Here is a 104,438-nt window from a genome sequence, read left to right on the forward strand (position 1 = left end):
CCCTGCGGGGTTCCCGTTTGTACGGTACAAAAAATGGGAAATGTCCGAAACTCGCTACGCTCAAACACGGGCATTTCTTGATCCATTTTCTGTGCCGCACAAACGGCGTCTACACATGGGAACTGCAAATAATCAAAGGCAACGTCAAAAGCAACTTCAAATTCAAAAACAACGTCAACGCGACCATGTTTCATATTGCCAGAATACGGATCACTTTTTCTTTCAAACATCCATCAACTCAAAATGAAACACCTTACTCACAATCTGCCACCTGCCATCCAGTTTTACCAGCGTTAAAAAATCAGTAAAAAACTTGTTGGCAATCGCGCATTCCACGCGGGCGAAGGCGGTGACCGGGCCTGCCATTTCCAGGGAGATGATGCGGTCGCGGCGGATTTCGTTTTTGCTCGCGGGGGCGGGGCGTTTATCGACCACGGGGAAGTATTGCTGCATGTCCAGATGCAGTAAATTTCCTTCGGTGGCGCAGTAGTAATGGGCTTCGGGGTGGAATACCTGGGTGAGTATGTTGGTGTCACTGTGGTACAGACCATCGAAGTAACGGTTCAGCATGGCGATGATGTCGGGATATGCAGTTTCCATTTTTGCCTTTCTTGTTTGAACAGGGTGGCTGTCAGCCACTCTGTTTTTTCGTGCTGCTAAGCTTGCAACTGACGCAATTGCGTGACTGGTATGCCGCCTACTCCCCAGTTATCTGTATCCACTTCTTCTATGACGACGAAAGTTGTGGCGGGATCTTTGTTGAGTACGCGTACCAGCAATTCAGTGGCACCGGCTATCAGTTCGGCTTTTTGTGCTGCGCTGACATTTTCGCGGGTAACCTGTATGTGTACATAGGGCATGGCTTGCTTTCTTCACTGTTGATGATATCAGGAAGGCAGGCCCTCTGCCCTCAGCGCGGCTTGCACATGTGGCCTGGCCTTGACGCTGGCGAGGAAATTTTGCAGGTGGGCAAAGTCGCTGATGTCCAGGTTCACATATTTGCTCCAGCCGCTGACGGTGAACAGATAAGCGTCGGCAACGGTGAAGGTATCACCGGTCAGGTAAGTGTGTCCTTCGAGGCGGCTGTTGACCCAGGCGAATTTTTTGCGCAAGAGTTCTGCTACACGCGTCTTGCCTTCCGCGGGCATGTCGGCATCAAACAGTGGTGCGAAGGATTTATGCAATTCTGAGCTGATGTAGTTTTGCCATTCCAGCACACGGTAACGTGGCAAGCCTGATGCTGGCAGTAAATCGCGGTTTTCAGCGCTTTCGGCGATGTACTGGGCAATGATGGAACCCTCGGTCAGTATCTCGCCATTATCAAGTTCTACAGTGGGGACCTGACCTTTGGGATTGATGCTGTAGAAGTCCAGGCCATCGGCAGTTTTGTGAACATAGGTGTCAACTTTTTGCAAAGTGAAATCCAGGCCAGCTTCACGCAGGATGATGTGTGGAGACAAAGAGCAGGCACCAGGGGAGAAATAGAGTTTCATGATTTTGGGCTTTCGATAAAGGTTGACTGGCGGCTCTGCCATGATGAGCAGGGCGTGACGGCATACTATGCCAAACGAAAAAGTTGATAAACTAGGTAAAAGTTACTTTATAAATTACATGGTGTAATGTGAATCGACAATTTCCGGATGTATTGCTGGGTAGCATAGAATTGTTTTGCATGGCCGCCGAGCTGGAAAGCTTCAAGGACGCGGCAAATGCAGCGGGGCTGACGCCAGCTGCTGTGAGCCGTTCGATAGCCAGACTGGAAGAGCGCATAGGCGTGCGCCTGTTTGTGCGCACCACGCGACAATTACGCCTGACCGAAGCGGGGCGTGCCTATTTCGTGCAATGCCGCCAGGCGCTGAACCAGTTGGTGGAAGCGGAGCGTGAAGTATCCGGCCAGCAAATGGAGCCTGCCGGTCTGGTACGCATCAGCATGCCCACACCATTTGGGCATTACCGGGTATTGCCTTTGCTGGCAAAATTCCGCCAGATGTATCCACTTGTCAAGCTGGATTTGCAACTCAGTAACCGCAATGTCGATCTGACTGCCGATGGTTTTGACCTGGTGATACGAGGTCGTAACCCGCCAGATTCAGGCATGATAGCTCGACGTCTCGAAGACACAGAGATCGTGGTCTGTGCCGCACCAGAATATCTGCAGCGCTTTGGCGTGCCGACCAAACTGGAAGACCTGGACCAGCATGAATGCCTGCAATTTGTCTTGCCAAGTGCGGGGCAAAATATCGTCTGGATATTCAAGCGTGATGGTGAGGACATAGATTGGCCCACCAGAGGTGGCCTCACCTGTTCAGAAGACTTGCTGGGCATCATCACCCTGGCAAGACATGGCGCAGGATTGATGCAGTCTTCGCGCTTCATGGTGGAAGAGGATTTGCGCTCTGGCCGCATGGTCGAGGTGCTGCAGGAATTCAGCGGGCGTACTAGGCCATTTTCATTACTGTATCCGCTTGACCGTCACCTGCCTTTGCGTGTCAGGGTGTTTATTGATTTTCTGATTGCAGAACTGGCGCAGAAATAGTGTCCCATGTCCGTACCTGTTGTATCACCCAGGCCGCATCATCCAGCGGCAAATCATGGCCTGCTGTGGGATGTAGATGCAGGGGGCTGTGCCAAAGCTTTGCCAGCTTGCGTGAGCAGTTTGCATTGACCAGCTTGTCATGCTCGCCTGCCAGTAAAAGCAGTGGGACTTTGCCTGCGTAGGGCGGCGCACGAAAGCGCATGGCGGCCAGCAATTGCCGCAGAATGTTGCCAACGCTGATGGGCTTTTCCAGCGCATACGTTGTCCATCGCCTGATGATTTCTTTCGCCTGTTCTGTTGTTTGCAAATTGCTGGTGATGCGCAGGATCAGGCGTTCGCGCTGGGTGCTTGAGCCAAATAACATGGTGGCAATCAGCGCAGGATAATTTGCCGGTCTCAATCTGTGATAAAAGGGATTATGCGGTGCCACACTGGTATTGATCAGTACCATGCGCTGCAAGTCATCCGGGTATTGATTGGCCCATGCCAGTGCCACCATCGCCCCCAGTGACACTGCCAATACGTGCACAGCCTCTGTTACCCCTTGTACCTGCAATTGCCGGTGACAATGATCTGCCATCGCTGCTACCGTAGTCAGGCTATGTTCAGCATGCAATTGACCATTGCCAGGAAAGTCCAGGCACAACACGCGCTCAGCACCTACTGCCCGCTGGAAGCTTGCAGGAAAATCTCCCCAGTGCCTGCTCTCGCGCATGAGGCCGCGCAATAATACCCAGGTTGTCATGGTCGGTACCAGCGTGCGACAGCACGTTCTTGCAGCCGCAAACGGGTAGGGCCTTGTGCCAGCCACTGCGCATGGCCGCAGGTTGCCCGCATCAGGAAGTCCAGCCATGAATTATGCCTGCGCAAAACGCGGCTCAACCTGTGCTGCGCCACCGGGTTGAACATGCCGTGCCGCGAAAATAACTGACGTGGATTTTTCTTGACCCATAACCATGAACCCATTTCCAGCGTCAGCGGCAGAAAAGTTTTGCTGCTGTCCTGCTGCGCCTGCAGGTAGAGGTAATCCCAGATATCACCATGGGTGCGGTATTGCAGGCTTTGTGGCTCGAATAGATAAGAATGATTGGGGTGCGTTTGTTCAAATAATTCTTCCAGCGCCAGGATGTCGGCCAGATGGTCTATGGGATGTACGCTATGCGCATGCGGGAACCATACACGGTCACGCAAGCCAAAGCCCGAATGACAATCTATCGCCATGCTGAAAGGCCGGGCCAGCAAATCCTGCTGCACGGTGTGACAGAGTGCCAAATTCTCTGCTTCCATATCTGCTCCGGCAGCGCCGCGATACCAGGGCAGGCGCGGGCTATAACGGTGACCACCGAGCAGGAAAGGTACCTTCTCTTGTGCCTCCACCGGCGCATTGCGCATCAGATCAACACCACTTGGATTACAGCGTGTTGCCTGCCACATGCCACCAGGATTGACCAGAGGCATGAATACCAGACGCACATCCTGTAACATATGCTGCAGGCTCTTGTCCCAGGATAGACGTGTCAGCAGACCGCGCAGGAAAGTCAGCAAGACTTGCGTGCCTATGCGCTCCAGCCCGTGTATGCCTCCAAAAAAACCGATGGCTGGCAGGCTGCTATCAGGATTGCCCAGCGCCAGCTTATAGACTGGAAATTGTCTGCTCTTGACTGCAACTTCGCACAAGACATCCACCTCCAGATGGCCGCGGCCAAGGGCGATGATGCGTTCGAGTTCATTCAGTTCAGGCAATGCAGACATGGTGGGTGCTTAAAAGTTAACCATGCCATGCTAGAGGAGCTATACGCAGAATGCAAGAAACACGCAGCTTAGATGTCAAACTCAGCAATTATGACCAACACATGACAGTTTTTAGGCGTCTGGGGAACTTTTCATCTGCCCTGGCCTCTGCATATAGAATTGTGCAGAAGATTTACATAAATCAAACAAATTGAAGGAGTTGCTTTTGTCGAGTCAAATGAAAACTATCACTGCTGATGATGAGGCCTACTGGTCAGATATCCGCGAACAATACACGGTCTCACCTGATTTCATCAATCTGGAGAACGGCTATTTCGGTGTGCAGGCGCGGCCTGTGTTTGAAGCGTTCCAGCGCTATCAGGCGCAAGTGAATGCCGAGACTTCGTATTTCTTGAGAGTGCGTTATGCGCCCATGTTTGTTCAAGTCATGCAGGCGCTCAAGGATTTTTGTGGGGTGGATGAGGGCGAACTGGTGCTGACCCGCAATCTGATTGAGGGCATGAATATCCTGCTGCAGGGTTACCCCTTGCAGGCAGGTGATGAAGTCATACTCGCCACGCATGACTATGATCTCGTCATTGATACCTTGTTGATGCTGGAGAAACGCAAGCAGATACAACTGCGACATTTGCAATTGCCGTTAGACCCTGCCACTGATGTAGAAATCGTCGCGCATTATGAACAGGCGATCACGCCAAAAACCAAGCTGATCCTGGTCACTCATGTGGTACACAGGACAGGGCAGATCATGCCGGTTGCTAAAATTACTGCCATGGCAAGGCGGCATGGGGTAGATGTCATGGTTGATGCGGCGCATTCCTTTGCCCATTTGAACTACCGCATGACTGAGCTGGGTGCAGATTTTGTCGCGGTGAATTTGCACAAATGGCTGGGTGTGCCGCTGGGTGTGGGCATGCTGTACATACGCAAGAACCGGGTAGCTGATATTGCGCCGCTGTTTGGCAATGCCAAGTTTGCCGACAATGAGATTTTCAAGTTCACACAAGTAGGTACGGTGCCACCAGCGAATGTATTGGCGGTGTTGGATGCCCTGAAGTTTCATGCATCCATAGGTTCTGCCAACAAGGAGGCGCGCCTGCGTTACCTGACGCAATACTGGGTCAACCAGGTACGCGATTTACCCGATGTGCGCATCATGACGCCAACTGACCCACAACGGTCCTGTGCGATTGCCGGATTTGGCATCGCTGGCAATTCTGGTCATGCCATCGTCGATTACCTCATGCGCGAGCACAAGATATTCACTGTCACACGTGAGCTGGATGGACATGACATCGTCAGGGTGACACCGCATCTTTACACCAGTTTGGAAGACCTCGACAAGCTGGTGGCAGCGATCAAACAACTGACGCAAGCCTGATATAGGGCAAAGGCAATCGAGATAATTTCCAGTTTACAGGATTTTAATATCCTATATAATGGAATTTATGGATATCAATACGATTATTGCCCGCAGGGTGCGCGAATTGCGCGATCAACAAAAGCTGTCGCTCGATGCGTTGGCCAAGCGTAGCGGCGTCAGCCGTTCCAATATTTCCCTCATAGAACGGGGCGAGAGCAGCCCCACGGCGGCAGCCTTGGACAAGCTGGCCGTGGGTCTTGGCGTGACGCTGGCTTCCTTGTTTGAGGACAGTACGCCAGCAACCGTGGCTACACCAGTCTCGCGTTTGGCCGAGCAGGTGTGCTGGACTGATCCTGCTTCCGGTTATATGCGCCGCAATCTTTCACCTGGCCTGATTTCACCCCTGCAATTGGTGGAGGTTGAATTCCCGGCGGGGCAGACCGTGCGCTATGACAGTTTCCATCGCGACGTGGATATACAGCAGCAAGTCTGGATACTGGTCGGTGTGATGCGCTTGCAGGTGGGCGAGCAAGCCTGGGATTTGCAGACGGGCGACTGTCTTTCCATGACACTGGATAAACCAATTACTTTCCATAATCCTGGAAAAGTCGCGGCGCGCTACCTCGTCGCGCTTTGCAAGTAGCCACTTCTTACAGTTTTCAACTCATGGAGCGAATCATGTCTGAGCAAGTCCATATCCAGATTCTTGACGGTGCAGAAGCACAAGCAAGCGTAGCTGCATTGGCAGAAGTATTGACGGACTGTGTGGCCGGTGGCGCGTCCGTCAGTTTCATGTGGCCCCTGCCGCACGAACGTGCACTGCAATTCTGGCAGGATGTTGCCGACGGCGTGGCGCGCAGGGAGCGCATCTTGCTGGTCGCCAGGGATGACAACGGCGATATCATAGGCACGGTACAATTGATTACTGCCATGCCAGACAATCAGCCGCACCGCGCCGATGTCGCCAAGATGCTGGTGCACAGGAAGGCACGTCGCAGGGGCATTGCGCAAGCCTTGATGGCGGCAGTGGAACAAGCTGCCAAATCCGAAAGCAAGACAGTGCTGGTGTTGGATACCGTCACCGGAGGCGATGCCGAGCGTCTGTATGAACGTGCTGGCTGGCAAAAGGTAGGTGTTGTACCCAACTACGCCTTGATGCCAGACGGTGAATTTTGTGGGACGACTTTTTTTCACAAGCAGATATAGCAGATATAGCGGAGTAAACTAAATGCGCATCGCAGTGATTTCAGATATACACGGTAATCTGGCTGCACTTGAGGCAGTAGCTTCTGATCTGCGCTTGCGTGGTGTTGATCAGGTCGTCAATCTGGGCGACAGCCTGTCTGGCCCCTTGCTGCCTAAAGAGACGGCGGATTTCTTGATGTCGCAAGCTGGCTGGATACACCTGGCAGGCAACCATGAAAGGCAAATTCTGGAGCTTAATGAATTTTCCGGCGCTGGCGATGTTCATGCTCTTGAGCAAATAACTGCAGAACAGAAAGCATGGATAGCAAGTTTAAAACCCGTGTTGCGCATAAGTGAAGAAGTTTTGCTTTGCCATGGCACGCCCACCAGTGATGTTGTGACATTGCTGCAGACAGCGGAGAGGAATGCGACTGCACAAGAAGTCGATGCCCGCTTAGGCCAGTTTGATGCAGCGGTGATAGCATGTGGCCACAGCCATGTCGCGCGCAGCGTGCGCAACGCTAACGGCCAGCTCATCGTCAACCCTGGCAGTGTCGGCCACCCTGCATATGCAGATGATTATCCTCACCCGCACGTCATTGAATCCGGCTCGCCGGATGCGCGTTATGCCATCATTGAAAAGATGGTGCATGGCTGGACCGCCAGCCTGATCAATGTTCCTTATGGATATCAGCAAATGGCAGAGCTTGCTGCCATGCGTGGACGTAAAGACTGGGCCAGGGCCCTGTGCAGTGGATACATGAATGGATAATATGGAAAAACAAAATACGGTACTGATCATCATCGACATGCAACGTGGCATGGCTGACCCTAAATCCGGGCGCAGGAATAACCCGGACGCGGAAGATAATATCCAGCAGTTGCTGGCAGCGTGGCGTGCGGCAGGCAGACCGATTGTGCATGTGCGGCATATGTCTCGATCTCCTGCTTCAGTATTCTGGCCAGGTCAGCCTGGCAATGAATTTCAAGTAAATCTGCTACCACTGGCCAGCGAGCATGTAGTCGAGAAAAATGTTACTGATGCTTTCGTCAATACAGGTCTGGAACGCTGGCTGCATGTGCGTGGTATTAAAGACCTGGTGATCGTCGGTGTCAGCACCAATATGTCAGTCGAGGCAACTGCCCGCAGCGCCGGTAACCTGGGCTTTGTGACCACGGTGGTAGCCGATGCCTGCTTCAGTTTTGACAGACTCGATTTGCAGGGCAAGCCCCAAACCGCAGAAGAAGTGCATCTGCATGCCCTCAGCAATCTGCAGAGTGAATACGCGACTGTACTGGATACTGCGAGCTTATTGGGCTAAAGGCATCGCCAGTGATAGGTTTGCCGGGAGGCGGTTATTTTCTTGGCAGATTACCGTTTCCGCCATCTACCCTAAAGCCAGAAAATTTCATAGAATGCCCATCAAGCCGCGCGGGTTTGCGGAATCATATTTACTCAATGGGAAAATCATCATGGCTATGGATGTCATAGATTACAAAATTTTTGGCGACGACATGCAATTCGTCGAAGTTGAACTCGACCCTGGTGAGGCAGCCATCGGTGAAGCCGGTACCATGTTTTACATGGAAGATGACATACAAATGGAAACCATCTTTGGTGATGGTTCGGCAAGCCAGAATGGCATCCTGGGGAAATTGCTGGGTGCGGGCAAGCGTCTGGTGACGGGCGAATCCTTATTTACCACAGTCTTTATGAATAGTGGTGCGGGCAAGAAAAAAGTTGCTTTTGGTGCTGCTTATCCCGGCAAAATCATTCCCATGCACCTGGACCAACTGGGCGGTACCTTGCTGTGCCAGAAAGATGCTTTCCTCTGTGCGGCAAAAGGTGTTTCTCTTGGTATCGCCTTTCAAAAACGCCTGGGTGCCGGCTTCTTTGGCGGCGAAGGTTTTATCCTGCAAAAACTTGAAGGCGATGGGCTGGCATTTGTCCATGCCGGTGGCGCCATTATCGAAAAAACTTTGCAACCCGGCCAGACCCTGCGCGTTGACAGCGGCTGCGTAGTGGCTTTCACCCAAGAAGTGGATTTCGACATCAAGTTTGTCGGAGGTGTCAAAACCGCGCTATTCGGTGGTGAAGGTATGTTCTTTGCCCATCTGCGCGGCCCTGGCAAAGTCTGGTTGCAGTCACTGCCTCTGGCGCGTCTGGCCAACCGTATTGTTGGTGCATCGGCAATCGGTGGCAGCAAAGGTGGTGAGCAAGGCTCGGTACTTGGCAGCCTGGGTAATTTATTTGAAGACAAGTAAGCCACAACTACGCCGAAACTAAGCCACATTGAAACCATAATCGTTCAAAGACAGGGGCCACTCATTTAAAACATGAGTGGCCCCTGTACTTTTTATTGCCTGGCAATTGCTCGTCGCTGGAACTAAAAGTGGTTTACGTGTGTCTATCGTGAACGCTATATTCAGCTACTACTTCTATTTTTTATTTTCCGTGAGTCTTTTATGTCTAAAAAAGCATTTCTCTTAAGTTTGATACTTGGTAGCCAGCTTGCCATGACAGGCTGTGCCGTTGTCTATGATATAGGGCAAGATTCCAACCAGCGCCAATGTGAAAAAATCCAGGACTGGAATGAACGCAAGACTTGCCTCCAGCAAAACAAGACGACTTACGAGCAGTATGAAAAGCAACGCGAGGACTTGCGTACCAAGGGTACAGAAAAGAAATAAGTCTTCAGGCCTCTTCACACCTTTTCAAGCCTTGATAGCGTGCCAGATCACTAAGCCACAACAACCATAGGACGTTGCGTTGATGATGCTATCGATCAGCGCTCCCAACTTGTGCTTGTGGATACCGAATGCATACTTATTGACTTAACCTATAGTTGTCGCGAACTCTGTGTTAATTGTCAATTTCTGCAACAGTTGGTCTACTCTTTATGGGTAAATTCTGCCCACATTCCCCGCAGGGCATCTTGCAGATTGTCGGCAAAGCGTGGTGCATCAAAAAGAGGACTCGCCAGTACCTGTTCCCGTAAAGTTGAACGCAGTTGTGACAATTTATTGAGATCGCTGGCATGTGAAATGGCAAGCGTTACGAATTCATCCCCGTTTTTGGCTATCCAGTCGTTCAGACCAGCATAAGTGAGCAGGCTTGCTCCTTGTCTGGATGCCATGGTGGAGCCAGTCAATGTCAATGTAGGTATACCCATCCACAAAGCCTCGCAGGTAGTTGTCCCTCCTGCATAGGGAAAGGTATCAAGTATCATATCCACTTGTTTGTGGGCGGCAAGATAGGCTTCACGAGAGCTTGGACCATGTAATTCAGTACGCTCAGGCGCTATGCCAAATTGACGCAAGCGCTCTTGTGTAACTAAACGTGTTTCGGCATTTTCCAGTTCCCTGCATTGTAACCTCAAGCGTGCTTCTGGCAGTCTTTGCATGACTTGAGCCCACAATTCGAGAGTAAAGTCAGTCAACTTGCCCACGCTCTGGAAACAAGCGAAAGTAATATAGGTATTGCGTAAAGCGGGTAAAGGATTCACCGCTACCTCCAGGTTGGGTTGCATGGCAGGAGGCGTGAAGCACAAACGTGTTTCAGGCAGATGCCAGATTCTCTCGGAAAAAAATTCCTCGTGCTGTTCTGGCACAGAGATGTAGTCTGCCAGGACATAATCCATGCCGGGTGCGCCGGTTGATCCAAAATAACCTAGCCAGCTACATTGTACCGGCGCAGGTTTCCAGGCAAATACAGGCAGGCGATTTCCAGCAGTATGCCCCGCCAGATCGATCAGTATATCGATGCCCTGTTCATGTATCATTTCCGCTGCGGCAGAGTCACCGATGCTCTCAATGGAGTGCCAGGAACTGAAGTACTGTCTCAGGCGTGTATTGACGTTGTCGTTGCGGGTTTTATTGGAAAATGCCACGAGTTCTATTTCCTGAAAATCAAAATGTTTCAGTACATTTTCCAGGAAATAGCCCACTGGGTGGTTTCCCATGTCGGCAGAGACTACGCCCACACGTAGTTTACGGCCAGTTTGAGATGACGTTTTCCATGTGGTATAGGGAGTACTACTCAAGGAAAGTTTATTCTGATAGGCGAGCACCTCTGCACGGTATTCTGCAGGAGCACCAGAGCTGCCAAGGCAGAGTTGGAATAGCAAATGACAATGCGCTTCCATGAAACCGGGATCTTTTGTAAGAGCAGTATGGAACCAAGTCAGTGCTTCCTTGTGTCGGCCGGTGTATTGTAAGATGGTCCCCAGAATTGTATAGGCATCCCCAAAACCATCAGGCTTGCCTTTCAGTGCCGACCTGAAACTGGCTTCTGCCTTGGAAAATCTTTTTTGGTTCAGGTGGATTTTGGCAAGGTTAATGTGCGTCAGCGGGTTGTCGGGATTGATATGCAGGGACTTGTTATAGCAGGTCTCTGCTTCACTCCATTGGCCTAGTCTGATATATGTGCCGCCGAGATTGTTCCATGTGTTTTCAATAGCCGGGTTAATTTCCAGGGCTTGCTTAAAGTGAGGAATTGCCTCGGAATATTTATTTTGCAGGTAAAAAACCATTCCCAAGTTATCATGGGCCGCAGCTTCATTGGGTTGCACTCGGATACAGTGCCGCAGACTGGTTTCGGCTTCCTGGTACCGCCCCTGATTCATGAGCAATACACCCAGGTAACCATGTGCTATGGGATGTCCGGGCATCAATTCCAGGGATTTGCGAAATTCTGTTTCTGCCTTGGTCAACTCACCCTGCTCTTCGTATAGCAAGCCCAGATCAAAATGAGCAAGGGCAAAATTGTCATCCTGTTTGATAGCATCCAGAAGCAGATTCTTGGCTTCCTCGGTGCGCTTGAGCTGCATCAAAATTCTCGCAAGCGCAGAATAGGCTTCCATTGAAGCGGGCTTGATTTCGATCGCTTTCTGGTAGCTGGCAATCGCCTCTGGCAACTGATTTTTCAGTAATTGGATGGCCCCTAGATTGGAGTATGCCTCAGCAAAAACAGGGCGCAGTTGTATCGCGGACTTAAAGCATATTTCTGCATCTGCAAGCTTGTTTTGCTCTTTTAGCGCGACCCCCATGTTATTTTGTGTGTTTGCATCCTCAGGATTGGCCAGGCACATTTTCCTGTAAATGGATTCTGCTTCAGAATACTGTCGAGTTGAAAAAAGGATGGACAATAAGGCGTCTCTCGCCTGATCAAGCTCTGGAGCAATCTCCAAAATTTCCCTAAAGCTTTGTGCGGCTTCCTGAAGTCGATTTTGTTGTTGCAAAAAGTTGGCCAAAGTCCAATGTGCTTGAATAAATTGCGGGTCACATTCTATTGCTCGACGAAGTGATTTTTCAGCATTGTTCACATCTCCCTGCGTTCCAAGCAGGTTTGCAAGTTGGAAGTGCGCCTGGCTGAATTTCGGCTTGAGGGCAAGCGCCTGGCGGCAAGAAGCGATTGCATCTTCTGTTCTTCCTTGTGATGTGAGGGTCACACCCAAGTTGTAGTGTGCCAATGCCTCATCCGGCTTGATAGAAATAATTTGGCGATAACAAGACTCTGCTTCAAGTAATTGTCCTGACTCGTCAAGTGTCAGCCCCAGATTTAAAAGAGCGTTAACAAAGCCAGGTTGAAGACTGACGGCCTGGCGATAATGCGCTTCTGCTACCTTCAGATCGCGGCGCTCATAATACAAGTCGCCAAGTTGATTATAGGTACTCGCGTCTTTTGGATCTATGCCGATGGCCTGTTCATAGCAATGTTGCGCTTCCAGTGGTTTCCCTTGTTTTAATAAGGCATCTCCCTGCGCTTTTAGATCCGCCGCCTGTTCTGGCTGTCCAGATTCCGCTGCCCTGGCTTCTATGGCTTGTGATTTTTTTTCTTGTGACGCGGAAGAAAATTGTTTTTTAAGCCAATTCAACATGAATGATATCCAAATTTGAGAAAACGCCTGTAGATAAACTGCATAGGCATTGATGACGGTATTTTACATCTCGCTTATAAAACTACTTGAGTTCTATTTTTTGTTGGTTAGTGTGCGCATAAAATACCGTACTAAGCATATGGACTATGTTAATGAGTTTATCTGGCAGTGAATGCTTGCTACAAAAAGACAACAGGGGCAAAAAATTGCCCCTGTTGTTCGCTTACAACCCTTCTCTTACGACCCTTGAAGCTGTCACTTACACGTCCATTGTTTGCTTCAGCATATTACTGGCATACACATCGCAACAAATTTCGCTGGACGTACGTGAACCGTAGTGTGCGATGAATTCATCAAAGCTGCCGCTTTGCGAGCGTTCCATCTCTGTCTGTTCTGCCAGGGATTTTTCTGCCATTTTTGTATACAGGGCAAGCTGGTCTGGTGCAGGCGGGCGGGCGCGGAATTCTTCGGCCAGGCGCGTGCTTTGTTGAATAGCGAACTGGGTGAAAGAATTATTCGTTGCTCGTATGGCATCCAGTACCTGGGCTGATGGCGTCAGTTCAGGATGCTGTAGTTTTTCAGTCTGCACGCGCATGGCTTGCACATGGCTGCTATCACCACGCTGTGCATCCAGCAGGACGGCTACCGGCGCAATCTTGTCCAATAATTCCTTGCTCCAGTCTTGCAGGGAAACCGCTCGCCCCTGGCGAGACAACATCAGGCCAGGGCGGCGGCCTTGTTTGACAGTGAGGGCAAAATTCTCGACATTTTCATCGCCTTCAGCCTGGTTCGTTAAAGGGCTTTCTTCCAGCGCACAAAACAGCAGGAAGGCATCCAGGAAACGTGAAGTTTCCAGGCTGATACCGAGTGGGTCGAAAGGATTGACATCCATGCAACGCACTTCTATGTACTGCACCCCACGTGTACATAGTGCTTCAACTGGGCGCTCGCCCGTCTTGATGACGCGTTTGGGCCGTATCGTGGCATAGAACTCGTTTTCAATTTGCAGCACATTGGTATTGATCTGTACCCATTCTCCGTTTTGCTGCGTACCTATTTTTTCATAGGCCGGGTAGGGCTGGCGCACTGCCAGCGACAGGCTGCGCATGTATTCTAGCAAGGTGTTATACGGCGGCACCAGGCCAGACTGGGCATTATTCTGGTAACCCAGATCGCTCATGCGCAGGCTGGTCGCATAGGGCAGATACAGGGTATCGTCAGACAGGGTTTCCAGCTGATGCGGGCGGCCACGCAAGAAAGGGGTGGACAGCGCAGGCGAGGCGCCAAACAGATACATCAGCAACCAGCTATAACGATGGAAATTGCGTATCAGTGAAATATAATTTTCGGACTGCACATGCATGGCGCTGCCGCTGGTATTTTCTGCCTGCTGCAAGACTTTCCACAAATCTTCAGACAACGAATAGTTGTAATGGATGCCGGCAATGCATTGCATGCTCTTGCCATAACGCAGTGCCAGGCCACGGCGGTATACATGCTTGATCATGCCTATATGCGAATCGCCATACCAGGCGATAGGGATATCTTTTTCTTCCGGCAGGGTGCAGGGCATGGATTGATGCCACAGCATTTCATTGCCCATGACGGTATAGGCAAAGCGGTGGATATTGTCGAGTTCTTCGAGCGCGGTGGCGATGTCTGGTTCTGCTGGCGTAATAAACTCCAGCAGAGATTCGGAATAATCGGTTGTGATTTGTGGATTGGTCAAAGCTGAACCCAGGGCTGGAGAATGCGGCGTCAAAGCCAGTTTGCCATCTGCATGTACCCGCAGGGTTTCCCGTTCGATACCACGCAAACCACCGGCCAGCAAAGGTCGGTTTGCATCACTATCGAGTAGCGTCAGGCGTCGGTTTAACAGAGTGCTCACGGTGTCTTCCTTCAAGATTCAGTTGTCTTTGCAATCACGTTTGCAAAAAATATCGAGCAAGCATAGCCGAAAAATGAAAACGGCATACGAGCTTGCTCAAATTTCATATATGAAAACTTTTTTAGTTTATAACGGTCTCATGACCAGCCGATTTCAAGGCGACATTGAAGGTCAATAGGTCCCGCACTGCAGCAATATATAAAATATTTCTTGTTTTGTTAGCATCGACTTAGAATGCATTATTCTTTTTCATACAGGAGTTGAAGTGTCCATCAAAAAAATGTCTGTATTCGTATCAGCCAGTGTACTTGGACTGGCAACATCCGGTCTGGTGTTGGCTGCCGACCCCGTGCCGCCTGTGGCTGCCAAAATCAAATGGCAAGAAACCCGTCACGGCGAAGTCGTCACTGACGATTACCGCTGGCTGCAAAAAAAAGAAAATCCTGAGGTAATTGCTTATCTTAATGCAGAGAATGCTTATACCGAAGCCCTGACGGCAGACATTAAACCCCTGTCTGACAAACTTTATGCAGAAATCAAGGGCAGGATGAAAGAGGTAGACCTGTCCGTGCCAGTGCGTCGCGGCAGTTACTATTATTATTCGCGTACAGAGGCAGGCAAGCAGTACCAGTTGTATTGTCGCCGCCGCGCCGGTGCTGACATGGCCTATGATGACAAGCTCGCCGAAGAAATTTTGCTGGACCAGAATGACATGGCCAAGGGACGAAAATTCTTTGCCGTGGGTGGCAGCTCCGTCAGCCCTGATGAGCAATTACTGGCATATACCACGGACACCACTGGTTATCGTCAGTATCAATTGCAAATCAAGAACTTGCGCACTGGTGAATTGCTCAGTGACAGTCAGCCCCGTGTAACGTCGATGGCCTGGGCTGCAGATAACAAGACCCTGTTTTTTGTGCAGGAAGACCCAACCACCAAACGTTCTGACCGCCTGTTCCGTATGGAAATTGGCAAGCCTCCGGTAGAAGTCATGCATGAGGCCGTTGAGCAATTTGGCCTGCAAGTCAGCACGACTCGCGACAGACAGTTTATCGTCGTCAACAGCAACGCCACTGATACCAGTGAAGTCATGTTGCTGGCTGCAGACAAACCACAAGGGCAATTCCGTAGTGTACTTGGACGTGAAAAAGGCCATCGCTATCACCTCCAGCATCGCAATGGCGAGTTGTATATCGTCACTAACAAGGATGCCAAAAATTTCCGTGTCGTACGGGCACCGCTGGCAACACCTGACAGCAAGCACTGGCAGGAAGTGGTCAAACATGATCCTGATGTGCTGGTATCCAATGCGGACTTGTTCAAAGACTACATGGTCATCACAGAAAAGACCCAGGCTTTGAACCGGGCACGCATTTATGATTTCAATAGCAAGCAATGGAAGACGGTGAAATTTGATGACCCCGTCTACCTCGCGATGGGTGCCGCTACGCCAGAATTTTCTGCCACCCGCTTCCGCATGTCTTACCAGTCACCCGTGACGCCACCGACTACCCTGGACGTAGATATGGCGACTGGGCAGCGTTATGTACTCAAGCAGCAAGAAGTGGTTGGTGGTTACGATGCCAGCAATTATGAAAGCCGCCGCCTGTGGATGACGGCCAGGGATGGAGTCAAAGTGCCACTGTGGGCGGTGTATAAAAAAGGCGTGAAATTCGATGGTTCAGCACCGTTGCTGTTGTACTCTTATGGCAGCTATGGCTATTCAACCGAAGCGACCTTTGCTTCCAGCCGCCTCAGTATGCTGGACCGTGGCGTTATCTATGTGCAGGCACATATACGCGGTGGCCGGGACATGGGTGAGCATTGGCATGAAGATGGCATGCTGATGAAAAAGAAAAATACGTTTTATGATTTTATCGACAGCGCCGATTACCTCATCAAACAAAAATGGACTAGCGCAGGCAAGCTGATTATCCAGGGTGGCAGTGCGGGTGGTTTGCTGATGGGTGCTGTCGTCAATATGCGGCCTGACTTGTTCCGCGCCGTACATGCCGCCGTACCCTTTGTCGATGTCATGAACACCATGATGGATGCCAGTCTGCCTTTAACGACAGGTGAATATCTGGAATGGGGCAATCCGAACGAAAAGCCAGCATATGACTATATGCGCAGCTATTCACCTTATGACAATATTACCCGCAAGGCATACCCTGCCATGCTGGTGACCACAGGTTTGAATGACAGCCAGGTCATGTATTGGGAGCCGGCCAAATACGTGGCCAAACTGCGTGATTTCAAGACCGATAAAAATCCGCTACTGCTCAAAATCAATATGGCTGCAGGGCATGGCGGCGCATCTGGCCGATACGATGCCTTGCGCGAAGGCGCATTTAATATGGCCTGGATGTTCTCGCAATGGGGTATTAAAGAATAGTTGAGGTGACGTTGATGTGATACACGCCTGGCTTCGTTTCGCATGATGAGGCCAGGTTTAACCTGCTGCAAAATGAAGGACTGAATCATGAATTTCGCTTACACCATTATCTATGTCCCCGATGTCGCCGCATCGCTTAGTTTTTTTGAAAAAGCCTTCGGTTTTTCTACCCGATTTTTGCATGAGTCTGGCCTGTATGGTGAACTTGACACCGGTGCCACGACGCTGGCCTTTGCTGCCCATGCCATGGGGGATATGAATTATTCCTGTGGCCATGTGGCGGCACACAGTTCAGAAAAACCGCTGGGGATGGAAGTTGCATTTACTACGGCGGACGTGGCAGTCGCGCATGCTCAAGCCATCGCTGCTGGTGCGCAGGAACTGGCAGCACCGGCTGAAAAACCTTGGGGCCAGGTGGTATCGTATCTGCGTTGTCCTGATGGCAGTCTGGTGGAATTGTGCACCCCTATGGGCGGTTAACAATTTTTGGGAGCTCTCGTCTTGTAAAAAAGCGAGAGCTTTATTCCCAGGAAAAGTATTTTTTGCGCAGCCGCTGTACTGTGCCATCTTTTTGTAAAACTTCATAGGCTTTGCGCCAGACGCGGTCTTCCTCTTCACTGACATTCATGGAACTGGCCATGTAAAGCTCGGCGCTGCCCATATGCAGGCCAGTCGTGAAATCTTCCAGGCGGAAGCCATATTCTTCTACCGCCGATATCATGATGGAATAACCCGAGTAAACCGCATCCAGGCCACCCAACTGCAATAGTTTGAGCAAACTTTGGTAATCTTTTTCATACTGGATATTGCGAAAATTTTCAGCATGCAATTCTTGTTCCAATGAGGAGCCGCGCACGATGCCTACCCGCAAACCGCGCAATTGTTCGAGTGAAGCATGCTCAATATTGACGTTTCCAGCTATCGTAGATCGCTTGCCAAAAAAACGGTTTGGCGCTGTGCCCAAATGGATTAGCCATTTGTAGCTGCTTTCGCGTTCCAGGGTTCTTTGCAGTGGAAAGACGCCATAATTCCGGCCTTCCCTGGTCATTTTGACTGCCCTGGCCCATGGATAAATACTCAGGTCGGGTTTACGCCCCAGTTGTGCTGACATAGCGACAATCAATTCATAGACATAGCCTTGCGGCACATTGTGGTTTAGCCATAGATAGGGCGGTAATTCTGCCGTGACCCATTTGATTTGCGCATCAGTAACTTTTTGCGCCTGACTGGGCAGGCTGCAGAGCAAAGCAAGCAGGCAAATGAATTTTTTCATTCCGGTCCCATACTGCCAATGGAGGCAATTGTTGGTCTTTTTAGCTAGCCTGTGAGCTTGAGTCAAAATCATGTTCACAGCGAAATTCTAGTATTCAGACTATGCTTAAACTGGTCAAGTGAATTTTTATCAATTTTTACAGTTTTTTCTCATGAGTGAACATGAAAACCTGGTCCAATTTGTCATTTGAATTTTCCCTGGAATTGTCTATAACAAAGATGAAGGCAGTTGCACATTCTGTCGGTTTCCCCACTTGGGATACTGATGCTTGCTGTCTTGTCCCCTGACCATCGTGGTCACCGCGATATTCTCGCAACTGCCTCCGTGCTTTCTTACCTCTAGGGAGATAGTCATGAGACGCAGACTGTATTTCATGTTGCCTGACCTGAGTAGTGCCAGGGCGATGCTGGATGAGCTTTTACTTGCTCGTATTGATGAGCGACATATGCATTTTTGTGCGAAGGAAGGCATGCTGCCATCCGATATGCCTGAAGCCAATTCCTTTCAGAAAACTGATCTCATCCACGGTGCTGAAGTGGGAATGCTGATTGGTGGCATCGCAGGTTTGCTGGCAGGTGGTTTGTGGCTGATCTTCCCGCCTCAAGGTATGGAAATGCGCATCGTAGCCGTGCTGCTGTCTGCGATTGGTGGCTCCTTGTTTGGATCATGGGCATCGGCCAAGGCAGCCAAAGCCATACCCAGTTCCAGTCTGAAGCCCTTCATGGCAGATATAGAAGACGGCAAGGTCTTGCTGATGGTGGATGTGCCATTTAAGCGGATAGCCGAAATCCAGCAACTGGTCAGTAACCGTCATCCAGAAATTCGCTTCGGTGGCGTTGATCCGCATGTGCCAGTGTTCAGTTAGCACCTGGTTTTATCAAAGCCTGCATCACACCCATCGCGGGCGGGGTGCAGCATTCCCTGAAATTTCCCTCGCTTTACATCCATCTCATTACCTAGAATAAATTCGGCATACAATGAACGTTTTTTAGACAACATTGCCGAAAATGACAGCCACTGCTCTGGAATTGCACGCGCTTTGCAAGAACTTTGGCAGACCTGCCGTTGAAAACCTCAATCTCACCGTGCGCCGGGGGGAACTATATGCCTTGCTGGGACCAAATGGTGCAGGCAAGACCACGACCTTGCGCATGGTGGCAGGCCTCCTTTCTCCCGATAGTGGCAGCATACGCATACTGGGACATGAACTGGCAGCTGACCCTGCACTGGCCAAAAGCAAGCTGGCCTATCTGCCTGACGACCTCATGTTGTATAACAAACTTAAACCGTTTGAGTATCTGGAATTTGTCGCCGGCTTGTGGGGTGTACCTGCGGAAGTTGCCGAACCCAAAGCGCGTGAATTGCTTGAATGGCTGGATTTGCTCAAACATGCAGATGAACTGACGGAAGGTTTCTCCCGTGGCATGAAGCAAAAGCTGGCGCTGGCCGGGGCGCTGATACATCAGCCTGAACTTATCATCCTGGATGAACCCTTGACTGGCCTCGATGCCGCCGCTGCCAGACAAGTCAAGGATGTCTTGCTGACCCATGTCAAACAGGGCGGTACCGTCATCCTGACCACCCACATCCTCGATGTCGCCGAACGCCTGGCTGAGCGCATAGGCATCATACAGCACGGCAAACTCATCGCAGAAGGAACGCTGGAAGAATTGCGCAGCCAGACCAGCCAGACAGCAGGTACTTTGGAAGAAATTTTCCTGCAATTGACGGAGCCAGCATAATGGCCCTTAGTTGGCAATTCAAACCCGGCAGTTCACTCTGGTTGCTGACCCATGAATGCCGTCTGGCTTTTTATGACAAAGGTGATAGCAAGCCTGGTCAGGCAGCGGTACGTGGCATGTCGGTGTTTGGCATGTGGTTGATCGGCTTGATGTATGTATTTGCCCATCTCGGCGTCTGGTTCTTTATGCATAAGATGCCGCCTTTGCAAGAAGTTGTACCAGCGCCCTTGCTGATGGGGGCTGGTGTCGCCATGCTGGCTGTGTTCAGTCTTATGTTGTCGATAGGCCTGGCACATAGTGTCAGGGCCTTGTTTGAACGTGGTGATCTGGATTTGCTACTGTCATCACCACTGTCGTCGAAAACCATATTCAAGGTCAGGCTGACAGGTATCGTCTTTTCTGCTGGCATCTGGTTTTTTGCCTTGCTGACGCCAGTGGCGAATACAGGCTTGATTCTGGGGCAGTGGCGCTGGATGGGTATTTATCCTGCGCTGCTTGCCATGTCGACGCTGGCTGCTGCGCTGGCCATGTTGCTGGCCCTGGCTTTGGTCAAAAGTTTTGGGGTACGCAAGACCCTGGTGCTGGCACAAATCCTGAGTGCACTGACGGGTGCCAGTATGTTCCTTATCACACAATTATTTGGCAATCTGGGGAATGAAGTCCGCGAGACAGTGATGCAGCATATCCTGCCGTGGTTCCAGCCCGGTGGCATGCTGGATGCCGACAGCATGGTGTGGATGCCAGCCAGGGCTTTGTTTGGCTCGCCAGCGGCGATATTTGGAATCCTGTTTTTCAGTGCAATGGTTTTTCTGCTGACGGCGCAATCCACACATCGTTTCTTTATTAAAGGTGTGCAGCAAGCAGTTGGTAAGCCACGCAAGCTGGCGATATCAGACGGGCAGAAAGCTATAAAGAAAAATGGCAATTTTGGACGCAGTTTGCGAACCACCATCATTCTCAAAGAATGGCGCCTGATTGCGCGTGACGCTAACCTGATTTCCAAGGTTTTGTTGCATGTACTATATATTGCACCTTTATTTCTTGTCATGTTCAAGTCCAAATCTTTATTGCCCAGTGTGGCCTCAGGTCTGGTTTTTTTGGCCGCCTCACTGGCTGGTTCCCTGATCTGGATTATCGTCTCAGCTGAAGACGCACCTGACTTGTTGTGGGCATCGCCTGTCAAAGCCCAGTTTATCCTCACCAGCAAGTTGTTGGCGGCTATCTTGCCAGTCATGTTATTTATCTCACCAGCATGGCTGTGGCTGCTGATCAAGCAATTTGTACTGGGCCTGGCCGTCATCGTCTGTACCCTGGCGGCAATGCTGAGTTCGGCCGTTATCCATTTGTGGCAATCCAAAGCGGCCAGCCGTGCTCAGTTCAACAAGCGCGGGCAGACGCATTTGATGGCGGGCTTGCTTGAAACTGCTTCCAGCTTCTCCTGGGCTGCCTGCATCGTTGTCGGCATGTTATATGGTGTCTGGGGTTTGCTTCCCTTGTCGATAGCATTACTGATCGTGGCTATCGCCTGGTTCTCCCGAATTGAACGAAATATATAAATAGTTGTCTATTTTTTTACCTATTGATGCGTACCTAACAATCTGGGATATCTCTTACCATGCCTGTGTTCACGAAGAAACGCGTTGTTGTCGCCATTGTTCTTTTACTCTCAGGCGTAGCAGCCGCCATGTACTATCAAAAGGAGCATGGTAAGCCCAAGGAAGAAGAACCCAAATACAAGACCGCCGTCGTGGACAAAGGCAATATCACGCAGACCGTGACCGCCAGCGGCACGCTCAACCCTGTTGCGCTGATCAATGTCGGCTCGCAGGTATCAGGCACCGTAGTGGAATTGAAGGCGGACTTCAATGACCGCGTCAAGCAAGGTCAGGTCTTGCTCAAGCTAGACCCTACTATTTTCAATGCCCAGATCAAGCAAAGCGAAGCCAGCCTGGCATCTGCAGAGGCGTCCAAGCGCCTGGCGCAGGCTAATCTTGAGCGTAACCAGAAACTGGTGGCGCAAAACTATATCTCCGGCACCGCCATGGACCAGGCCAAACGTGAAGTGGAAGTGGCTGATGCAAATATCAAACTGGCCAGAGCGCAACTGGACCGCGTCAGGGCTGACCTGAATAACAGCGTCATTCGTTCACCAATAGATGGCGTGATCATCAAGCGTACAATCGACATGGGTCAAACCGTGGCCGCCTCTTTCCAGACCCCGAACCTGTTTCAGATTGCGCGTGACCTGACCAAAATGCAAATCGATACCAGCGTATCTGAGGCCGATGTCGGCTCTTTGAAAGATGGTCTGCCTGCACGTTTTGTTGTCGATGCCTATCCTGACCGAGAATTTGAAGCCAAATTACGCCAGTTTCGTCTGGCGGCGAATGTGCAGCAGAATGTGGTGACCTATAACGTTGTGCTGGATGTCGATAACAAGGATGAATTGCTGAAACCTGGCATGACCGCGCAAGTGCGCCTGGTCGTCGGCAGCCGCGAAAACGTGATGCGCATTCCCACCGCTGCCCTGCGCTATAAGCCTAGCGAAGAAGAGCAGGCCAGAGAAGCCAAGGCGCTCAAGGAAAGGGAAAAAAATGCCAGTGGATCAACCGCAAGCGCGGCTTCAGCATCTGCCAATCTGCCTGCACCAGATGTGGATGATGACGTCGCTTTCCGTACCAAAAAAGACCTGACCCGCACTTTCAAACTTTATAAGCTTGATGACAAAAACCAGGCAAAAACTGTGGACGTCAAAATTGGTTTGTCCAACTTCAAATATACCGAAGTCATTTCCGGTGATGTGAAGCCAGGTGACAAAGTCATTATCCGTGCGCTGGATAAAGCCGGAGCACGCTGATGAGCGATACCCTGATAGCCATACGCCAGGTCAGCAAGAGTTATTTCTCTGGTGGCGTGGAGACCAAGGTTTTGCATGGCATAGACGTGCAGGTGCCGCGTGGCGATTTTCTGGCTGTGATGGGACAATCCGGCTCCGGTAAGTCGACACTGATGAATATACTTGGTTGCCTCGATCAGGCCACCAGCGGTTCTTACCTGCTCAATGGCGTCGATACCCTGAGCCTGTCGCGTGCCGAACTGGCCACCATACGCAACCGCACCATCGGTTTTGTATTCCAGAGCTTTAATCTTATCAAGCGCATGAGCGTGGCAGAAAATGTCGCGCTGCCCTTGATCTATGCCGGAGCGGGGCGTGACAAGGCGCACAAGAAAGCACTGGTGGAACTCGAAAGAGTAGGGCTCAAGGATTATGCCAAACGCCTACCGAATCAATTGTCCGGTGGTCAGCAACAGCGTGTGGCGATCGCCCGCGCCCTGGTCGCTGATCCGCCATTGATTTTGGCGGATGAGCCTACCGGTAATCTTGATACCCAGACCAGCGAAGACATCATGCGTTCGCTACAGCAATTGAACGCAGATCGTGGCATCACGATCTTGCTGGTGACGCATGAGCCGGATATTGCGGCCTACAGCAAACGGCTGGTGCGGCTCAAGGATGGTCATGTCCTGTACGATGGCCCGGCGGCAGAAGGCTTGCGCCAACTGGCCGCCTCACATGCTGAATATTCAGAAGCGCAGGGGGACAGAAAATGAATTTCCTCCAGGTTTTTATAGAAGCATTTCGTTCCATGAATGCCAACCGGCTGCGTACCGCGTTGACCATGCTGGGCATTATCATCGGCATTACCTCGGTCGTCATGATGCTGGCTGTGGGTGAAAGTGCAAAGAAATTTATCGCCAAGGAACTGGAAGTACTGGGCAGTAATCTGATGATTATCTCGCCAGGTGCCAACCGTACCCAGGGGGTGCGGGCGCGTACCGGTACTGCTCCTTCGCTGTCAGTAGAGGACGCATTGGCACTCAATCAACTCGACAGTCTCAATGGTGCTGCGCCAGCCTTGCAGGGCTTCTTCCAATTGACGGTAGGGAATGATAATTCCAATAATGCCGTGCTCGGTGTGACCCCAGAAATGTTTAAGGTACGCAACTGGAAAGTGGACCAGGGTAATGAGTTCAGCGATTCTGATATCCGGGGTGCTGCGCGCATGGTCATCATAGGCAAGAAACTGGCTGACCAGTTTTTTTACAAGGACAACCCGATAGGCCAGTTTGTGCGCATAGACAATGTACCTTTCCAGGTAGTTGGCGTCTTACAGGGTGAGGGCCGCATGTTTGACGGCGGTGATCTGGGTGAGATGGTGTTGATCCCGATTACCTCAGCCCGCGCTACCCTGATGCGCAGCCCTTTCCCGCGCAATGTGCATTATGTGGTGGTGCAGGGCAAGAGCGACAAGCAGTTGAAGGACGCAGAGGAAGATATCAAGGACATGCTGCGTGACCGCCACCATATCAAGGCTGGGCAGGAAGATGATTTCCGTATCGATAACCTGGCCTCGATTGCGGAGACAGGTGCCAAGATCAGTGCCGGCCTGGCGGCCATGCTGGGTGCCATCGGTGCCATTTCGCTCATCGTGGGTGGCATAGGCATCATGAATATCATGCTGGTATCAGTGACTGAACGTACCCGCGAGATAGGCATACGCATGGCGATTGGTGCCAAGCCACGTGATGTGCTGTTGCAGTTTTTGACGGAGGCGGTGGTGATCTGCCTGGTCGGCGGCATCATAGGCATCTTGCTGGCGATGGCAGGTGCGGCAGCGATTACTTCTACCGGCAAACTCGAAGTCATTATAGGCCTGCAAGCCATGGTGGTTGCCTGCGGCTTCGCCAGTTTTGTCGGTATCTTCTTTGGCTTTTATCCAGCGCGCCGTGCTTCGCGTTTATTGCCAGTGGATTGTTTGCGTTATGAGTGATAAATAAGGGTTTTCGCGATTCTCCTGGCTATCTGGCTTTTTTGGCAATACAATGTCGTACATTAATAAATTGCAAAGTAATCTATGAGTCTATTAGGTAATATTCTGTGGTTGATTTTGGGCGGTTTTTTGACAGGGCTGGGCTGGTGGTTAGCGGGCTTGATCGCTTTTATCAGCATCGTAGGCATACCCTGGGGCAAAGCTTGTTTTGTCATAGGGCAATTGAGCTTCATGCCTTTTGGTAAAGAGGTGGTGAATCGCGCAGATGCCAGCGGACAGGAAGATATAGGTACCGGTCTGTTGGGCATGCTAGGCAATGTCATCTGGTTCATTTTTGCCGGTGTCTGGTTGGCATTGGCGCATTTGATGTCTGCCCTGATTTGCTTTGTCACCATCATAGGCATACCGTTTGGTATTCAGCACTTGAAGCTGGCAGCAATTGCCGTGGCGCCCATAGGCAAGACTGTCGTCGATAAATGATGGTGGTCGATAAAAAAAGCTCAGGATGCGAATCCTGAGCTTTTTTAATGTGTGAAATCAGCTTACTTTTTACTTTTTGCAACTAAACTGTCCAATAATTGCATGGTGGCCTGGCCGAGTTGATCGCGTGGGATATTGGCATTGGCTGCACCTACCATGGAAGGGTTGGTCAGGTAGCGGCCATCGACGATAAAGGTTGGAGTACTGTCGACTTGATAGCTGGCAACCAGTTTGCCCAGGTTCTTCAATTTGCTGATGACAGAAAAGGAATTGTAAAAGCTCAGGAACTTGGCTTTGTCTATGCCGTTCCTGACTGCCCAAGCTGTATTGTCAGCATCGCTGGTCAGGCGACTTCTTTCTACATGCCAGGTTGCCAACACTTTGGCATGCAGGCTGGCTTCCAGATTCATTGCTTCCAAGGTCAGAAATAAGTGTGCTTCAGGATCATTTTCACCTGTCAACGGCAAGTGTATGCGGCGAAAAACGATGTTGTCACCCTGCTTTTTCTTCCACTCATTGACGATAGGCTCCAGCAGATTACAGGCAGGGCAGTGGTACATGAAAAATTCTATAACTTCAATTTTCTTGCCTGTGGCTTGCGTGGTTTGTGGCGTTTTCAGGCTGATAAAGTCTGCGCCCTCCTTGGGAGCGGCAGGCGAGGCGAGTGCTGTCGCAGAGACAAAACCCAGGGTAATGAGCAGTAAGCGTAAGAAGCGCATGAATTTCCTTTTAACAGAGAGCAAAACAAGTTGTTGAGCTTACCAGTAATTTCGCAATTTGGCAGCGCAGCTACCGGACGAACTCTGTTTTTTTGACAAGCCGGCGACTAAAATGTTCATAAACCCAGACTATAAATTGCGACATATTCATGAACTATCTTTAAATGCAGATATAAACCGAATAAATTTTTATGCAAAAACTTGCGTGCTCCAGGTATTCATAGAAAAATGAGTTTTAGCTAGCAGGAATTGAAGCCCGGGCTTTGACTCCCGGCTCCTGGCTCAAATTGCCACACTATCACCCAGCGGAGCATATGCGATGATGACCGTGCCTATCGTGATTGATTTCGAAGCTTCGGGCTTTGGCAAAGGTAGCTATCCGATTGAGGTTGGCTTCTCGCGTCGTCATGGCGAAGGCTGGTGCACGCTGATCAGGCCGGAATCTGAGTGGCAGCACTGGGATGTTCATGCCGCACTCATACACCGCATCCCGCGTGAAATCCTGGTCGAAAGAGGCAAATCCGTCAGCCTGGTGACGGAACAACTCAATACCCTGCTGGCCGGGCTGACAGTCTATACCGACGGCTGGACCCAGGACTACGTCTGGATGGCGCGCTTATATGATGCTGTCGACAGGGTCCCTAATTTTCGCCTGGCAGATTTGCGCGAAATCATCAGTCCGCAGCAAGAAAGCCTGTGGCATGCCACCAAGCACCAGGTGCAGGAAGATTTGAATATTTCCCGTCATCGCGCCAGCAATGACGCGCGTATTTTGCAAATGACCTGGTTGCGCACTTACGACGCTGTGCGCTGCCTTGGTTAAAATCCTGAGCACGCCATTTTCTGCCTCATTGCAACATCTCGTAAAATAAATATCAAAATATTATCCGGACAGTGCAAAATACAGAATTGCCGGGGATACCCCCTTGGGGATTCCTGTTGCGTAGTCTTGAAATGCGAGGAGATAAGTGTTGAAGAAATGGATCATACGCCTGCTGTTGCTGGCGCTGGCCTTGCTGGCTACCGTTCTTATCTATCTCTTGCTGGCACCTGTGCCTATCAACCCCGTCGCCTGGCAAGCCACGCCTTTTGCTGGTTATTCACCACCGCATGCCCGCAATGAAAAACTGGCGGCATTGAAAACTATAGCAATTGGTGAAGAAACCGGCCCTGAGCATATCGCCATAGGCCCGGATGGCAAGTTGTATGCCGCCGTGACATCCGGCGCGATTTTGCGCATGCAGGCCGACGGCAGCCAGCGTGAAGTCTGGGTGAATACCGGCGGACGGGTACTGGGTTTCATGTTTGATGCTGCAGGCAATATGATCGCTGCCGATGCCTTTCGCGGCATACTCTCGATTTCACCTGACAAGCAAATAACGGTACTCACCGACAAAATCGGGGATAGTCCAATTTTGTATGCGGATGCCGTGGTGGTCGCCAAAACTGGCAAGATTTATTTCACCGATGCATCGCAACGCTTTGGTGCCAGGGAATCTGGCGGCACCTTCCATGCCAGCGTACTCGACATACTGGAGCATTCTTCTACTGGGCGCGTAGTGGAATACGACCCCGCGAGCAAACAGACGCGCGTCATTGCTGACGGCCTGTGTTTTGCCAATGGGCTGGTACTCAGCGCAGACGAGCAGCACCTGATAGTTGTTGAAACTGGCGAGTACCGTATCTGGAAAATCGCCGTCAGTGCCCAGGCATTGCATCTGAAGAGCAAGCCGGATAAAAAATTGGCCCGTATCTTGCTGCGTGATTTGCCAGGTTACCCTGACAATCTCATGCGTGGCCTTGATGGCCGTATCTGGCTGGGTTTGGCCAAGCCGCGCGGCGCTGCGATTGATGACATGGCAGAACAACCCTGGTTACGCAGCATCACCTTGCGCCTGCCGCGTGTGTTGTGGCCAGTGCCACCCGCCTATGGCCATGTGCTGGCATTTAACGAAGCCGGAAAAATCGTCGCCGATTTGCAGGACCCGACCGGCCGATATCCAGAAACCACGGGTGTCACTGAGACGGAAGACCGTTTATACATCCAGAGCCTGCATGCCCATGGCATAGGCTGGTTACCGAATCATCTGGTCAAAAAATGAAGAGCAAGCCTGCCATGCGGGAAGTCGATGTCCTCGTCATCGGCGGGGGCATCAATGGTGCCGGTATAGCGCGCGACGCTGCTGGCCGTGGCTTGAGCGTACTCTTGTGTGAAAAAGACGACCTCGCTTCCCATACATCATCCGCATCGACCAAGCTCATCCATGGCGGTTTGCGTTATCTTGAATATTATGAATTTGGCCTGGTGCGCAAGGCTTTGCAAGAGCGCGAAGTGCTCATGCGTTCTGCCCCGCATATCATCAGTCCGCTGCGCTTTGTCATGCCGCATGATAAAGGACAGCGCCCGGCCTGGATGATCAGGGCAGGCTTGTTCCTGTATGACCATCTGGCGAAACGCGAATTGTTGCCTGGTGCTGAATCCATCAATTTGCAAAAACATATCGCCGGGCAACCCCTGCTCGCTGACTTCCGCCGTGGTTTTGCCTATTCAGATGGCTGGGTCAATGATGCCCGTTTGGTTGTCTTGAATGCCATGCAGGCGGCAGAAAAAGGTGCTGTCATCATGACACGCACCCGTTGTGTCTCTGCCAGACGGCAAGAGCAGCACTGGCTGGTGCAATTGCAAACGGTGGACGGCAGCATGATGATGGTGCAAAGCCGTAGTCTGGTGAATGCCACCGGCCCCTGGGCCGTCAATACCCTGCAGCAGGTTCTGCATCAGGGGGCAGCAAAAAACCTGAGACTGATCAAGGGTAGCCATATAGTCGTGCGGCGTTTATTTCATCATCCTTATGCCTATATTTTCCAGCATCCCGATGGCCGCATCGTGTTTGCCATCCCTTATGAACAAGACTTTACCCTGATAGGCACGACCGACCTGGATTACCAGGGCTCGCTGGATGAAGTCTCGATCAGCGAGGAAGAAGTAGCCTATCTGTGCGGGTTGGCCAGCCATTATTTTACCCAGGCTATCAGTCCTGCCGATGTGTTGTGGTCTTATTCCGGTGTGCGCCCGCTGGTGGAAGAGCCGGTTGAGGGAGGCAAGGAAAAGGCCGCTGCCCTGACCCGTGACTATAGCCTGGAGCTTGATACTGCCGGTGCGCCAGTCTTGAATGTGTTTGGTGGCAAAATCACCACATACCGCAAACTGGCTGAAGAAGCACTGTCCATAATGGCACCCCTGCTCAACAATGCCAATACTGCCTGGACCGAGCATGCCTGCCTGCCCGGCGGTGATATTTATAGTGAATCCCCGGAAAATCGCGCTGTCAGCGAATTTCCCTTATTCATACAGCAATGCCAGCAGCAATATGCCTGGCTGCCACCGCATCTGGCAGAACGCTATGCACATGCCTATGGCAGTCGCATTCATGTTTTGTTGAAAGATAAATATTCGCTGGCCGATATGGGTGAAATGCTGGTACCCGGCTTGTATACCGCAGAAGCGGCCTATCTGGTCAAGCATGAATGGGCGCGTACGGTTGACGATATACTCTGGCGCCGCAGTCGTCTGGGTTTGCACTTACTGGGTGAAGATGCCAGTCACTTGCAGGAATGGCTAAATTTTAATGCAACATCGGTCCAGTGGCCAACTTAGTAGCCTGTCTCAGGGTGACATGCTCATGTCATAGCAAACCAATATTATTCCCTTCTGTTGCGACTTTAGATGACTGCTGACTATCCTCAGGTTTCGCAGTTTATCCCTAGAAATTTGCGCACTGTCGCAAGTCTGTGGCTGCCTTCCTTTACTTTGCTTATTCTGAATATACCAAATCAAGAACGGGAGACGGCAATGAACAAGACTGCATATATGAACGCGCTGCGTCAGGCCTTGGACGGCTTACCAGCCAAAGTCATCGAAGACACCATGTGGGAATATGAGCGCAAGTTTACTGACGCCATGGCCGCTGGCAAGTCGGAAGAGGAAATTGCTGCTGGTCTGCCCAAGCCAGAACTGTTGGCGGCGCAAAAGAACGCCAGCACACGTTATGCAGCATTAAAAACAAATTTTAGCCTGGGTAATGTTGCCAGTTTGCTGGTTGCCCTGATCGGTCTGATGATCTTCAATCTGTTCATGCTGATACCTGCAGTGGCGTATTTCAGTCTCTTGTGCTCGACCTATGTTGTCGCATTGGTGATGTATGTAGCGGGCATAGGCATCACTGCGGCCAGTATCTCTGGCGTCGAGCAATTCAGTGTTGATATACCTGCTGGCAGGCAGCATGCACATAGACACCATGATCGTAATGTCAGCGTTGATATTACTGAAACGGGTATCTTGATAGATGGTGAAAAACTGGATGACAGTGCTAAGACCGCATCTGTTGTAGCGCAGAAGGGTAGCACAGAAAGTCATGCAGAAAAGCTGCATATAGAAGTTGGTAATCAATATTCTGTTAAAAAGCTGTTCGCAGGTCTGGGTTTGCTGCTGGGTTCCATCCTCTTGATGATGCTCAGTCTGTTCATGACCAAATATACTTTCATCGGTTTTAAACACTATTTGCGCTGGAACTTGTCACAACTGCAGCTTTCCCATGCAGCCTGACGAGCACGTAGTGGCAGTAGTCCTTTTTAGTTTTAGTCTAGTTTCAGGAGAAAAAAATGAATAACATCATACGCACAGGCATAGGCATGTTGGGTCTGGCAGTGGTTTTAACTGCATCCAGCGTGGTCTTTATCCGGGCCCATGCCAGCACGGTAACGGTTGCCGGTTCGGCGGCCAGTGAAGTTCGTCCGGTCACTGCATCCATCGTCAATGTCATACTCAGCGGACCTATAGATCTGGCCTTGAAACAAGCTGCCACGCCAGAATTACTGGTCAAGGGTGACGCCAAGCTGGTTTCTCGGGTGACGACCAGGCTGGAAGGCAATACCCTGTATATAGGCACACGTGGGATCTATATTTCGGTAGGGAAAACTGAGCAAACCAAGATAGAACTGAGTTTGCCTAACCTGGAAAAGCTGCAGACTTCCGGCAGTGGTGACGCCGTCATCAAGGGCTTCAAAGGCAACAAACTTGAAGTCAGCCTACAAGGTTCGGGCAATATCAATCTGGATGGCGAATACCAGCAGGTATTTGCCAGCCTGAATGGCAGTGGCGACCTGAATCTGGGGGTTGGGACAGCGGAGCTACTGGAACTTGCTTCCTATGGCTCTGGCGACAGCATCGTTAGAGGCCAGGTCAAAAGCTTTAATGCCAGATTAACAGGCTCAGGTGACTTGAAAGCCGTTGCCTTGAAAAGCGCTGCGGTCAATTTGAATTCCACAGGATCATCCAGTTCCAAGGTATTTGCCAGCCAGGAAATCAAGCTGAAAGTCACAGGGAGTGGTGATGTGTATGTCATGGGCAACCCGGCAAAGCGCAATGTAGAGCGCAGCGGCTCGGCAGAGGTACATTGGGAGTAAGGCCAGCTTCAATTTGTAGTTGCACGTACCACATTGGTGCAGCTTAAACTGTTGTTAATTGGTACGTCTTAGTAGGTGTTGCTTAAAAGAATGAAATTTTCCATAAGAAATTCTTACTTGTGGAAAATTTTATTCTTTATATCAATATATTTTCTGCTTAATATTCGACGCTGAGGCCTTGGTACTGAAACTCTATTTACTTGACGCTTTTTTCTGCAATAATCATTGCGCAGTTGTAAGTATTTGTTTCAACCACGAATTAAAGTTTGCGTAATTACAGATTTTTTACCAACCTGACCAGCCAAGAATCATGACTGCTACTAAAAGTAAGTGCTTGACCGCGTTGTTTGTTGTGTTCAGTTTCATTAGTGCTGCCGCTGCACAAGAAAATCCCATGCAATTTCTCAGTCGCGCCAATGCCAAGGTGGCCAGGGCTGCATCGGTGAAGAATCGTTGGGAAGGTCCTACAGAAGGACCGCAAATGCAAAAGAAAAAGAAAATTATTTTTATTGCTGCTGATCTGGGTGATGCTGGTGTCAATGGCGTATTCAATAGTGTGCGCGAAGCCAGTGCCGGCGCTGGCTGGGAAGTCTTGCCCATCAATTGTCGCGGTCGTTGCAATCAGGGCGCTGCCATCATCAGTCAGGCACTGGACATGAAAGCGGACGGCATCGTCCTGGCAGGGGTGGACGTCAGTAGCCAGGGCAAAGGGATGGCTGCTGCTGCCAAGGCCAAGGTGCCTGTTGTTGGCTGGCATGCCTCCGTAAAAAGCGGTCCTACCGATGGCCTGTTCACGAATATCACCACTAACCCCAAAGAAGTCGCTCAAGTAGCTGCCTTGTATACAGTGGTAGATTCAAACAACAAAGCTGGTATCGTCGTATTTACTGATTCCACGAATCCATTTCTGCTGGCCAAATCTAGCGCTATCGTTGAAACCATACGCCAGTGCGAAGGTTGCAAATTACTGAGCCTGGAAGATGTGCCTCTGGCCGATGCCAATGCCAAAATGAAAGGCGTAGTAGAAAACCTGGTCAAGCGCCACGGAGCCAAGTGGACGCATGCGATAGGCGTCAACGATTTTTATTTCGATTTACTGGAAGTGCCGGCTACCGCAGCACTGATCGCGAATAACAAACTGGTCGGAGTATCTGCTGGTGATGGTTCGCAGACGGCGTACAAGCGCATACGTGCCAATAGCCTGCAGTCTGGCACAGTACCTGAACCCCTGTCCATGCAAGCCTGGCAAATCGTCGATGAGTTGAATCGCGCATTTGCAGGTGCAGAACACAGCGGCTTTGTCGGTACACCACATCTGGTGACTGCACAGAATATAGCTTATGACGGTGGGCAAAAGAATATGTTTGAACCAGCGAATGATTTTCGAACGCACTATCAAAGATTCTGGTCCAAATAGAGAAACGCTGATTAAGGCTACGCTGATTAAGTCCTGCTCGTAAATTTTACCTCTTTGTGAATCAATGACTTATCAAAGGTAATGTCGTTATTCGGATACTTGTTCAGCATAGCCTTAAGCTACTGCGCGGCGCGATTTTGGGCCTGCGATGCTCGTCGTACTTTAGTACGACTGCGCTTCTTAACCCAAACTAGCGTCGCTCGCTACGCTTACTCAGCATTTCTCGTGTAGTTGTTTTTGAAGTTAACAAAGCTGGCTTGTGCCAGCTTTTGTTTTGTGTATATAGTGTCATGCTCTCTGCGTTACTGCTGCCAGGATATTTTCCGGGACGGACTTGTCGATGTACATACGCTGATCGGCGACTTGCATGAGTTTGTCGGCGCTGCGGCCATCTGTGGGGAAGAGGGCACTGCCCAGGGCGGCCTCGATTTCTACGGTGTGGCCTTGTATGGTGCAGGGGCCTTCGAGTATTTTCTTCAAACGTAGCAGGGTGCTGTCCAGTTGCGATTCCTGATTGACGCCGAATGTCAGGGCCACGAATTCATCTCCGCCTATGCGGCCTACAAAGTCGGCGTGGCGGCAAAAGCTTTTGAGGCGTCTGGCAACTTCCTTGAGTAACAGGTCACCAGCCTGATGGCCAAATCTGTCATTGACTGACTTGAAATGATTGAGATCTATCAGGATAAAACCAAAACCTTGCTGGTTACGGCCACTCTGGGCGATGGCTTTGTCCAGCATTTCATCGACATGGCGGCGGTTGGGCAAGCCAGTGAGCACGTCTTCGCGAGCCATCTCCAGTATGCTTTTCTGGACACGCAAATTACAGCAGACACTGACGCCATAAGTCCAACCCAGCAAGCAAAGCACCACAAGCAGATAGATAAAATTCAAAAGAGGATGGCTGGCCAGTTCTGCATTGTTATTCGAAATGAAAGCCAGATGCCAGCGCATAATAAAACCAACTGCCATGATCGCGAGGGAAATCGCACCTATGCAGGCGGCCAGCAAGTCTACGTCTCGGGTTTTCCAGACCAAAATAAAGGCAGTACTCAACATCAGGCTGGCAGCGATGACATCATGGAACAGATATCGGCGTATCATGTCGTCCCGGTTGAGGAAGGCCAGCAAGACAAATGCCGGGATCAGTACCAGACCCCAGCGCCAGCGTAGTCGGGACGGATAACCGCGAAAACGCAGGGTGCCTTCCAGCATCAGCAGGGTAGTGGTCAGGGTCAGGGAATTATTGAAAGCAACGATCAGGGACATGGGGATGTTGATGACGTCGATCAGGCGTATCAGTAAAAATGCTGGTGCGATCATGGACGCAGCGGCTGCCCAGACGCCGGTGCCGGGTATGTCACGGTTGATATGCCAAACAGTCAGCATGACCAGCATGGAAATCACGCTGATGCAAGCAACCACTAAGTCTAGCGTAGCACGATCCAGATTGACCATAGGGAGACCTGGTTGTAACTTCTGGTAAATTCAGGCAGATACAAAATCAGCTTTGCTTGCAGGTACCGGTGCAGGAAAGCCGCACATGAAAAACCATATTATGACGCAAACTTATGCAAACAAAAGCGAGTAATTCTCATCATCCACAAGCCAGTATTGTTGCCATTATTGGTGGTGGGCCAGCTGGCCTGATGGCGGCCGAAACTCTGGCTCTGCAGGGTATAGCCGTGGATGTTTATGATGCCATGCCTTCGGTAGGACGCAAGTTCTTAATGGCTGGCAAGGGGGGAATGAATCTCACACATTCTGAAGATTCTGTCTCTTTCATGACACGGTATGCCGAACGCGAGCCTCAACTGGCACCGATCATAGACCAGTTTGACGCCGCAGCCTTGCGCGTCTGGGTCAAGGGTCTGGGTATAGAAACTTATGTAGGCAGTTCCGGGCGGGTGTTTCCGGTTGATATGAAGGCTGCTCCCTTATTGCGTGCCTGGCTACATCGCCTGCGCCAGCAGGGAGTGCGCTTTCATATGCGACATCGCTGGCTGGGCTGGGATGAGCAAGGCCAATTGCGCTTTGCCACGCCTGATGGCGAAGTCTGCCTGCCTGCACGAGCGCAGGTATTCGCGCTCGGAGGCGGTAGCTGGGCCAGGTTGGGTTCCGATGGTGCCTGGGTAAGTTTGTTGAGACAGCGTGGTCTGGATGTGGCGGATCTACAGCCAGCCAATTGCGGCTTCGATGTGAACTGGACAGCTTTCTTTAAAGACAAGTTCGCTGGACAGCCTTTGCTGACAGTGGCAGCCAAGGTGCAAGGCAGTGGCCAGCCCATGCGCAAGGGGCAGTTTGTGATCACTGAAAGCGGGGTCGAAGGCAGCCTGATTTATGCATTGTCTGCAGCACTGCGTCAGCAATTACATAGTCAGGGTAAAGCTGTGCTTGAACTGGATTTATTGCCGGATACTGCGTTGGAGAAAGTACAGGCAGAACTGGAACATCCGCGTGGTTCGCGTTCCCTGTCCAGTCATCTGAAAAGCCGTCTGGGTCTGGATGCATTAAAAATGGCTTTGTTGCATGAATGCCTGGATAAAACTGATTTTGCCCAAGCGCCCATCTTGGCACAGGCCATCAAGGCATTGCCTGTGGTGCTCAACGCAGCACGCCCCATAGATGAAGCTATCAGCAGTGCCGGTGGACTGCGCTTTGAGGAGCTCGATGAGAATCTCATGGCGCTGCGCTATCCCGGTCTGTTTTTTGCTGGTGAAATGCTGGATTGGGAAGCACCGACTGGCGGCTATTTGCTGACTGCCTGTTTCGCTACTGCAAAAGTTGCAGCGACAGGCGCGATCAGCTGGCTCTCACAGAATATGGACTAATACAAATGGTTCTGCCGACCTTGTTGGAAGACTGTACAATGTAGTTTCCGCATTGCATCATTTTTCCCCTACACATTGGTTTACATGTATTTTTTGTATGAATGATCCCCGAGCTGCTACAAGGACCAATGTTACCTGGCGTGGCGCGGTTCAGGTAACATCTGGCAAAATAGTGCCTGCCAAGATTATTAACTTTTCTGCTAGTGGCATTCAATTGCAATGCACTGTAGCGCTCAAGGAAAAGCAAACCTACCAGATGATGATGGAGGTGCCAAGTATTGGAGATGCCTCTCGCCGCACACAGGTAGTCTGTAAGGCAACTTGCATTTATTCCATTCTCAGTGGCGATGAATATCGCGCTGGTATGAAATACTTTGACGTGCAGGAACAGCACTTGAAATTGCTGGCATCGTGGCACGGTTAATGTCTTAGCAGATTGCGAAACCCTCCAAGCATGCAGCCTTTGCTTGTGATATAAACAGGCTTTGCCTTATTTGCCTGCGCATCATGTCCAAAGATACAGCCTTACCCGAAACCGCCCAGCGCGTTGCGCTATTGCTGCATAACCTGGGGCATGATCAAGCTGTCGTCATGTTGCCTGAGTCAGGCAAAACTTCTGCCGAGGCTGCTGCCGGCCTGGGTTGCCTGGTGGCAGAAATTGCCAAATCCATCGTCTTTCGTCGCTTGCTTGATGATGCAGCCGTCATGGTCGTTGCCAGCGGTATCAACCGTGTTGATGAAAGCAAGGTGGCAGCGATTGTCGGCCCTTTGGGTAAGGCGGATGCCCGTTTCGTTAAAGAAAAAATCGGTTATGCCATAGGCGGGGTTTGCCCTATCGGTCATTTGCAAAAAACTGTGATGCTCATTGACGAAGACTTGCTGCAATACCCACATGTGTGGGCTGCTGCTGGCCATCCTCACGCTGTCTTCAAACTGACGCCAGCCCAATTGAAAAACATGACCGGTGCGCCGGTCGCTGATGTGGCTTTGCGCGCATGAATATCCTGTATGAATTTGATCCCGCCCAGTTTGTCATGAAACCTGGCGCGACCGTGCCTTCACCCTGCATCAATATTTGCCGCATGGATGACAAGACGGGTTTGTGCACAGGTTGCTATCGCAACATTGATGAAATCATTTGCTGGAGTAAGGCAGACAACCACAAGAAACTGGAAATCTGGGATCTGGTACAGCAAAGAATGCTGCCATGAGTGTTTGACGATGAAAGGATAGAGAGTGAAACAGCTAGACTGGTATTTTGATTTTATTTCCCCTTTCGCTTATTTGCAAAGCGAAATGCTGCCGCGCCTGCAAGGGGTAGAGCAGATCAATTATCGACCAGTCCTGTTTGCTGGCCTGCTCAATCACTGGGACAACAAAGGTCCGGCAGAAATCGCACCCAAGCGTCTGTGGACCTTCGAGCATTGCGCATGGCTGGCACACAAGCATGGCATTCCTTTGCGCATGCTGCCCGAGCATCCTTTCAATCCCTTGCCTTTATTGCGCCTGTGCCTGGCGCTGGGCAGCACTGAAGCTGCCGTGCACAGGCTATTCCGTTTTGTCTGGCGTGATGGTCATATACCCGCACAGACAGAACACTGGCAAGCCTTGCTGGACGAATTGCAATTGACACCTGCCATGCTGGATATTGCCGCTGTCAAAGATGCGCTAAGGCGCAATGGTGAACTGGCTATCGCCGCCCATGTATTTGGTGTACCGACTGCGGTAGTGGATGATCGCTGTTTCTGGGGCCTGGATGGAACTGATATGCTGCAAGCTTACCTGCAAGGCGATGCCTTCTTCGCATCGGCAGAATTGGCAGCCGCGCAAACCATGCCCTATGGCCAGCAGCGCAAAGTCGCAGGTAAGGCATGATGCAACTGCCCGCCAGCATGCAAGTCTTTGAACGGGGCTGGCTGTCCTCGAATAACATCCTGTTCATCGATGAACAACAGACGGCTCTGGTGGATAGCGGTTACTTCAGCCATGCACCGCAGACCCTGGCACTGATACAACATGCCCTGGGTGAGCGCAAACTCGATTTACTGGTCAATACCCATCTGCATTCTGACCATTGTGGTGGCAATGCCACATTACAACGCTACTATGCTTGCCGCACGCTGATCCCTATTGCCGACACGGCTGCGGTGGCAGTCTGGGATGAGGCTGCCCTTACCTATGCCGCCACTGGCCAGCGCTGCGAGCGTTTCAGTTTTGATGCAGCGATACAGCATGGTGACGAACTGCGGCTTGGTGGCATGGACTGGCAGGTGCTGGCCGCGCCCGGACATGATCCACACTCCATGATCCTGTATTGTGCGCAGGAAGGCATATTGATTTCTGCCGATGCCTTATGGGAAAACGGCTTTGGCGTGATTTTTTCTGAACTCGAAGGGGAGTCCGGTTTTGCCGAACAGGCAGCAATACTGCAAGTCATCCGTGAACTGAATCCACGTATCGTCATTCCCGGACATGGTCCTGCCTTCAGCAATGTCGCTGTCGCGCTGCAAAGGGCGGAATCGCGGCTGGATTATCTGAGTACCGACCCACGCCGCAATGCCCGCAATGCGGTAAAAGTGATGCTTGCCTTCATCTTGCTGGAATTCCAGCAACTTAGTCTGGCAGCAACCATATCTCAACTTGGCAGCACTCGCCTGGTGATGTCGTCGGCCAGGTTGTTGTGTCTGGAAACAGACTTGCTGATATCGCAAATGGCAAACGAACTGGTGACTGCCGGAGCCGCCCGTCTGGAAGGTGATTTGCTGATCAGCACGCGCTAACCTACCATTGATACATCGAACTTTAGGAATAAATAATGCTACATCACATCTCCTTGGGCGTACGCGATCTGACACTGGCTGGCGCATTTTATGATGCTGCCCTCGGTGCTTTGGGTTACAGGCGCGTGTTTGAAGACGACACCGCCTTGGGCTATGGCTTGCATGATGATGAAGATATCCTGTGCCTGAAATTAAGAGCGGATGCCAGCCCGCCGGGCCCGGGTTTTCACCTGGCCTTTACCGCAGCGACGCGCTCCGCGGTTGATCAATTTCATGCATCTGCGTTGACTGTAGGCGGCAGCGACAATGGCGCACCAGGTTTGCGTCCTGACTATGGAACTTATTACTACGCTGCATTTTTAGTTGATCCTGATGGACACCACATCGAGGCGGTGACCAAGGTGGTAGCTTAAAAATTTTTGCAACCTTTTTTCCTGCTTGCGTCTATACCTGTGTAACACCTTTCACATGTATTTTTCCGGACAGGAGTAAAAAATGAAACGCTTTCATGTACATATCGCCGTAGAACATCTGGATCACAGCATTGCTTTTTATAGTCAACTGTTTGGGCAGATGCCCGCAAAGCAGCAGACAGATTATGCGAAATGGATGCTGGATGATCCACGCGTCAATTTTGCCATTTCCACACGCGGCCATGCAACTGGCCTGAATCATTTTGGCATGCAGGCTGATACGGTTGAAGAACTGGCGCAATTGAAGATGTTGGCTGATGCCGCTTCAGGCACGCAGATACTGGACCAGGAAACAGCTACCTGTTGCTATGCTAATAGCAAAAAACACTGGATAGTTGATCCCCAGGGTTTGCCGTGGGAACATTTCTTCACGATGTCAGACGCCCAGGTATTTGGTGAAGACACTGCAGCACAGGATGGCGCTTGCTGCATTCCCCTGCATAATGGTAGTGGTGAAAAAGCTGCAGAGACCGTCGCTTGTTGCGTTCCCAAGGCGGACGATGCCGGTAAGAAATCATGCTGCAACTGACACAAAGTAACGAAGATTTGACGCAAGCATTTGGCGACCTGCAAGGCAGCCTGCGCACTTACCTGCGCAGGCGCATTGCCGATGCCAGCCAGGCAGACGATATCTTGCAGGACATCTTTGTCAAAGCCCTGCTAAGCAAACGCGCCGGGCGGCAGATTGACAATCTGACTGGCTGGCTGTATTCGGCTGCCCGTACCACAATGGTAGATTATTACCGGGCCCAGGGTATGAGTATGGAAGAGCTTGATGAAAATATGCCTGAACAGCAGAGTGAAGACCTGCAACTACATGCAGAGCTGGCAAGCTGCTTGCAGGCATTCATCCAGCAATTGCCGGACAAATATCGCGATACCCTGATGGCAACGGAGTTGCAAGGTAATAGCTTGCGTCATCTTGCTGAGCAGGAAGGACTCAGCATGTCTGCCATCAAAAGCAGGGCCGCGCGTGGCCGTACTATGCTCAAGGACAAATTGCTGGCTTGCTGCAATGTAGAAATCCAGAATGGACTGGTGACGGATTATCGTCGCCATGCGGCCACCAAGTGTGGAAAGAAGTGCGATTAGCATATTTCTGCCCCACGCTCAGACAATAACTGTCTGAGTATGGAGCCATGGCAGTGGCCTTCCCCCCTCGCAATAGCAACCCACAGAAAAATTCGTTGCCTTTGACATTGTAGCCAGCAAGTTGTATTGGACAAAACATCGGTGTCGTATGTGCAGGATTTGCGTATAGAAAAGGCGGTGCATTTGTTGAAGACTTCCAACCATAATGTGGAGCAGATTGCGGGGTTGGTGGGGTATGCGGATGGGTTGAGTTTGCGGACTTTGTTGAGGAGGAGATTGGGGAAGGGGATATGGGAGATTAGGGTAGGGTGAGTGGGGGCTGCTCGTATCGACGATACGCAACGAGCTTAAGACTCTTTGATTTTCGACTAATCTTAGTTACGTCATCCCACCGGGCTGGCGCTCCAGCGTGCTTTTGGCTGGAATCCACCGGGCTGGCGCTCCAGTGACGTTCGTAGTCTGTCTTGTTGCTTGTTGAATGCCGTACTTTGAATAAAACGATTTCCCTTCATGGGTACAAGCCGGGTCTCGGCCCGGCAGCCGAAATTCTTTCTTTGCGTCGCCAAAGAAAGAATTCAAAGAAATGCGACCCAGGCGTAGTCGCCCCCTAAAGGGGGTTCCCGTTTGTGCAGTACAAAAAATGGGAAATGCCCGAAACTCGCTACGCTCAGACAACGGTCATTTCTTAGTCCATTTTCTGTACTGCACAAACGGCGGCTACACATGGGAACTGCGAAAGTCAAAAACAACGTCAACGCGACCACCAACCATATATCTTGATATCGGTTTGACCGTCGATTGGAGAGAGATGACTACTATTTACTTCAAATGATAGACCGCCTCGGAAAACGAACTAACCGGCGCCAGATCCGCATACTCAGTCGGTCTGCCTTGCTGTTTCGCCATGAAAGCCTCCATCAGGTTACTGCTTTGCCAGATGCCTGATTGCAACCAGCCCATTTGTTGCAGGGCGTCGTGGGTGCTGTGGTCGCGGGCGTAGTGGATGGCTTGTTTGCTGCCCCAGATCGCGACTGGGGGTTTTTCGGCGATTTCTGTGGCCATTTGCTGGGCGGCGGCCAGCATGTTTTCCTGGGTATCAAATACTTCGTTAAGCAGGCCAACAGCGAGGGCACGTTGTGCTGGCAGGCGGCGGCCGGTGTAGGCCATTTCGTGGACTATGCCTTCAGGGATGAGTTTGGGCAGGCGTTGCAGGGTGCCCAGGTCAGCGGTCATGCCTATGTTGATTTCCTGTATGCAGAAAAAGGCATCGCTGCTGGCCAGGCGTATGTCGCTGGCACAGATCATATCGACACCGCCACCTATGCAACCACCGTGTATGGCGGTAATGACTGGCATGCGCAGGGATTCGATCAGGTTGAAGGCATGGTGCATGTCTTTCAGTGCCAGGGCAATATTGGCGCGGCCAACGGCGCTGGCATCGTCGAGGGTGATGCCCCCACCGGCAAACACATCCAACGCCATGCCAGCAGTGAAATGTTTGCCGGTAGAAGAAATGATGAGCACACGAGCATTCGCCTGGTTTTGCAGGTTTTGCAAAATCTCTGTCAGTTCACGAAAAAACACCGGTTGCATGGTATTCAGCGTGGCTGGGCGGTTCAGGCGCAGGTGAGCGATTTTATTACTGATACTGAAGTCAAAACATTGATAAGTCATGGTGTCTCCGCAGGAATTTTATTAGCACGGTAAAATCATACTGGATATATACGCTGTCCGAGGCGTATGTGCTTACACTTAGAGGATACCGACTATGGCTCTCGACTCACCCGCATCAAGTTCAGTTTCACGCTTGCCATCAGCTTTGCAACACCTTAGCCTGCCTGTCATTGGCTCTCCTTTGTTTATTGCCAGTGGCCCCAGACTGGTGGCAGCGCAATGCAAGGCGGGCATCGTCGGTTCTTTCCCTGCCCTGAATGCCAGACCAGCAGAGTTGCTGGATGTATGGCTGACAGAACTGCAGGCCGAGCTGGCAGCGCACCAGGAAGCACATCCTGATGCGGTAATAGGGCCGATTGCTGTCAACCAGATCGTCCATCAGTCGAATGACCGGCTGGCACATGATGTCGAGGTGTGCGTCAAACATCAGATACCCATCATCATTTCTTCGCTCCGTGCGCCACCACCAGAAATGCTGGATGCGATACACAGCTATGGCGGCATAGTCATGCATGATGTGATTTCGATACGCCATGCGCAAAAGGCGCTGGAAGCCGGAGTCGATGGCCTGATTCTGGTGGCAGCCGGTGCTGGCGGGCATGCGGGTGGCCTGTCGCCGTTTGCCCTGGTCGGTGAAGTACGGCGCTTCTTTGATGGCCCGATTGCCTTGTCGGGTTCTATCGCAACGGGTGATGCAGTGCTGGCTGCGCAAGCTATGGGTGCCGATTTTGCTTACATAGGCTCACGCTGGCTCGCTACGGTTGAATCAAACGTGGATGACGCTTATCGACAGGCCATCCTCGATTCAGCTGCGGCAGATATCGTCTATACCAATCTGTTCACCGGTGTGCATGGCAATTATCTCAAGAAATCCATCATCGCGGCAGGACTGGACCCGGACAATCTGCCGGTGGCTGACAAGAGCCAGATGAACTTTGGCTCTGGCGGCGGTAGCAAGGCCAAGGCCTGGCGTGATATCTGGGGCGCGGGTCAGGGCGTGGGCTTGATGGATGATGTGTTGACCGTGGCGGAAGTGGTAGCACGTTTGAAATCTGAATATGCTGCCGCTAAAGCGCGTGTGTTGTCATTGTAACTAATTTTCAAATAACTACTTATCAGGAATATCATGAGTAAAGCTTATGTCGTTGCAGAAATCCAGGTCACTAACGCAGATGCTTATGCTGATTACCGGCCATTGGCCACAGCCAGCGTGGCTCAATATGGCGGGCAGTTTTTGGTACGAGGTGGTACACGGGTGCAAAAAGAGGGCAGGGATGATGCGCATAATGAAGGCTGGCGTTCTGTCATCGTCGAATTCCCCAGCCTGCAACAGGCGCAGCACTGGTATGACTCGGTCGAATATGCCAAGGCCATGGAAATTCGTCATGCCAATTCTATTGGCCGTTTGTTCATTGTTGAGGGCGTGTAAGCTAAGCTAGCGATAGCGTGAGGGCGAAAAAACCACAAATTGCTCTCAGGATTCAAGTTTGCAAAGAGACTTGCCGTAACTAGGGTATCTCTCTGCAAACTCAATCCCAAATTCAATTCATTATGCGCCGCTCTCTCGCCTTGCTGCTCCCCATGCTGTTGGCCTTGTCCGCTCAGGCGAACGACCCACCACCATCCAAACCCATTAAACCAGCATCGGCGAAAGAAGAATCTTCCAGTCCGGCTTCTGCATCAGCCAAAGAAGAACGCAAGTCATCATCCAAGGAAAGCAAAGACAGCAAGGAATCAGCCAAGGAAGCCGCTATCCGCGCCAAGGAAGCACTGGCTGCCGATGAACTGGCAGCTCGCATCGCTGAACGCCTGAGCGTCATCCGCAAGGAAAAAGACGAAGCAGCCGCGCGCAGTGTGCCTAGACCTGTAGTGCGGCCCTCGTATGCGCCAGCTGTGCGCAGGCCAGAAGCCGCCAAACCCAAAAATGATCATGGTACCAACAGTGCCGCAGCAGCAGGCGGGCAGGCGGCCAGCCATGCCAATATCCACTGGAGCTATAAAGGCGAAGGCGGACCTTTAAACTGGGGCAAGCTCAATGCGGCCAATGCCAAGTGCGATATCGGTGAAAGGCAGTCTCCTATCGATATCCGTGATGGTATCAGGGTGGACTTGGACCCGATCGCTTTTGATTACAAGCCCAGCCGTTTCTCTGTGATTGACAATGGTCACACCATACAAGTCAATATCGGTGCTGGCAACTATATCAATGTGATGGGTATTAATTATGAGCTGGTGCAATTTCATTTTCACAAGCCGTCTGAAGAACGGGTAAACGGCAAGAGCTTTGAAATGGTTGCCCATCTGGTACACAAGGATGCTGATGGCAAACTGGCCGTGGTGGCCGTGTTAATTGAGCGCGGCAAGTCACATAGCCTTGTGCAGCAGGTCTGGAATAATCTTCCACTGGAAAAGAATGATCCGGTACAGGCCTTGACGACCATGGACATGAGCGACATCCTGCCCGTCAAACGTGATTACTATACCTATATGGGTTCGCTGACGACACCACCTTGCAGTGAAGGGGTATTGTGGCTGGTCATGAAAGAGCCAGTAGAAATTTCACCAGACCAGTTGGCGATATTCAGCCGTCTGTATCCCATGAATGCGCGACCCATACAAAAGAATTCTGGTCGTTTGATCAAGGAATCAAATTAAGCGGTAACAAGCATCAATAGACGATGATATGAGGCCGGCCAGTCCGGCCTCAATTCTTTGCGTACCACCAGTTTCAAGCCTGACCATATATCGCTGACAGCACAGACCTTGATATCGACGTAACCCAGGGGCAGGGCGACTTCCCTGATCGTATCTTCAGTGATGTCGGTAGCCACTTTCGAGGCTTTCTTGGGCTAGGATACCCAGATTGCGGCATCACTTCTCAAGCTTGCTTTACAGTTCAGCAATTCTTTGACGAGGACAGCTTTCTTGTCGGTGAACAGGTGGACGATATCTGTCGCAGGCGTAGTCTTCTTGTAAAATACCACCGCAGCTTGCAAGTCGGCCAGCAAATCCAGATAGTTTTCAGGCGCATGCCTGGCGCAAACATGGCTGTCAGCTTGTATCCCCAGTTTCTTTGCCAGTGGTGTACGGCAATAGCCAGTGGATGTAAGGTTCATCGTAAGAAAAAATCAAAAAGCAGTACCTGTGCAGATACTGCTTTACATCAATCAGATGAGCTTGAACAGCATTTACTTATAGATACCACAGCCAACGACGACATCATCAGATTTCTCAAAATAGGTGGATTTTAATTCTATGGCTTTGGTAGTTGGGTTAGGCCATTTGTAATCTATCCAGCCTTTTCCCTTGCTCTTTGCGGTTGCCAGGAGTTCTTCAATAAAGGCTTTGTTATCGACATCTCTCAGCGTACTGATATTTTTCCCCAAGAGCTTGGGATTGGCACCATGGGCCAGGGTCTTGCCACTCATGTCGAGTACAAAAATATACAGGTCACGGTCACTGAAACTGCCTTTGGGATTATTAAATTCAGGGTAAGCTGCATCTGCTCCCTTGGATTTAATATGGGCGATGGCTTTTTTCACCATGGCTTCTGCTTCTTGTGCCGTACCATGGTCTGCAGCGAATACGCTCTGGCTGACAAAAATGCTGAATAGACTCAGTGTCAGGAATTTAATGAAACTACGCATGATAAGTCTCCTGTATTGTGGGATACCAAATTCCAGCAGTTCATCAAACTCCAGGAATCTGATATCTCACAACATACTACTATCTGCGCTTCATTTCCATGTTTCTTGTATGTCAGTAATGATGCTTCGCGTTGCTTATGTGAGTTTTTATGTAAGTTTATAAGGCAGCTCACGCCAGCGCTTGCCACTGACTCTGGCGATAGCATTCGCAAAAGCCGGTGCCAGTGCTGGCAAACCAGGCTCACCCATGCCGGTAGGGGCATCTGCACTAGGGACGATATGCACGGTAACCTGTGGCATATCGGTAATGCGTGGCACCACAAAATCACCAAAATTACTTTGTTCGACTACACCGTCCTTGAGTGTGATAGCTGCACCTGGCAGGCACATGGAGAGACCCATTAGTGCCGCACCCTGTACCTGGGCTTCTACACTCCTGGGGTTGACAGCCAGGTTGCAATGCACACCCGCAGTGACCTTGTGCAGCTTGGGCTGGCCATTTTTCATGGATGCTTCGACCACATAAGCGACCACGGACGAGAATGATTCATGCACTGCGACACCATAGGCGCGGCCAGCTGGCAGTTTCTTTTTGCCATAGCCAGACTTTTCAACCGCCAGTTGCAAAGCTGCTTTATGTCGTGGATGTTTGTCACCCATGAGCTTCAGGCGGTAAGCCACCGGGTCTTGCTTGGTGGTCTGGGCAATTTCATCAAGCAGGGTTTCCATGACAAACGCAGTATGGGTAGAACCCACGCTGCGCCACCACAAGACCGGGACATTGATCTTGGGATGATGGACAGACAGACGCATCGGCATTTGATACGGTTCTTTCATGCCTTCCACTGCTGTGATGTCCACACCATCCTTGACCATCATGGATTCAAACGGCGTACCACCGACGATTGACTGGCCGACGATGACGTGGTCCCAACCCAGGATATTACCTTGGGCATCAAAACCGATTTCGGCCTTGTGCAGATGCATGGGGCGATAATAACCACCCTTGACATCATCTTCACGGCTCCACAAAGTGCGTATCGGCGCATCCAGACCCGCTGTTTGCGCTGCCTTGGCGACATTGCAGGCTTCCACCACATAATCACTGGTGGCGATCGCACGGCGGCCAAAGCCACCACCCGCATACTGAGTATGCACTGCGATATTTTCCGGTTTCAAACCCAGGGTCTTGGAAGCCGCAAAGCCATCGAGGCCAGGCATTTGCGTGCCCACCCACAATTCTGCCTTGTCGCCCTTGATGGCAACCGTGCAGTTCAGTGGTTCCATAGGGGTATGTGCCAGATAGGGGAAAACAAATTCGGCATTCAGCTTATGTGGCGCCGTCGCTATTTTTGAGACGTCATCATTAAACTTCAGCGCTCCCTGTTTCTTGGCCAGTTCCTTGTAGCTCGCCAGCATCTTGGTGGAATCAATTTTTTCCACGCCATCGGTATCCCATTCCAGCTTCAGTACATCGCGGGCTTGCTTGGCTGGCCAATAACCGGTAGCGATAATCGCCACGCCCTCGCCACCGCGGTCTACCGGTACACGCAAGACTGCCTTCACACCCTTGATGGCTTTTGCCGCCGCGTCGTCAATAGTCTTGACCTTGGCACCAAATACTGGTGGTCGCGCCACTACGGCAGTCAGCATGCCGGGCAGGTGGACATCGATACCAAAATCCTGCGTACCTGTGGATTTGGCTTTGGCATCCAGCCGGCCTGTGGGTTTGCCTATCAGGCGGAAGTTTTTTGGATCTTTCAACGTCACTTTTTCTGGTACTGGTAATTTCATGGCAGCATCTGCCAGCTCGCCATAGCCCAGCTTCTTGCCGCCGGGGCCGATGACATGCCCATTCTCAGTACGCAGGCTGGAGGGATCAACTTTCCATTGTTCTGCTGCTGCCTGTACCAGCATGGCACGGGTGCGGGCACCCAGTTCACGGTATTGGGTATACGAATGGGCGATGGAGTTCGAGCCACCCGTCAGGTGCATGCCAAATGCGGGGTCAACATAGGCTGGGTGGTTACTGCCATTTACGCTTTTGACCTTGGACCAGTCGGCGTCCAGTTCTTCTGCCAGTATCATGGGCAGGCCGGTTTGCACACCTTGGCCAAATTCCAGGCGGTTGATGGTCACAGTGACCGTGCCATCCTTGGCGATCTGTACGAAAGCGCCCGGTTGCTCAGTCGGCTTCAGGCCTGCAGGGGCTTTGGCGGCAGCATCCTGCGCTGATGCCAGCATGGGATAGCACCCCAGGGAAAAACCGCTGGCCGTTGCCATTTTCAAAAAGCTGCGGCGACTGAGGCCAGCAGATGTTGCTTCCGGTGTAGTGGATTGCAAGAGTGTTTGCAAATGAGATTGCAGATGGCGCGGCAGTTCTATCAAACGATCTTCAAAATGCATGTCTATTCTCCTCAGGCCAGAGTGGATGCAGCATCATGGATGGCAGCACGGATGCGCACATAGGTGCCACAGCGGCAGATATTGCCTGCCATGGCACTATCAATATCTGCATCGCTAGGCTTCTTGTTGGTTTTCAGCAATGCTGTCGCACTCATGATCTGCCCACTCTGACAGTAACCGCATTGCGCGACGTCATGCTTGATCCAGGCAGCTTGCACAGCCTTGCCGACCTTGTCCTGGCTCATGGCCTCGATCGTGGTGATTTTTTGGCCTGCAACGGCAGAAATCGGCGTGACGCAAGAGCGTATTGCCTGGCCATTCAAATGCACAGTACAGGCACCACACAATGCCGCACCGCAGCCAAACTTGGTGCCAGTCAGGCCCAGGGAATCACGCAGCGCCCATAGCACGGGCGTGGATGGGTCAGCATCTACCTGGTGTTCTTTGCTATTGATATTCAGTGCAGTCATGGAATAGTTCTCCATCCGGTGAGGTGGTTGCAAGGGCGGAACAGGAAAAAACGGGGAAAACAGGCTGGACAAGTCTGGAAAACAGACTCATCCATATTTGGTTTACTTAACTACTATAGAATATTTTTAGCGTTTGGGTGCAATAGACGAAAAAACCACGGGAAAGCTGTCTTTTCCGTGGCATTTTTGCTGTTCCAGAGTCAGTGGCGTGGCTTTATTCGTATTTGCGGGCGTCGTCTATAACCTTGCCATCATTAGCCAGGCTGCCTGGTGCAACAAACTGCACGTCACCACGCAATTTGGTGACGTCTCGCAGGCTATCGATGATGGCAGCTTGCAACACAGGGTTGACCGCCGCAGTTTCACAATGCAGGCTCATGACATCATTTGCCATTTCACCAGTCACCACCAGCCTGGCCTTGCTGATTTCAGGGTGACGCTTGACGACCTCTGCAACTTGCGAAGGATGGACAAACATACCCTTGACCTTGGTGGTTTGATCCGCCCGCCCCATCCAGCCCTTGATGCGCTGGTTCGTACGGCCACATGGTGAAATGCCCGGCAGTATCGCTGACATGTCACCCGTACCAAAACGTATCAAGGGATAGTCAGGATTAAAGGAAGTGATGACAACTTCGCCAACTTCACCTTCCGCCACCAGGTCACCTGTGCCAGGACGGACGATCTCCAGTATCAAATCTTCATCCAGTATCATGCCGGGATTGATCTGGCCATCGCTCATGCTCTCATAGGCGATATTGCCTATGTCGGCAGACGCATAGATTTGCAATACATGGGCAACACCATGCTCTTGCAGCCATTTGCGCAAGGACGGTGGCAGGGCTTCTGCACCGACGATGGCGCGCTGTACGCTGGAAATATCGGCACCCATGTCCAGCGCTTTTTCCAGGATGATTTTCAAGAAACTCGGTGTGCCTATGTAGGCGTCAGGCCGCAATTCTGCCATGGCCTGTACCTGCATTTCCGTTTGCCCTATACCAGCCGGGATGACTGCGCAACCTATGCGGGCGGCGGCACTTTCCACCATGAATGCGGCAGGTGTGAAATGGTAGGAAAAACAGTTTTGCAGCAGATGACCAGCACGCAGGCCAACTGCATGCATGGGGCGGGCAAAGCGCCACCAGTCCTGGCCGCGTCCCTCGGGGTCAAAGATGGGGCCAGGCGACATGAAGATATGGCCCATTTGGCGCACAGGCGTAGTATTGAGGCCACCAAAGGGCGGCAAGGCTTTTTGCAAATCCTTGAGATCGGATTTGCGTGTCACCGGCAATTGCGCCAGCGCGCTGCGGCTCTTGATGTCATGCGCAGCCACTCCCTGCAATATCCTGCCCCAGCCTTCTGCAGTTTGGGCGTGGGCAATCAATTGCGGCAGCTTGTTCATCAGCGCTTGTTCGCGGCTTTGTGGATTGCGGGTTTCCAGGGCGTCCAGATAGTCACTCATGAGCATGCTCTATAGTGGGTTGATTTGTGTGCATCTCAAAATGATGGATAGCGATGAGTGATGGCTCAAGCCAGCCAGCGTTTGCGCCTTCTATAAAACTTCATATCCTTGAAACTCTTGCGGCCTGCGCCTGAAACACCAAGATAAAATTCCTTGACGTCTTCATTGCTGCTGAGGTCTTTGGCCTCGCCTTCCATGACGACCCTGCCGTTTTCCAGGATGTAGCCAAAGTCTGCATAGCGAAGGGCGACATTGGTATTTTGCTCGGCCAGCAGGAAGGATACTTTCTCTTCGATGTTCAAGCTTTTGACGATTTCAAAAATCTCTTCGACTAGTTGTGGTGCGATACCCATCGATGGTTCATCAAGCAAAATCATCGATGGCTTTGCCATCAGGGCGCGGCCTATCGCGCACATCTGCTGTTCACCACCCGAGGTGTAGCCAGCTTGCGAATTACGACGCTCACGGAGGCGCGGGAAGTAGTGATAGACCTTTTCCAGCTCTGCCTTGAGTTCACTGCGTGAAAGGCTGCGCGTGTAGGCACCCGTCAACAGATTTTCTTCTACAGTCAGATGTGCAAAACAATGGCGGCCTTCCATGACTTGCGACAGCCCACGTTTGACCAGTTCATTTGGCGTCAGGTGATCAACACGCTGCCCGCGGAAAGTAATATCGCCCTTGGTGATATCGCCGCGCTCGTTTCTCAGTAACGTCGATATCGCCTTCAGCGTGGTTGATTTGCCCGCGCCATTGGCACCCAGCAAGGCAACGATTTTTCCTTGTGGCACTTGCAGGGAAATACCCTTCAACACCAGGATCACGTGATCGTAGATGACTTCGATATTGTTGACACTGAGATAGGCGATGTCGGTAGTTGCTACCGCTGCCGTTTCTGCCGTGATGCTATGAACGCTCATGATCTTGATCTGCAATGATTTGTACAAAAGGGGCGGAGGCACAGGCCTGCCTCCGCTAGTTGCTGCTTATCGCTTATTTCAAACAGGCAGGCGTGATTTTTTTCTCCGCTGCATATTTGTTTGAAGATTCTTCCAGCATAGCGCGCGTCAGAGCCTTGTCACCAGTGACCCAGTTAGGCGTGATGGCTTTCCATTTGTCGCCTGTCCATTGTTGCACCTTGACAGCGCCGGAACCTTCATGATCTTCACAAGAAGTTTTCACAGGCGGGAACATGCCCATCGCGCCCAAAGCTTTTTGGCGGGCTTCATCCACGTTCAGGTTTTCAAAGCCCCAGCGGATTTGCTCGGAAGTCATGAGCTTGCCCTTGCCGAATTTCTCTTGTGCTTTCAGGATGGCTTCGGTCCACAAGATGGCAGCAGTCACACCACGCATGTGATACACAGAACCGATGCGGGATTTGTCACCCAGATTACCCTTGCCAGCGGCATATACCTTGCTGCGAATCTCATCCAGAACAGGGTAATTGCCTGGTGTGTTGAAAGTCATCGCGGTATAGCCTTTTGCTGCATCGCCAGCCGGGATCGCATCTTCTTCTGAACCTGCCCACCAGACACCCAGCATTTTTTCGCGAGAATAACCATTGCGCTGCGCGGTCTTGATAGCCACCGCATTCATGACACCCCAGCCCCACAGGATCACATAGTCAGGATTGGCCTGGCGGATTTGCAGCCATTGCGATTGTTGTTCATTACCAGGATGAGCAACCGGGATCTTGATGAGCTCGAATCCGTATTGCTTGGCTTGTGCCTCAAATACCGGGATAGGTTCTTTCCCGAAAGCAGAATCATGGTACAGATGGACGATCTTCTTGCCCTTGAGCTTGTCCAGGCCACCGGATTTATCACCCAGGTATTTGGTCATCGCCGCAGCCTGGTTCCAGTAGCTGGTGATCAGTGGGAAGACATAAGGGAAGACCTTGCCATTGGCCGCATCAGAACGGCCATAACCCAGCGTCGTCAAAGGAATCTTGTCTTCAGCGACACGATCGAGAATACCGTAGGCGATACCGGTAGATAATGGCTCTATCAGCGATGCGCCACCCTGGTTTTTCTTCAGGCGTTCATAACACTCTACACCGCGCGAAGCATTGTATTCTGTCTCGCATTCTTCCCAGGAAATCTTGATCCCATTCAAGCCGCCTTTGGCATTCACCAGATTGAAGTAATCGATGGCACCACCGTAAAAGCCTGAACCGCCAGCCGCATAGGGGCCGACGCGATAAGACAGGACGGGAATGAATTGATCATTCGCCTGGGCTGCATTGACGGCGCCCAGGATTGCCGAAGCCATGAGCAGGGATTTAAGCAGTTTCATATTGTCTCCTAGTGGTTTTGGATGGGTATTGCCTGATGCTTTTCTACCTTTTTTGTCAAAGGCGAAGCATCTTTATTATGAACTCTCTTTTACTTTTGATACTAGTCTTGTTATTGCCACTCAATGCGGGAAAGGCCAGAGTCGCAATTTTTCCTTGGTGATTTGCCACAATCTTGCCAGGCCATGTGGTTCAACGATGAGGAAGAATATAATCAAGGCGCCAAATACCATGAGTTCCAGGTTCGATGCCACGTTGGTCGGCAAGGACAGACCATGGGCAATCAGGTTCAGCACGATGGGCAACAGGATGATAAAAGCCGAACCCAGGAAAGAACCGAGTATGGAACCGACACCACCAATGATGATCATGAACAGGATGCGGAAAGACAGATCAAGGTTATAGGCTTCTGGCTCTACCGTACCCAGATAGGCATAGGCATACAGGGCACCGGCAATGCCGCAGTAAAACGAGGACACCGCAAAGGCCAGTAATTTTGTGCGCATCAGGCGAAAACCTATTACTTCTGCCGCTACGTCCATGTCTCGCACAGCCATCCATGAGCGGCCTACGTTTGATCTCACCATATTCTTGGCCAGCAATGCCATGACGCAAACTACGGTCAGTGTCAGTAAATACTTTTTGACTGGAGTATTGATACTCAGACCCATGATCACCATTTCTTGCGCAGTGATGACGCCGGAAGAACTGTAGTTGGTGAACCACTGTATCTTGGTCAGGCACCACACCACGAAAAATTGGGTTGCCAGCGTCGCTGCTGCCAGGTAAAAACCACGTATGCGCAGCGAGGGCAAACCAAAGGCGATACCCACCATGGCTGCCGACAAACCACCCAGTACAAAGGCCAGCAAGACAGGGATGCCGGGGATGCGCAATACAAAATTGTAGGAAGCAAAAGCACCTACTGCCATGAATGCTGCTGAACCCAGCGACAATTGTCCGGCATATCCAGTCAGGATATTCAAGCCCAGTGCTGCCAGGGAAAATATCAGGAAGGGAATGAAGATGGCTGAAAACGCATAATCGGTTGCCAGCCCCGGTACGGCAACAAATGCCGCGATCAGGACGATGGCAATACCGATACGGTCTTGTCGTATCGGGAATATCTGGTTATCTGCCTGATAGCTTGTTTTAAACTGACCTGCTTCACGGTAGAACATGGTGTTCCTCTACTCTGCTAATTACGTTTGATTATTAGGACTTACGCTAAACCGCCCCAGCTGCGTTGCAGCTCCTGCATTTAGCAAGATTCGGTACTAAAGTACTGTCTTCGTCGCTACGCCTTGCTGGGACAATTTTGCGTAAGTCCTTATTGGGCTGACCTGCGGGATATCAAATCCTGCGTATGATTTTTTCACCAAACAAACCTTCGGGCCTGACCAGCAGGAACAGCAGTGCCAGCACATATGGGAACCAGCCCTCTATGCCACCACCCACCAATGGGCCTATATACACTTCTGCCAGTTTTTCAGATGCACCGATAATCAGGCCTCCAACAATCGCGCCAGGTACAGAAGTGAAACCGCCCAGTATCAATACCGGCAAGGCTTTCAAGGCGACGAAGGTCAGTGCAAACTGCACACCATTACGTGCACCCCAGAGCAGGCCAGCGACCAGGGCGACGAAGCCAGCCACCGCCCAGACTATGCCCCATATCTGTTGCAGCGGAATTCCAACAGCCAGCGCCGCCTGATGATCATCTGCTACCGCACGCAAGGCACGGCCTATCTTGGTTTTGGAAAACAGCAGAGCCAGGCCAGTCACCAGCAGTGCACAAATCAAGGCAGCAATTACATCGAATTGCGACACAAGAATATTGAATTTTTCCATCAAATATTCTATGGGTACATCGTCGATAGGCAGTGTCAGTTTGTGTGGTTGCGAACCCCACAGCAACTGCGCCAGACCTTCGATAAAAAAGGTCAGTCCGATGGTGGCCATGAACAAGGTGATCTCAGGCTGGTTAACCAGCGGGCGCAATACTACCCGCTCGATTGCCAGGCCCAGTGCCACCATCACCAGCATGGTCAGCGGTATCGCCAGCCACAGGGACATTTCAAATTTCTCGGTCAGGCCTACGCAGGTCAGGGCTGCAAAAAACACCATCGCACCTTGCGCAAAATTGAAGACACCCGAAGCCTTGTAAATCAGCACGAAACCCAGCGCTACCAGCGCATACATGACACCGGACAACAAGCCACCGATAAACACTTCAAAGAAAAAACTGATATTCATTTCTAGCTCTCAGCTTACGTTAAGCAAACACTTAAGACCTCTCAACACAGAGACACGGAGACACAGAGGAAAAACATGAGAACTTCTCACATTCAATTTTTGATTTTCTCTGTGCTTTTCTCGGTGTCTCTGTGCCTCTGTGGTTAATGGTTTTAAAATTCTCTAATGCGCCACACCAAGGTAAGCATTAATCACTTCCTGATTCGCCAGCACCTCGGCAGGCGTACCGTCACCGATTTTCTTGCCGTAATCGAGCACGACCACGCGGTCAGAAATATCCATCACCACGCCCATATCATGTTCAATCAAAACGATGGTGGTGCCCAGCTGGTCATTGACATCGAGGATGAAGCGGCTCATGTCCTGTTTTTCTTCCACGTTCATGCCAGCCATGGGTTCATCCAGCAATAAAATCTCAGGCTCGGCTGCCAGTGCCCGGCCCAGTTCCACGCGCTTTTGCAAACCGTAGGAAAGACGGCCTACCGGTATTTTGCGTATGTGCTGGATTTCCAGGAAGTCGATAATTTCTTCCACCTTTTCACGGTGGGCGATTTCTTCTTTTTGTGCGGGCCCCCAGTACAAAGCCTGCATGAGGAAATTGCTTTTCATTTTCAGGTTGCGACCCGTCATGATGTTGTCGAGTACGCTCATGCCTTTGAACAGGGCGATGTTCTGGAAAGTACGGGCAATACCGCTTTTTGCGGCAGCATAGGTATTCATGTCCTTGCGATGCTGTCCACGGTAGGTGATATCGCCTTGCTGTGGACGATATACACCATTGATGACATTCAGCATCGAACTCTTACCCGCACCGTTAGGGCCTATGATGGCGCGTATTTCATGTTCTCTGACGTTGAAGGAAATATTCGTCAGGGCTTTGACACCCCCAAAAGCGAGCGAGATGTTTTGCAAGTCCAGGATGACTTCACCGATTTTTCTGTTATCTGCCATTTATATATTCCTTATGCAGCCAGCTTTTGGGCAGAAAATGTTTTGACATCGCTGATATGCAAATCGGCACTGACCTTGCCCTGGCGGCCATCCTCAAACTTGACCAGGGTCTCTATGAATTGCGAACGCTTGTCTGAATACAGGGCTTCTATCAACACGGCATATTTTTCGGCAATGAACTTGCGCCTGACCTTGCGGGTACGGGTCAGCTCATCATCATCGGGGTCCAGTTCTTTGTGCAGCACCAGGAAGCGGTGTATCTGTGTACCTGCCATCAAGTCTTCACTGGCAAGGTCTGCATTCACTTTTTCTATGCACGACAGTATCAGTTGATAAGTCTCGGCCTTGGCCGCCAGATCGGTGTAGCCAGAATAAGCAACGCCGCGTCTTTCTGACCAGTTGCCGACAGCTTCCATATCGATATTGATGAAGGCACACACGGTGTCGCGTTCATGGCCAAAGGCCACGGCTTCCTTGATGAAGGGGAAGAACTTGAGTTTGTTTTCTATGTAGTTAGGCGCGAAGATATGTCCCTGGTTCATCTTGCCTACATCGGCTGCCCGGTCGATGATTTTGAGGTGACCATCCTGGTCAAATATGCCCGCATCACCGGTATGGAAGTAACCTTGCTCATCCATGACTTCTGCCGTTGCATCAGGGCGCTTGTAGTAGCCCGTCAGCATGGCATCTGACCTGACCAGCACTTCCCCATTTGGAGCGAGTTTGACTTCAACGCCAGGTGCCGCTTCGCCTACACTGTCAAACTTGATTTTCCCATCGGGCTGCAGGCAGACATAGGCGCAGGTTTCGGTCGATCCATATAATTGCTTGAGGTTGACACCGATGGAACGATAGAAGCGGAACAGGTCCGGGCCGATCGCGGCACCAGCCGTGTAGGCAACACGCACGCGTGACAGACCCAGTACGTTTTTCAGCGGTCCATAAATCAGCAGATTGCCTAGTGCATATTGCAACCTGTCCATGCCGCTGACGGCTTTGCCGTCAAGGATGTCAGAACCAACACGGCGCGCCAGTTCCATGAAATGGGCAAACAGTTTGCGTTTGATGCTGCCCGCATCTTCCATGCGTATCATGACTGTTGTCAGCATGTTTTCAAACACGCGCGGTGGGGCGAAATAATATGTGGGACCAACTTCACGTAAATCCGTCAGGACGGTTTCACTGGATTCTGGGCAATTCACGGTAAACCCAGCGGCCATGGCCTGGGCAAACGAAAATAAATGGTCGCCCACCCATGCCATGGGCAGGTAAGACAGGATATCCTCGTCTGCAGTGAGTTCGTCAAATTCCATGCCGCCCATTGCCGCTGTCATGAAAGAGCGGTGAGACTGGCAAACTCCCTTGGGCTTGCCGGTGGTGCCTGAAGTGTACAGCATGACAGCAGTGTCGTCAGGTTGACCCAGTTCTACTTCTCTCATGAAAAAATCAGGATGGGTCATATCGAAAGCACGGCCCAGTTCCTGCAAGGCGGCATAGGAAGTCAGTTCAGGCTGGTGATAATGGCGCATGCCACGGTCATCATCAAAGGCGATATGTTGTATGCCAGCATACTGTTGCTTGATCTCCAGCAGCTTATCAACTTGCTCCTGATCTTCGACGACGGCAAAGACAATTTCGGCATTTTCCAGCACATAGGCCATGTCGGCAGCCGGTGCGTCCTGATATAAAGGTACAGGTATGCCCCCCAGGCATTGAGCCGCAGCCATGGCCCAGTACAGGCGTGGGCGGTTGTCGCCTATGATGGCCAGATTCATGCCGCGCTTGAAGCCCTGTGCAGCCAGGCCACAGGCAAGGGCGCGCACCTCTGCATTGACTTGCTGCCAGTTCCAGGTTTGCCAGATACCCAGGTCTTTTTCACGGAAGGCCGGATGTTGCGGCCGTGTTTTTCCGTGCTGCAATAACAACCTGGGAAAAGTCGAATTCGCTGCTTCTTTTTGATTCATGTCTCCACCAGCCTATTGTTTTAGGGCTTACTTCATGTGAGTGTCCTGATGCGTCCTTACTGCTTGCTTACGATATCCAGGCAGGGGGACTTTTACGGTAGGTATTGTAGTGGCATGCTGAAATGAGTCGCCTTTGAGTGCCTGCAGTCTTCGCTGCAATCGGCAACTCGCTTACAATGTCTCCGTAATTCTTTTTGTTGAAGCGATAGTAGACCCTTCAGGGGCCAGTGGTTGTCATTCGACTGACAATCTGAAAAAATGAAGCAATTATCTGTGGTGCGTTGCACAAATATGACAAAGAAAATCAGCGACCCTAAAGAACGATTTGCCAAGTCCATGTGGGCCAGCATGCTCGCACCTGAGCACATGCAAAAGCTGGAAGAAGAAGTCGTCGAGCGTTTCATTCCCGCAGGCGGTTACGTATGCCGCAAAGGTGATCCGGTGGAGCACTGGATGGGCGTTATTGAAGGCTTCCTGAAGATGAGCAGTATTTCGCCCGATGGCAAGACGGTGACCTTCAGTTGCATGCTTGCGGGTGGCTGGTTTGGTGAAGGCTCGCTATTGAAGACCGAGCCGCGCCGTTATGACGTGGTGGCCCTGCGGGATACCCGTGTCGCTTATATGCCACGTGCTACATTCACCTACTTGCTGGATAACAGTATCCCGTTTAACCGCTTTCTCTTGCATCAGTTGAACGAGCGACTGGGCTTGTTCATATCCCTGGTTGAGTATGATCGCATGCTGGACCCCGACACCCGTGTCGCCCGTTGTCTGGCAGCCATGTTCAATCCCTATCTGAATCCTGGTAGCAGCATGCAAATCCAGATATCGCAAGAAGAAATAGGTTACATCTCCAGTGTATCGCGCCAACGTGCCAACCAGGCTTTGCAATTGCTGGAAAAGAAAAACTTGCTGAGCGTGGACTATGGCGGCATCACTATCCTTGATCTTGACGGTTTGCGCCGCTTCCCTGAAGAGTGAAGTATGAAGACCCTGAATATCATCGGTGCCGGTAAAGTTGGCAAGGTGCTGGGAAAAAATTTCCAGCGCCAGCAGCAGTTTGCCATACAGCAGGTGTTGAATCGTACGCCGGCTAGTGCCAGCAATGCTGTGGCCTGGGTTGGAGCAGGGCAGGCAGTGAATGGCATCTCGCAATTGCAGCCCGCCGATGTCACCATGTTGAGCGTCAGTGACGACCAGATTGCCAGCATCTGCCAGCAACTGGCAGATGCTGGCTTACTGAAAGTGGGCAGCGTCATTTTTCATTGTAGTGGTGCCAAGGAATCGACAGAGTTGCGAGCCGCCAGATTGGCAGGCGCAGTTGTTGCCAGTGTCCATCCAGTGCGTAGTTTTGCCAATGTTGATCTGTTGGCTGAGCAATTTGCTGGCACTATTTGCAGCGTGGAGGGTGATGAGGCCGCACTTACATTATTAGTGCCTGCCTTGCAAGCCATAGGAGCAGAAACCGTGATCATCAATGCTGACAATAAACTGCTGTATCACGCCGGTTCTGTATTTGCCAGCAATTATCTGGTGACCCTGATGGACGTTGCCCTGCGTACTTATCAGGCGGCGGGCATACCTGCAGAGATTGCGCAAAAGATGGCTGCGCCATTGGCAAGGCAGACGCTGGAAAATGTCTTTAACCTGGGAACACAAGCCGCATTGACAGGGCCGATTGCCCGTGGCGACATGCAGACAGTCGCCTTACAGCAAACCAGGCTCAACGACTGGGATCAGCAGGCAGGGGACTTGTATCAGGCATTTACGCAGCCGACCATAGACCTGGCGGCTCTCCATCACTCAGAAAAATAAACGCTGTTACGGCCATTTTCCTTGGCTTGATACATTGCCAGGTCGGCACGCTCAAATACGCTGGCTTCACTTTCCTTGTCCTTGCATTCAGCAACACCCATGCTGACGGTGATCGACAATCGGGTGCGCGTCAGGTCGGTAGTGCGAGAGAAGTCATTGTTGGCAATGGTATTGCGCAGGTTTTCGGCGATCGAGGTGGCTTTTTCCAGCGTGCAGTTTTTCAACAAGATCAGGAATTCTTCGCCACCCCAGCGGCAAATGATGTCGCTTTCACGCAGTGAACGTTTGGAGATCAGGGCGATTTCCTTGAGCACATGGTCGCCCACCAGATGGCCTTGCTTGTCGTTGACTTTCTTGAAGAAATCGATATCCAGCAAGACGACACACATGGGCTGGCGCGAGCGTTCGCTATCGAGCAGGGCTTGCTGGAAAACGAAATCAAAAGCCTGGCGGTTCAGCAAATTGGTCAGGGTGTCGGTAGAGGCTGATTTTTCAAGCCGCTTTTGATAGCGTCTGACTGTCAGCAATAAAATCGTCAGTATGATCAGGGTAATGCCTGCACTGATGGCGATATTGATGAAGAAGATATTTTGCAAAGGCTTGATCTCTGCCCCCATTTCCTGCTCTACCAGTAGATGCCAGCCCAGTTCAGGGATGAAGCGTGCATTCACGAGTATGGTTTCATTCCCGTTCTTGTATTCGAGGTGCTGGGATTCGCTTTTGCGATTGGCCAGGATTTGCGGCGCCAGACTGCCCAGACCCGGCAAAGTACTCAGGTTGTTGCGTATCTTTTTCATATTATTGCCAGCCAGGGCAATATTACCCTTTTGGTCAACAAAAAAGATATTCCTGTGAAAACGCGTTTGATAACTGTCTATCAGGGTTTTCATGGTGTCCAGCGTCATGCCTATCCCAGTGGCGCCGATGAATTTGCCGGAGTAATCGAGTATGCGGTAGTTGATAAAGATGGTCATGGTGTCGCGGTTGGCCATGTCAGCATCAACATTGGTTTCATACTCGCTTTTGAGACCGCGGACGCGGAAGAACCATTGATCACGTGGTTCCGTATTGCTGATGGTTTTCAGGACGCCATCGGCATGATAATAATTATGGCTTTGGTCTGACACCATGAAGCTGGAAATCGCATTGTTTTTTTGCTTGATTTCCTTCAGGTACTTGATGATCTGGTCTTTGTCCTCTTCGCCATTGATGATCCAGTCACGCAAAAAAGTGTCATGTGCCATTTGCGAAGACACAAAGACCGGGCGCAAAATGTCCTTTTGAATTTCAGAATAAACGTTGTCACCAGTGATGGGCAGGGTTTGCTCGGAGATGCCTTGTTGTATGGCATCACGGGAAACCACAAAAGATGCCACGGTCGTGGAAACAAAACCTGCAATCAGGATCAGGGATAGCCAGACCAGCAGACCGTATTTTTTTAACATTTTTTGCATGAATGATAGACGGAGCATGAGCGTGAGGTTTGCCGCAAGATAATACTATAAACCCATACCAATTCTGGTCAATTTCTAGGCAAACTACTGTGTCTTGCTCAGGTTTTGAGCACAATCAGGCGATATTCACGTAGTTTTATGCGGAGAGCAGTCTTTTGAAGATTTGTTGTTATTTTAATTAACAGACGGGAATAAGAAAATGCCGCTATACGCGGCATTTAAGAGATTAGCTGAAATGAGGTCTTAAGGGCGTGGCGTCAAAGACACATGGATACGCAGGCGTGAGCCAGGGTTATATGGCATGACCGAAGTATAAGTTCGGTTATGGTACTCATATGTCACAGCATAGCCATTGGTACGGCTTTCCCAGCTATCGATATTACGGCACTGACGCACAGGGCGGCTTTCATAGGAGGGCTGGTCATTATAATGATTGCCGTTATTGCCATTGTTTTCAACGCGATCACCAACGATTGCGCCAGTTACAGCACCTACGGCAGCGGCGGCGATACGACCATTGCCGCCACCGACCTGGCTACCCAGCAAACCACCAGCCAGGCCACCTATGAGGGCACCGCCATTGCTGCGTTCTGCCTGTTGCTGGCGTGGATAATTGCGCTGGCTGGTTTCATATTCGGTGCGGCACTCCTGGCGTGGCACATTGACCTGCTCAACTTGCGGGGTAACGCTGATGACGCGGGCATAATCATCAAAGTCGGCAGCCTGGGCTGCAGGAACAATGGCACTTGCAGAAAATGCCAGTAAGGATGCAGCCATGGAGAATTTTGTGAATGTCATTTTTTTACCTCTTTCGATTTGGATCATGTGATCAACATTGCCGTGCCTCTGAAACTGCCAAATTGACAAAAATGGGCAACTGGGTTCTGGTAATTGTCTATATGTCCTGTGATAGTCTCTTGCTAGTGTGTATATAACGCTTGGGCCTCGAAAATAGAAGACATGAAAATGTAAGTGTCTGTTTCAATGTACTTTTGGTATTGTATTCTTGTACTTTACACCATTGGCCTCATGTATAGCGCTCGCATGCCCCTCAAATACCCTCTACTGGAGAATTTATGCACTTGCAATGGACATCCTGGTTAACCCTTGCCGTACTCTGCATGTATTTCTGGAATGTAATGGTAGTAGGACGTCTGCGGGTGAAACTTCAGGTTAAGGCTCCGGTCATGGATGGGCCTCCAGAATTTTTACGGGCCATGCGGGTGCAGGCAAATACTGTAGAGCAAATGGTCTTCTTTTTTCCAGCGCTATGGTTATGCGCCATCTGGAGCGGTGATATACCGGCAGCTTTACTGGGGGTAGTATGGTTGCTTGGGCGCATTATGTATGCTTTGGCCTATCTGCAAGATGCCAGTAAGCGCTCCACAGGTTTCCTGGTTTCTACTCTGGCGGCAATAGCCTTGCTGCTGGGAGCAGTGGTAGGTTTGAGTGGGATATTGAAATGAAGACTAAATCCTTGACCAGCCTGGCCAGTCAGGCATTATCGCCATCCATCTATGCTTCTTACATCCTCATGGGCATAGCCCTGTTGATGGTGTTGAAGGCAGGCTTGCTGCTTGCCCTGTTTTCTGGCTTGCTGGTATTTTCCATCATTCATGTGCTGGCGCCAGCAATCGCCCTGCGTTTCAGGCATAAGCAACCACGCATGATCGCCGTTGTAATTTTATCAATATTATTGATAACTGGTCTGATATTGAGTGGTTGGGCCATCCATGCCTTTTTGCGTAGCGATGCCGGGAATTTGCATAGTCTGTTACAGAAACTGGCAGACATCATAGAAACTTCACGTCATCAATTACCTGAATGGGTGAGTACTAACTTGCCGGAGGATGTTGAAGCCCTCAGACTGATGATGACACACTGGCTACGTGAACATGCTGGTGAAGCCAAGCAACTGGTGCCAGAAGCAGGTCACCTGATCGTCCACTTATTGCTGGGCATGATCATAGGCGCCATGATTGCCCTGAGGGATGTCAGTGGCGACAACAACCACAAGCCCTTTGCTGCCGCCATGCAACACAGAATTAGTAATCTCGGCCAGATTTTTCATAAAATCGTGTTTGCCCAAGTGCAAATATCCTTGATCAATACCGTATTTACTGCAATTTACCTGGCTGCTATCCTGCCTATGGCTGGTATACACTTGCCTTTGATTAAGACCATGATTGCCATTACCTTCCTGGCGGGTTTGATACCGGTAGCGGGCAATATTATTTCCAATACCGTTATTGTGATTGTGGCCTTGTCACAATCTCTGAATGTGGCGATTGCTTCGCTGGTATTCATGATCGTCATCCATAAAGCAGAATATTTCCTGAATGCGCGCATTATTGGTGCGCAAGTGAATGCCAGGGCTTGGGAATTGCTGACTGCTATCCTGGTCATGGAAACCCTGTTTGGCGTTCCTGGTGTGGTTGCGGCCCCGGTGTTTTATGCTTATATCAAGAAAGAGCTGCGTGACCGCGGTCTGGTTTAATGAAGCATCGCAATGAATTTTCTATCCTAAAAAGGCTTAAACATGATTCTGGAGTTAGCAGATATACGCATACAAGCTGGCAAACAAGACGAATTTGATGTTGCCATACAGCGTGGGCTTGACGAAGTGATACGCCATGCCAAGGGCTTCCTTGGTTTCAAGGTACAAAAGGGAATTGAGTCGCCAGAGCGCTATCTGCTCATGATTTACTGGGCAACTTTGGAGAACCATACAGTAGACTTTCGTGAGTCTGCAGCATTTGCCGATTGGCGCGCCATCGTCGGCCCCTATTTTGCCAGCGCCCCTGTGGTTGAACATTTTGATCTTTTAGCCAGGTCTGAGTGATTTTTTTGTATAGCTTGGGATAATTCCGACTTGATTACCGGCGTTTCATCCCAAGCTTATCAAGTCATGATTTGCCTGTGGCGCTGAGGTCGGCGTTCAATTTTGGCAACAGCTTGCTCTCCAAAAGGTCATTATGGTTCCGCATCTCGTCACCGCTCTCAACGGCCCCCTGCTCGATCTTGAAAAAAAGATATTAGAAGCGACACCTGCGATCGAACGCTGGTTTCGTCTTGAATGGCAGGAACACACTCCGCCATTTTATTGCTCAGTTGACCTGCGTAATGCCGGTTTCAAGCTGGCTCCTGTCGATACCAATTTATTCCCCGGCGGTTTTAATAACCTGGCATCAGAAATGCTGCCATTGGCGGTACAAGCAGCCATGGCGGCGATAGAAAAGTATTGCCCGGATGCTAAAAATCTCTTGGTGATCCCTGAAAGTCATACCCGCAATGTGTTTTACCTGCAAAACATTGCCCGCATGATGCAGATTTTCCGCCAGACCGGTTTGAATGTGCGCCTGGGTTCGCTGTCAGCGGATATTACTGAACCAACACCTATCGATCTGCCGGATGGCAGCCAGTTGATCCTTGAGCCATTGGAGCGCTCTGCCAATGGTCGTCGCCTGGGTTTGAAAAACTTCGACCCTTGCACCATCTTGCTCAACAATGATTTGTCGGCAGGCATACCTGCGATACTTGAAGAACTCAATGAGCAGACTTTGCTGCCGCCTCTGCATGCAGGCTGGGCTTTACGCCGCAAAAGCAATCATTTCCACGCCTATGATGAAGTGGTCAAGAAATTCGCCAAGATGGTGGATATCGACCCCTGGATGCTGAATCCTTTCTTTATCAAGTGCAAGGATGTAAATTTCCATGACCGCAGCGGTGAAGATACGCTGGTAGCGGCGGTGGACACTGTACTCGCCAAAATACGCAAAAAATACAAGGAATACGGCATCAAGGAAAAACCCTTTGTCATCGTCAAGGCCGATGCAGGGACTTATGGCATGGGCATCATGACAGTGCACGATTCCAGCGAAGTGCGTGACCTCAACCGCAAGCAGCGCAACAAGATGTCCGTCGTCAAGGATGGCATGGAAGTCAGGGATGTCATTGTGCAGGAAGGTGTCTACACCTTTGAGCAAATCAATGAATCCGTGGCTGAGCCTGTGGTGTACATGATAGACCGCTATGTGGTCGGTGGTTTTTACCGCGTGCATGAAGACCGTGGCGTCGATGAAAACCTCAACGCCCCTGGCATGCATTTCGTGCCGCTGGCCTTTGCACAGCAACATGCGGTGCCGGACATGAAGGCAAAACCGGGTACGGCAGCGCCAAATCGTTTTTACATGTATGGTGTAGTTGCGCGTCTGGCTTTGCTGGCGGCATCACTGGAGCTGGAAAAAACTGATCCTAATCCTGAGGTTTATTGAACTCCATTGATTTCTATTTAGCTAAGAATATTGAGCATAACCATGAAAATCGCTTTTCTGACCGATCCACTGTCGCAATTCAAGACGTACAAGGATTCCACTTACGCCATGATGGTCGAGGCAGACAAGCGTGGCTATGCCATTTATGCCTTTGGCCCGGAAGACATGGCACTGGAAAGCGGCAAGGTGATTGCCAATATCTGCCGCATCACCCTGACTGGCGATAGCCAGGACTGGTTCCGGCTGTCAGAACCAGAGTCGTTGCCGCTGAGTGCTTTTGACGCCGTTTTGCAGCGCAAAGATCCGCCATTTGATATGGAGTATATCTACGCGACTTATCTGCTGGAACTGGCAGAGCAGCAGGGCGCCAGGGTATTCAATAAACCGACAGCGATCCGCAATCATAATGAAAAGCTCAGCATTGCCCAGTTCAGCCAGTTCACTGCGCCTACGCTGGTGACGCGGGATGAGCAACGTATCCGCGCTTTCCATAAAGAACACCAGGACATCATCCTCAAGCCCCTGGATGGCATGGGTGGCACAGGTATTTTCCGCATCCGTGACGATGGCATGAACCTGGGTTCTGTCATCGAGACCTTGACCGTCAATGGTAGCCGTACCATTATGGTACAGCGTTATATCCCTGAAATCGTTCATGGTGATAAAAGGATATTGCTGATAGGTGGCAAGGTCGTGCCCTTTGCGCTGGCGCGTATCCCGCAAAATGGTGAAGTCAGAGGCAACCTGGCGGCGGGTGGTCTGGGCGTGGCGCAGGAATTATCGGCCCGCGATCTTGAGATTGCACAGACTTTGGCACCTGAACTTTATCAAAGAGGTCTGTTGCTGGTAGGATTAGACGTTATTGGCGAGAACTTGACAGAAGTCAATGTGACCAGCCCTACCTGTTTCCAGGAAATTACCCAACAAAAAGGCTTCAATGTTGCTGCCATGTTCATTGATGCCCTGGAAACCGCGATTTCGGCTTAAATAAATGGAAGACGGTGAGCCCTGCGCTGGCCGTCGCTAGAGAGTTATAGAACGATGGTTGGCATACTTTTAATGACGCATGCACCCTTGGGAACTGCCTTTATGCAGGCTGCAGCCCATGTTTTCCGTGGCATGCCCGAACGCTTTGAAGCAATAGATGTCATTGCCGACCAGAATATTGATGAAGTCAACCGCCTCGCACGTGAAGCCGTGCAGCGTCTGGACGATGGTTCCGGTGTGCTGGTGATCACCGATGTCATGGGGGGAACGCCCTCGAATTGCTGCCGGCAACTGGGTGACCCGGACCGCGTGGCGATCATTGCCGGCATCAGCCTGCCCATGTTGTTGCGGGCGATAACTTATCGTAGTGATGTACTTGATGTCGTGGTGGAGATGGCCCTGGCCGGCGGCCAGAATGGTGCGATCAGACTCGACAATCGTGTGCGTTTATCACCAGGTTAACTATGAAAGAAAGTGAAGCATGATCCAACAAGAAATTGAAATCATCAACAAGCTGGGTTTGCATGCACGCGCATCGGCAAAGTTTACGCAAACAGCCAGCAAATTCAAGGCTGAAGTATGGCTGACCCGCAATAGCCGACGTGTGAATGGCAAGTCCATCATGGGTGTCATGATGCTGGCAGCAGGCAAGGGCAGCAAAGTTTTGCTGGAGACCGATGGTGTTGATGAGCAAGCCTGTTTTGATGCCATCCAGGCGCTGATCAACGACAAGTTTGGCGAAGGGGAATAAGCCCTGACTGGCGATGTCTGGTTTGCGAGGATTTGCAAGACGATTTCATGATCGAAACAAATGGCAACATATTTGTGATTGTTGTTTTGAGTCCTATCGCTTACCGTGTCCTACTTTGATTGAATCGACGAAAATATGTATACAAGCTTGCATATTGTCTTATGCTTGGCGATACATCAGTATAAATAAGACAGGGCGGCATAAACATAGCGCCCGGAGATAAAGTATTTTGGGGGATACAGCATGGCATCTTTTACACTGCAAGGCATCCCCGTTTCACGCGGCATCGCGATCGGACGCGCCCATCTACTGCGTCCCGCAGCGCTGGATGTGCAGCATTATCTGGTAGGACAAGAGCAGGTCGAAGCCGAAGTGCAAAGACTGCAGTTAGCCATCGTTCAGGTACACAAAGAATTGCAAGCTATCTGGTCAGATTTGCCGATTGATGCGCCGACCGAGCTTGGCGCATTTATCGACGTACATGTACTGATCTTGTCCGACCCCATGATCTCAGAGGCACCACTCGATATCATACGCACCCGTCATTACAATGCCGAATGGGCACTGGTCAGCCAGATCGATGAATTGTCCGCTCAGTTCGATGAAATTGAAGATGATTACCTGCGCGAACGCAAGGCTGATATCCAGCAGGTGGCAGAGCGCGTACTCAAAGTCTTGACAGGCACTGCCGGTAGTGCGGTGCGTTCGGACGGTATTGACGAACGCAATGCCAATATGATCGTCGTCGCCAGGGATATTTCACCCGCCGACATGATGCAGTTCCGCGATGTTGCCTTTACTGGTTTTGTGACCGATGAAGGTGGGCAAAATTCCCACACCGCCATCGTTTCGCGCAGCCTGGGCATACCGGCAGTCGTAGGTATGGGCAATGCGTCACGACTTATCGATCAGGACGACTGGCTCATTATCGACAGTGACGCTGGTGTCGTCATTGTTGCCCCTAGCACCCTGGTGCTGGAACAATATCGTGAACGTCAGGCATTACTGGCCAAGGCCAGGAAAAAACTCCACAAGCTCAAAAAGACGCCTGCAATCACGCAAGACGGTGTCGAAATTACCTTGCTGGCAAATATAGAACTGCCACAAGATGCCGCTCACGCGCTGGAAGCAGGTGCCAGCGGGGTAGGCCTGTTCCGTTCAGAATTCCTGTTCATGGAAAGCAGCGGCCAGCAACACAAGTTGCCGACCGAAGAAGAACAGTTTGATGCTTACCGCACTGCAGTGCTGGGCATGAAGGGCAGGCCAGTCACAATACGCACGCTGGATGTGGGTGCAGACAAGCCGCTGGACACGACAGAACACAATATTCTCAATCCGGCACTGGGTTTGCGCGCTATCCGCTATTGCCTGGCAGAGCCACAATTATTCCTGACGCAATTGCGCGCCATCCTGCGTGCTTCGGCTTTTGGCAAGGTCAAGATACTGATACCGATGATGGCCCATGGTTTCGAGATAGACCAGACCCTGGCCATGATAGAACAGGCCAAGAGTGAGCTAGGTAAGGAAGGCAAGGACTTTGATGCAGAGATTGCCATCGGCGCCATGATAGAAATCCCGGCGGCAGCCTTGTCATTGCCCATGTTTGTCAAGAAACTCGATTTCCTGTCTGTTGGCACCAATGACCTGATTCAATACACGCTGGCAATCGACAGGGCAGACCATGAAGTTGCCCATTTGTACGATGATTTACACCCCGCTATTTTGCAGCTCTTGCAAATGATCATTACCGCTGGCGACAGGGCAGGCATACCGGTCTCCATCTGCGGCGGCATGGCCGGGGATATCCGGCTGACACGCCTGCTGGCGGGTATGGGTTTCCGTGAATTGTCCATGCCGGCAGCGTTGTTGCCAGAAATTAAACAAGAGATACTGAACACCCGGCTTGATGCCTTGCAGGGCCATGTGAAAAAAATCCTGCGCAGCTATGATTCAACAACGATCAGGGAAACCCTGGCTGCCATGGGGGCGCTGTCGCCAACACTCCATTAAAATGGTGACTGTTGCGGCACTGGAGTTTGACCTCGGTGCCAGACTTGGTTTATCCTTCACCTATTGCGCCGATTTGAGAATCAGCTTGCGGGCGCGGTTCGGAAAACATCCCGAATGATAAATACGGCTAAAGCGAGCTTGAATGCAGCTTTCCACTTCCCACATTCAGCCCACCTTTTAGCCTTCCTGAGTTTTTTGATAATGGGTTAAGTCCCTATGGAAGAGTGTATGTCATCCTCACCTGGATCAGTTGGCATCGTGACGCCACAAGCGTTTCAATTCGATGAGCCTTTGGCCTTGCAAAACGGTACCTCGATTGCAGGCTACACCCTGATGGTGGAAACCTATGGTAGCCTGAATGCAGACAAGTCCAATGCAGTCCTGATTTGCCATGCCCTCAATGCCTCTCACCATGTGGCTGGCGTGTATGCTGACCAGCCCAAGAATCTGGGCTGGTGGGACAATATGGTCGGGCCGGGCAAACCCGTCGATACCAATCTATTTTTTGTCATCGGCGTGAATAACCTGGGTTCCTGTTTTGGCTCCACAGGCCCCATGCATACCAACCCCGCGACTGGCAAACCGTATGGTGCTGACTTCCCGGTAGTGACAGTGGAAGACTGGGTCAATGCGCAAGCCAGGCTGGCAGACCGTCTTGGCATACAACAATTTGCGGCAGTCATGGGGGGCTCACTTGGTGGCATGCAGGCGCTGGCCTGGAGCATTTTGTATCCGGATCGCTTGCGTCATTGTGTGGTAGTGGCCTCTACTCCCAAATTGTCAGCACAGAATATTGCCTTCAATGATGTGGCGCGCCAGGCGATTTTGACGGATCCCGATTTTCATGGCGGTGATTTTTATGCCCACGGCGTAGTACCGCGCCGTGGCTTGCGGGTAGCGCGCATGATAGGCCACATCACCTATTTGTCTGACGATGATATGGCAGAAAAATTTGGCCGTGATCTGAAAGGCGGCGACTATCAGTTTGGTTATGGCGTGGATTTTGAAATTGAATCCTACCTGCGCTATCAGGGGGATAAATTCTCGGATTATTTCGATGCGAATACTTATTTGCTGATCACCAAGGCCCTCGATTATTTTGACCCAGCCCGCCATACTGGCGGCGATCTCTCCAAAGCACTGGCGCACACCAGGGCCAAGTTTTTGCTCGCTTCTTTCACGACTGACTGGCGCTTTTCACCTGAGCGCAGCCGCGAAATTGTCAAGGCCCTGGTCAGCAATAAAAGGACAGTCAGTTACGCAGAAATCGATGCACCGCATGGCCATGATGCCTTCTTGCTGGATGACTCGCGTTACCTGAATCTGATTGCAGCCTATTACCGGCGTATAGATGCAGAATTGCAGGCCGAATTGTTGGGAGCAGCAGCATGAATTTTTCCGAATTAAAAGTTTTGCGACCAGACCTTGCTTTCATCGCCCATTGGATCAAGCCGCAAGCACAAGTGCTGGATGTCGGCTGTGGTGATGGTGTCATGCTCGATTATCTACAAAGCGACAAGCAATGCAGTGGCTACGGCATAGAAATCGCCGATGACAAGGTACTCGCCTGCGCCACACGTGGCGTGAATGTCATACAGCAGGATATGGAAAATGGCCTTGGCATGTTTGAAGATAATGCCTTTGATACCGTCATGTGCCTGTCCTCATTGCAGATGATGAAGCATGTCGAACCCTTGTTGCGTGACATCGCCAGAGTCGGGCAGGAGGCGATAGTTTCTTTCCCCAATTTTGGTTACTGGCCTCACCGCACTGCCTTGTTGCGCGGCAAGATGCCAGTCTCAAAATCCCTGCCCTATGAATGGTATGACACACCTAACGTACGCTGTGCGACGATTTATGATTTCTCCGACCTGGCCAATGAAGTGGGTCTGAATGTGCTTGAATGCGTCGCTCTGCATGAAGGCAAGCCAGTGACCTGGTTACCCAATTTACGTGGCAGCCTGGCAGTTTTCCGCTTGCGAAAAAAATAGGCTGCCATTCGTTCAGGTGTTTAGTGTTGAGCAGGGCAGGAAGTTTGCGTGCTTAAGTTTGTGGGAGCAGGATTTCCTGGCGTTGTCGTTCGATTTTTTTCCTATTGCAATAGACGGTTCTTCCCAAAGCCGCTCAATAGGAGAAAGATAAAGATGCCTATCTCTCCTAGGCCAATTCGCTTTGAAAAGAAATGGGTGGAAGTGACTTTCATGGCATTCAAGCTGATATTTGCCTGAACCATAGCCGCAAAAATAAATTGTATGCTGGTAAATCATGCGCAGCGCTGCTACGCCGCGCAGGAAATCGATGCACTGAAAGCGCCTGGTTGAGGGCTGATTGGGGAGTGGATTCGTGGAGCTTGTTTTCATATTTGCAATATCTATCTTGCCCCCAGCCACTCGTTGCCAGAGCGTGAATAGGATAAGTAGAGGCATATGAATTTACTTTCCAGAAATATTTAAATATTTACAATAGCTGCAGAAATACTTGCGTGAGTGATCGAAAGAAACCTGGAAACGGGATGACAAGGCCAGCCTTAAATTTTTAAATGAGGCTGGGTCTTTAAAAAAATGTCGATGGCTCCCATTTGCGCTTATCATTCTGCGTATCTTCTTGTCCTGCATTAGCCATGAAACTGAGCCACACCGTACTTGTATTTACCAGCTTGTTTGCACTGGGCGCGCCTGCTTACGCACAAAACAATGCGCAACAGGAAGGTGTCAAGGTAGGTGACATGTCCATCATGCGCAAATTGGCACCAACTGGCGCGCTCGAAGGCCAGGCCGCTACGCAATATGCACAGACCATGCGGGCAGCAGAACAAAAAAATGCCCTGGGCCCAGCCAATCATCCTCAAGTCATACGCCTGCGCGCAATCGCTGACAAATTGATCCCGCATGCCCTGAAATGGAACGAGCGTGCAAGGCAGTGGAAATGGGAAGTTAACCTGATAGGCTCCAAACAAGTGAATGCCTACTGCATGCCCGGTGGCAAGATCGCTTTTTACTCCGGTATCCTTGATACCCTGAAACTCACCGATGATGAAGTAGCCATGATCATGGGCCATGAAATTGCCCATGCACTGCGTGAGCATGGTGCAGAACGTGCCGGTAAGGCTGTCGCTGCCAATATAGGTGTCAAACTGGTGGAATTGTGGGCAGGTGCAAAAGGCTATGATCCCAATCTGGCCGGTGGCCTGGCTGGTGGTGCTGCCAAATTTGGCATGCTGGCATTTTCCCGTTCAGATGAAACCGAAGCAGACATCGTTGGCCTCGACATTGCCGCCAGAGCTGGCTATGACCCACGCGCCGGTGTCGCCCTGTGGCAGAAAATGGGTATGCTGAACAAAAGCGCCCCTCCACAATGGCTGTCCACACACCCCGCAGGCACTACCCGCATCGCAGAAATTCGCAACCACTTCCCTGAAGTGATGCCACTCTACGCCCAAGCAAAAGGCGTCAGCTTGAGCGCACTTCCGCCATATCAAACCAATGTCAAAGGGATTGCTCCCATTGTATATTCGGCAAAATAAGCTAATTTCAATTCAAAAAATAGTGTTTTTATGACAATATGTCGCGCAATTGTGACAAAATATTGCTGTGAAAACCACTTTGTCATCATCCTTAAATAATTGGATGGGACACTCTGCAAGTTCAAAATTTTATGTGTTAGACTATTTTCACATATCAAAATATCTGATCGACAGACATTTGCCCCGGCAAATTGCTCAAGTTTAAAGATGTCACTAGGAGATAGACGTGCTGTAAAAAGGTCCGTCTGTTTTTTGTTTAGAAATAGCAATCGTTTGCGCCATTTGAATTAGTTTATTTTTCAAAATAGCAATCGTTTGCGCGACTAAATAGAGGTTGAAGATATTTCTAATGTGACATGTCATCGCAGGTGTTTGTTGTGGAATTACAACCAGTTACAAAAAAACGCCAAGAAATTTGGCAAAAAATATGCGGTGAAGGGAATGTCATCAGGCAGTTGCGGTGGCTTGAGATGATAAACGGGGTTTTGCACTAATTTTTATTTCCATTTGTAAAATGATTCGGGAGCTTCAATGAAACAATTAAATAAATCATCCGCATTTCCATCGCGTTTGTCGATGGTTGCAGTCGCATGCCAACTGGTATGTCTGAGCATGTCCACTGCCTATGCGCAACAGGCAGAATCCACTGAGCCTACAGATGCAAACCGCGTCACAATCACTGGTAAAAAAGTCGGTATGGGTTTGATGGTGCAAGAGAATGCACCAAAAGCACGTAGTACTATCACTGCTGAAGAATTGGCCAAGCAGCGTCCTACAGGCAATGCCTATGAAGCGCTGGAATTGATGCCTGCTGTGAACAGTTATAACTACGATGCAACGGGTTTGTTTGGTGGCGGTTTGACATTGCGTGGTTTTAACAGCGATCAGATCGGTGCAACGATCAATGGCGTACCTGTCAATGACTCAGGTAGCTTTTCTGTGTATCCACAAGAATTCGTGGATCAGGAAAATACCTGCACTCAATTTGTGACCCAAGGTTCGACGGACGTTGACTCTCCGCAAATCGGTGCAACGGGTGGCAACTTCGGTATTACTACTTGTGATCCTTCAAAAACAAAACGTTTCCGCGTAATGCAAACTTTGGGCGGCCTGAATTTGTCCAAGACTTACCTGCGTTACGACACCGGCCTGTGGGCTGATGGCCGTTCCCGCTTCTTCATCTCTGTTTCCCATGCGCAAGCTGACAAATGGAAGGGCGAAGGCGGCGCTGACCGTAACCACGTAGACGCTGGTTACCGCATTGATTTCGATAAGTTCAACTCCATAAATGCAGTAGTTTTGTATAACCGTGCGATTAACCAAAACATCAGCTCATTCAATTTGGCAGATTTAGCAAAAAATGGATACTACTACGACTATGCAACAAAGTTTGTTGGTCATGTAACGCCGACCAAAGGCAAAGCGGACATCGATGTTAATTCAGCATTTGGCGATGCCTACTATCAACTGACAAAAAATCCATTTGAAAATGTAATCGCATCTGTGACGGGCAAGTTCCGACTTGGTGAAAACACAGATGTAAAAGTTATCCCTTATTACTGGTATGGGTACGGTACTGGTGGTAATCAGCAGCGTTTGCAAACTGAGTCCGCATTCCTCAATCAGACTACTGGCAAATTGACAGCAGGTGTTGACTTGAATGGCGACGGCGATACTTTGGATAGAGTAATTGTTGCCAACAGTAGCGTTACCCGCACCAACCGTCCCGGTATTACTGCTTCTGTGGTTCACACGATAAACAATCACCAAATATTGGCCGGCTTTTGGTATGAACGTGCCACACATGAGCAATATGGTCCTATGGTAGGTGTTGATGCCAACGGCAATGCAAACGACATCTGGCTCAAAGAAGGCCGCATTAATCGTCCTGATGGCACGCCTTTCCAAAGCCGTGACTGGAAAACAATCAGTACTGGTTATCAGTTTTCTCTGCAAGATACCATTAGCCTGATGAACGATAAGTTGGCGATCAACATTGGTGTTCGTATCCCAACCATGAAGCGTGATTTCACTAACTTTCCGAATGAGGGCACGAACTCTGCAACAGCGTACAAAATTGAACGTAGTTATACAAAGGCATTGCCACAATTGGGAGTAAGATATCAGATTGATAATAACAATCAGATATTTGCGAGTTTGGCGCGTAACATGAAAGTGCCGCCAAACTATGTTTATTCGACAACGAATAACGTTAAAATTAATCCAAACGGTAGCCTGTCTTATGCAGAAGTGCCTCCAGAGACTTCTTACAATTTGGATTTGGGTTATCGCTTGCAAAGCGATAAACTGACCGCACAGGCCACAGTTTACACAGTTGATTTTACTGAACGTCAGGCAACTGCTTATGATCCTCAACTGGCACAAAGCACGGTCACGAACGTAGGTAAAGTAAAAACTCAGGGATTTGAAATTGAACTGGGCAATACACCTGTCAACGGCTGGTCATTTTATGGTTCGGTTGGATATGCTAAGAGCGAAATAAAAGACAATTTGGAAGTGGCAAAAGGCGTTTACATCCCGACAGCTGGCAAACAAATGACCTTGACGCCAGAATGGAAAGCTGGCCTGAGTGCGCAGTATGAAACAGCCGTTTGGTATACGCGTTTGAAAATGAAATACACAGGCGGTCAGTTTGCAACGATGACAAATGATGAATTTGTCCCTAGTTACACATTGTTAGGCTTTGATGCTGGTTATCAATTCCCGAACACTAGCTGGTTCAAGAAACCAACAATTCGCTTGAGCGTCAGCAATATCACGAATGAAAAGTATCGTAACCCATCCAGCTTCAACATCACCAATGCAGTTGCCTATCCTGGCGCTTCTGCAAAAGGTGTGTTCTACTACATGGGTGCGCCACGCTTCACATCAGTCACCTTGTCCGCAGATTTCTAATCTGACGACATAACGTGGTGAATCAAAAACTCACCACGCAGACTTGATCCGGGCCTGCAACAAGAATGCTTGTTGCAGGCCTTATTCTTTTTAATTCAAAAATATTTACTATGCAAAAGTTGAAATTAATCAGCATATCCATTGCCAGCGCATTGCTGGCTGCCTGTGCCAGTACCGACACGGCAACCACGGCAAAAAACCAGGTGGCAACGACGGATATAACGATTTTCAGTATCAACGACTTCCATGGCAATCTGCAGGCAGATCAACCTGTACCTTTTGTCGCCACAAAAAATAATCCGGTGCGCCCCGGTGAAAAAATCTCGGTGCCGGCAGGTGGTTATGCGTTCCTGACGACCAAGCTCAAGGAGCGTCGCCAGGCAGTTGGAAATAGCATATTTGTTGGCGCTGGTGATTTGATAGGCGCGTCGCCCATGGGTTCTGCCTTGATGAAGGATGAGCCTGTCATCGAAGCCTTGAATCGCCTGGATCTGTCGGCGACGGCTGTTGGCAACCACGAGTTTGATAATGGTACGGCAGACCTGATGCGTAAAATCAAAGGTGAGTGCCCCACGACTGGCTGCACCTATGCGGATTTCAAGGGGGCAAAATTCTCTTACCTCGGCGCGAATATCCATGAAGTCGGCAGCAACAAACCGTGGCTGACGCCGTATGTGATACGCCAGGTGGGTGATGTCAAGATAGGCTTTATTGGTGCCGTAACTGCCGATGTCCCTAATCTAGTCGCCGGTGATGCAGTCAAGCATTTGCGCTTTGAAGATGAAGCGACTGCCATTAATCGCTACGTGCCTGAATTGCAAAAACAGGGTGTCGCCGCGATCGTGGTGTTGATACATGAGGGCGCAATCTACAAAGGTGCTGAAACTGATCCCAGCTATCGTTGCGAAGGGTTGCAGGGTCCTATCATTGACATCACAAAAAAACTCGACAAGGCTGTCAGCCTCATCGTTTCCGGTCATTCACACCAAGGTTATACCTGCAAGATAGATGGCAAACTGGTTGTGCAGGGACGTAGTTATGGTTCCTTCCTGACAGAATCAACCCTGACGATAGACCGGAAGACCAATCAGGTAGTCAACGCTGTCGCCGTCAACCATCTGATAGACCAGCATGCCTTGAAGGCAGATCCTGCAGCCAAGCAACTGGTGGATCAGGTCGCCGCTCAAACCGCAGGCTTGCGCCAGCGCCCTATCGTCAACCTGAGCGCTCCCTTGTCACGCAATAGCGAAGCGGGTGTGTTTGATAGCGCCCTCGGTAACATCATCGCTGATTCGCAACTGCATCATGGACAGCATGCCGGTGGTGCTGATGTGGCTTTCATGAATGCAGGTGGTATACGCAGTGACCTGCCATCCGGCAAGGCCAGCGGTCCGGTAGCGGTTTCTTATGGTGACCTGTATGCGGTGCAACCCTTTGGCAATAATCTGGTGCGCGTCAAACTGACCGGGGCCAGCATCCTGACTTTGCTGCAACAGCAATGGCTGGGCCGTGAAGTGAACGAACCCAAAAAACTGTTTGTCTCCCACACCCTCAGCTATAGCTATGACCCGCGAGCCGGCATCGACGAGCGGGTAAAGGATGTGAAGATCAAGGGCAAGCCGCTGGACCTGAACCAGCAATACAGCGTGATCGTGAACAGCTTTATTGCCGATGGTGGTGATGGTTTTGCGGTTTTGAAGCAAGCTAAAGACAAGGAGCTGATAGGCCGTGACCTGGAAGCTTTTGAGTCGTATGTGCGCGAGCAGGGTAGCAAATTGATGGAAGTCAAACGTGACCGTGTGAAGCGTTTGCCAGACTGATCTGGACATGAAAAAAGCCCGTCAATCGTACTGACGGGCTTTTTTAATTCAGGGAAAAAAGTACTAAAGACACGACAGCCTATTTGTATTCGATGATCAGCGGTGCGTGATCAGAGAAACGTGCTTCCTTGTAAATCGAAGCAGTATGCGCCAGTTTACCTATGCCAGCGGTGGCGACATGGTAGTCGATGCGCCAACCCACATTGTTCGCCCAGGCCTGGCCGCGGTTACTCCACCAGGTATAGGCTTCGCCCGTGGTTTCCGGGTGTAGATGGCGGTAGACGTCCAGCCAGCCTTGTTCATCAAACAGGCGTGTCATCCAGGCGCGTTCTTCTGGCAAGAAACCGGAATTCTTTTGATTACTCTTCCAGTTTTTCAGATCGATTTCTTTGTGTGCGATATTCCAGTCGCCGCAGATGATGATTTCCCTGCCTTCGGCAATTAGCTGTTGCAGATGGGGATAAAACATTTCCATGAAACGGAACTTGGCTTCCTGCCGTTCAGGCGAGGATGAGCCTGAAGGGCAGTACAGGGAAATCACGGTTAACTTGCCAAAATCACAGCGCACATAGCGGCCTTCGGCGTCGAATTCCGGGCAACCAAAACCTATTTTGACGGCATCCGGTTCTATCTTGCTATACACGCCTACGCCGGAGTAGCCTTTCTTCTCGGCATAGTGAAAATGACCATGATATTTGTGCGGATTCAGGAAATCCGGTGTCATGTCTGCCTCCTGGGCTTTCAACTCTTGCACGCAGACGACATCAGGGTTTTCCTTTTGCATCCATTCAAAAAAGCCTTTTTTGGCGGCAGAACGTATGCCATTCAGATTCGCGGAGATGATTTTTGTCATGATTTTTTGCGGAAAGAGTCAAAAACTCCTGCCAGCATAGCAGATATACAAAAGCTTGATTAAGTTTGCCGGGGCTGGCAAGGCGCTTGGTTTATACTTGCGTTCTTTTTAGAACTCATCCCTATTGAGGAAATGGGTTCTAGTGTCTGAATCATTTTCTTGATACATCATGAACGAAAAGCAATTGCGTGCAGAACTTGATGCTGTGTACTCCAGTAGCTCCTGGAAGATGACTGCGCCTTTCAGGTATGTAACAAGAACAATATCCTCCCTGAAAAATACCAGATTCAGCCTGCGCAGCTTGCCGGGGCGAGTGGTGCGCCGGGTGGTGGCGATTCCTGCCATCAAGAATTTGGCATTAAGAATATTGAAATATTTCCCGGGTATAGAGCGCAGGGTGAGAAAGGGTTTGCAACCCCGCCTGGCTCCCCAAGTGGTTTCTGCTGGCAAACAGGCTTATACGCAGTCCAGGAGAGCCACAGATGCGCGCCTCTCCGCAAAAGCACAAATCATATTCGACAAGCTCCAGACAGAAATAATTCGCCAGCAATAAACAGGTTACCAGATGCGTATTCTCATTGATTTACAAGCTTGCCAGTCAACTGGCAGTCGTCATCGCGGCATAGGCAGATATTCGCTGGCCCTGGCGCAGGCGATGGCAAGCAATGCTGGCAACCATGAAGTGCACTTGCTATTGAATAGCCTGTTTGCCGATAGCCTGGAGCCAGTCAGGCAAGCCTTTGGCCATTTGATCGCACCACAGCACATTCATTACTGGAAAAGCCCAGGGCCAGTCAGCGAACTCGATCACCGCAACCGCTGGCGTACCCGTGCCGGTGAACTGGTGCGTGAGCAGGCACTGGCAGAATGGCGGCCCGATATTGTCCACGTCAGCAGCCTGTTTGAAGGCCTGACCGATGATGCACTGACTAGCGTGGGATTGAATGGCGAGTATCAGCCAACTGCCGTGACGTTGTATGATTTGATCCCTCTCATCAATGCCAAGCCTTATCTTGAAAACGAACAGGTCAAGGCATGGTATCTGAGAAAAATTCAGGCACTCAAGCGTGCCGATTTGTTGCTGGCCATTTCGGCATCCTCAAGGCGCGAGGGCCTGGAATGTCTGCACTTGCCACCTGAACGCATCGTGAATATTTCCTCGGCAGTCGATGACAGATTTTATGTGCAAGACCCTGATCCTGTGGTCTTACAGGAAATCAAAAATCGCTTTGGTTTGCAACGTCCCTACGTGATGTATACCGGTGGTATCGACTTGCGAAAAAATGTCGAAGCATTGATACGCTCTTTCGCCAAACTGCCAGGCGATGTACGTAAAAATTATCAACTGGCGATTGTTTGCAGTGTGCAGGATGCTGATCGCGTGCGCTTGCAAAAACTGGCGGCGGATGCTGGCCTGGCCAGCAATGATGTGATTCTGACCGGCTATGTCGCTGATGAAGATTTGCCATTGCTGTATCACGCTTGCACATTGTTTGTTTTCCCGTCCTGGCATGAGGGCTTTGGCCTGCCTGCGCTGGAAGCCATGTCTTGCGGCGCACCGGTGATTGCCTCCAACACCAGCAGTCTGCCCGAAGTGATAGGCCGTGATGATGCCTTGTTTAATCCATATGATGAACAAGCCATTACCAGCAAAATGCTGAGTGCCCTGACAGACGAAAACTATTTGCAGAGTTTGCGTGAACATGGGGTACAGCAGGCGAAGAAATTTTCCTGGGATGAATCAGCAAAAACTGCCATCAGCGCATTCGAGGCGCAGCATGAATATCAGTGCAGCAAGCAGGCGGTGTTCGTCAGCCAGTTGCAAGAGCAGATCAAGCCACGCCTGGCCTACTTCTCGCCTTTGCCACCTGAGCGTTCTGGCATCGCTGATTTCAGCGCCGAACTCTTGCCTGAACTGGCTGTGTATTACGACATAGAATTGATCGTCGACCAGCAAGAAATTGGTGACCCCTGGCTGGCGGCCAATTTTCCTGTGCGCTCATGGCAATGGTTTGAACAGCATGCAGACCGCTATCAGCGCGTCTTGTATAACCTCGGCAATTCCACTTACCACACCTATATGCTGGATATGCTGGCGCGCTATCCCGGCATCGTGGTCTTGCACGATTTCTTCCTCAGCGGTTTGCTGGCGCATCTGGACATGACGGCGGAACGTCCGCAAATTTGGGCGCAGGCCCTGTATGAATCGCATGGTCTGCAAGCTTTGCTGGAAACCAAAAATACCGAAGACCTGAGCCAGATTATCTGGAAGTATCCTTGTAATTATCAGATGCTGGACGCGGCCCAGGCTGTCATCGTGCATTCTGAATTTTCCATGAAGCTGGCAAGACAATGGTATGGAGAAAATGCGACGCAGAACTGGACCCGTATCCCCCATATGCGTAAGCTGCCTTACCAGTCAGAACGCAGCGCAGCACGCCAGCGTCTGGGCCTGGGTGACGATGATTTTCTGATGTGTTCCTTTGGCCTCATGGGCCCCACCAAGCTGAATCATCTGGTGCTGGAAGCCTGGCTGCAATCAGCGATGGCAAAAGATAGTCATTGTCATCTGGTCTTTGTCGGCAAAAATGATGGCGGCAAATACGGCATGCAACTGCTGCAGGATATCAAGGACCGTGGCCTGGCTGATCGCATTACCATTACTGGTTTTGCCGATCCTGAATTGTTCCAGACCTATTTGCATGCTGCCGATGCAGGCGTGCAATTACGCGGCCTCTCGCGTGGCGAATCTTCATATACCGTGCTTGATTGCATGGCCTATGGCATACCAACGATCATCAATGGCAATGGTGCCATGGCAGAATTGCCAGCCGATGCCTTGGTCAAGCTGGCTGATGAGGTAGATGTTGCCACCCTGCTGACCAGCATGGTGGAACTCAGGTCTAATCCTCAACTCAGAAAGGAGCTGGGTGCCAGGGCTGTTGAGTATATGCATGAGTATCATGTGGCGCACAAGGTAGGCCGGCAGTATTTTGATTTTGTCGAGCTGGCGCATAGAAATGCACCTGCCAGCCGCTTTGAGCGAAGCTTGAACAGGATTGCCACGCTGGATGGCCCGGTGGCTGAGGCGGACTTGATATCACTGGCCAGGAATATGGTCTCCAACCAGGCCAAGCCTGCTTGCGCCCGCGCCCTGTTTGATATTGATGCCCTGAAAGCTGCTTTGCCGGAACATACATTGACGCTGATGCTGAAGCAGTTGATTATGACTACACCGACATACTGGCGTTGTGAGCTGCTGAAGTCAGACAATAAGTCAGTGCTGCGCTACGCCAATGAACTGGCCTGTCAATTGCTGGGGTTGCCATCTTTATCAAATCCTGACGAAGTGATCGATTTGCATCCTGCGGATGTGTATATCAAGGTGCTGACTGCATCTGAGATGCAGTCCAGCGACAAAGGCGTTTCCACTGTCCAGCAATTGATGCTTGAAATGGGCATACCGGTACTGGAATTAAGTCTTGACCCTGCGCACATCAAGGCGTTTGCTGCCGGCAGTATGAATATTGATGAATTGGCAATGGGCTGGTGGCAGACAATTCTCACACAATAGGCATTTTATAGCGTGCTATGCTTGGATAAGCATGGCGCGTCATTATTTCATAATTAATGTTAAGGCAAGTATATGTCAAGTAATCTGAGGCAGGAATTTATACATTTTGCGGTTGATGCCGGTGTGCTGAAATTTGGCAGCTTTGTCACCAAGGCAGGACGCACTTCCCCCTATTTTTTTAATGCTGGTCTGTTCAATGACGGTGCCAATCTGGGTCGTATTGCCGACTTTTATGCACAAACCCTGATTGATTCCGGCATTGAGTTTGATATGCTGTTTGGCCCGGCTTACAAGGGTATTACCCTGGCGTCGGCCACTGCGGTGGCGCTGGCCCGCAAGGGGCGCAATGTGCCTTTTGCCTATAACCGCAAGGAAGCCAAGGACCATGGCGAAGGCGGCAGCATTGTTGGTGCCAAATTGGCTGGCAAGGTCGTCATCATTGACGATGTAATCTCGGCTGGTACTTCTGTGCGTGAGTCAGTAGAAATGATACGGGCAGCAGGTGCCACACCTTGTGCGGTATTGATTGCACTGGACCGCATGGAGCGTTCTGGCAAGGACGATGCCCTGTCTGCACATTCTGCTGCTCAAGAGGTAGGCCTGGCCTATGACATGCCGGTGGCGGCAATTGCCAATCTAAATGATTTATTTGATTACCTGTCAATAGCAGAGGCAGGCGAACAATTGTCTCAATATAAAGATGCTGTTGAGCAATATCGTCAGCGCTATGGGGCGGTATAGCCTGGAATAGGGCACAAACGGCAATACCCTGAATGGTATTGCCCAGCTCTGTACAGGGAGAACTGATACTGAGGCACTGAGGTGGAGGTAAGCTATTGTAAAAAACCTATCTTTTACAAGCGCTTTCATTATTTTTCCGCAGTGCGGCGAGCACTCATTGTATACTGTTCAACTGTAGACAGATTGTGACCGCTGTCACAGATAAATTCGAACTGGCGGTCCAATATCTGGTTAAAAGAAGAATTTTGAATGTTCGCCGTGGCGAAGAGGTTTTCTTGAATGAGTAAAAAAGCGTTAATCACTGGTATTACTGGTCAGGACGGAGCCTATCTGGCTCAATTGCTATTGGAAAAAGGCTATACCGTCTACGGCACTTATCGCCGTACCAGTTCAGTCAATTTTTGGCGCATAGAAGAGTTGGGTATAGATACTCACCCGGCATTGCACCTCGTCGAATATGATCTAACCGACTTGTCGGCCAGCATACGCCTGTTGCAAACGACTGGTGTGACTGAAGTATACAATCTGGCAGCACAAAGTTTTGTTGGCGTATCGTTTGAACAGCCACTGACGACAACAGAAATTACTGGTATCGGTGCACTGAATTTGCTCGAAGCGATACGTATCGTGAATACGGAAATTCGTTTTTATCAGGCATCGACGTCAGAAATGTTTGGCAAAGTGCAAGCTGTGCCACAGATAGAGTCGACCCCATTTTATCCGCGCAGCCCGTATGGCGTGGCCAAATTGTATGCCCACTGGATGACGATCAATTATCGTGAATCCTATGGCATCTTTGGCTGTAGCGGCATCTTGTTCAATCATGAATCGCCATTGCGTGGCCGTGAATTCGTGACGCGCAAAATAACTGACTCCGTCGCCAAGATCAAGCTCGGCAAACTCGATGTGCTGGAACTCGGCAATATGGATGCCAAGCGCGACTGGGGCTTTGCCAAGGAATATGTAGAGGGCATGTGGCGTATGCTGCAAGCCGACAAACCAGATACTTTTGTATTGGCGACCAACCGCACAGAAACCGTACGTGACTTTGTCACCATGGCTTTCAAGGCTGCCGACATACAATTGCAATGGTCGGGCGAAGGTGAGAATGAGACTGCGATCTGCGCAAAAACCGGCAAATTGCTGGTACGCGTGAATCCTAAATTCTATCGTCCTGCGGAAGTTGAGCTGTTGATCGGTGATCCGGCAAAGGCAAAAAATGTGCTGGGATGGGAACCAAAGACAACGCTGGAAGAACTGTGCCAGATGATGGTCGATGCCGATTTGCGCCGTAATGAGAATGGCGCATCGTTCTGAAATGTCGACTACTCCACGTGCCCTGATAACAGGTATTAAAGGTTTTACAGGGCGTTATCTGGCGCAGGAATTGAGCAGGGCCGGATACCAGGTGTTCGGCACTACGCATGGCACGGAAACCCAAAACCAGGGGCACTATGCAGTAGACCTGTGCGACAAACAAGCTTTACGCGTGGCGATTCAAGAGATACAACCAGATGTCGTCGCGCACCTGGCTGCCATCTCCTCGGTCGTGCATGGTGATGTTGATGAAATTTATCGCGTTAATATCGTCGGAACGCGCAATTTGCTGGAAGCACTGGCAGCGCTGGACAAGAAACCACGCGCCGTGCTGGTAGCAAGCAGTGCCAATATTTATGGCAATTCCGCGTCTGAAGTGCTGGCCGAGAGCGAACCAGCCATGCCTGCCAACGACTATGCCGTCAGCAAACTGGCAATGGAGCATGTGGCGCGCTTGTGGATGGATAAACTGCCCATCATCGTGACACGGCCTTTTAATTACACTGGGGTTGGTCAGACTGAAAATTTCCTGCTGCCGAAAATCATCAATCACTACCGTCGTCAGGCCAGCGAAATCGAACTGGGCAATCTTGATGTGGCCAGGGATTTTTCTGATGTACGCAATGTAGCCGTGGCCTATGCCCGTTTGCTGGAAAAAGCACCTGCCGGTGAGACTTTCAATATCTGCTCAGGCACGGCTTACAGCTTGCGTGAAGTCTTGCAAATGGCCAGTGAACTGGCTGGCTATGAAATCAAGGTGCGCGTTAACCCGGCCTTTGTGCGTGCCAATGATGTGCATAAACTCATGGGTAATGGCCACCGATTGCAGGCGTGCATAGGCGACTTGCCGCAAATCGCCTTGCGCGACACACTGGCGTGGATGCTGAGACATGAGGCCACTGCATGAATATTGTGCTGTCAATAGAAGCGATCAACCAGCCGCTGGCTGGCATAGGTCGCTATGCCTGGGAGCTGGCGACACGCTTGCCAGCACAGGCAAATATTGACTCGGTACGATATCTGTCAGATGGATTCTGGCGCACTTTGCCAGATTATGATTTGTCTGGTTCGCGTGATTATTCCGCCCTAAGCCTCAAGTCTTTTGAACCTGTGCGTTTCAGTTACAAGGCAAAGCTACGCCAGCAACTGGGCCGCATGCGCTTTTTTTCACAATGGTATGGCAAGCTCATGCCCGTGCTGGCCGGACAACGCCTGAACAGCTTGTCAAACGCGATTTTTCATAGTCCCAATTATTTTGTCCCTAAATGCAATTTGCCCAGCCTGGTGACTTTGCATGATCTTTCCATTTATCGTTATCCACAGTGGCACCCAAAGACCAGGATAGAACGTGCCCTGGCTTCCATCCCGCAATCTGTAGAGCGTGCCAATCTGGTCTTGACTGATTCGCTGGCAACGCGCCTGGAAGTCATGGAACATTTCAAGCTCGGGCCAGAAAAGGTGGTCGCGATTCCCCTCGGTGTGGATGACTTGTTTCACCCTTATAGCGCGGAAGAAACCGCGCCGGTATTGCAGCAAATTGGCTTGCAGCCCAATGGCTATAGTTTTTTTGTCTCCACCATAGAACCGCGCAAGAATCTCGGCAATTTACTGGCGGCTTACCGTGCCTTGCCTGTGGAGATACGCCAGCGCTGGCCGCTGGTGCTGGCTGGTGGCGCCGGCTGGCAAAGCGATGATATCCATGATGAGATTGCCAAAGGGCAGAGCGAGGGCTGGCTGAAGTATCTGGGCTTTATTGATCAGCACTGGCTTCCGCTTTTGTATGCTGGTTGCCGTTTGTTTACTTACCCATCCTGGTATGAAGGCTTTGGCCTGCCGATTGCCGAGGCCATGGCCAGCGGCGTTCCGGTGTTGACATCTAATTGCTCGTCCATGCCTGAAGTGGCAGGCGGTGCCGCCATGCTGGTTGAGCCAGGCGATGTGGACAGCATCCGTGAGGGTTTGCAAAAGGCGCTGCAAGATGAAGACTGGCGGGCCACTGCCATTGCGCGTGGTTTGCAAAGAGCAGCAGAGTTGAGCTGGGAAGCCTGTGTGCATAACACAGTCGCCGCTTATCGCATGGTTCAGACCGGATAAGGGCGCGTACAGTGAAAGTCCTGCATTTCTACCGCACTTATTACCCCGACACCTTTGGTGGCGTTGAGCAAGTCATCCGTCAGATGGCGGTGGGTACGACACGTCTGGGTGTGGAAAATGAAGTGTTGACGCTGACCCGTGATACCGACCGCCCGCTGATAGAATTTGAAGGGCACAAGGTACACCGGGCGCATTTGAATTTTGAAATTGCTTCTACCGGCTTTTCCTGGTCAGCACTTTCACGCTTGGTCGAGCTGGCCAAACAGGCAGATGTGGTGCATTACCATTTCCCCTGGCCATTCATGGACATCGCCCATTTCCTTGGACGCGTCAAGACACCCAGCGTGGTGACTTACCATTCGGATATCGTCAGGCAAAAATATCTGTTGAAGCTGTATGCACCGCTCAAGCATCAGTTTTTGCGCGACGTTAACCGCATCGTTGCCACCTCCCCCAATTACCTGGCGACCAGCCCTACACTGGGTTTATACAAGGACAAGACCGAGGTCATAACCTATGGCCTGGACAATAGTATTTATCCTGTTCCTTCAGCAGAGTTGCTGGACAAGTGGCGTCAGAAAGTGGGAGAAAATTTCTTCCTGTTCGTCGGCATGCTGCGTTACTACAAGGGTTTGCATATCCTGCTGGAAGCGGCTGCAGGCACCAATATCCCAATTGTCATCGTGGGTGATGGGCCGGAAGAAATCGAATTGAAACGCCAGGCAGAAAAGCTGCAATTGAAGAATGTCCATTTTCTTGGTGCCTTGCCAGAGCCGGACAAGGTCGCCTTGCTGACTTTGTGTTTTGCACTGGCTTTCCCTTCGCATCTGCGTTCCGAGGCATTTGGTATTTCCTTGCTGGAAGGTGCCATGTATGGCAAGCCCATGATATCGAGTGAAATAGGCACAGGGACAACGTATATCAATGTTGCGGGCCAGACGGGCCTTGTCGTGCCACCGAGTGATCCGGCTGCCTTCAGGCAGGCTATGGAGTACCTGCTGGCACATCCACAAGAAGCGGCTGAGATGGGCAAGAATGCCCGCCAGCGTTACCTGGATTTATTCACTGCCGAAAAAATGGCGGGACACTATGCCCGCCTGTATCAGGAAGTGATCGACGAAGATCAGCGAAAACATCAGCGCAAATAGGTCTGCGCTTGTCCATCTCTTCGGGTTGTTTTAGCCTGCCTGCAATTTCCTGATTTCAAATTCACCCCTTAGCCAATTGCTGCCGATGAACTCGGGGTGATCGACGTTGATAACATCAAACACCAGCAGGTTATCTGACCATTCATAGTTTTCTTCGAGATGGGTCTGCGCCTTGGTCAGGGCGGTCGTGACAGAGTAAGAGCCAGGACCAAACGGACATTCGAAGGGCAAGATAAACTCGATGATGTCGCCCTTGCGCAATCCATTTTGCACTTGTTTGGTATACCAGGTATTGCTACCCCAGATGATGCTGCCCTGTTTGTCACGCAGCATCAGCCCCAGCACCAGTTCAGGAATATCTTCACGCAGCAGCACTTCTGCCACCAGCTTGATTTTTTGGCCCACATGCGCTGCCGCTAGCACCTGATCGCTGGCCTGGTCGCGCAAGCTCAGCTTGCTCACAGTTGCCATGCCAGTGCCAGAGCGGGTCTGTAACCAACCCTGCTCATTACGGTGCTGTTCTATCCGGAATTTTTCGTTTTCCTTGCGGGCTATCATGGCATTGTAAAAATCCACGACCTCGTCAGGCGCGCCTTGCTTGAGCACGCTGCCCTTGTCGATCAGGATGACATGGTCACAAAGGCTGCGCACTTCTCCCATGCCATGGGTGACCAGGATGATGGAAGTACCTTGTTCCTTGAACTGGCGTATGCGGTCAAAGCTGCGGTGCTGGAAGTAGCTGTCGCCAACAGACAGGATTTCATCAACGATGAGTACATCGGGGCGCACGGCAGTGGCAACCGCAAAGGCCAGGCGCGCCTGCATGCCGCTGGAATACACCCGCAAGGGCTGGTCAAAAAACGCACCAATTTCGGCAAAACCTTCGATGCCTGGCATGAGCTGATCGAGCTGCTCGCCACTCAAGCCCATCAGGCCGCCCGCCATATAGGCATTTTGCCTGCCCGAGAATTCTGGGTTGAAACCCAATCCCAGTTCCAGCATGGCGCTGACGCGGCCAACAACAGAAATATGACCGGTGGTAGGCCTGACTGTGCCCGTGATCATTTTTAGCAAGGTGCTTTTTCCTGCGCCATTCTGACCTATGATGGCGACCGCCTGACCAGCTGGCACATTGAAACTGATGTCACGGTTTGCCCAATATTCATAGGCTGGTTTTACTGGTAATCCTGCCCAGTACATCAGACGTGACAACAAGCCGCTGAACTTGGTGTAGCACTTCCCGACACCGTTCACGCTTAATACAATTTGACTCATAATGCATCCACCAGGTCTGCGCTGGCACGCCGGAAAATCCAGAAAGAGAATAGGAACAAGCCTGATGAAATCAGGGTGGGGATAAGCAAGTCAGCCAGAGCCGGGAATTGCCCGTACAAGAGCGCATTCTGGTAAATCTTGACCATAGGCGTCATGGGATTCAACTTGAGTACCGCGATGAAACGCGGGGGCATATTGTCCATCAGGTAAACCACCGGGGTGAACCAGAACCAGAGTTGCAAGACTATGCCCATGACCTGGCCAACATCCCTGGAAAATACATTCAGCAAGCCAAGTATGATGCCCAGGCCAAATGCCAGCAAGACAATCAGCAACATGCCGAATGGCAGGGCCAGCCAGGCGATGGTTGGCATATGACCAAAGAACAGGAAAACCACGGCAATCGCTGCCAGCAACAGCAAGTGATTGATGAGTGCGCTGCCGCCGACAATCAGGGGCAGGCACAACCTCGGGAAAGAAATTTTTTTCAGGGTATTTGAATAATCAATAAACACGGTAGTGCAGCGGTTCATGATTTCAGCAAACAGGCCCCAGGCCGACATGCCCGCCATCAGGTAAATCGCGTAGGCAGACTTGTTTTCTATATTCGGTATTTTGGTGACCAATACCTCAGACAAGACGATGGCGAAGATCGTGGCTTGTGCCAGGGGATTCAAAATCATCCATAAGGCACCCAGTTTGCTGCGGGCAAAACGGCCAGAGAACTCGGCCTTGATGGACGATACAATAAAATGGCGGTAATGCCAAAGTGAAATGAGTACAGCTTTCAAAACTTGCTTTCTTTGCGGCGATCAGCCTGCGACACGACCATAGATATCATCAAAACGGACGATGTCGTCTTCGCCGAGATAGGCGCCGGATTGTACTTCGATTAATTCCAGATCAGTCTGCCCCGGGTTTTCCAGCCTGTGCTTGACGCCCAGCGGGATGTAGGTGGATTGGTTTGCCACCAGGGTCATCACCTCTTCACCGCGGGTGACCAATGCAGTGCCACTTACCACGATCCAGTGCTCGGCCCGATGATTGTGCATTTGCATGGACAGGCGGCCACCCGGCTTGACGACAATGCGCTTGACCTGGAAATGTTCACCACTATCAACCGAGTCGTAGTGTCCCCATGGGCGGTAGACTTTGCGATGGTTATCGGTCTGAGTATAGTTTTCATCTTTCAGGCGGGTCACGACACGCTTGATGTTTTGGGTATTGGCCTTGTTGGTGACCAGCACGGCGTCTGGTGTCTCGACCACGATCACATCTTCCAGCCCCAGGCAGGCAACCAGACGGCTGTCAGAGATGACGAGACAATTGCGCGAATCTTCCAGCAAGACGTCGCCATGGACGGTATTGCCGTTGGCATCTTTCTCTGAGACTTGCCAGACCGCATCCCAGGCACCAACGTCCGACCAGCCAGCGTTGAAAGGGACAACATAGCCAGGGATATTCAAATCCTTGTCACGGGCCAGTTTTTCCATGACCGCATAATCTATCGAATCGGACGGACATGACAGGAATGCTTCCTTGTCAACTCTGACGAAATCGCAGTCTATGCTGGCTTTGTCCATGGCTTGCTGACAGGCCGCGAACATGGCAGGGTGGAAATGCGCTATGGCTTTTAACCAGGTGCTGGCACGCATCATGAAAATACCGCTATTCCACAGGTGGCGTCCGCCATCAAGGTATTGCTGGGCTACTTCAAGTGCCGGTTTTTCGACAAAGGCTTGCAATTCGAGCACTGCAGCGCCTGGCAAGGCTTCACCTGTCTGTATGTAGCCGTAACCGGTTTCTGGCCTGTCGGGGACTATGCCAAAGGTGACCATGGCCCCTTCTACGGCCTGTTGCAGGCCCTGCTGTATGGCCAGATGGAAGCCCTGCTTGTCATTGATCACATGATCTGCTGGCATGACCAGCAACACGGCATCTTCGGCGTTGCTGACGGCAGACAGGGCCGCCAGTGTCAGGGCAGGGGCAGTATTTCGGCCGGTGGGCTCCAGCAACAAGTTGCAATCGGTAAAACCTGCGACGCGCAATTGTTCTGCTGTGATGAAACGGTATTCTTCATTACAGACCACGATCATTTTCTGGGCAACGCCTATGCTTCCTGAAAAATCGCGTACACGTGTCGCAGTCGCCTGCAGCATGGTTTCTTCACCTATCAGGGCAAGCAATTGTTTCGGGTGTTTTTCACGCGATAGCGGCCACAACCGGGTTCCGGAACCCCCGGAGAGAATGACGGGCTGTAATAACATGGATAACTTTCTTCTTTTTGCCCTCAGGGCAGATTTTATAAAATATAAATAGAATTGTAATATCTAATCAGGAAACTCTGACAGGAGCGGCTTCAGTGTAGACAAGGACTGAATAGGCTACACTAGAAAACCTGGCTGGACCCCTGACGCATCTGGCCGCATCTGGCATCTATAAATTCACATGATGGCGCGGGAACGGAGTTTCATGGAAACGAGCTGGCTACATAAATTCGTCGCAGTTTACATCATCATTTATACTTCAAACCCTTTTAGCGGTCTAAAAACTGATAATTTGCCGCCAATTATGAATAAAACTACCGAATTATATGGCGATAAAAAATAAATCCCAGCCCGAAGCACAGCAACTGGCTGACAAGGCCAGCCTGATACAGCGCAGCAGGCGTAATGCCGTCCCGCAGAAATTAGTTCTCGAACAAGAGAATTTGCCAGCGGATAATGCAATTGAAACAATATCACTCCAGGAAACCATGCCAGAGAAGCACAATGCTGAGGAAAATAATGGTCTGGCCGTACCAGTAAACAGCAGTCAGCCAGCAGCGCCAGTCGGTCTAAGGCAAAAAATCCGCCGCATCCCTGGCCTGGGTTATGCCCTGGCCTGGTGTAATGCCTTGCTGCGCTTGCCGCGCACCCGGTTTCAAACGGAAGTGGATATTGCCAAACTGCAAAGTCAGATTGATGAATTGAACCGGCAACTGGTCAGCCAGGCTCATCATCATCAAGAGCTGAAACAACGTTTCGCCCAATTTGAGTCGCTGAAACTACAGCAACGCATGGACCAGTTCGATGCGCTGGATGTAGGTAACCGCCTGATGCAGTTTGACCGCTTGCACATTGCACGTCAGTTGCGCTCAGTGAATTTGATGATGCGTGCGGGTCTGCAAACTGCCAGTGTGCAGAATACTGGTGCAGTACCAGCAATCGCAGTAGAAGTAAAAGACGTGAATAGCAGTGAGATGTCTGACCTGACACCAGTCAGAAAAGCAGCGGCAGCAGAATTGTCAGCATCTGATTTTGATCAGGACCAGTTTTATCTGGAATTTGAAGCTTTATTCCGCGGTTCGCGTGAAGATATCAAGCAGCGTTTGCAAGTGTATTTACCTTATCTGTCGCATATCAGCAGTCAGCCCAAAGAAGAACGCAAAATGGTCATCGACGTAGGTTGTGGCCGCGGTGAATGGCTGGACTTGCTGGATGAACAAGGCATACCTGCCATGGGTGTGGACATGAATATCTCCATGGTGAATGCTTGCCTGGACCAGGGTTTCCTGGTGCGCCATGCCGATGCGATTGCCTATCTGCGTGAGCAGCCCGCTGGCAGCATAGGTGCAGTGACAGGCTTCCAGATCATAGAGCATTTACCGTTTGAACAATTGATCGCCTTGTTTGATGCCGCTCACCATGCGCTATGCCCTGGTGGCGTGATTATTTTTGAAACCCCGAATCCGGAAAATCTCAAAGTAGGGTCTTGTAACTTCTATTTCGATCCTACCCATTTGCATCCTATCGTCCCGCAAGTGGCAGAGTTCATGGCAAGGCAGCGCGGTTTTTCTCATGCAGAGATTTTGCGCCTGCATCCTTATCCTGATGATCATATGCTGGCTGGTGGCAGTGAGGTCGAAGCACTGCTCAACAAGGAATTATTCGGTCCTCAGGATTACGCAGTCATAGGTCGTAAATAAGATGCAGATACATCAATTCAGTCCCTCCTGCGGCAAGGGTGATGGCGTCAGTAATGGCATGTTTTTTACCCGCGGCCTGCTGCGGGAAATGGGATACACATCGCATATTTATTGCGATCTGGTGCAAGACGAAGTGCGTGATGAAGTGCTGTCCATCAGCGAATTGCAACTCTCCAGTGAGGATATCTTGCTGGTACATCACAGCCTGGGTTACGAAAATTCAGCCTGGTTGAAAGATATCAAGGCACGCAAGGTACTGGTCTATCACAATATTACCCCACCACAGTTTTTGCCTGACAATGGCTTGCCTGAACTGAGTATTCTGGGGCGTCAGCAATTGGGCTTATGGGCGCAGGATTTCCAGGCGGCCATAGGTGATTCGGAATTGAATAGTTCTGAACTGCGCGCCGCCAATTATGCCAATGTCGTGACTATTCCCTTGCTGGTGGATGTGACGCGCTGGCAGCAGCATGCGTATAACACCAGCCTGATGAACAGTTTGCGCGGCGCGCATAATATATTATTTGTCGGACGTTTATGTGAGCATAAACATCAGTTGCAATTGCTGGAGATGTTCAATGAACTGCGACATTTTTCCAGCCAGCCGGTACGCCTGATACTGGCAGGTGGCGTGACCAGCCTGCCGTATCAGGAAGAGGTGCGTGCACGCATCACGGCCATGCAACTCAATGGCCAAGTGCTGATGACAGGTAAAGTTTCGGAAGAAGATTTGCTGGCCTTGTACCGTAGTGCCGATGCCTATGTCAGCCTGAGTGAGCACGAAGGTTTTGGCATGCCGCTGATAGAAGCCATGCTGCATGATGTCCCTGTGATTGCGCGTGCCACTGCAGGCGTGACCGACACCATGGGTAAAGCCGGTATTTTGCTGGATGCCAATGTCGGTCCGGCACAGTGTGCTGCCCATGTGCAGATGGTATTGAGTGAACCTGCCTTGCGTCGCAGCCTCATCACCGGGCAGCGAGAAAATATCCAGCGTTTTTCACGGGAACAGATCAAGGCAAATCTGCAGGCATTCTTGCAGACGCTCGGGGTGCCCATGCCGTCCGGGCAGGTAAATTCCATCGAGAAGTCTCCGTCATTGTGGCAGATCGAAGGCCCCTTTGATTCCAGCTATAGCCTGGCAATCGTGAACCGTGAATTGGCGCGCGCACTGTCATCGCAACAAGAGTCATCTGATATGCAACTGGGTTTGCGTAGTCGCGAGGGGCATGGCGATTTTCCCGCGTCTACAGAATTTTTGGCAGCAAATCCCGATATCGCGGCCATGCAAGATATCAGCAAAAACAGCTTCGTCATGCCTGATGTGGCTTTGCGCAATTGTTACCCACCAACGCTGGATGATATGCAGGCCAGGGTCAGGGTAGTCAATTCTTATGGCTGGGAAGAAACCGGTTTTCCGCAAGAATTTGTCAATGAATTCAATCGCAAGCTGGACCTGGTGCTGGTGGTATCACGTTTTGTCGGCAAGGTCTTGCGCGACAATGGCGTGCGTGTACCTATTGCCGCAGTTGGCAATGGCGTTGATCATCTGCTGAGAGTGGCTGCCGCACCTGTTCCGGCAGCTTTACTGAATGGCTTGAAAACCTATCGTTTCCTTCATGTGTCTTCCTGTTTCCCGCGCAAAGGACCGGATGCCTTGTTGCTCGCTTATGGGCAGGCATTCAGGGATAGTGATGATGTCAGCTTGGTCATCAAGACTTTCCCAAATCCGCATAATGATGTGACTGAACAGCTTGCAGCCTTGCAGGAGGCAGATCCACATTTTCCCCATGTGCAAGTCATCATGGACGATTACAGCCAGGCGCAAATGCGCGGCTTGTATGAAGTATGCAATGCCGTTGTCGCACCAAGTCGCGGCGAAGGTTTTGGTTTGCCGGTGGCCGAAGCCATGCTGTTAAAATTGCCGGTGATTGCCACGGCCTGGAGCGGGCAAATGGATTTCTGTAATGAGAGCAGAGTATGGTTATGTGACTACCAATTCGCCAAATCGACTTCGCATTTCAGTGCCGTGCATTCAGCCTGGGCTGACCCTGATGTTGATCATTTGAGCGCCCTGATGAAGGAAGTATATGCCAGCCCGGCTGATGTGGTCGCCACCAAAACAGCGGCGGCCCATGCCTATATCTCAGAAAATTATGCCTGGGCTGATGTCGCCAATAGATCGCGGCAGGCTGTTGCGGCACTGGAACAGCAGCCCTTGCTCCGCAAGGAGCCACGCATAGGCTGGATCAGCACCTGGAATGCGCGTTGTGGTGTGGCTTCCTATTCAGCTTTTTTGACGGCTGGTATCCCTGCTGACAGGATAGTTTATCTGAGCAGTCACGTCCCAGAGAGAACCGCGCGTGATGCAGATAATGTCATCCGTGCCTGGGACGCCAGCATGGATGAAGATCTGGAATACGTCCATCTTGCCATACACGAGCAGCAGCTGGATGCCATTGTCATTCAATATAATTTTGGTTTCTTTTCACTTACCGCATTGGCTGATCTGATTTGCCGTGTGAAGGATGCCGGTAAAGCTGTATATGTCTTCTTTCACTCCACAGCAGATGTGCAGCGTGATGAAGGCTTGATTTCTCTCAAGGCGATCGCCAGCCAGTTGCGACTGGCTGACCGCTTGTACGTGCATGGTATTGATGACATGAACCGGCTCAAGGGATATGGCGTGCATGAAAACCTGCTGTTTTTCCCACAGGGTTTGATGCCTACCCTGGATGATGCTGTTGCCAGAGTCGATGCCCGTCACTTGCAAGGGAAAACCGTGATTGCGGCCTATGGTTTCCTCTTGCCACACAAGGGCATACAGGCATTGATCAAGGCTTTTGCTCTATTGCGCGAGCAGGAGGGCGGTGCGCAATATCATTTATTGCTGGTGACTTCACTTTACCCGGTAGGTTTGTCGGAAGGTGAATATCATTTGTGCCGCAAGCTCATGTATGAATCGAACCTGGACGCGCATGTGACTTTCCTGGCTGATTACCTGACGGATGAAGTCAGCCAGTCCTGGTTGCAGCAAGCTGATTTGATTGTCTATCCATATCAAAAGACCCAGGAGTCGTCCAGCGCTGCCGTGCGCATGGGTCTGGCATCTGGTCGCCCGGTGGCAGTCACGCCACTGTCAATTTTTGATGATGTGAAAGATGCGGTACATGTCTTGCCAGGCACGGGGCCAGCAGAAATCGCCGAAGGTATTGCAGCAATCTTGAGCGACCCGCAAAAGATGAAGGCGAAGGCATTACAGGCGAAAACCTGGACTGCGACCAGACAATGGCCAGCCCTGTCTCGACGATTATTGAATACGATAGACGGTATCGCGAATGCGTTGGATATTGAAATTGGTCGCTTGTAGAAAATAAGCAGACTCAAAGAAAACGGCGGATCTCATTCCGCCGTTTTTTATTGTTTGTCACAAGCAGTTTTTTCGCGGGCTTGCAGCAGGGCGATCAGTTTTGCTGTGTGTTTTTCTCTGGCCCAGTCTTGCAGGTGGTGGTCGGTATCGAAAAACCAGCTTTCTTCGTACATGAAATCCCTCGGTTTTCCCAGATATTCCAGACCTAGTTTGTTGATACGCGCTGGCAAGCCGGTATAAAAAATCTGGTCTTCCACATCGCTATCGTATTTTGCATGGTGCAGTAATACGGTGGGCATGGCGATGACGCAGATGTTATTGGCTTTGGCCCATTGCGCATAGTTTTCCATTAGCTTCCAGCCACCAGTTTCTGTCGCAGCCCTGTGGCCATAGTCCCAGGCTTTGGCGACTTTCAGCGCGGCTATATCACCTGCGCTGCGCTCGGCGGGACTGGAGTGAGTCTGGTCGCCGCGAGCATCCAAATGATGAGCGCCATAGGTGCCACTGGTCACCGGACTATCTGGAAGATGGCGCAATCCATGCAGCCAGCGTTCTGGCCCCAGCCCGGCGGCATACTGCAATTGCTGCAAGCGTGTCAGGCTGCGCCAGTAATCAAGGTCCCTTGCCATGACATAGTCGATGACTTGTGAATTAGCTTTGCCAGCATCAAGATAGAGCGCATATTCCATGGGCATGAGTATGATGTCGCCAGGACGGGCGATGCGACGTGATACATCCAGTATATACGGCAAGCCCAGACCTGCATTCACAGCAAGATTAATGACCGGCTTTTGCCAGAAATTTTCCAGCATGCCGGAATCTATGCCAAACATGGCATTCGAACCCGCGACGACCAGTACACGCGGTGTGTTGACTGCTTGTGCGGCGTGAATCTTGTGCTGATAGGCATCGTAGACCCAGCGTGAACTGGCAGTAGCTGCACCGAGCTGGTATTTGATGCCGACTACCCACAGTATGCTGAGTATCAGGAAACTGCCAGTCATGGTGAGCAAGAATTTTTTCATGTTCTCGCTCGCTCAGAAATTAAAATACAAAAATTCTGTGGCTGGCCTGACGGCCATCCATTTCAACGCGAACCACAGGCATACGCCGGCGATAATGCCGAGTGCCATCTGCCTTCGTTCACTGAGCTGGCTGACTGCGACATTCGGGCTGGGGTCGTATTTCAATAGCTGCGTCGTATTCGGCAAAAACCAGACGATGGCCATGCCTATACTTATCCACAGCCAGCCTGCATCTACTGAGGTACTCAGCAGGGCTTCTGCCACGTGAGCTATATTTTGCCAGGGCAGGGTAGGCAGACGCGTGCCTGAGTCGGGCTGCAGCATGGCTGCATACATATGACCTGCACTAGCCATATCCGGTGCCCTGAACAATACCCAGGCAAAAGCGACCAGGATAAAGGTCACTACGATGCTGAGGGCTGCAGGTAGTTTATTCCATACTGCACGCAATCTAGCGTTGCCTTGTAAAACATAGTGCCAGAAATGATTGAGCAGCAACATGCTGCCATGCAGGGCTCCCCACAAAAAGAAGTTCCAGCCTGCGCCATGCCATATGCCCGCCAATAACATCGTCAGCCAGAGATTGCGGTAGCGTTTGAACTGCCCGTGGCGATTGCCACCCAAAGGAATATACAAGTAGTCGCGCAAAAAACTCGACAATGTCATGTGCCAGCGTCGCCAGAAATCGATGATGGAAGTTGCTTTGTAAGGCGAGAAGAAATTGACTGGCAGCTTAAAACCAAACATCAATGCCAGGCCTATGGCCATGTCTGAATAGGCTGAAAAATCAAAATACAATTGCAGGCTGTAGGCCAGCATGGCTTGCCAGGCCGCTTCGCCACCAGGTGTGGTGTGTCTGGCCAACTCAAATACCGGGCTGGCATAGCGTGCCATGCTGTCTGCCAGTATGGCTTTTTTGAACAAGCCCAATGCCAGAAATGCAGCACCCGTAATCAGCGCTTCCTGTTGCCCGAAAAGTGGATTTTCATCTACCCTGGTTTGTGCAATCAGGGGCTTGTGGTGGACGATGGGGCCAGCGATCAGTTGCGGGAAAAAGGAGACAAAAAACAGATAGTCGAGGACATTGTGTCGGTGGACATCACCACGCCTGCAATCTACCAGATAAGCGATTTTCTGGAAGGTCACAAAGGAAATGGCCAGCGGCAAAACCACAGGGTCTATGGGGGGGGCGGCATGAAAAACGGCAAACAAATTTGCCAGCAGGAAGTAAGTGTATTTGAAGCCACAGAGCATCAATAAATTGAAACCTATGCCAGCTTTCATCCAGCGGCTGGCTAGGTTATCGTTTTGCTGTTGCCTCGCCTGTAGTATGCGACCACCCAGCCAGAAATTGGTACTGATGGAGCCTAAAAGCACGGCCAGATAGCGCACATCCCAGACTGCATAAAAGATCAGGGAGGCCAGTACCAGCCAGCCCAGTGCCAGTCTTAGTCCGCCTGTTTTTTTACACAGCCACCACACTGCCAGGGTAATGGGCAGGAAAAGAAACAGGAATTCAAAAGAATTAAATAACATCGTGAGCTAGTAAGCTGGTGAATTGGCTAGTGCAGTATCAGGCCTTGCCCTGATTCAGCTTGCGCCCAGCGCCAGTTTTTGCAGTTCGTCGGGTTTGCGTATAATGAGGCGGTGCAAGTCTTTCTCGACTATGCCCTGTTGCGCAAGATGCAAGAGCGCTCGGGTAACAGTTTCCCGGCTGGTGTTGATCATCATGGCGATGTCCTGATGGGTGGGCAGGTTTTCTATGACTTCCAGATTACCCGGCATGGTTTTTTTAAATAGGGCAATAAAGGCATAGATGCGCCGGGAGGTATTGCTGATACTCAGCAAGGCACGGAATTCTGAATCGCGCTGAATTTTTTCTGCCAGATGGCGCAACATCATGTTTGCCATGGCAGGCGAATGGGAAAAAAGATGCATGGCCGTGGCACTTGGTAAAAAGCCGACCAGTACATTACTCAAAGCGACCACCGAGGCAGAGCGTGGCGTGCCATTGATGATGGCTATTTCACCAAAGAAGTCACCCTCCTTGAGCATGCGCAAACCAATGGCGCGGCCGTCTTCAGTTACATCAACAACTTGCAATTGCCCTGACAACAAGAACAGCAGGCTGTCGCCGATACCGCCCTTTTGCAATACCACATCACGCTTGTTGAAGTGACGCACGCGCATGTCGGCCTTGACCTTGTTCATGTCTTCATCGCTGAGGCCCATCAACAGGGGGATATTGCGCAAGTTGACCGTGATCTGGTTAACTTTAACCTGTACTTTGGTTTGAATCGGAATATTTAATTGCAGTTGTCCAGGCGTGAGTGGTGGAGACTCCGCGCTCGGTGCCTTGTTGTGGATCACAGCAACTTCATTATTTGATACCGTCATTGGTCAATCCAATTTTGAAGACTGGCCTTTGCGCTTCTGTGCGCAGCAACTGGTCATTCGTTCTCAATATATTCTGTGTCAGCGTTAATGACAGATGGTGACAGCGGGTCATCAATTCAAATTGCGGGCATATTCATCGCTCGTCAACTTGTGTTCAGATTTTGCTTATTCTACCGGGCTCTCATTTTCCTCATGTTGTTTGCTGTAATTCATGCTGCATGAGTATGCATGGAATAAAAGAGGACGGCAGGAACTTGAACCATGCTCTCTATCCCTGACTTAGAAATTTTGCCATTGCCAGCTTAACTGCAGGGTTTTGCTATTGTATTGAAGGATGGATATATTTTCCTTGTTATTTGTGGCGCGAAACTCCAGTTGCAGGACCTGGTTGTTTGTCACATACCAGTTCATGGCAGCTTTTAAGGTCTGTATACGCTGTCGTCTTGCCACATCAATCAGGTTGGGTGAGTAAATTCCCTCACTTTGCCAAAGTTGCTGGCTCCAGCCCAATTCCAGTTCACTGCGCTGGGATAGCTGGCGTCTCAGTGTCAAATTACCATAATAGCCGTCTCTATGACCACCCAGGCGATTTGCATGGGCGCGGTCTGCCAGATAGGCGACGCCAGCTTGTAGCTGGAATTTCTCAGCTTCATAGTTTGCAAGGCCACGCAATTCCCATGTGTGACCATCAAAATTGCGCAAAGTCGGGTACTGCACATTGGTGTAAGCTGCTATGGTACTGAAACGCCATGGGCTGGCTTGCATGGTGGGCAGCATCAGGCGCAATTGCGCTACTTCCTGTTTCTGATACAGCGTGCCGCCCAAAGTCAGGATGCTGGCCATGGCCGTGCCTTTGACGCTGTAGTCACGCCATTTCCAGGGGTGTTCCAGGCCCGCAGCCAGCGCCAGCGTGTTATACGAGGTCATGGCATCATAGCTGCGCGCACGCACTTGTGCGAAGCCCAGGGTCCCCTCTTTCGCCAATTCAGTAGAGATATTCGCTGATATAGTCGCAAAACGATCAGCCTTAGGCTGATATTCTGGCAATAGCACCAGTTCCTTTTGTTCTGTACCACTGCCGAAGATGAAGGTGGGGTTACTGGCCCCCTGATTGACATTGGTGTCATAGCCTACTTCCAGGCTGAGCGACATATGTTTTTTGCGTGAGCGCACCTTGCACTCCTTGGGCTGCAAGATATCCAGTTTCTGCACTTGATCTTCGGACAGCGGCAAGCTTTGCTTCATTTTCAAAAACAAACGGTCCGCCTCGGCCTTGTTGCCGAGTTCACATTGCAACATAGCCAATTCCAGCCACGCGCCTGCATGCTGGGGAATTTTTTCTATCAAATTGCTCAGTATGGCCTTGGCTTCATCATGGCGCTTTTCGCTGATGGCCTTCAGGGCGCCTAAATACAGGCTGTCACTGTCAGCCTCTTCCAGGGTCGTTCCGGCATAGACCTTGCCGAATGAGGTCAGCAATAGCATCAGAGGCAAAAAACGCAGATAACTGCCTTTTCTCCTCATAGCATTACCTCGACTGTGTAAATCGTAGTTGGTTTTTCCTTGCCCTTGAGTAAACGCTCGCCTAATGGCTGGAAGACATGCCTGGTCGAGCTCTCCACGGTTCCTTTGCCGATGATGATGTCATGCGGGAAGTGGCGCGCAGCGTCTTCCAGGCGTGAGGCGGTATTCACACTATCTCCGACAGCAGTGTAGATACTGCGGAATGAGCTGCCAAAGTCTCCTGCAATGGCAATGCCGCTTTCTATTCCTATCCTGACTCTAATCTTCTTTCTCCCTTGTTGCTCGTATAGCTGACTTAATTTCCTGACGTTTCTTACTATTTCTATGGCTGCATCCAGCGCCAGGTCAGCGTGGTTTTCTACTGGCAAGGGGGCACCCCAGAATGCCACCAGACCATCACCTGTATATTTGTCCAGAGTGCCGCCTTTTTCCAGCACGGGTGCAGTCAGGCACTCCAAAAACTCCCTTGTCAGGCTGGCTGCTTCTTCCATGGACAAGTTTTCAACCTGACTGGTATACCCTTCCATATCAGCAATCAGTGTCGTGACATGCAACTGACGCGGTGCCAGCGGATCTTTCAAGTCACTGCGCAGCAATTCCTGCACGACTGCCTTGGCGACATATTGTTGCAGGGTTCCCAGCAGCCTGCGTGATTTGCGCTGTGCCGTTTGCCAGCCAAATGGTACGGCAACAGCCAGTAAAAAAAAGTTCGTTACCAGGGGGCTGACAGGTGAAAACCACATATCGTGATCAACCACCAGGTAAGCTAGTGCCATCCAGACTGCCGAGGCCACTCCCAGCATCAATGTATTCGCCAGCGCTGAGAACCGTGGAAACATAAATACAGCAATACCTGCAGTCAGGGCGCTGAAGAGCAGGGCAATCCAGCGTCCTGGCCATTTAACATAGTGCTGGCCCTCTTCTTCATCCAGCATGGTCGTCAAGGCTTGCGCATGCACCAGAAAACCGCTGGTTGAAGACAGCAAGGGCGTTGGCACACGATCCGCCAGACTCAAGGACGACGAACCGATAATAATATACTTGCCATGCAAGGATTCCAGCGGTGTAGTGCCCTGCAAAACGCTGAGCGCAGGCACAACTTCATATGATGTCAGGGTCCGGCTGTAATCCACCCGTGCGAAGCCATTTTCATCAACATCGGAAAACCGGCTATTGCTGCCAAATACCTTATCTGTCTTTCTTCCTGAACAGCATTGCAACAAGACACGTGACAAGGCATCGTAAACTTTATTGTCAAAGCGTGTCTGAACAGGAATCCGGCGTAAAGTTCCGTCCTGGTCAGGTACAAAGCCAATATTGCCTATATACCTGGCATCACCCAACCCGGCATGATTGGCAATAAAACCTGTAGCCTGCGCCATGTGAGTCAGATCTGTCTGGCTAAAAGTGGCGGCAGGCACGCCACCTATCAGTTGGCCGTTGCGGGCAGGTGTGGTTTTATTTTTGTGAAAATCAAAGGCCTGTGCCAGCACCACCGGACCATGGGCGGCCAGCACGGCCAGGCGCTGGTCGCCAACGGTATCTTGCTGCTTCTCAAAATAGATATCGAGCGCAACGCCACGAACATTGAAGTCGGCGATCAGTTTCTCTATCAGATCGGCGATACGCTCTCTGGGCCAGGGAGTAGCACCAAGCACGGATATACTATGATCATCAATATCAATCAGAGCCAGCCGTTCTTCCGGCAAGTCTTTAGCACGTAGTTGTGCATAATGGTCACGCAGCCAGTTATCACCAGTAAACAGACGCTGGCTTTCAGGCAGCCATTGATTGACTGCGCACAAACTGACTGCCAGTGCGGCAATGACCAACCACAAATAAGTTTTTGCCGGGGTGCGCAAAAAAATCCCGAAAGCGTGCCTCATGTTTGCGAGAGAGTGTCCGTTGAATTGTTCAATGTGCAATGAGGCGAATGGGAATAGATTTCGATCAAAATAATTTCGGCTGCATCATAAGCTGAAATCAAAAAAAATGTTGGGTTTTATGCATCGCATCTTGAGCTAAATGCATATCCGCAAGAAATTATCAAAATTATCTGTAGCCTGCTAAAGTTCGTGTTTATTTGCTTGATTAAGGCTGGTTTGGCTCCAGCAGTTCAGGCTATCTATAATAAACCTACTGTTTTCAATGGCTTAGCAAAAAAATGTTATAGTAACTGGAAATCGTAAATTGTGACCGTCATCACAATATTTTTTATTTATCAGTGGATAATGGTAAATGTAAAAATGAGGTTTAACTGGGGCAATGTGTACTCAGTGGGAAGTATTTTGCTGTTTCTTTCAGCAAGCAAGGATGAAATATGAAGACTCGAACAGATAATTTGTCAGGAAACTTTCTCAGGTGGATATTGCTATCCCTGATGGCTGTTCCCGTATTCGCATTTGCAGAAGATGCTGCAAAGGTAACGGCGATCTGGGGTAAGGTTCAGATCAATGGCAAACCTGCAACTGTGGATAGTCAGATTTCAGAAAATACCAGCATCAAAACTGGGGCAGATGGTTATATCTATCTGAAAACCCTGGACGATGGCATGCTCATCGTGCGCCCGAATAGCGAAGCGCGCATCGTTAGCTACCATGTGGATAAAAAAGATCCCTCGAATACGCGCATCAAGCTTGAACTGGTTTCTGGCGTGGCACGTAGTGTTTCAGGCAATGCCGTCAAGCTGGCAAGGCAGAATTTCCGCTTTAATACGCCAGTTGCCGCCATTGGTGTAAGGGGCACAGACTTCATCGTATCCACGACGGCGGACGTGACAAGGGTCGTGGTATTGGAAGGTGGTGTCGTTGTCAGTGGCTTTGATGGAGCGTGTTCTCCACAGGGTGGCGGCCCTTGCGAAGGTATCAGTGCAACAGAATTGTTTGCTCGCCAGCAAGGATTGTTGCTGCAAATTAATAAAGGACAGAGCAAACCACAACTCTTGCAATCTGCACCGGGCATCTTGCCCGATTCTTTGGCACCTCCAAGATCTGATGAGCCAGGTAGCAAGACTCTGGGAGCCAGCAATAATACCAATGTGTCAGCCGCAATCGACCCCAATCTTGATCCAAACAAGGCTGGTGGAGTTCAGCAGACACTGGTAAATAACAAGCCTTCAACTGGCACGGGCAACCCGGGTGGACAAGTCGCACTGGCAAACACCATCATCTGGGGTCGCTATTTTGAACTGTTTGGCCAAAAGGCAGAAATTGATCTCAAGAAACAGGACGAGAGCCAAAATGCCAATCTCGGGACCAATAAATATTTTGCGGTATATCGTGCCAAAGATGCAGAGTGGCAGGTGCCGACTACCGGTAGCCTGGGGTTTGCATTGAAAGACAGTCAGGCACTTGTTGTCGATAATGTCAAGAGCCTTGAGTCAGCAGCAAAACTGGAAAATGGCAAATTGCAACTGGACTTTGCCAGCGCAACTTTTACGACAGGATTTGATGTAATTTCCGGTAATGAAAAATTTGCCTTGCGGGGTGAGGGTAGCGTCACCAGTGGTGGTGTTTTGTATGGCGTCAACCAACAGATGCCATCAGCAAATATGTCAGTACAAGGCGTAGTGACTGCAGAAAAAGGCGGGACTGCATCTTATGTCTTCCAGTCCAAGCTGGATGAAGACGGCAAGCGCATGGTTTACGGTGTCACCTATTGGAGCAAACGATGACAGAGTGATTGCCTACTGTATTTTTATGGCAATTATTTATGCTTGGGTTTTGTATCAGCTTGTAAAAAGTAATATCTTGCTGGATAGAAAAATGGGGGGTGCTTCTTCGGAAGCCCCCCTTTTTTTATGTTTGCCGTATTTGCATTGCCATGGTGATTTTCAGACCTGCAGGGGGGCTTAATAGAGGAAATGAATTGGAAGATAAATACTGTATTGATGCTTTGCTACCTATATAAATGATGTTGTTCCCATCGAAGCTGATAAATTATTTAGTAATTTGGTGTAACGAAATATTCATTTTGGTTTACTTCCGGGGAAGTCGTATAATTGTAGGTTGGCAAAGTCACATCTAGACTTTTCATTTGAAAGCTGTTTCTGCAGAGCTAATGAAAAATCTGGAATAGCAAAGCCAAATGTTGTTGAATCTTGCTTTTTTTTGAAAATGTGATTTCGGTCACATCTTCGATTGGGTGCTTCTGCGATTATCTGCTTGCCGTAACGCGAGTAGGTGCCTAAAAAGCAAGCTTCGCACTTTTTAAATCATAAATCAGGAGTTCTAAATGGCCAATACAGCAGCAGATATCCAAAAGCTTTACATCGCTTACTTCAATCGCCCAGCAGACCCAAGTGGCCTGGCATACTGGATGGCGCAAAGCTTCACACTGAACCAAATCGCTGACAGCTTCTCCAAGCAAGCAGAATATGCAACA

95 protein-coding genes and 1 pseudogene are annotated in these 104,438 nt (G+C 50.7%); 61 read left to right on the forward strand and 35 right to left on the reverse strand.

Going from position 1 to position 104,438, the window contains the following annotated elements:
• From Q8K39_RS24045 to gstA, 4 genes are all read right to left on the reverse strand, one after another.
• Window positions 1–230: hypothetical protein (locus tag Q8K39_RS24045; RefSeq protein ID WP_305263664.1), on the reverse strand; the 230-nt coding region annotated here is incomplete at its 3' end.
• Window positions 223–600, reverse strand: coding sequence for a nuclear transport factor 2 family protein (locus Q8K39_RS24050; RefSeq protein ID WP_305263665.1), 378 nt, complete (start codon window positions 598–600; stop codon window positions 223–225). The genes Q8K39_RS24050 and Q8K39_RS24045, both read right to left, overlap by 8 nt.
• Window positions 601–656: 56 nt before the next feature.
• Window positions 657–860, reverse strand: coding sequence for a 4-oxalocrotonate tautomerase family protein (locus tag Q8K39_RS24055; protein ID WP_305263666.1), 204 nt, complete (start codon window positions 858–860; stop codon window positions 657–659).
• A 27-nt stretch (window positions 861–887) separates the two neighbouring features.
• Window positions 888–1,493, reverse strand: a complete 606-nt coding sequence (gene gstA, locus Q8K39_RS24060) for a glutathione transferase GstA (RefSeq protein ID WP_305263667.1) — start codon at window positions 1,491–1,493, stop codon at window positions 888–890.
• Between the two features lie 128 nt (window positions 1,494–1,621).
• On the opposite strand from gstA, the gene Q8K39_RS24065 reads away from it, so the two are divergent.
• On the forward strand, window positions 1,622–2,536 hold the full coding sequence (locus tag Q8K39_RS24065; protein ID WP_305263668.1) for a LysR family transcriptional regulator: 915 nt from the start codon (window positions 1,622–1,624) through the stop codon (window positions 2,534–2,536).
• On the opposite strand, the gene Q8K39_RS24070 is transcribed toward Q8K39_RS24065, so the two are convergent.
• Window positions 2,499–3,281: an alpha/beta fold hydrolase gene (locus tag Q8K39_RS24070; RefSeq protein WP_305263669.1), complete on the reverse strand. Its 783-nt coding sequence runs from the start codon at window positions 3,279–3,281 to the stop codon at window positions 2,499–2,501. The two genes, Q8K39_RS24065 and Q8K39_RS24070, sit on opposite strands and share 38 nt — an antisense overlap.
• Window positions 3,278–4,288, reverse strand: a complete 1,011-nt coding sequence (locus tag Q8K39_RS24075; RefSeq protein WP_305263670.1) for a M14 family zinc carboxypeptidase — start codon at window positions 4,286–4,288, stop codon at window positions 3,278–3,280. The genes Q8K39_RS24070 and Q8K39_RS24075 overlap by 4 nt, the downstream gene beginning before the upstream one ends.
• 217 nt (window positions 4,289–4,505) lie before the next feature.
• Here Q8K39_RS24075 and Q8K39_RS24080 point away from each other — a divergent pair, with 217 nt between their 5' ends.
• From Q8K39_RS24080 to Q8K39_RS24110, 7 genes are all read left to right on the forward strand, one after another.
• Entirely contained in the window at window positions 4,506–5,669 is a 1,164-nt protein-coding gene (locus Q8K39_RS24080; RefSeq protein WP_305263671.1) for an aminotransferase class V-fold PLP-dependent enzyme, read from the forward strand.
• A 67-nt stretch (window positions 5,670–5,736) separates the two neighbouring features.
• The gene (locus Q8K39_RS24085) at window positions 5,737–6,294 is read left to right on the forward strand and encodes a helix-turn-helix domain-containing protein (RefSeq protein ID WP_186955921.1); all 558 of its coding nucleotides are present in this window, start codon (window positions 5,737–5,739) and stop codon (window positions 6,292–6,294) included.
• A gap of 35 nt (window positions 6,295–6,329) precedes the next feature.
• Window positions 6,330–6,857, forward strand: a complete 528-nt coding sequence (locus Q8K39_RS24090; protein ID WP_186955920.1) for a GNAT family N-acetyltransferase — start codon at window positions 6,330–6,332, stop codon at window positions 6,855–6,857.
• Window positions 6,858–6,879: 22 nt separating this feature from the next.
• On the forward strand, window positions 6,880–7,608 hold the full coding sequence (locus Q8K39_RS24095) for a metallophosphoesterase (RefSeq protein ID WP_305263672.1): 729 nt from the start codon (window positions 6,880–6,882) through the stop codon (window positions 7,606–7,608).
• Between the two features lies 1 nt (window position 7,609).
• Window positions 7,610–8,158 (forward strand): cysteine hydrolase family protein, encoded by a 549-nt coding sequence (locus tag Q8K39_RS24100; RefSeq protein ID WP_370868674.1) that lies wholly within the window; start codon window positions 7,610–7,612, stop codon window positions 8,156–8,158.
• A gap of 151 nt (window positions 8,159–8,309) precedes the next feature.
• A complete protein-coding gene (locus Q8K39_RS24105) occupies window positions 8,310–9,101 on the forward strand; it encodes a TIGR00266 family protein (RefSeq protein WP_305263674.1) in 792 nt (263 codons plus the stop codon).
• Between the two features lie 201 nt (window positions 9,102–9,302).
• A complete protein-coding gene (locus Q8K39_RS24110) occupies window positions 9,303–9,527 on the forward strand; it encodes a hypothetical protein (RefSeq protein WP_186955916.1) in 225 nt (74 codons plus the stop codon).
• 200 nt (window positions 9,528–9,727) lie between these two features.
• Here Q8K39_RS24110 and Q8K39_RS24115 read toward each other — a convergent pair whose 3' ends face one another.
• Window positions 9,728–12,715, reverse strand: coding sequence for a tetratricopeptide repeat protein (locus Q8K39_RS24115; protein WP_305263675.1), 2,988 nt, complete (start codon window positions 12,713–12,715; stop codon window positions 9,728–9,730).
• 259 nt (window positions 12,716–12,974) lie between these two features.
• Window positions 12,975–14,603, reverse strand: a complete 1,629-nt coding sequence (gene gshA / locus Q8K39_RS24120) for a glutamate--cysteine ligase (RefSeq protein WP_305263676.1) — start codon at window positions 14,601–14,603, stop codon at window positions 12,975–12,977.
• Window positions 14,604–14,868: 265 nt separating this feature from the next.
• Here gshA (Q8K39_RS24120) and Q8K39_RS24125 point away from each other — a divergent pair, with 265 nt between their 5' ends.
• Both Q8K39_RS24125 and Q8K39_RS24130 read left to right on the forward strand, forming a co-directional pair.
• Window positions 14,869–16,998: a S9 family peptidase gene (locus tag Q8K39_RS24125; RefSeq protein WP_305263677.1), complete on the forward strand. Its 2,130-nt coding sequence runs from the start codon at window positions 14,869–14,871 to the stop codon at window positions 16,996–16,998.
• An 87-nt stretch (window positions 16,999–17,085) separates the two neighbouring features.
• Window positions 17,086–17,478 carry a VOC family protein gene (locus Q8K39_RS24130; RefSeq protein ID WP_305263678.1) on the forward strand — a complete coding sequence of 131 codons (393 nt, stop codon included), beginning with the start codon at window positions 17,086–17,088 and terminating at the stop codon, window positions 17,476–17,478.
• Between the two features lie 40 nt (window positions 17,479–17,518).
• Here Q8K39_RS24130 and Q8K39_RS24135 read toward each other — a convergent pair whose 3' ends face one another.
• Entirely contained in the window at window positions 17,519–18,271 is a 753-nt protein-coding gene (locus tag Q8K39_RS24135; protein ID WP_305263679.1) for an ABC transporter substrate-binding protein, read from the reverse strand.
• Window positions 18,272–18,623: 352 nt separating this feature from the next.
• Between Q8K39_RS24135 and Q8K39_RS24140 the strand changes: the two genes are divergently transcribed.
• The 7 genes from Q8K39_RS24140 (at window position 18,624) to Q8K39_RS24170 (ending at window position 25,325) form a co-directional block, all read left to right on the forward strand.
• Window positions 18,624–19,136: a DUF1269 domain-containing protein gene (locus tag Q8K39_RS24140; RefSeq protein WP_305263680.1), complete on the forward strand. Its 513-nt coding sequence runs from the start codon at window positions 18,624–18,626 to the stop codon at window positions 19,134–19,136.
• 142 nt (window positions 19,137–19,278) lie between these two features.
• Complete coding sequence (locus tag Q8K39_RS24145; RefSeq protein ID WP_305263681.1) at window positions 19,279–20,013, forward strand: ABC transporter ATP-binding protein; 735 nt, start codon at window positions 19,279–19,281, stop codon at window positions 20,011–20,013.
• Complete coding sequence (locus Q8K39_RS24150; protein ID WP_305263682.1) at window positions 20,013–21,569, forward strand: hypothetical protein; 1,557 nt, start codon at window positions 20,013–20,015, stop codon at window positions 21,567–21,569. Before Q8K39_RS24145 ends, Q8K39_RS24150 begins: the two co-directional genes overlap by 1 nt.
• Window positions 21,570–21,628: 59 nt before the next feature.
• On the forward strand, window positions 21,629–22,870 hold the full coding sequence (locus Q8K39_RS24155; protein ID WP_305263683.1) for an efflux RND transporter periplasmic adaptor subunit: 1,242 nt from the start codon (window positions 21,629–21,631) through the stop codon (window positions 22,868–22,870).
• Complete coding sequence (locus Q8K39_RS24160) at window positions 22,870–23,625, forward strand: ABC transporter ATP-binding protein (protein WP_186955908.1); 756 nt, start codon at window positions 22,870–22,872, stop codon at window positions 23,623–23,625. The genes Q8K39_RS24155 and Q8K39_RS24160 overlap by 1 nt, the downstream gene beginning before the upstream one ends.
• A complete protein-coding gene (locus Q8K39_RS24165; protein WP_230413877.1) occupies window positions 23,622–24,845 on the forward strand; it encodes an ABC transporter permease in 1,224 nt (407 codons plus the stop codon). The genes Q8K39_RS24160 and Q8K39_RS24165 overlap by 4 nt, the downstream gene beginning before the upstream one ends.
• An 84-nt stretch (window positions 24,846–24,929) precedes the next feature.
• Window positions 24,930–25,325 (forward strand): YccF domain-containing protein, encoded by a 396-nt coding sequence (locus tag Q8K39_RS24170; protein WP_186955907.1) that lies wholly within the window; start codon window positions 24,930–24,932, stop codon window positions 25,323–25,325.
• Window positions 25,326–25,387: 62 nt separating this feature from the next.
• Here the strand turns inward: Q8K39_RS24170 and Q8K39_RS24175 are convergent, their stop codons facing one another.
• A complete protein-coding gene (locus Q8K39_RS24175) occupies window positions 25,388–26,044 on the reverse strand; it encodes a thiol:disulfide interchange protein DsbA/DsbL (RefSeq protein WP_186955906.1) in 657 nt (218 codons plus the stop codon).
• A gap of 319 nt (window positions 26,045–26,363) precedes the next feature.
• On the opposite strand from Q8K39_RS24175, the gene Q8K39_RS24180 reads away from it, so the two are divergent.
• The 6 genes from Q8K39_RS24180 to Q8K39_RS24205 all read left to right on the forward strand — a co-directional run bounded on the left by Q8K39_RS24180 (window position 26,364) and on the right by Q8K39_RS24205 (window position 32,927).
• A complete protein-coding gene (locus Q8K39_RS24180) occupies window positions 26,364–26,867 on the forward strand; it encodes a hypothetical protein (protein ID WP_186955905.1) in 504 nt (167 codons plus the stop codon).
• Window positions 26,868–27,012: 145 nt separating this feature from the next.
• A complete protein-coding gene (locus tag Q8K39_RS24185) occupies window positions 27,013–28,146 on the forward strand; it encodes an SMP-30/gluconolactonase/LRE family protein (RefSeq protein ID WP_305263684.1) in 1,134 nt (377 codons plus the stop codon).
• Window positions 28,143–29,702 carry a glycerol-3-phosphate dehydrogenase gene (glpD, locus tag Q8K39_RS24190; RefSeq protein WP_305263685.1) on the forward strand — a complete coding sequence of 520 codons (1,560 nt, stop codon included), beginning with the start codon at window positions 28,143–28,145 and terminating at the stop codon, window positions 29,700–29,702. The genes Q8K39_RS24185 and glpD overlap by 4 nt, the downstream gene beginning before the upstream one ends.
• A gap of 195 nt (window positions 29,703–29,897) precedes the next feature.
• A complete protein-coding gene (locus Q8K39_RS24195; protein ID WP_305263686.1) occupies window positions 29,898–30,650 on the forward strand; it encodes a DUF1700 domain-containing protein in 753 nt (250 codons plus the stop codon).
• A gap of 56 nt (window positions 30,651–30,706) precedes the next feature.
• Complete coding sequence (locus Q8K39_RS24200) at window positions 30,707–31,510, forward strand: head GIN domain-containing protein (RefSeq protein ID WP_305263687.1); 804 nt, start codon at window positions 30,707–30,709, stop codon at window positions 31,508–31,510.
• Window positions 31,511–31,904: 394 nt separating this feature from the next.
• Window positions 31,905–32,927: a substrate-binding domain-containing protein gene (locus tag Q8K39_RS24205; RefSeq protein ID WP_305263688.1), complete on the forward strand. Its 1,023-nt coding sequence runs from the start codon at window positions 31,905–31,907 to the stop codon at window positions 32,925–32,927.
• Window positions 32,928–33,215: 288 nt separating this feature from the next.
• Here the strand turns inward: Q8K39_RS24205 and Q8K39_RS24210 are convergent, their stop codons facing one another.
• The gene (locus Q8K39_RS24210) at window positions 33,216–34,382 is read right to left on the reverse strand and encodes a GGDEF domain-containing protein (protein ID WP_305263689.1); all 1,167 of its coding nucleotides are present in this window, start codon (window positions 34,380–34,382) and stop codon (window positions 33,216–33,218) included.
• Between the two features lie 113 nt (window positions 34,383–34,495).
• Here Q8K39_RS24210 and Q8K39_RS24215 point away from each other — a divergent pair, with 113 nt between their 5' ends.
• The 10 genes and pseudogenes from Q8K39_RS24215 to Q8K39_RS24260 all read left to right on the forward strand — a co-directional run.
• Entirely contained in the window at window positions 34,496–35,755 is a 1,260-nt protein-coding gene (locus tag Q8K39_RS24215) for a TIGR03862 family flavoprotein (RefSeq protein ID WP_305263690.1), read from the forward strand.
• Window positions 35,756–35,852: 97 nt separating this feature from the next.
• The gene (locus Q8K39_RS24220; RefSeq protein ID WP_305263691.1) at window positions 35,853–36,179 is read left to right on the forward strand and encodes a PilZ domain-containing protein; all 327 of its coding nucleotides are present in this window, start codon (window positions 35,853–35,855) and stop codon (window positions 36,177–36,179) included.
• An 83-nt stretch (window positions 36,180–36,262) separates the two neighbouring features.
• Window positions 36,263–36,754, forward strand: coding sequence for a YbaK/EbsC family protein (locus Q8K39_RS24225; RefSeq protein ID WP_186955896.1), 492 nt, complete (start codon window positions 36,263–36,265; stop codon window positions 36,752–36,754).
• Entirely contained in the window at window positions 36,751–36,966 is a 216-nt protein-coding gene (locus Q8K39_RS24230; RefSeq protein ID WP_230413875.1) for a DUF1289 domain-containing protein, read from the forward strand. Before Q8K39_RS24225 ends, Q8K39_RS24230 begins: the two co-directional genes overlap by 4 nt.
• A gap of 25 nt (window positions 36,967–36,991) precedes the next feature.
• Window positions 36,992–37,630 carry a 2-hydroxychromene-2-carboxylate isomerase gene (locus Q8K39_RS24235; RefSeq protein WP_305263692.1) on the forward strand — a complete coding sequence of 213 codons (639 nt, stop codon included), beginning with the start codon at window positions 36,992–36,994 and terminating at the stop codon, window positions 37,628–37,630.
• On the forward strand, window positions 37,627–38,535 hold the full coding sequence (locus tag Q8K39_RS24240) for an MBL fold metallo-hydrolase (protein ID WP_305263693.1): 909 nt from the start codon (window positions 37,627–37,629) through the stop codon (window positions 38,533–38,535). Before Q8K39_RS24235 ends, Q8K39_RS24240 begins: the two co-directional genes overlap by 4 nt.
• 35 nt (window positions 38,536–38,570) lie before the next feature.
• On the forward strand, window positions 38,571–38,948 hold the full coding sequence (locus tag Q8K39_RS24245; protein WP_305263694.1) for a VOC family protein: 378 nt from the start codon (window positions 38,571–38,573) through the stop codon (window positions 38,946–38,948).
• A gap of 82 nt (window positions 38,949–39,030) precedes the next feature.
• Window positions 39,031–39,537: an ArsI/CadI family heavy metal resistance metalloenzyme gene (locus Q8K39_RS24250; RefSeq protein ID WP_305263695.1), complete on the forward strand. Its 507-nt coding sequence runs from the start codon at window positions 39,031–39,033 to the stop codon at window positions 39,535–39,537.
• The gene (locus Q8K39_RS24255) at window positions 39,525–40,100 is read left to right on the forward strand and encodes a sigma-70 family RNA polymerase sigma factor (protein WP_305263696.1); all 576 of its coding nucleotides are present in this window, start codon (window positions 39,525–39,527) and stop codon (window positions 40,098–40,100) included. Before Q8K39_RS24250 ends, Q8K39_RS24255 begins: the two co-directional genes overlap by 13 nt.
• A 117-nt stretch (window positions 40,101–40,217) precedes the next feature.
• Window positions 40,218–40,412 (forward strand): annotated as a pseudogene (locus tag Q8K39_RS24260) (helix-turn-helix domain-containing protein); the annotation flags it as partial.
• Window positions 40,413–40,919: 507 nt separating this feature from the next.
• On the opposite strand, the gene Q8K39_RS24265 reads toward Q8K39_RS24260, so the two are convergent.
• Window positions 40,920–41,774, reverse strand: coding sequence for an enoyl-CoA hydratase-related protein (locus Q8K39_RS24265; RefSeq protein WP_305263697.1), 855 nt, complete (start codon window positions 41,772–41,774; stop codon window positions 40,920–40,922).
• A gap of 94 nt (window positions 41,775–41,868) precedes the next feature.
• Between Q8K39_RS24265 and Q8K39_RS24270 the strand changes: the two genes are divergently transcribed.
• The 3 genes from Q8K39_RS24270 (at window position 41,869) to Q8K39_RS24280 (ending at window position 44,429) form a co-directional block, all read left to right on the forward strand.
• Window positions 41,869–42,867: a nitronate monooxygenase family protein gene (locus Q8K39_RS24270; protein ID WP_186955888.1), complete on the forward strand. Its 999-nt coding sequence runs from the start codon at window positions 41,869–41,871 to the stop codon at window positions 42,865–42,867.
• 33 nt (window positions 42,868–42,900) lie between these two features.
• Window positions 42,901–43,203 carry a DUF1330 domain-containing protein gene (locus Q8K39_RS24275; protein ID WP_186955887.1) on the forward strand — a complete coding sequence of 101 codons (303 nt, stop codon included), beginning with the start codon at window positions 42,901–42,903 and terminating at the stop codon, window positions 43,201–43,203.
• Window positions 43,204–43,325: 122 nt separating this feature from the next.
• Window positions 43,326–44,429 (forward strand): carbonic anhydrase, encoded by a 1,104-nt coding sequence (locus Q8K39_RS24280; protein ID WP_305263698.1) that lies wholly within the window; start codon window positions 43,326–43,328, stop codon window positions 44,427–44,429.
• On the opposite strand, the gene Q8K39_RS24285 is transcribed toward Q8K39_RS24280, so the two are convergent.
• From Q8K39_RS24285 to Q8K39_RS24340, 12 genes are all read right to left on the reverse strand, one after another.
• Entirely contained in the window at window positions 44,426–44,605 is a 180-nt protein-coding gene (locus tag Q8K39_RS24285; RefSeq protein ID WP_305263699.1) for a hypothetical protein, read from the reverse strand. The genes Q8K39_RS24280 and Q8K39_RS24285 overlap by 4 nt on opposite strands.
• 18 nt (window positions 44,606–44,623) lie before the next feature.
• Entirely contained in the window at window positions 44,624–44,890 is a 267-nt protein-coding gene (locus Q8K39_RS24290; protein WP_305263700.1) for a hypothetical protein, read from the reverse strand.
• Between the two features lie 72 nt (window positions 44,891–44,962).
• Window positions 44,963–45,421, reverse strand: a complete 459-nt coding sequence (locus Q8K39_RS24295; RefSeq protein WP_305263701.1) for a cache domain-containing protein — start codon at window positions 45,419–45,421, stop codon at window positions 44,963–44,965.
• Window positions 45,422–45,568: 147 nt separating this feature from the next.
• The gene (locus Q8K39_RS24300; protein WP_305263702.1) at window positions 45,569–47,827 is read right to left on the reverse strand and encodes a xanthine dehydrogenase family protein molybdopterin-binding subunit; all 2,259 of its coding nucleotides are present in this window, start codon (window positions 47,825–47,827) and stop codon (window positions 45,569–45,571) included.
• Between the two features lie 11 nt (window positions 47,828–47,838).
• Complete coding sequence (locus Q8K39_RS24305; RefSeq protein ID WP_186955882.1) at window positions 47,839–48,297, reverse strand: (2Fe-2S)-binding protein; 459 nt, start codon at window positions 48,295–48,297, stop codon at window positions 47,839–47,841.
• Window positions 48,298–48,511: 214 nt separating this feature from the next.
• Complete coding sequence (locus tag Q8K39_RS24310) at window positions 48,512–49,759, reverse strand: phenylacetate--CoA ligase family protein (protein ID WP_186955881.1); 1,248 nt, start codon at window positions 49,757–49,759, stop codon at window positions 48,512–48,514.
• Window positions 49,760–49,824: 65 nt separating this feature from the next.
• Window positions 49,825–50,676: an ABC transporter ATP-binding protein gene (locus Q8K39_RS24315; protein ID WP_305263703.1), complete on the reverse strand. Its 852-nt coding sequence runs from the start codon at window positions 50,674–50,676 to the stop codon at window positions 49,825–49,827.
• A gap of 73 nt (window positions 50,677–50,749) precedes the next feature.
• The gene (locus Q8K39_RS24320) at window positions 50,750–52,051 is read right to left on the reverse strand and encodes an ABC transporter substrate-binding protein (RefSeq protein ID WP_305263704.1); all 1,302 of its coding nucleotides are present in this window, start codon (window positions 52,049–52,051) and stop codon (window positions 50,750–50,752) included.
• Window positions 52,052–52,171: 120 nt separating this feature from the next.
• Complete coding sequence (locus tag Q8K39_RS24325; protein WP_305263705.1) at window positions 52,172–53,230, reverse strand: branched-chain amino acid ABC transporter permease; 1,059 nt, start codon at window positions 53,228–53,230, stop codon at window positions 52,172–52,174.
• A gap of 172 nt (window positions 53,231–53,402) precedes the next feature.
• A complete protein-coding gene (locus Q8K39_RS24330; RefSeq protein WP_186955977.1) occupies window positions 53,403–54,299 on the reverse strand; it encodes a branched-chain amino acid ABC transporter permease in 897 nt (298 codons plus the stop codon).
• 168 nt (window positions 54,300–54,467) lie between these two features.
• The gene (locus Q8K39_RS24335) at window positions 54,468–55,256 is read right to left on the reverse strand and encodes an ABC transporter ATP-binding protein (RefSeq protein WP_186955877.1); all 789 of its coding nucleotides are present in this window, start codon (window positions 55,254–55,256) and stop codon (window positions 54,468–54,470) included.
• A gap of 11 nt (window positions 55,257–55,267) precedes the next feature.
• Window positions 55,268–57,220 carry a long-chain fatty acid--CoA ligase gene (locus Q8K39_RS24340; RefSeq protein WP_305263706.1) on the reverse strand — a complete coding sequence of 651 codons (1,953 nt, stop codon included), beginning with the start codon at window positions 57,218–57,220 and terminating at the stop codon, window positions 55,268–55,270.
• Window positions 57,221–57,511: 291 nt separating this feature from the next.
• Here Q8K39_RS24340 and Q8K39_RS24345 point away from each other — a divergent pair, with 291 nt between their 5' ends.
• Window positions 57,512–58,201: a Crp/Fnr family transcriptional regulator gene (locus Q8K39_RS24345; protein WP_232063132.1), complete on the forward strand. Its 690-nt coding sequence runs from the start codon at window positions 57,512–57,514 to the stop codon at window positions 58,199–58,201.
• 3 nt (window positions 58,202–58,204) lie between these two features.
• Window positions 58,205–59,035 carry a Rossmann-like and DUF2520 domain-containing protein gene (locus Q8K39_RS24350; RefSeq protein ID WP_305263707.1) on the forward strand — a complete coding sequence of 277 codons (831 nt, stop codon included), beginning with the start codon at window positions 58,205–58,207 and terminating at the stop codon, window positions 59,033–59,035.
• Here the strand turns inward: Q8K39_RS24350 and Q8K39_RS24355 are convergent.
• Together Q8K39_RS24355 and Q8K39_RS24360 are read right to left on the reverse strand one after the other, a co-directional pair.
• Window positions 59,020–60,480 carry a sensor domain-containing diguanylate cyclase gene (locus Q8K39_RS24355; RefSeq protein ID WP_305263708.1) on the reverse strand — a complete coding sequence of 487 codons (1,461 nt, stop codon included), beginning with the start codon at window positions 60,478–60,480 and terminating at the stop codon, window positions 59,020–59,022. The two genes, Q8K39_RS24350 and Q8K39_RS24355, sit on opposite strands and share 16 nt — an antisense overlap.
• Window positions 60,481–60,732: 252 nt before the next feature.
• Window positions 60,733–61,287: a glycine zipper 2TM domain-containing protein gene (locus tag Q8K39_RS24360; protein WP_305263709.1), complete on the reverse strand. Its 555-nt coding sequence runs from the start codon at window positions 61,285–61,287 to the stop codon at window positions 60,733–60,735.
• A 278-nt stretch (window positions 61,288–61,565) separates the two neighbouring features.
• Here Q8K39_RS24360 and Q8K39_RS24365 point away from each other — a divergent pair, with 278 nt between their 5' ends.
• The 13 genes from Q8K39_RS24365 to Q8K39_RS24425 all read left to right on the forward strand — a co-directional run bounded on the left by Q8K39_RS24365 (window position 61,566) and on the right by Q8K39_RS24425 (window position 76,770).
• Complete coding sequence (locus Q8K39_RS24365) at window positions 61,566–61,955, forward strand: MAPEG family protein (RefSeq protein WP_305263710.1); 390 nt, start codon at window positions 61,566–61,568, stop codon at window positions 61,953–61,955.
• On the forward strand, window positions 61,952–62,986 hold the full coding sequence (locus tag Q8K39_RS24370) for an AI-2E family transporter (protein WP_305263711.1): 1,035 nt from the start codon (window positions 61,952–61,954) through the stop codon (window positions 62,984–62,986). The genes Q8K39_RS24365 and Q8K39_RS24370 overlap by 4 nt, the downstream gene beginning before the upstream one ends.
• Window positions 62,987–63,028: 42 nt before the next feature.
• Entirely contained in the window at window positions 63,029–63,331 is a 303-nt protein-coding gene (locus tag Q8K39_RS24375; RefSeq protein ID WP_305263712.1) for an antibiotic biosynthesis monooxygenase, read from the forward strand.
• 133 nt (window positions 63,332–63,464) lie between these two features.
• Window positions 63,465–64,763, forward strand: coding sequence for a glutamate--cysteine ligase (gene gshA / locus Q8K39_RS24380; protein WP_186955868.1), 1,299 nt, complete (start codon window positions 63,465–63,467; stop codon window positions 64,761–64,763).
• A gap of 42 nt (window positions 64,764–64,805) precedes the next feature.
• Window positions 64,806–65,750 carry a glutathione synthase gene (gshB, locus tag Q8K39_RS24385; protein ID WP_305263713.1) on the forward strand — a complete coding sequence of 315 codons (945 nt, stop codon included), beginning with the start codon at window positions 64,806–64,808 and terminating at the stop codon, window positions 65,748–65,750.
• Window positions 65,751–65,804: 54 nt separating this feature from the next.
• Window positions 65,805–66,212, forward strand: a complete 408-nt coding sequence (locus Q8K39_RS24390) for a PTS sugar transporter subunit IIA (RefSeq protein WP_186955866.1) — start codon at window positions 65,805–65,807, stop codon at window positions 66,210–66,212.
• A gap of 19 nt (window positions 66,213–66,231) precedes the next feature.
• Window positions 66,232–66,501: an HPr family phosphocarrier protein gene (locus tag Q8K39_RS24395; protein ID WP_186955865.1), complete on the forward strand. Its 270-nt coding sequence runs from the start codon at window positions 66,232–66,234 to the stop codon at window positions 66,499–66,501.
• A 243-nt stretch (window positions 66,502–66,744) separates the two neighbouring features.
• A complete protein-coding gene (ptsP, locus tag Q8K39_RS24400; protein WP_305263714.1) occupies window positions 66,745–68,511 on the forward strand; it encodes a phosphoenolpyruvate--protein phosphotransferase in 1,767 nt (588 codons plus the stop codon).
• A 228-nt stretch (window positions 68,512–68,739) separates the two neighbouring features.
• Complete coding sequence (locus Q8K39_RS24405) at window positions 68,740–69,903, forward strand: homoserine O-acetyltransferase (protein WP_230413872.1); 1,164 nt, start codon at window positions 68,740–68,742, stop codon at window positions 69,901–69,903.
• Entirely contained in the window at window positions 69,900–70,502 is a 603-nt protein-coding gene (metW, locus tag Q8K39_RS24410; RefSeq protein ID WP_305263715.1) for a methionine biosynthesis protein MetW, read from the forward strand. Before Q8K39_RS24405 ends, metW begins: the two co-directional genes overlap by 4 nt.
• Before the next feature lie 629 nt (window positions 70,503–71,131).
• Window positions 71,132–72,034: a M48 family metallopeptidase gene (locus Q8K39_RS24415; protein ID WP_305263716.1), complete on the forward strand. Its 903-nt coding sequence runs from the start codon at window positions 71,132–71,134 to the stop codon at window positions 72,032–72,034.
• A gap of 696 nt (window positions 72,035–72,730) precedes the next feature.
• A complete protein-coding gene (locus Q8K39_RS24420) occupies window positions 72,731–74,950 on the forward strand; it encodes a TonB-dependent receptor (protein ID WP_305263717.1) in 2,220 nt (739 codons plus the stop codon).
• Between the two features lie 110 nt (window positions 74,951–75,060).
• Window positions 75,061–76,770, forward strand: a complete 1,710-nt coding sequence (locus Q8K39_RS24425) for a bifunctional UDP-sugar hydrolase/5'-nucleotidase (RefSeq protein ID WP_305263718.1) — start codon at window positions 75,061–75,063, stop codon at window positions 76,768–76,770.
• A gap of 79 nt (window positions 76,771–76,849) precedes the next feature.
• On the opposite strand, the gene Q8K39_RS24430 is transcribed toward Q8K39_RS24425, so the two are convergent.
• Window positions 76,850–77,623 carry an exodeoxyribonuclease III gene (locus Q8K39_RS24430; protein WP_305263719.1) on the reverse strand — a complete coding sequence of 258 codons (774 nt, stop codon included), beginning with the start codon at window positions 77,621–77,623 and terminating at the stop codon, window positions 76,850–76,852.
• Window positions 77,624–77,792: 169 nt separating this feature from the next.
• Between Q8K39_RS24430 and Q8K39_RS24435 the strand changes: the two genes are divergently transcribed.
• The 7 genes from Q8K39_RS24435 (at window position 77,793) to Q8K39_RS24465 (ending at window position 86,497) form a co-directional block, all read left to right on the forward strand.
• Window positions 77,793–78,176 (forward strand): hypothetical protein, encoded by a 384-nt coding sequence (locus tag Q8K39_RS24435; RefSeq protein WP_305263720.1) that lies wholly within the window; start codon window positions 77,793–77,795, stop codon window positions 78,174–78,176.
• A 12-nt stretch (window positions 78,177–78,188) separates the two neighbouring features.
• Window positions 78,189–81,197 carry a glycosyltransferase gene (locus tag Q8K39_RS24440; RefSeq protein ID WP_305263721.1) on the forward strand — a complete coding sequence of 1,003 codons (3,009 nt, stop codon included), beginning with the start codon at window positions 78,189–78,191 and terminating at the stop codon, window positions 81,195–81,197.
• Between the two features lie 72 nt (window positions 81,198–81,269).
• The gene (pyrE, locus tag Q8K39_RS24445; protein ID WP_186955855.1) at window positions 81,270–81,938 is read left to right on the forward strand and encodes an orotate phosphoribosyltransferase; all 669 of its coding nucleotides are present in this window, start codon (window positions 81,270–81,272) and stop codon (window positions 81,936–81,938) included.
• A gap of 279 nt (window positions 81,939–82,217) precedes the next feature.
• Window positions 82,218–83,255 (forward strand): GDP-mannose 4,6-dehydratase, encoded by a 1,038-nt coding sequence (gmd, locus tag Q8K39_RS24450; protein ID WP_305263722.1) that lies wholly within the window; start codon window positions 82,218–82,220, stop codon window positions 83,253–83,255.
• A 1-nt stretch (window position 83,256) separates the two neighbouring features.
• A complete protein-coding gene (locus Q8K39_RS24455; RefSeq protein ID WP_370868673.1) occupies window positions 83,257–84,162 on the forward strand; it encodes a GDP-mannose 4,6-dehydratase in 906 nt (301 codons plus the stop codon).
• Entirely contained in the window at window positions 84,159–85,349 is a 1,191-nt protein-coding gene (locus Q8K39_RS24460; protein WP_305263724.1) for a glycosyltransferase family 1 protein, read from the forward strand. The genes Q8K39_RS24455 and Q8K39_RS24460 overlap by 4 nt, the downstream gene beginning before the upstream one ends.
• 11 nt (window positions 85,350–85,360) lie before the next feature.
• Entirely contained in the window at window positions 85,361–86,497 is a 1,137-nt protein-coding gene (locus tag Q8K39_RS24465) for a glycosyltransferase family 4 protein (protein WP_186955851.1), read from the forward strand.
• 30 nt (window positions 86,498–86,527) lie between these two features.
• Here Q8K39_RS24465 and Q8K39_RS24470 read toward each other — a convergent pair whose 3' ends face one another.
• From Q8K39_RS24470 to Q8K39_RS24480, 3 genes are read right to left on the reverse strand one after another with little or no spacing between them, the layout of a single operon-like run.
• Window positions 86,528–87,772: an ABC transporter ATP-binding protein gene (locus Q8K39_RS24470; RefSeq protein ID WP_305263725.1), complete on the reverse strand. Its 1,245-nt coding sequence runs from the start codon at window positions 87,770–87,772 to the stop codon at window positions 86,528–86,530.
• Window positions 87,769–88,563 carry an ABC transporter permease gene (locus Q8K39_RS24475; protein WP_186955849.1) on the reverse strand — a complete coding sequence of 265 codons (795 nt, stop codon included), beginning with the start codon at window positions 88,561–88,563 and terminating at the stop codon, window positions 87,769–87,771. The genes Q8K39_RS24470 and Q8K39_RS24475 overlap by 4 nt, the downstream gene beginning before the upstream one ends.
• Before the next feature lie 21 nt (window positions 88,564–88,584).
• On the reverse strand, window positions 88,585–90,039 hold the full coding sequence (locus Q8K39_RS24480) for a mannose-1-phosphate guanylyltransferase/mannose-6-phosphate isomerase (protein ID WP_305263726.1): 1,455 nt from the start codon (window positions 90,037–90,039) through the stop codon (window positions 88,585–88,587).
• A gap of 326 nt (window positions 90,040–90,365) precedes the next feature.
• Here Q8K39_RS24480 and Q8K39_RS24485 point away from each other — a divergent pair, with 326 nt between their 5' ends.
• On the forward strand, window positions 90,366–91,739 hold the full coding sequence (locus Q8K39_RS24485) for a bifunctional 2-polyprenyl-6-hydroxyphenol methylase/3-demethylubiquinol 3-O-methyltransferase UbiG (RefSeq protein WP_305263727.1): 1,374 nt from the start codon (window positions 90,366–90,368) through the stop codon (window positions 91,737–91,739).
• A gap of 1 nt (window position 91,740) precedes the next feature.
• Window positions 91,741–95,109 (forward strand): glycosyltransferase, encoded by a 3,369-nt coding sequence (locus Q8K39_RS24490; protein ID WP_305263728.1) that lies wholly within the window; start codon window positions 91,741–91,743, stop codon window positions 95,107–95,109.
• 47 nt (window positions 95,110–95,156) lie between these two features.
• Here Q8K39_RS24490 and Q8K39_RS24495 read toward each other — a convergent pair whose 3' ends face one another.
• The 5 genes from Q8K39_RS24495 to Q8K39_RS24515 form a co-directional block, all read right to left on the reverse strand.
• Entirely contained in the window at window positions 95,157–96,134 is a 978-nt protein-coding gene (locus tag Q8K39_RS24495) for a hypothetical protein (RefSeq protein ID WP_305263729.1), read from the reverse strand.
• A gap of 12 nt (window positions 96,135–96,146) precedes the next feature.
• Window positions 96,147–97,670, reverse strand: a complete 1,524-nt coding sequence (locus Q8K39_RS24500; protein WP_305263730.1) for an MBOAT family protein — start codon at window positions 97,668–97,670, stop codon at window positions 96,147–96,149.
• Between the two features lie 54 nt (window positions 97,671–97,724).
• A complete protein-coding gene (locus tag Q8K39_RS24505; protein WP_186955843.1) occupies window positions 97,725–98,531 on the reverse strand; it encodes a Crp/Fnr family transcriptional regulator in 807 nt (268 codons plus the stop codon).
• Between the two features lie 279 nt (window positions 98,532–98,810).
• Complete coding sequence (locus Q8K39_RS24510; RefSeq protein ID WP_305263731.1) at window positions 98,811–100,055, reverse strand: tetratricopeptide repeat protein; 1,245 nt, start codon at window positions 100,053–100,055, stop codon at window positions 98,811–98,813.
• Window positions 100,052–101,941, reverse strand: coding sequence for a CHASE2 domain-containing protein (locus Q8K39_RS24515; RefSeq protein WP_305263732.1), 1,890 nt, complete (start codon window positions 101,939–101,941; stop codon window positions 100,052–100,054). Before Q8K39_RS24515 ends, Q8K39_RS24510 begins: the two co-directional genes overlap by 4 nt.
• Window positions 101,942–102,375: 434 nt before the next feature.
• Between Q8K39_RS24515 and Q8K39_RS24520 the strand changes: the two genes are divergently transcribed.
• Window positions 102,376–103,728, forward strand: coding sequence for a FecR family protein (locus Q8K39_RS24520; RefSeq protein ID WP_305263733.1), 1,353 nt, complete (start codon window positions 102,376–102,378; stop codon window positions 103,726–103,728).
• Window positions 103,729–104,438: the final 710 nt, after the last annotated feature.

The organism is Undibacterium sp. (genome assembly GCF_030683615.1).
Classification (GTDB): Bacteria; Pseudomonadota; Gammaproteobacteria; order Burkholderiales; family Burkholderiaceae_D; genus Undibacterium; species Undibacterium umbellatum.

Coding starts and splice junctions, on each gene's coding strand:
- Q8K39_RS24050 (WP_305263665.1), bottom strand. CDS start 600: ATGGAAACTGCATATCCCGACATCATCGCCATGCTGAACCGTTACTTC.
- Q8K39_RS24055 (WP_305263666.1), bottom strand. CDS start 860: ATGCCCTATGTACACATACAGGTTACCCGCGAAAATGTCAGCGCAGCA.
- gstA (WP_305263667.1), bottom strand. CDS start 1,493: ATGAAACTCTATTTCTCCCCTGGTGCCTGCTCTTTGTCTCCACACATC.
- Q8K39_RS24070 (WP_305263669.1), bottom strand. CDS start 3,281: ATGACAACCTGGGTATTATTGCGCGGCCTCATGCGCGAGAGCAGGCAC.
- Q8K39_RS24075 (WP_305263670.1), bottom strand. CDS start 4,288: ATGTCTGCATTGCCTGAACTGAATGAACTCGAACGCATCATCGCCCTT.
- Q8K39_RS24080 (WP_305263671.1), top strand. CDS start 4,506: ATGAAAACTATCACTGCTGATGATGAGGCCTACTGGTCAGATATCCGC.
- Q8K39_RS24085 (WP_186955921.1), top strand. CDS start 5,737: ATGGATATCAATACGATTATTGCCCGCAGGGTGCGCGAATTGCGCGAT.
- Q8K39_RS24090 (WP_186955920.1), top strand. CDS start 6,330: ATGTCTGAGCAAGTCCATATCCAGATTCTTGACGGTGCAGAAGCACAA.
- Q8K39_RS24095 (WP_305263672.1), top strand. CDS start 6,880: ATGCGCATCGCAGTGATTTCAGATATACACGGTAATCTGGCTGCACTT.
- Q8K39_RS24100 (WP_370868674.1), top strand. CDS start 7,610: ATGGAAAAACAAAATACGGTACTGATCATCATCGACATGCAACGTGGC.
- Q8K39_RS24105 (WP_305263674.1), top strand. CDS start 8,310: ATGGCTATGGATGTCATAGATTACAAAATTTTTGGCGACGACATGCAA.
- Q8K39_RS24110 (WP_186955916.1), top strand. CDS start 9,303: ATGTCTAAAAAAGCATTTCTCTTAAGTTTGATACTTGGTAGCCAGCTT.
- Q8K39_RS24115 (WP_305263675.1), bottom strand. CDS start 12,715: ATGTTGAATTGGCTTAAAAAACAATTTTCTTCCGCGTCACAAGAAAAA.
- Q8K39_RS24130 (WP_305263678.1), top strand. CDS start 17,086: ATGAATTTCGCTTACACCATTATCTATGTCCCCGATGTCGCCGCATCG.
- Q8K39_RS24135 (WP_305263679.1), bottom strand. CDS start 18,271: ATGAAAAAATTCATTTGCCTGCTTGCTTTGCTCTGCAGCCTGCCCAGT.
- Q8K39_RS24140 (WP_305263680.1), top strand. CDS start 18,624: ATGAGACGCAGACTGTATTTCATGTTGCCTGACCTGAGTAGTGCCAGG.
- Q8K39_RS24145 (WP_305263681.1), top strand. CDS start 19,279: ATGACAGCCACTGCTCTGGAATTGCACGCGCTTTGCAAGAACTTTGGC.
- Q8K39_RS24150 (WP_305263682.1), top strand. CDS start 20,013: ATGGCCCTTAGTTGGCAATTCAAACCCGGCAGTTCACTCTGGTTGCTG.
- Q8K39_RS24155 (WP_305263683.1), top strand. CDS start 21,629: ATGCCTGTGTTCACGAAGAAACGCGTTGTTGTCGCCATTGTTCTTTTA.
- Q8K39_RS24160 (WP_186955908.1), top strand. CDS start 22,870: ATGAGCGATACCCTGATAGCCATACGCCAGGTCAGCAAGAGTTATTTC.
- Q8K39_RS24165 (WP_230413877.1), top strand. CDS start 23,622: ATGAATTTCCTCCAGGTTTTTATAGAAGCATTTCGTTCCATGAATGCC.
- Q8K39_RS24170 (WP_186955907.1), top strand. CDS start 24,930: ATGAGTCTATTAGGTAATATTCTGTGGTTGATTTTGGGCGGTTTTTTG.
- Q8K39_RS24175 (WP_186955906.1), bottom strand. CDS start 26,044: ATGCGCTTCTTACGCTTACTGCTCATTACCCTGGGTTTTGTCTCTGCG.
- Q8K39_RS24180 (WP_186955905.1), top strand. CDS start 26,364: ATGATGACCGTGCCTATCGTGATTGATTTCGAAGCTTCGGGCTTTGGC.
- glpD (WP_305263685.1), top strand. CDS start 28,143: ATGAAGAGCAAGCCTGCCATGCGGGAAGTCGATGTCCTCGTCATCGGC.
- Q8K39_RS24195 (WP_305263686.1), top strand. CDS start 29,898: ATGAACAAGACTGCATATATGAACGCGCTGCGTCAGGCCTTGGACGGC.
- Q8K39_RS24200 (WP_305263687.1), top strand. CDS start 30,707: ATGAATAACATCATACGCACAGGCATAGGCATGTTGGGTCTGGCAGTG.
- Q8K39_RS24205 (WP_305263688.1), top strand. CDS start 31,905: ATGCAATTTCTCAGTCGCGCCAATGCCAAGGTGGCCAGGGCTGCATCG.
- Q8K39_RS24210 (WP_305263689.1), bottom strand. CDS start 34,382: ATGGTCAATCTGGATCGTGCTACGCTAGACTTAGTGGTTGCTTGCATC.
- Q8K39_RS24215 (WP_305263690.1), top strand. CDS start 34,496: ATGCAAACAAAAGCGAGTAATTCTCATCATCCACAAGCCAGTATTGTT.
- Q8K39_RS24220 (WP_305263691.1), top strand. CDS start 35,853: ATGAATGATCCCCGAGCTGCTACAAGGACCAATGTTACCTGGCGTGGC.
- Q8K39_RS24225 (WP_186955896.1), top strand. CDS start 36,263: ATGTCCAAAGATACAGCCTTACCCGAAACCGCCCAGCGCGTTGCGCTA.
- Q8K39_RS24230 (WP_230413875.1), top strand. CDS start 36,751: ATGAATATCCTGTATGAATTTGATCCCGCCCAGTTTGTCATGAAACCT.
- Q8K39_RS24240 (WP_305263693.1), top strand. CDS start 37,627: ATGATGCAACTGCCCGCCAGCATGCAAGTCTTTGAACGGGGCTGGCTG.
- Q8K39_RS24245 (WP_305263694.1), top strand. CDS start 38,571: ATGCTACATCACATCTCCTTGGGCGTACGCGATCTGACACTGGCTGGC.
- Q8K39_RS24250 (WP_305263695.1), top strand. CDS start 39,031: ATGAAACGCTTTCATGTACATATCGCCGTAGAACATCTGGATCACAGC.
- Q8K39_RS24255 (WP_305263696.1), top strand. CDS start 39,525: ATGCTGCAACTGACACAAAGTAACGAAGATTTGACGCAAGCATTTGGC.
- Q8K39_RS24265 (WP_305263697.1), bottom strand. CDS start 41,774: ATGACTTATCAATGTTTTGACTTCAGTATCAGTAATAAAATCGCTCAC.
- Q8K39_RS24270 (WP_186955888.1), top strand. CDS start 41,869: ATGGCTCTCGACTCACCCGCATCAAGTTCAGTTTCACGCTTGCCATCA.
- Q8K39_RS24275 (WP_186955887.1), top strand. CDS start 42,901: ATGAGTAAAGCTTATGTCGTTGCAGAAATCCAGGTCACTAACGCAGAT.
- Q8K39_RS24280 (WP_305263698.1), top strand. CDS start 43,326: ATGCGCCGCTCTCTCGCCTTGCTGCTCCCCATGCTGTTGGCCTTGTCC.
- Q8K39_RS24290 (WP_305263700.1), bottom strand. CDS start 44,890: ATGAACCTTACATCCACTGGCTATTGCCGTACACCACTGGCAAAGAAA.
- Q8K39_RS24295 (WP_305263701.1), bottom strand. CDS start 45,421: ATGCGTAGTTTCATTAAATTCCTGACACTGAGTCTATTCAGCATTTTT.
- Q8K39_RS24300 (WP_305263702.1), bottom strand. CDS start 47,827: ATGCATTTTGAAGATCGTTTGATAGAACTGCCGCGCCATCTGCAATCT.
- Q8K39_RS24305 (WP_186955882.1), bottom strand. CDS start 48,297: ATGACTGCACTGAATATCAATAGCAAAGAACACCAGGTAGATGCTGAC.
- Q8K39_RS24310 (WP_186955881.1), bottom strand. CDS start 49,759: ATGAGTGACTATCTGGACGCCCTGGAAACCCGCAATCCACAAAGCCGC.
- Q8K39_RS24315 (WP_305263703.1), bottom strand. CDS start 50,676: ATGAGCGTTCATAGCATCACGGCAGAAACGGCAGCGGTAGCAACTACC.
- Q8K39_RS24320 (WP_305263704.1), bottom strand. CDS start 52,051: ATGAAACTGCTTAAATCCCTGCTCATGGCTTCGGCAATCCTGGGCGCC.
- Q8K39_RS24325 (WP_305263705.1), bottom strand. CDS start 53,230: ATGTTCTACCGTGAAGCAGGTCAGTTTAAAACAAGCTATCAGGCAGAT.
- Q8K39_RS24335 (WP_186955877.1), bottom strand. CDS start 55,256: ATGGCAGATAACAGAAAAATCGGTGAAGTCATCCTGGACTTGCAAAAC.
- Q8K39_RS24340 (WP_305263706.1), bottom strand. CDS start 57,220: ATGAATCAAAAAGAAGCAGCGAATTCGACTTTTCCCAGGTTGTTATTG.
- Q8K39_RS24345 (WP_232063132.1), top strand. CDS start 57,512: ATGACAAAGAAAATCAGCGACCCTAAAGAACGATTTGCCAAGTCCATG.
- Q8K39_RS24350 (WP_305263707.1), top strand. CDS start 58,205: ATGAAGACCCTGAATATCATCGGTGCCGGTAAAGTTGGCAAGGTGCTG.
- Q8K39_RS24355 (WP_305263708.1), bottom strand. CDS start 60,480: ATGTTAAAAAAATACGGTCTGCTGGTCTGGCTATCCCTGATCCTGATT.
- Q8K39_RS24360 (WP_305263709.1), bottom strand. CDS start 61,287: ATGACATTCACAAAATTCTCCATGGCTGCATCCTTACTGGCATTTTCT.
- Q8K39_RS24365 (WP_305263710.1), top strand. CDS start 61,566: ATGCACTTGCAATGGACATCCTGGTTAACCCTTGCCGTACTCTGCATG.
- Q8K39_RS24370 (WP_305263711.1), top strand. CDS start 61,952: ATGAAGACTAAATCCTTGACCAGCCTGGCCAGTCAGGCATTATCGCCA.
- Q8K39_RS24375 (WP_305263712.1), top strand. CDS start 63,029: ATGATTCTGGAGTTAGCAGATATACGCATACAAGCTGGCAAACAAGAC.
- gshA (WP_186955868.1), top strand. CDS start 63,465: ATGGTTCCGCATCTCGTCACCGCTCTCAACGGCCCCCTGCTCGATCTT.
- gshB (WP_305263713.1), top strand. CDS start 64,806: ATGAAAATCGCTTTTCTGACCGATCCACTGTCGCAATTCAAGACGTAC.
- Q8K39_RS24390 (WP_186955866.1), top strand. CDS start 65,805: ATGGTTGGCATACTTTTAATGACGCATGCACCCTTGGGAACTGCCTTT.
- Q8K39_RS24395 (WP_186955865.1), top strand. CDS start 66,232: ATGATCCAACAAGAAATTGAAATCATCAACAAGCTGGGTTTGCATGCA.
- ptsP (WP_305263714.1), top strand. CDS start 66,745: ATGGCATCTTTTACACTGCAAGGCATCCCCGTTTCACGCGGCATCGCG.
- Q8K39_RS24405 (WP_230413872.1), top strand. CDS start 68,740: ATGTCATCCTCACCTGGATCAGTTGGCATCGTGACGCCACAAGCGTTT.
- metW (WP_305263715.1), top strand. CDS start 69,900: ATGAATTTTTCCGAATTAAAAGTTTTGCGACCAGACCTTGCTTTCATC.
- Q8K39_RS24415 (WP_305263716.1), top strand. CDS start 71,132: ATGAAACTGAGCCACACCGTACTTGTATTTACCAGCTTGTTTGCACTG.
- Q8K39_RS24420 (WP_305263717.1), top strand. CDS start 72,731: ATGGGTTTGATGGTGCAAGAGAATGCACCAAAAGCACGTAGTACTATC.
- Q8K39_RS24425 (WP_305263718.1), top strand. CDS start 75,061: ATGCAAAAGTTGAAATTAATCAGCATATCCATTGCCAGCGCATTGCTG.
- Q8K39_RS24430 (WP_305263719.1), bottom strand. CDS start 77,623: ATGACAAAAATCATCTCCGCGAATCTGAATGGCATACGTTCTGCCGCC.
- Q8K39_RS24435 (WP_305263720.1), top strand. CDS start 77,793: ATGAACGAAAAGCAATTGCGTGCAGAACTTGATGCTGTGTACTCCAGT.
- Q8K39_RS24440 (WP_305263721.1), top strand. CDS start 78,189: ATGCGTATTCTCATTGATTTACAAGCTTGCCAGTCAACTGGCAGTCGT.
- pyrE (WP_186955855.1), top strand. CDS start 81,270: ATGTCAAGTAATCTGAGGCAGGAATTTATACATTTTGCGGTTGATGCC.
- gmd (WP_305263722.1), top strand. CDS start 82,218: ATGAGTAAAAAAGCGTTAATCACTGGTATTACTGGTCAGGACGGAGCC.
- Q8K39_RS24455 (WP_370868673.1), top strand. CDS start 83,257: ATGTCGACTACTCCACGTGCCCTGATAACAGGTATTAAAGGTTTTACA.
- Q8K39_RS24460 (WP_305263724.1), top strand. CDS start 84,159: ATGAATATTGTGCTGTCAATAGAAGCGATCAACCAGCCGCTGGCTGGC.
- Q8K39_RS24470 (WP_305263725.1), bottom strand. CDS start 87,772: ATGAGTCAAATTGTATTAAGCGTGAACGGTGTCGGGAAGTGCTACACC.
- Q8K39_RS24480 (WP_305263726.1), bottom strand. CDS start 90,039: ATGTTATTACAGCCCGTCATTCTCTCCGGGGGTTCCGGAACCCGGTTG.
- Q8K39_RS24485 (WP_305263727.1), top strand. CDS start 90,366: ATGGCGATAAAAAATAAATCCCAGCCCGAAGCACAGCAACTGGCTGAC.
- Q8K39_RS24490 (WP_305263728.1), top strand. CDS start 91,741: ATGCAGATACATCAATTCAGTCCCTCCTGCGGCAAGGGTGATGGCGTC.
- Q8K39_RS24495 (WP_305263729.1), bottom strand. CDS start 96,134: ATGAAAAAATTCTTGCTCACCATGACTGGCAGTTTCCTGATACTCAGC.
- Q8K39_RS24500 (WP_305263730.1), bottom strand. CDS start 97,670: ATGTTATTTAATTCTTTTGAATTCCTGTTTCTTTTCCTGCCCATTACC.
- Q8K39_RS24505 (WP_186955843.1), bottom strand. CDS start 98,531: ATGACGGTATCAAATAATGAAGTTGCTGTGATCCACAACAAGGCACCG.
- Q8K39_RS24510 (WP_305263731.1), bottom strand. CDS start 100,055: ATGAGGAGAAAAGGCAGTTATCTGCGTTTTTTGCCTCTGATGCTATTG.
- Q8K39_RS24515 (WP_305263732.1), bottom strand. CDS start 101,941: ATGAGGCACGCTTTCGGGATTTTTTTGCGCACCCCGGCAAAAACTTAT.
- Q8K39_RS24520 (WP_305263733.1), top strand. CDS start 102,376: ATGAAGACTCGAACAGATAATTTGTCAGGAAACTTTCTCAGGTGGATA.